Origin of the sequence: Pontibacter sp. E15-1, assembly GCF_022601975.1 — a bacterium.
Classification (GTDB): domain Bacteria; phylum Bacteroidota; class Bacteroidia; order Cytophagales; family Hymenobacteraceae; genus Pontibacter.
Genome location: NZ_JAKVIR010000005.1, coordinates 18,318 through 133,660 on the forward strand (window position 1 = coordinate 18,318; position 115,343 = coordinate 133,660).

Below are 115,343 nucleotides of genomic sequence, written 5' to 3' on the forward strand. Positions count from 1 at the left end.
GTCAGCGCCATCACGGGCACGGGGAAGCTGCGCCTCGACCTGAGGGCCACCGGCACAGGCATCGCCGACACCGCCGCCAACGCGGTAGCGGGCGGTTTTATAGCCGGTCAGCTTTATACTGTAGGTCTACCACCTGCAACATCAGGCTTTGCCACGATCACCCGACTTGACCCTATTCCAATTTCAAGTAGCACCGGTGAAAAACCACAATCCAAAGTATGGAAGTATGCCGGAAAGCACTGGGCGGTTTTGCCAAACGCATCAGGTACGTACCTTTGGCGCTTAGACGGGACTGCCTGGACCAGCGTATTGCGCCTTTCGTCCAGAACAACGTCTAAAGCTGATTGCAAAGTTGTAGGAAACCTCGCCCATATCCTGCTTTTTCAGGGACGCGCCTCGCAAATGGTTTCTGTCGAGTATGATGCAACGGCACAGACGTTTAAGCTCTGGTCGAAACGAACCTCAACTGTTGGGCTGAGTTTTGAATCCGGCGTGGAAGTAGCCACAATCGATATGGATGGGACAGGCCGTATGTGGCTGGTCTCCGATGGGAACAGCACGGTTCACGTCAGGTGGAGCGATTCCCCTTATAATACCTGGAGTACACCGTATACCGTGGCCACCGGCATTTCCAGCGACGACATTAGTGCGATCATTGCCTTACCCGGGAAAATTGGTGTGCTATGGTCGAATCAAAACACAAAACGTTTCGGTTTCAAGACCCACACTGATGGAGATCCCCCTACCACGTGGTCGAACGACGAAGTCCCTGCCTCCCTATCGGCTTTGGAAACCGGACATGGTATGGCGGACGACCATATGAACATGGCAGTTGCTACAAATGGAACACTGTATTGCGCCGTCAAAACAAGCTATGACACCTCCGAATACCCTGAACTAGTGCTCTTGCTCCGCCGTCCTACAGGCGTATGGGAAAACATATATGAAATAGCCCCGCTCGGCACCCGGCCTGTGGTTATTCTTAATGAGACGGAGCAAAAATTGAGGGTAGTGTATACCGCGGCAGACGGAGGAGGAGACATAAATTATAAAGAGTCAGCGTTGGCTCCAGTCGCTTTCGGGGTGGCAAAGCCACTTCTTGTCGGAGGCGCCTATAACAACGCCACAAGCACGAAAGAAAACTTTCTGTCGGACATTGTTATCATGGCCTCCAGTTCGACCGAAGCGGTGAGCGTGCTGGCAAGTGTACAGGATACGCCCCCCACACCTGTGCCAACCAACAAACCGGGTGAGCCTGTGTTAGTGATGCCAGCCAACCTCAATGTCAAACAGCCTCTTTCGCTGACGCTTGGTTGGAGGATGTCAGCCAACACAGCTTCTTACCAGGCCCAGGTTTCGACTCTTTCAGACTTCGCGACTACCGTTTTTAACCGGAGTGGCATTACTGACACTATAGCCCTTCTCGACGGGTTGGCGGGCAATAAAAAGTATTTCTGGAGGGTAAGGGCGATGAACAGCACCGACACGAGCACCTGGTCACCGGTATGGAGCTTTACCACAATCCCTTCAAATAGCCTGGTAGGACACTGGAAAATGGACGAGGGAAGCGGCAGCACCCTGCTGGACGCCTCTGGGTTTGAAAACAACGCTGTTACTATTTCAGGCCCCACCTGGGTACCTGGCAAAGAAGGCTTAGCGCTATGGCTTAATGGATCCAGCCAGTATGCTTCTGTATCAGACCATGAGACACTGGATATCACAGACTCCCTGACGCTGGCCGTATGGGTGAAACCCGATAGAAAAGGCACCCAGTATATCCTCAAAAAAGCAGAAAACAATGTTGCGGATGGGTATGAACTGTCCTTCTCGAGCAGCGGCGTATTCTTCTTCAGAATCAACGAATCCACCTCAAACAACACGTATAGGCTGAACTCAAAAACACCATACCCAACCAACGGTGCCACCTGGCTGCACATTGCAGCCACTTTCGACGGCACGACCATAAAACTCTATGCGAACGGGGTGTTAGACAATTCGATGACCTTGAGTTCGTCGATAAAAATCAAGGCCAACGATATGCCGCTCTATCTCGGATCTCAGGGTAGCGGTTCTTATAAATTTGAAGGGGGCCTGGACGATGCGCGCGTCTACAAAACTGCGCTGACCGCTGCCGAAATAAACGAGTTAGCCACGGGTAGCCTGTCTGCTGCTGCATCAAGCAAGTTGACGTCTGGCCGTGTTGCCGCCCCCACCATTGGGACCACGCATGAGCTTACTGTCTATCCAAACCCCTTTACCTCGAAAGCAATCGTAAATTATATGGTACCTGAAGACGGGTACCATACGATCAAACTCTATGATAGCAAAGGCCGACTTGTGAGAATATTACATGAGGGTAGTATAAGAGGCGGCCAACAAGCCGCGGTAGAAGTGGACGGATCAACGCTTGCAAAAGGCCTCTATATCCTGCGCCTGGAAGCAGCACATGGCAGCAAAACGCTGAAGTTAGTGTTGGAGAAATGATATTTATGCTCAATCAGTTACGGCATTGCAGCAGTAAAAGGAACCGCTGCAATGCCCTCATCGAGTATATAAAGCAGAGTGGTCCAGGATGATTTTTACTTTGCTAAACACTCGTATCGACTAGTAGCGTGGGGATTTACACCTAATTCAGATACAAAATTATAGTCCCATGTTTATCATAATCAGATAGATTTTGCGCAGTTGAAAGTATTTGTAGAGTAGCAGTATAAAATGGCCCACCGTATGCCTCTACCGAGCAGGCCCATACCCACAGCCTAACATAGTCGGTGAAATTTTGAAGTTAATTCTACGGTAAATTCGCGTGCAAACTTTCGAAATTGGAAGGGGTTTGCTTTGTGGGGCTTCACCCCTATAAAGATTAATTCCGCAGAGTGGATTTTCACGGCGTAAATGAAAGGTTATGCCTGCCAGTTGAGCGTGGTGTTTCTCTAATCTTACATCATAAAGCAGCATTACGGTAACCCCTCAATTGCTTGTCAATTTCTACCGATACACCCTTACAGCAACGTTTTTGACATTAGCCCATACCTCAGTCTGCACCGCACATTTATACCTCTCAAGAGGACCACTATCATCAGGAAGGGAATTTCACCTGTTTATGAGCGAGCGTTATGCGTGCTGATTAATTGTTGTAAAAAGGCATAAATCTGCATGGTTTAAATCAGCGATAACACGACCATAGACAGCTTACCAATCACGCTTGATCTCCTGTGCTTTTGCGGTATTGCACTTAGCAAAAATTTTTCCGTGTACTCAGGCGCATGCTCCATACGACCAAAAACAAGCGTATAGCGCATGTTTAAAACTTGCTTTCGCGCCATGCTTCGGCACGGAAGTGGGTATGGACTGGCACGCAGGTGCGTAAAGTTTATCAGTCCACCTTATACATTTGGGTCTACGATCCCAGAGAGCATGCTACTCTATCAAAAACAGTGTCCGCTTGGTTTCAATTTCATTCTATCTGTAAGGCACTGCACCTACTACTATACCAATTTATTTATCAGAATTAGCGTTTGTTTTTATATGAATAGAAACGGTTTTTAGGCCTCATTTCTAATTCTTAATTACTAATTTTTAATTTGCCGAAGCACCTACATTGTTGCTTATTCATTCATTAAGCCTTTTCAGTTATGCCTAATAACCATAAAACCGTAGAGCAACCTGGTGAGCAACTTCCACCGTATCTACCAAACATCACGCTGGACTGTGTTATACTTGGCTACCACGATGGGCGGCTCCAAGTGCTGCTACTCCACTGGGAAAACACTGAGGAATGGAGCCTGCCCCGCGGGCAGATTCGCAAAGATGAATCCCTTGATGATGCGGCCCGCAACATTGTGGTCCAACGAACGGCACTACAACAGCTATTTCTACACCAGTTTCATGTATTCGGAGATGTGGAGCAAAAGGGGCAAGGGGAAACAAAGGAAAAACTAAAACACATCGTTGCGCCTATCCAGTGGGCTGAACGTAGTATCTCCGTTGGGTACTATGCATTGATTGACTATGAAAAAGCTAAACCAAAACCAGATATTTATACTGATTTATGCAAATGGTGGGACGTAAAAAACCTTCCTAAAATGCTGTTTAACCACAACCAGGTGATTGAAGTTAGCCTAAGTGCGCTCCTCCTTCATGTTAGTTCGCTTCCAATTGGTAACTTCCTGTTGCCAGAGCAATTCACGCTACCCGAGTTCCAACGACTTTACGAAACGATTCTGGACAAGACATTAGACCCGCGAAATTTTCAAAGAAAGGTTTTGACACTCGGCATTGTGGACAGGTTAGATGTACGTAGAAGAGGAGGCGCCCATAAGGCGCCCTATCTTTATCGGTTCAACAAAGACAGATATGAAACCGTGCTGCTCGAAAAGGGCCTTTTGTTCAGCTAAACGCTATACCCTGATGTAAGTATGAGGCACAGTCAGTGTACGCTCTTGCTTTACCGGTTTCAGGAGCTTCGCGGAACCAGAATTCCTCGCTGCTTATTTCTTGAGTATCCCAAAGGAAGGTTTCAAAAGGTATCTTTAAACACCTGTTCACAATTCGCTTTAGTATGCGAAAATGAGCTTTGTCAAAGCCTTAAATCACTCTTTTGTAGCCCAATGGGGAAATTTAAACATTGGGTAAATCTAAGTATGTGCTGACACCGAAAAGCAACTGCAACACCCAATTTTTGAGGTTGCCAGCCTAACTTGAACTTAGAAGTGAATGTCACTCTTTGCCAGTCAATTTTTATTCATTTGCAAGTTGCTACACTGCAAATCAAGTCTTAACATAGGACAACTTCTATCAATTCACACCCCCTTTTGCTAGATTTTTTTAAATTAAATACAAAAATACTACAATTATAATCGAGATATAATTTATCGCTGATCTAAAAGAAATCAACCCAAGAAACCCCTACAAACCCATATAACGCTTATAAACAACCACTTAACACATGCATACAATTCATTTTTTATATTTGCCATGCCTTAAACTTTAGTATTATGAGTATTTTTTCAGGAAACTCCCAATATTTCATTTTTGCTTTAGTGCTATTCTGCGTTGAAATCGTGTACCCAGAGCGTTGTATTGCTCAGAGCGTGATTAGCCCGCGCTTTGTGACTGAGCGGGTGCCCCATGATTCGGATGATATTGCGATATGGCTAAACAAAGCGGATCCGGCTGGAAGCTTGATTATAGGAACCGACAAAGACGCTGACGGTGCGCTTTATGTATTTGACATGATGGGCAATATCATAAAAAGCAAGTCTGTAGAGAACCTGCGGAGGCCTACCAATGTGGATATCGCGTATGGAGTTGCGTTAGGTGGCCGTAAAATTGACATTGCCGTCACAACTGAGCGGCTCACGGGTAAATTAAGAGTATTCTCTGTTCCGGATATGCAAGCTGTGGACGGTGGGGGCATCCCTGTATTTCAGGGCGAGGCAAACACAGAGTTTCAGGAGCCAATGGGAATTGCCCTTTACAAAAGGCCTTCCGATGGAAACGTGTACGCCATTGTCAGCAGAAAGAATGGGCCTACCGACCAAACCTATCTCTGGCAATACCTTTTAAAGGATGACGGACAAGGGAACATGGAAGGAATTTTAGTGCGAAAGTTCGGCAAGTTCAGTGGGGAAAAGGAAATCGAGGCTGTAGCCGTAGACAACGAGCTTGGGTATGTCTATTATTCCGATGAAAAAGTCGGTGTAAGGAAATATTACGCTGATCCAGCGAAAGGCAACGAGGAGCTCGCTCTCTTTGCCACATCCGGCTTTGCCCAGGATCAGGAAGGCATCGCGATTTACAAAACTGAGGACAACGGAGGCTATATTCTCGTGTCGGACCAAAGTGCGGACGAGATTCACGTCTACCCGCGCGAAGGAAGCACTTCGAATCCGCATCAACATAGCCTGCTGGCCGTGGTAGAACTGAAAGCGCATTTGATAGATGGAATTGAGGTCTTGAATTACCCCATAGCCCCCGAATTTCCGAAAGGACTGTTTGTGGCTATGTCTGAGGGAAGGACATACCATCTATACCGCTGGGAAGATATCGCCGGCAAAACCCTCAAGGTGCTGCCGCCCGACAACACAACTACCCCCGCTAACTCAGACCACATACCACCCACAGTACTTTCCATAAACCGGCAATTGCCTGCCGAAGATTCTACCTCCGCCACACAGGTCACCTACCGGGTTACCTTCTCGGAGCCTGTGACAGGCGCAGATCAAACAGACTTCAGCGTAAATGTTGAGTCAGGTACACTGGCAGCCAGCGTGAAAGCCATCGCTGCAGCAGATACAACCAGCAGTGTTTATGACGTGACGGTAAGCGAGGTCTCCGGCTCCGGAACACTGCGGCTCGATCTCAATGCCTCAGGCACTGGCATTGTTGACAAGGCACAAAACGAAGTTTCGGAGGGCTATACCGCGGGGCAGGTTTATCAGGTTCTGCAGCCCCAGACCGGCCCCGCAGAACTCATCGCCTTCAACGCCACATGGAGATATCTGGACAACGGATCGGACCAGGGCACGGCCTGGCGCACGGCTTCGTTCGACGATTCGGCCTGGGAAACAGGAAACGGCAAGTTTGGTTACGGCATCCCTGACGCTGCCACACCAGTGAGCTTTGGGGATGACGCTGACAGGAAGCACATCACCACTTACTTCAGGAAGAAAATCACTATCGCGAACGCAGCCGCCATCTCTTCGTTCCCGGCGCTGGTGAACCGCGACGATGGCGTGGTGGTGTATGTGAACGGGGCCGAGGTATACCGCAACAATATGCCAGAAGGCACTGTCTCCTACAATACTCTGGCAGCCGGAAGTTCTGATGGAGACGATGGCGCCACCCCGATCGCTTTCTCCATACCCCCAGAGGCATTTTTAAACGGAGAAAACACAATAGCCGTTGAGATTCATCAGTACAAGCAGTCTAGTTCTGACATTGCATTTGACCTTGAGCTGGCGGGCAACTCAGAAACAGCCAATGTGGAACTCGTGCGTGGCCCCTACCTGCAGATGGGCAGTCAGTCAGCCATAACGATCCGATGGCGGACAAGCGAACCCTCCGATTCGAGAGTTGAGGCAGGAACACAGTTCGGCACGTACACGCTTGCGGCATCCGACGCGCGCGTATCGACAGAACATGAAGTGCGCCTGGAAGGTCTGGCACCAGACACCAGATATTTTTACAGGGTTGGGAGTTCTGCAGGCATGGCGCAAAACAGCGCCTCCAACTACTTCCGCACGGCGCCTACAGCCACAACCACCCGAAAGATGCGCTTTGCCGTGTTCGGGGATAGCGGCATCAACAAAAACAACGTCCGGACAAACACCCTTACCGCATACCTTGACCATGTGGGCGACGACCCTGCCGAGGTAATGCTTATATTGGGCGACAACGCCTATGATAAAGGCACTGACCGAGAGTTTCAGCAAAACTTTTTCGGGCCGTTTGATGGTTTGTTGCTCCAAAACCACGTCCTCTTCCCTACGCCCGGAAATCATGATTATTACGCTACCACTCAGGCTTCACGCATGGGGGCATACTATCAGAACTTCACCATGCCAAAGGCAGCTGAGTGCGGCGGAGAGGCTTCGGGCACAGAGGCATTCTATTCTTTCGACTGGGGTAATATACATTTTCTCAGTCTCGACTCTTATGGAGTAGAGACGGATGACACGCGCCTGTATGATACCCTTGGCGCCCAGGTGAATTGGGTAAAGAAAGACTTGGCCGGCAATACAAAACCTTGGGTCATCGCTTTCTGGCACCACCCTCCCTATACCATGGGTAGCCATAACGCTGACAAGGAAGACGAACTGATCCAGATTCGCCAAAACTTTATCCGTATCCTGGAACGCGCTGGCGTAGACCTTGTTCTCTCAGGCCACAGTCATACATATGAGCGCTCATACCTTTTAAATGACTTTTATGGCAGCGAGAAGACATTTGACAGAGCGTCGCACACTATCAGCCAATCCAGCGCCAGGTATGACAATTCTGCAAACTCCTGCCCCTATTTTACGAGAGCCGGTCAGAAAAACAAAGGCACGGTATACGTCGTTTCGGGTTCTTCAGGACAGTCCACCTCTGTTCAAGCCGATTACCCACACGATGCCCTGCCCTTTTCCAGAAATGAAGGGGGTATGTTTCTTCTGGAAGTAGAAGACAACCGCCTCGATGGCAAGTTTATACAGGCTGACGGAAGTGTTACAGATCAGTTCACGGTGATGCAGGACGTAAACAAGACAAGGACCATCGCGGTACAGCCGGGAGGCACTGCCCAGCTTACTGCTTCCTGGGTGGGGAACTACCAATGGTCTACCGGTGAAACTACCCGCTCAATCACCGTAATGCCATATGCCGACATCAGCTATATGGTTTCGGACGACTGCAAATGCCTGTCAGACCTTTTCCGGCTGACGACAGGGACTCTGACAGCGACGACGGCAGGCGATACTGCACTGGCAAAAACGTATACTTTACCAGTAGACTATCCGAGCATATACCCCAACCCGTTTTCAGCCAAAGCTACCGTCCGTTTCGCCTCGACGACTTCTGGTGAATGCTCCGTTGTCTTGTTCAACAGCAAAGGGCAGCTGATAAAAACCTTGTTTGAGGGTATGACGCTGGCCGGCGAAACAAAGGCTATAGAAGTGGATGGGGCGCAGTTACCCACTGGTCTGTATTTTGTAAGAGTCCAGACAGCAGGCAGTGTTCGATCCGTCAAACTGTTGCTGACCAGATAATGTAAAGCTGTGAGCTCCTGACGAACTCTGTTTTCTGGCTGACGGTATACATCGAAGTAGCTGCAGCGTGCTACTCCGTTTGCAGATACGAATCCCCGCCCCAAGACATACGATGTGAAGTATATCTTGGGGCGGGGTTCGTATGTAGGGGTATGCTGCAAACCAGGGCTTACGGGATCATTTGTATCCGCTGCCCCACAGGTTCAAGCGTTCGGATTACCCGAGCGGGGTTACCGACGGCCACGGAGTTGTCCGGGATGTCCTTCACGACCACGGAGCCGGCCCCGATCCGGACGTTGTTGCCAATCCGCACCTCCCCAATGATGCAGACATTGGAGCCGAGTTCCACGTTGTCCCCGATAATGGGGGAGCCGGTATAGGAGCCGTCGTCGCGGCGGATGTTGCCCAGCGTTGTGGAATGACGGAAAAAGCAGTTTTTGCCGATCACCGTGCACCCGTTTACAACCAAGGCATGGCCATGGCCCAGGTAAAACCCCGCTCCCACCGTTGTCCAGTGCGGCAACTCTATACCCATAAACCACTCTACCAACAGTTTGTAAAAAGCCAGATAAGGCAACCAGACCAAGCGGAGAAGCTTGCTTTTGGAGGCGGGATGGGCCAGCCTGAACAGCACCATCACCAGCCTGCCCTTGAGGTTTCCTGCGTTTGTGCTCCAATCCTGAAAAATGTATGACATGCTATATAGAATTTAAAGATTAACTTTACGAAAGCATGCAGCCTATGTTGGCCTGCCCCTGCAATAAACGCGACATCCGCTCTACACTGTAACGTCCACTTACAACTAAATGTAAACAAACGGCAGTGTACAGCAATTGGCCAGTAGCATTTTAGAAGGCATATGCTTAAAAATAATTGCCCGGTGCATAACTATTATTCACGGATGCCATATATACCTATCTTTACAGAAAGAAAAAGGCAATGCCGATGAGCAGAGGCACGCGATTGAAACACCCATGACAAAAGTATCTAAGCAGAATTTCCCGAAGCGCAGTAACACACCACTTGATTTTCTGAATGGGGATAGAGCCGCAGCGGCACGTATCGATGCTTTTAACTGGTCTGCAACACCTTTAGGGAATCCTGAGGCATGGCCACAGAGCTTGCGCACTACCCTGAGTATCGTGCGGCTTGCCAGGCAACCGATGCTCTTGCTTTGGGGCCCGGATCGGATATGTCTCTATAACGATGCCTACCTGCTCCACCTTAACCCCCACCTGCCGGACCCTCTGGGCAAGCCCGCCCGGGAGGTATGGCCCGACAAGTGGCACGAGGTGGAAGCGCACGTGCAACAAGCGCTCCAAACCGGGGCTGCTTCTGCAAAGGCATGCCCTCTGCTTCCGCTAGCTGAAACTGCTCAGGAAAAAGCTGGCTCCTGGGCGTGCAGCTTTAGTGCCGTAGCGGATGAGTCGGGGTTGCTGGCAAGCGTGCTTGTCACTTTCTCCGAAAACAACCTCACGGAAGTCTATTCCGAAAGACTGAAAGAGAGCGAGCACCACTGGGCTAGCCTCGTTCATGCGTCTTCCATACCTACCTGCATCCTGCTGGGCAAAGACCACGTGGTGCAGGTCGTAAACAAGGCCGCGCTCCGCATTTGGGGCGACAGCCGGAATGCAGCCGGACGCTCCATAGCGGAAGCCTTCCCGGAGTTCGCACAGCAGCACCTGCTAACGATACTGGACGAGGTGTACACCACCGGCATACCTTACGAGTCGGTGGAAGACGCGGTGCAGTTACTGCACGAAGGCGAGCTGACCACAGTATACATGAACTTTTCCTTCAAGCCGCTCCGCAACACTGTCGGTAAGATTTACGCGTTGTTCTGTACCGGCCTCGAGGTGACCGAGATGGTTATGGCCCGGCGTAGGCTACAGGACAGCGAGCAAACCATTCGCAACGTGTTCAGCAAGGCCCCAGTCGCGATCGCTATCTTTAAAGGGGCCGATTTCGTGATTGAGTTTGCCAATGACAAGGTGCTAGAGTACTGGGACCGAAGCCTGGACCAGGTGCAGGGCAAGCCCCTGTTTGAGGCCCTGCCGGAGGTATCGGAACAAGGTTTTGAAGAGCTGCTGACCAATGTGCTGACCACCGGTGAGCGTTATGTCGCTCACGAGCGAACGGCAGATATGGTCCGGAATGGAGTCTTGGGCAACACATACATCAACTTTGTGTATGAGCCCTACCATGAGTTGGACGGCAGCATCTCAGGCATTTTAGTCGTTGCCAACGAAGTGACAGATCAGGTGATAAGCCGGAAGGCGATTGAGGAAAGCGAGCAAAAGCTGCGCAGCATCTTTCAGCAGACACCCGACACCATGGCCCTCCTTCAGGGACCGGAATTTGCGCTGGAATTTGTAAACGAGGGTATGCTCCGGCAGTGGGGCAAAACCAGAGAACAGGTTATCGGGGAAAAAGTGTTCGACGTAGTGCCGGAGGTAAAGGGATGGGGATTCGAGGAAATACTGCAGCAGGTATATGCCACCGGCGAAACGTATTCGGATACAGGCCAGCCTACCCCGATAGAGCGACACGGAAAGCTGGAAACGATATACCTTGATTTCACCTATAGCCCCCTCCGAAACACAGAAGGCGAGGTCTATGGCATCCTGGCCACATCCAAAGACGTGACTAACACCATCCTGACGAAGCTGCGCCTGGAAGAAAGCGAGCACCGCTTCCGGACCATGGTGCAGCAGGCGCCTGTGGCCATTGGCCTGATGCGGAGCCGCGAGCTTGTGCTGGAAGTGGCCAACTCCCTGCTGCTCCAGCTCACCGGAAAAGCAGAAGACGCTTTGGGGAAATCTATCCTGGAAATACTGCCGGAGGTGAAGGGCCAACCCATTTTGGATATCCTTTATAACGTGTTTGATACAGGTACCCCATTTGTGGGAACCGAAGTGCCTGTGATGCTCCCTGTAAATGATGAACTCCGGCTGGGCTACTATAACACCAGTTATACCCCCATTTTGGAGGAAGGCGTCGTAACGGGCGTATTGCAAGTGGCGACAGACGTTACCGAGCAGGTGCTTGCCCGAAAGAAGCTGGAGGAAAATGAGGAAGAGCTCATCCGCTTCAAGTTTATGGCGGACCTGGCCCGTGATCCCTTCATCCTGATGCGCGAGGACGGGACTTTCGCCTACCTCAACAAACGGGCCCTCGACGCCTGGGGCTATACCGCCGAGGAGGCAAAAAGCATCCGGGTGCCAGACGTAGACCCTATTCACAATGACACGTTGTTCTCCCAGGTTTTCCGCAAGGCCCAGGCCGAGACAATACCACAGTACGAGACGCTGCACCAGAAGAAGGATGGCACCATTTTCCCGGTGGAAGTGAACATGGGTGGGCTGACTATCGCAGGCGCCCCATTTATGCTGGCGGTTGCCCGCGACATAACCGAGCGCAAGAAGCTGGAGGGTGCCCTCAAAGAAAGCGAGGAGCGCTTCCGGATTATGGCAGATGCGACCCCGAACATTGTGTGGGCCGTTAATCCCGACGGTTCCCTCAAGTACATGAATAAGTACGCGGTGGAGTTTTTGGGCATCAACTTGGAGCAATGTCTGGTAGACGGTTGGTTCCTCTACTTACACCCCGAAGACGTAGCCGAAACCTCACAGCTTATTGCGGAGGCTATCGAAAAAAGCGCGCCTTACAGTCAGGAAGTCCGCCTACTTCACAAAGACGGCGCTTACAACTGGTTTCTCTCGAAAGGGGCACCTAGTTATTTCTCTGATGGCACGCTCTATGGGTATATCGGCTCTGCCGTTGACATCACAGAGCTGAAAGAGGCGAAAGTGGCCCTGGAGGTGAAAAATACCCAACTCGTGCGCATCAACAACGACCTGGACAACTTCATCTATACCGCTTCCCACGACCTGAAAGCCCCTATCGCCAACATCGAAGGGTTTTTGCAGCTGCTAATGACCGAGCTTTTTGATCCGGAGGTGCAGATGGACGACCTAAAACACATCCTGGAGATGATGCAGGTTTCGGTCGAGCGTTTCAAAAAGACCATTGCTAGCCTCACCGAAGTGGTAAAACTCCAGAAGGCCTACAACGGGGAAACAGTAGCGGTAAACCTGCAGGAAATCATTGAGGATGTGCGCTCTGATCTGGAGCCGCTTATACTGGCCTCTGAGGCGCAACTAAATGTTTCCCTGGAAAACTGCGAGTCCATACAGTTTTCAGAGAAAAACCTGCGCAGCATTGTGTACAACCTGCTCTCCAATGCCCTGAAATACCGCTCCCCGGAGCGTCATCCGGTAATCTCGATTGAGTGCACACAGAACACCGAGTACCATGTGCTGCGCGTGACCGACAACGGGCTGGGCATGAACATGCAGCGGAGCAAGCAGCTTTTCACCATGTTCACCCGCTTCCACGATCATGTGGAGGGCAGCGGAATCGGCCTTTACATGGTCAAAAAAATAGTAGACAACGCCGGGGGTACCATCAAAGTGGACAGCCAGGTAGGTATAGGCACAACTTTCGAGATCTCCTTCCCTGTCCATCCGATGTAGGCACCGCAGGATGGTATGTGTCTTTTCCTAAGAAATTTGACCATAAAAATGATTAACTTAAAGAACAACTTTCTCAGCTGCGTATGCAGGATCATGAGTATACCATGCGTCAAATGGTGAAGGAGATTCACTAGGGCCTGCTCAACATCGGGCAGGCGGCCGTCAAGTTCGAGGTATCCCGTCAAACGGTAAAGCATTGGCTCGATAAGGTGGAGCAGGAGCCACCCAATGCCTAGATGAAGGCCTCAGGAACGGCTGCCCGGCGGCCTTCCTGGTGTAAAAACGCTCCTCCTCCCTCTGCCGACCAGGCAACAGCCCGAATCATGGAGCTGCAGACCCAAGTACATGCACTGGAGCAGGAACTGGAGGCCTCTCATTTAATTCTCCAGCACAGCCGAGTTTGTCATTGAAGAAAGTTCTAATCAGTTGGAAAATTAAAGCCGGTTTTCATGAAAGCAGTTATATACGTCCGCTACGGCCCCCCTGAAGTGCTTACACTCCGCAACGTTGAAAAACCCAGGCCAAGAGATAATGAAGTGCTGGTACGCATTTATGCAACAGCCGTCACATCGGGAGACGTGCATCTGCGAAAAGCAGATCCATTTGCAGTGCGGCTGTTCTTTGGCCTGTTAAAGCCGAGAAAAAACATCTTAGGGTTTGCCCTTGCGGGCAAAGTTGAAGAGACCGGTGCGAAAGTAAAACGCTTTGAGACAGGCGATGCTGTTTTTGGCACTACCGGTATGCGGTTTGGCGCTTATGCCGAGTATGTTTGTTTGCCAGAAAACGCGGTGCTGGCCGGAATTCCCGCCAACCTTAATTTTGAGGAAGCGGCCGCTATTCCGTTTGGCAGCAACACGGCCCTGTATTTCCTTCGAAAAGGAAACATACAAAGCGGCCAGAAGGTGCTGATATACGGAGCCTCGGGCGCTGTGGGCACTGCAGCCGTGCAACTTGCCATCTTCTTCGGCGCAACCGTTACAGGCGTGTGCAGCACCGCCAATGTGCGTATGGTAAAGGAACTGGGCGCCCATAAGGTGATTGACTACACAAAAGAGGATTTTTCAAAAACAGGCGACACCTTCGACATGGTCTTCGACACCGTAGGCAAGAGTGCTTTTGCAGCCTGCATCCGCTCGCTTAACAAAAACGGCGTGCTGGTTTCATGTGACGCTAGCCCTTCGTTTATGGCGAGGGGGTGGTGGGCTTCCCTTACAGGCAGCAAAAAAGTAATCACGGGGGTGATGCATGAAACGCCCGAAGACATGCAGTTTGTGAAAGAGCTTGTGGAAGCAGGGAAACTCAAACCGGTTATTGACCGCAGGTACCCTCTGGAGCAAGTTGCTGAGGCGCACCGGTATGTAGAGCAGGGACATAAAAAGGGTAACGTGGTGGTTACGGTATAATATGGCAATTCTCGACCCATGAGATGAAACCCAAACCGAACCCGGGGAGGCTACAGTTTAAAACCTATAAACCCAACAGCGATGAAAAAGAGGTACTACTGGTCTATGCTGAGTTTGCTTTTGATCATACTGCTGTTTGATGCCATGTACATTCCTGCTCATCAGAACATGGCGTTGTTCTTCATCCTGGGCGCCATTCACCTCTTTCTGTATCTTCCGCTGAATCTCCTCGGCGCTTACCTGTTTTTTAAACCCATAGCAAGCGCTCTTGAGCAAAACAGTTTCACTGAACCAGCCTTCCGGCGAATAAAGCGACTAAACTGGTATTCGGCGTGGTGGGTGTTTTCCTTGGGCATTGCCTATCTGGCGCTTATGATGCTGATGATGTATCTGTTTCCGCCGGATATGGGCGAGATAAAACTGGAAAACATGCCTGCCGCACTCTGGGTTAGCGCAGTGCCATCCATTCTTTATGTCTATGCCGTTTTACCCGCTTTCATCACCTGGTTTATTATCAACGATTTTACACTTGACCTGAAGACAAAGATCTTCTCGCAGTTCAACGTTAATTTCGCCGCAGGAAAAAAAAGGCTGGGCCTCACGTTGCTTACGTCGTTCATCATACTTGGCTTCTTTCCCAGTATCCTGGTCATACTTGAGCTGGTGGTGACTGGTGCCGGCGACGAGTACGCCCGATTCTCCGACATGAAACCGCTGCAAGCCATCATGCCCGAGCGTATTATCATATTCATCGGTATGGTTATCGCTGTCATCTTCATCACCCGGTCATTTACCAAACCTATTTATTCCTTGATGGCTGAAATCAATGCGGTGAAGCATGGCGACTTCTCACAACATGCTCCCGTGCTAACTGATGATGAGATCGGCACCCTTACCAGCGCATTCAACGGCATGGTTAAAGGGTTGAGCGAGCGGGAAATCATCCGAGATACTTTTGGCAAATATTTGTCTAAAGATGTTGCCGACGCTATCCTGGGGAAAAAGATAAACATCGCCGGCGAAGAAAGAACCTGCACGATCATGGTGACGGATATTGCCGATTACACCACCATCTCAGAAGCCTCTGCACCCGCTGATATCGTAAAAATGCTGAATGAGTACTTCACCGTGATGGTAGACATCATTCAGAAACACAGAGGAGTGGTAAACGAGTTTATAGGCGATTCGGTCTTCGCCATGTTCAACGTTCCACTGGATGACCCGGACCATGCGGTGCATGCCATACAGGCCGGGAAAGAGATAGAGCAAATAACCAACTCCATGAAGTTTGGCGACAACCGTTTGCTAAAAACACGCATCGGCATTAACACCGGTGTTGTGGTGGCAGGTAATGTGGGTGCTGCACAACGCCTCAAGTACAGCGTTGTGGGCGACCAGGTAAACATAGCGGCTCGGCTGGAACAATTGAACAAACAATATGGCACCCATTTACTGGTTGGCGAGAATACCTATGAAATAGCAAAAGACCATTTTAATTTCAAGCTGCTCGGGGAAGTTCAGCTGAAAGGAAAGGAAAAGCTGATAAGAGTGTTTAATGTAGCCAATTGAGGTGATGCAAAGATTTAACTCTTTCTCCCCCGGGGAGACGGTCTGCAATACAAAAACAGGATATCATGCTATCCTTCAAACTTTTCGATGTCTTTTAAAAAGTTGAGTACCTTTTTTGAAGTCACACTATCTATGGTTTTACGCACCCATTTGATATGGAGGTTTTTATACGATTATTGATGTATAAGCCAAATCAAAGGAATAATCAATAGCCCACTCATCATTAAATACCTAGATATAGATTCAGGATTCAAATTGGGATAAATATCAATGTCGAAAAATAGGTAGAGCCCCACAATGGCATAGACCCACCATACGGCTATTGAAAACAACATGAGTTTTAAGAAAATAAGCCATGTGCGTTGACTAACTGGAACCCAAAAATACCGGTGCTTTCAGAGGGTGCTTCACGAAATCCGGGAGGAGTTATACCAGTCTCGTGTGGCCCTTGCCTTTTAAGTTAACGCTTATCTTTTTGCCATTCAGGCAGCCATACCCCCTCTTTTTTGATAGTGTATCTGCAGGAATGGGGGCTATAATTTGCTCCGGAAGGTTTATATGCAGGCCCACTCATCCAATCATTTGCGTAATTTGATATAAACGTGGGAAAATATTTTTTACCTTGTAGCTTTGCTTCTGACAAGAAGGCAAAGCACAGAACAGGCTACTACAGAACACCCTCCCCGTGAGGCAGTGCATCTGTCCGACTGTTCCACTTACAAATGCATCTAAACTAATTAGAACTCCTACTTTATGAAAGACTTGCAATATGAATTCGGCATGGTTGGCCTCGGGGTGATGGGCAGAAACCTGATGCTCAACATCGCAGACCACGACTTTTCTGTGATTGGCCTGGACCTGGACCCGGAGAAGGCCGCGGCCGTGGAATCAGAGGCTGGCGAAAGCAAGGCCGTACGCGGCACTACCTCTGCCGAAGAGTTTGTGCGGGCGCTGCGCAAGCCGCGCGCCCTTTTGCTGCTGGTGCCTGCGGGCAAACCGGTTGATGCCGTGATTGCAAGCCTGGTGCCCCTACTCGAGCCCGGCGACATTGTTATTGACGGTGGCAACTCCTATTTCCCCGATACAGACCGCCGCGTGGTGGAGCTGGCAGAGAAAGGAATCCATTTCTTCGGTATGGGCATATCTGGGGGTGAGAAGGGTGCCCGGTTCGGACCAAGCATGATGCCGGGCGGCAACCGTGAGGCATACGAAAGGCTGCGTCCCGTTTTCGAGGCGATTGCGGCCAAGGTAAACGGCGAGCCCTGTGTAACCTACCTGGGCAACGGCTCTGCGGGCAACTACGTGAAAATGGTGCACAACGGCATTGAATACGGGGTGATGCAGCTGATTTCAGAAGCCTACGATTTTATGAAGCGGGGCGCGGGCCTCAGCGACGAGGAGCTGCAGCGCGTGTTTCAGGACTGGAACCAGAGCGAGCTGCAGTCTTTCCTGATCGAGATCACCGGCGCGATTCTCAACCAAAAAGACGAGGTGACCGGGCAGTACCTGGTAAGCGTTATTTCTGACGTGGCGCGCTCCAAGGGCACCGGCAAGTGGACCTCCCAGAACGCCATGGACCTGCAGGTGCCTGTGCCGTCGATAGACATGGCGGTGCTGATGCGCGACATGTCGAAGTATAAAGAAGAGCGTGTGGAGGCAGCCAAAGCATTGCCCAACAACACGCTTCAAGAACCCATCAACGAAAGCCGGCAGGAGCTGGTGGATCAGGTTCGGAACGCGTTTTACTTTGCCATGCTCGCCACTTACGCCCAGGGCCTGGCACAACTGAAAGTAGCCTCCGAAGCCTACGACTATGGCCTGCAGCTGCAGGACGTGGCCAAAATCTGGCGCGGTGGCTGCATCATCCGCGCGGCCTGCCTCACAGACATCCGTGCGGCATATGAGCGCAAGCCCACGCTCCCCAACCTGCTCCTGGACCCGAAAATAGGGGAAGATCTGCTGGAGCGGCAGGGCGACTTGCGCCACGTGCTGAAAATGGCAATCGACAGGGGCATTCCGATGCCCGTTTTCATGGCCTCGCTCACGTACTTCGACGCGTACCGCACCGAAACCCTGCCCACGAACCTGATTCAGGCCCAGCGGGATTATTTCGGGGCGCATACCTACGAGCGCATCGATCAGCCGGGCACCTTCCACACACAGTGGAACTAACAACACGCCTCCAGGATTCGCCCACCTTTATGTGGCCTGGTTTCCTGGAGTTTATACCTAATTGTTCTTCATATGAAATCAATTAATAAAGCGGCACCTACCATTGCCGTTATATTCGGCGGAACCGGCGATTTGGCGAAAAGGAAGCTGGTTCCCGCTTTCTACAATTTGTTTCTGGACGGCTGGCTGCCAGAGCAATTTGCCCTCATCGGGCTTGGGCGCTCCGACACCGACGACCTGAACTACCAGCTAGACCTGCGCGAAGGCCTCGACGAGTTCTCTCGCAGCGGAAAACCGGCGGAGGCTTCCTGGGAAAAATTCCGCTACTCCCTGTCTTACCTTCGCTCCAACATAAACGAGCAGGCCTCTTACCACGACCTGGCCGAAAGGATCGCCGCCATCGAGGATGCCTGGGGCACACGGGCCAACCGCCTGTTTTACCTTTCAGTGGCCCCAAAGTTCATCGAGCCGATTACCGTGAACCTGGGTGCCGTGGGCATCGCCAGCGACACGGAGCGCGACCGCATTGTGGTGGAAAAGCCGTTTGGGAATAACCTGGAGTCGGCAAAGGAGCTCAACGTGCTGCTCACCAGCACATTCCAGGAGTGCCAGATTTACAGGATTGACCATTACTTAGGCAAAGAAACGGTGCAGAACATCCTGGCTTTCCGGTTCGCCAATGCCCTTTTCGAGCCGCTCTGGAACCGTAACTACATTGATTATGTGCAGATCACGGTGGCAGAAGAAGTAGGCGTGGAAGACCGGGGCGGCTATTACGAGGGCTCCGGCGCGTTGCGCGACATGATCCAGAACCACTTGTTGCAGCTGATGTGCATGGTGGCCATGGAACCCCCGGTAACGTTTGAGGCAGAGGAAATCCGTAACCGGAAAGTGGATGTGCTGCACGCCGTGCAGCGGTTCTCGAAGGAAGACGTAGCCAAGTTTGCCGTGCGCGGGCAGTATGGCCCGGGCTGGATGAAGGGAAACCAGGTGCCGGGGTACCGCGAGGAGGAAGGCGTGGACCCGAGGTCCAAAACCGAAACGTACGCGGCCGTCAAGTTCCTGCTCGACAACTGGCGCTGGCAGGGCGTGCCATTTTACCTGCGCACCGGCAAGCGGATGCAGGAGAAAAGCTCGTCCATCACGATTCAGTTCCGGCCGGTGCCGCACCTGACCTTCCCGAGCCAGATGTCGGAGAACATCATGCCCAACCGCCTCATTATCAACCTGCAACCGCAAATGGACATCCGGCTGCGCTTTATGGCCAAGAAAACAGGCCTGGACATGGCGCTGACCCCGGCAGAAATGGTGTTTGACTTCAATGGCCGCTCTACCCAGTCGCAGACGCAATCGCCGGAGGCGTATGAAACGCTTTTGCTGGATGCCATGGAAGGCGACGCGACCCTGTTTATGCGATCTGACCAGGTGGAGGTTGCCTGGGACGTGATCACCCCTATCCTGGAAACCTGGGAGTCGCGGCCGTCTTTAGAGTTCCCGAACTATGCCGCTGGCATGTGGGGCCCTGAGAACGCCGAGGCGTTGATTGCCCGCGAGGGCCATACCTGGTCTGTAACCTTACCTCACTAAAAACAAGCCGATGATACACATATTTGAAGATAAAGACGCCCTCAGCCAGGCAGCCGCCAAATTTTTTGTGCAAAAGGCGCAGGAGGCCGTGGCAGCAAACGGACGCTTCACGGTGGCCCTGACGGGGGGCTCCTCCCCTGTCTTGCTTCACAAGTTGCTTTCAGCCTCTCCTTATAAAGAGCAGGTCCCTTGGGAGAAGACGTTTGTATTCTGGGGAGACGAGCGCTGGGTGCCCCTGACAGATGAGCGCAGCAACGCCAAAATGGCCTTCGACACGCTGCTGGACCACGTTCCTGTACCCAAGGGACAGGTATACCCGATGTGGCAGGACAACACATCCCCCGAGGATTTCGCAAAACAGTACGAACAGGTGCTGCAACAGCATTTCAAAGCGGGGCCGCCTCAGTTCGACTTGATTCTGCTGGGTATGGGCGACGACGGCCATACCGCCTCGCTCTTCCCGGGTACGGAGGTGCTGCACGAGACGACCAAGTGGGTGCAGGCGTATTACCTCGCCCCCCAGTCCATGTTCCGCGTGACGCTGACTGCTCCGCTAATCAACCAGGCTAAAACGATCTGCTTCCTCACTTTCGGCGACAACAAAGCTCCGGCGCTGCATGAGGTGTTGGAGGGTGAGCCAAACCCGGAGAAATACCCCGCCCAGCTTATTCGGCCGCAGCAAGGCGAGGTGTACTGGTTTGTTGATGAAAAAGCAGCCTCCCAACTAAACAGCAAGGAATAGGTCTTTTTTTAAGATATCACTACTTCTTATCCCCTGAAGAAACGCCCGAAACTTTCGGCGAGTCTTCAGGGGATTTTTTGTATCCAGGCCTCTCATGCGGTATACGCCACAGGTTCTTTTGTTCCCCGCAGAAGCTACCGGAGGCATGGCCTACCCCTTTTAGCTGCTTATACTGCATACCTACTTCCCTTTCCATACCCTTAGCTAGGTATATCTAACTATAGCAGATATACTATAAATCGGGCTTCAGCACCTTCAGAAGCAGATCCACCATGTTTTTTAAAACATTTACCCTCTTTATACGTGTACCCACCATGGTGCTATAATTATACCCATTTAAAATATACTTATTTACACAATAGCCGTAAGCCGTATTTACTCCACCTACTCAAGCCGAATTTCAAGCAGGAATCAAACTTATCAATTGAAAGTATCAGTTTTTAGCCAAGCAGTATACGTATGCGTCAACTTTTACCCAGAGTAGTACTTTTTTATACCCTCCTGTTATTTTTCGCGCTGCAAGCGGTTGGGCAGGGCAGTGGATGCAAGGCCACGATGCGCGCAGACAATGCGCTGACGTTTTGCAAGGGCCAGACCACCCGGCTTAGTGTGGATCAGAAAGGTCATACCTATACATGGTATAAAGACGGGCAAGAGATTACCGGGCAGAAAGGTGAGTTTTATACCGTCTCAGCATCGGGCAGCTATACCGTCAGGATTGACAACCACGCCTCCTGCGCCCCCGCAAGCACGCTGTCGGACCCAATGAAAATCACCGTGGAAGAGTACCCTGTCGCTGACTTCTCTGCTCCTTCAGGGGACCAATGCGCCGGAAACGCCGTGAGTTTCACCAATGCCTCCACTGGCAATGCCCTTAAATACAGCTGGGATTTCGGTGATCCTGACGCGGGGGCCCGGAACAGCAGCACGGAAGCCTCCCCCAAACATGTGTACAAAGGCTTCATCGGTCAGTCCAAAGTATTTACCGTGCGGCTGACCGTAACCAACAGCGCCGGGTGCGAACGCACCGTCGAGAAGAAAGTAACCGTGAAGGAAGGCCCAGACGCCACCCTGCTGGATGTGGACGCGGGCGCCATCAACACCCCCTTTGTGCAGTGCTCTTCCAGTTCCTCAGACATCAACTATACCGTCACGGCGCAGAACAACTCCACCACGCAGTCCTTAAACCAGGGCTATGCAATCAACTGGGGAGACGGCTCGCCGGTGGAGAACCTGGGCAGCGACTTTACAAAGGTAACGCATACCTATACCCGGCGGGGAGCCTTTAAGCTGGTCTTCACGGTTACCGGAAACGGCGGCTGCAGCTCTTCCACCACCTATGAGGCGTATAACGGAAGTAACCCGAGCCTTGCAGTGGGCAGTCCCGGAAACACGGTGGGTTGCGCGCCAGTTACGTATACCTTCCCGATCAGCGGCGTGGCCGACAACTCGCCAGCCACCAAATACACCTTCCAGTTCAACGACAACACACCAGCCTATACCTTTACCCAGGAGAACATCCCGGCCAGTATCACGCACACCTTCAACCAGGGCTCCTGCGGGATGACCGGGGATGCCTTTACGCTAACGGCTTCGGCTGAGAACCCCTGCGGCAAAACCCCCATCACGGTGGGCTCTATTAAGATAGCGTCGGGCCCCAAGGCAGCCTTTGCGGTGCCGGCGCAGGCCGTTTGCACAAACCAGCTGGTGTCGCTGCAAAACACCACGGTAAACGGAAGTGCCTTTACCAACACCGGGGCGTGCAGCAGCGCCTCTAACTCCAGCTGGAGCGTTTCCCCGGCCGCGGGCTGGGGCTTTGCGTCGGGCTCCACATCAGCCACTGAAAACCCCGTCTTCACGTTTACAAAGCCAGGCACCTACGAGGTGACGCTTACCTCCAGCAATGGCTGTACCACCGCATCGTTCACGAAAGAGATCCGGGTGATCACGCCCCCCGCCGCCGCGTTTTCGCTGACGGCTGAGGAAGGCTGCAGCCCGCTTCGGGTAGGCACAGCCAATGCCTCCACCGGAGATGAGCTGCGTTACAAATGGACCGTAAGCCCAGACCGCGGCTATACCCTGGCCAGCGGGAGCCTGACGAGCATCGACCCGGTATTCAACTTTACCGAGGGGGGCGACTATGTCCTCACGCTGAAGGCCGTCAATGGCTGCGACTCGAGCACGACCTCCCAACCGGTGAAGGTGCGCGGCAAACCACTGGTCACGCTGCCGGAGGCGAAGGGGTACTGCACCCCGCTCACCCTCAAGTTCGATGCCTCTGACCCCAGCCATACCCCCAACTTCACGGTTGGCAACGGCACCATCTCCGGGTATGCCTGGCAGGTTTCCGGGGAGGCGACGTTCGTGAACGGCACCACGGCCAGTTCCCAGTTCCCGGCCATTCATTTTCCGAAGGAAGGCAGCTATACCGTGACCCTGAAAGCTACCAACGCGTGCGGAGATTCTGAGGCAGCCACCCAGACAATCACGATCGCCCCGGCGGTAGAAAACAGCATTTCCGCTGACCAGACAGTTTGCGCTGGCAGCATCCCCGCCCCCCTGACGGAAGCCGTGCCGACAAACGGGCAGGGAGGAAACCTTATTTATACCTGGGAGTTCAGCACGACCGACGCGACGACCGGGTTCCAGCCAATTGCCGGAGCGGCAGCCAGCAGCTTCGCGCCGCAAGCCCTGACGCAAACTACCTGGTTCAGAAGGATTATCAATGCGGGCGGCTGCGAGGTCCAATCGAATACCGTGCAGATCACCGTCACCCCGACGCCCCCTGCCCCCTCCCTAGCTGGCACAACGGTGTGCGCGGGCACTATTGTGGTCCTGAAGGTTGACAGCCCGAACGGGGCTACCTACGAATGGTTCACCGACAAGACCGGCGACACGCCCGTGCATGAGGGGGCCAGTTACGAAACGCCCGTGCTGCAAGCCACCACCACCTATTATGTGCAAACCAAAGGCACACAGAGCTGCCCCAGCGTGCGGGTGGCGGTCACCGTTACCGTGAACCCGCTCGTAGAGAACAACACAATCAGCGCGGATCAGGCGATATGCACTGGCGAGACACCGCAGGACCTTATCGGATCAGAACCGACAGGGGGCACGGGCGTCTTCTCGTATGTATGGGAGCAAAGCACAGACAACCAAACCTATACCCCCGCCGAGGGAGTGCGCGCGTCGCGCGACTATGAGCCGGGGCCGCTGCAGCAGGAGACGTGGTTCAGGCGGCGCGTGGTATCAGGCAGTTGCGAAAGCGTGTCTGCTCCGGTGCAGGTGGTCGTCAACGGTATGATCACTAACAACACCATATCGGCCCCGCAGGTCATCTGCACAGGCTCGGAACCTATTGCCCTGAGTGGCAGCGTCCCCGCTGGCGGAGACGGGAGCTATGCCTACCGCTGGGAGATGAGCACCGACGGCCCAACGGGGATTTTCCAGCCTGTCCCCGGCGACAACGAAAATGCAGGCTATAACCCAGGCATCCTCTCCCAGACCACCTGGTTCCGGCGCGTGGTATTGTCCAGTATCTGCGCAAACCCCTCCGCTGCCGTCGAGATTACGGTGCATGAGACTATCGGCAACAACCTCCTCACAGAAGACCAGACGCTTTGCCTTGGCAACACCGGCACGCTGAAAGGGAGTATGCCTACGGGCGGAAGCGGCAGTTATACCTTCCTGTGGGAAGTGAGCACGCTCAGCGATATGGAGGGTTTTGTGCCCGCCCCCGGCCTTGGCACAGAGCAGGAGTATACCACCGCCGCCCTTACCCAAACCTCCTGGTTCAGGCGGCGGGTTAGCTCCGGCCCTTGCGCAGCACACTACAGCGCCCCCGTGAAAATAACGGTAAACTCCGCCATCACACTGAACACAATCACCGGAGCGCAAAATGTCTGCGCCGGCACTGCACCGCTATTGCTGGCAGGATCCACCCCATCCGGGGGCAGCGGAAGCTATACCTATCTCTGGGAAGCAAGCACCGCAGGGCCTGACACAGGCTTCAGCCCGGCCACAGGGAGCAACAACGCGGAAAGCTATCAGCCCGAGGCCCTCACCCAAACCACCTGGTTCCGGCGTTCGGTGCTGTCGGTGCCATGCGCCCCTGTGGCCAGCAACGCAATTGAGGTAAGCGTCCTGCCCGTTATTTCTGGCAATCTGCTGGAAGGAACTCAAACCATATGCACCGGGGCAACGCCCCGCCTCCTGACTGGCACAACCCCCACCGGCGGCTCAGGAAGTTATACCTACCGCTGGGAGATGAGCATCGACGGACTCGTTTTTGAAACGGCAACCGGCAACGCTGCGCAGGCCAGCTATCAGGCCGGGGCCTTGGGGCAAACCACCTGGTTTAGGAGGATCGTCAATTCCGGGGAATGTGTGGACACCAGCGTGCCGGTTCTCGTGACAGTGAACGAGGAGATCTCGGGAAACAGCATTTCACAGGATCAGCTGCTCTGCGTGGGCGCCACGCCGGCGGCACTGTCCGGAACCGACCCGGCGGGGGGAGACGGAAATTATACCTACCGCTGGGAAAGCAGCACGTTGGGCCCGGATACGGGGTATGAGCCAGCTGCGGGAAGCAACACTGCCAGCCAGTATGCCCCTGGGGCCATCAGGCAGACAACCTGGTTCCGGCGGGTGGTTTCCGCAGGCCCTTGCGCCGAAAACAGCAGCTTGCCGGTTAAAATTACCGTGACGCCCCCCATCGCAGACAACGCCATATCGATGCCGCAGGCCATCTGTGAGGGAGTCTTGCCGGCGCCGCTCAGTGGCACAACGCCTTCCGGCGGAAACGGCACTTATACCTATGTTTGGGAAAGCAGCACTACCAGCGCGCAGGGCGGTTTCGCAGCTGCCGCAGGTATAAACGACCGGATGGGTTATACCCCGGGCCAAACGACTGCAACCACCTGGTACCGCCGGGTAGTTTATTCGGAAGGCTGCACCAGTGTTTCGGGAGCGGTGCAGATCACGGTGGTTTCGCCGGTGGCCAACAACAACATCAGCGCAGACCAGGTGGTATGCCTGGGCACCGCGCCCGCCGCCCTGCTTGGCACCACGCCGATTGGGGGCGACGGCGCCTACGCGTATCGCTGGGAGATCAGTACTGACAACATGGGCTACACGTTGGCTCCCGGCATCACGGACGAGGCAAACTATACCCCCAATCCGCTGTCTGCAGACACGTGGTTCCGGCGCGTGGTGATGGCGGGACCCTGCGCCGCGTCGGTCAGCAGCCCGGTGAAGATAACCGTGAATGCCCCCGTCTCGAACAACACGATTGGCTCTCCGCAGCTTGTCTGCGCGGGCACCACTCCGGGCGTGCTGCATGGCGCGGCACCCGTGGGTGGCACGGGCAGCTATACCTTCCTCTGGGAAGCAAGCACCAACAGCGCAACCGCAGGCTTCGCCCCGGCTCCGGGCGACAACAGCGGCATATCCTATGCGCCCGAGGCACTGCAACGGACTACCTGGTTCCGCCGCAAGGTGATCTCTCTGCCCTGCCAGGAGAATATCAGCTCAACCGTTCTCGTGACGGTGCAGCCGCAACCGAAGTTGCCGCAGGCCAAAGGCGGGCGCATTTGCCCGGGTGAGACCATCACCCTGACGGCTTCTGCACTGGAGATCACAGACAGGCTGGAATGGTATGATCAGCAGGAAGGCGGTATCGCGCTGTATACAGGATCCTCGTTTACCTCTCCCCCACTCCTTGCTACCACCGCCTATTACGTACAGGCTGTAAACACGTATGGCTGCGCCAGCGAGCGACTGGAGGTGGTGGCCACCGTACTTGCCCCCGAAGCAGACGCTGGCCCGGACATAACGATAGTGGCGGGGCGAAAAGCGCAACTGCGTGCCCGTGGTGGCGAAACATATGTATGGTCTCCGGCGGACGGCCTCTCTTCGGCCATCATCCCTGACCCCGAGGCTGCCCCGGCGCAAACTACAACCTATACCGTAACCATTACCACAGCGGAAGGATGTGTTGTGACGGACGAGGTGACAGTGACGGTGTTGCCGCGCATCAGCATCACGAACGCGCTTACCCTCAACGGAGACGGGCTGAATGAGACCTGGTTCATCGAGAACATAGAGCACTACCCCAACTGCCAGGTGCAGGTGTTCACCCGCTGGGGAGCCAAGGTTTTTGAATCAGAGGGATACCGGCAGCCCTGGGACGGAACCTACCAGGGAAAGCAGTTGCCGATGGCGGCGTACTATTACGTCATCCGTCTCGATAAGACTTCCGACCCGATATCAGGCAGCATCACATTGATTAAGTAACGATTATGAGAGCACTTCTTCCCTTCGCCCTGATGTGCATGCTGGCCGTAAACGCGCTTGCCCAGCAGCAGCCGCAGCTTAGCCAGTACATGCAGAACAACTTCCTGGTAAACCCTGCCGTGGCGGGCATCGAGAGCTATTCCGACGTGCGCACGTCCTACCGCAGCCAGTGGCTTGGGGTCGAGGGCGCCCCTACTACTTTTTACGCCAGCATACACGCCGCCCTCAACAAGCGGGAACGAAGCACGATGTCGATCCGGCACCAGAAGCGGAATGGGGCACGCGTGAAGCCAGGTGCGGGCAGCCATTACCGTGTCAGTCCGCACCACGGCGTGGGGGCCGTGGCGAAAGTAGACCGGGCAGGCCTTCTGCGCACCTCCTCCCTTAACCTGACCTACGCTTATCACCTCCCGCTAACCCAGTCGATTAACCTGTCTAGCGGGGTATACACCGGCTTCACGCAATTCCACATCAATCAGCGAGACATGGTGCTGCAAACCCCGGACGACCCGTTTCTGAACGCTGACGGCATGAACATGATGAAACTGGACCTGGGGATTGGCCTGTGGATGTACAGTCGATCCTTTTTCGTGGGAGTGTCGGGGGCGCAACTGGCGCACAGCGGCAACGACGTGGCGAGCCTGGAGGGCGGCCCCAGGGGGATGCTGCAACCGCACTACTACGTTACCGGCGGCTATCGGCTGCCAGTTGCCCGTAACCTGGATATTACCCCGTCGGTGATGGTGAAAATGGCGGCCAACAAACAGGCTGCCGTCGATGTGAACATGAAGGCGCTGTATGCCCAAAAGGTATGGGGCGGGGTGTCGTACCGGCACCAGGATGCCGCGGCCGTGATGGCCGGGGTGTATGTGAACTATCTGCTCGACGTCAGCTACTCCTACGACTTTGTGACCTCCGAGATGAGCAAGGCCCGCGCCAACAGCCACGAGGTGGTGGTGGGCTTTAAACTCAACAACCCCAAAAAGGTCCTATGCCCGCAATGGGTGTGGTAGCCATACCCATTTTGCAGGAAGGCCAGCGTGCCGGGCCAAACATCGCAGTCAGGCGCAATGCTTCTAGCGTACTTCTGCGTAGCGCGCAAAAAACCTTAACGACTTAGCTGCCTTTAGCTTTGTGCTCCTTCCGGCATCGAATTGGTTTCATCTCAGCAACTTGGCTTCCTTAAATCCTACCCCGAGTAGCAGGATTGTCAATTATTTGTCGTATATTGTAAAAAATAATGAACGTATGCCTCGTTTAATATGTAGTAGGTATATAACAATAATACAATATGAATAACGGAACAGTAAAATTTTTCAATGACCTGAAAGGTTTCGGGTTTATCAAAGAGTCAGATTCAGATCAGGAGTATTTCGTACATGTTTCTGGGTTAGTAGACGAAATTCAGGAAAACGACAACGTGACTTTTGATCTTCAGGAAGGAAGAAAAGGCCTAAACGCAGTGAACGTAAAGCGCGCTTAGATTTAGAATATCACTACTAAAAAAGGCCTTACGTTGCGTAAGGCTTTTTTATTTCCTCCCCGGAATAGGATTTATCCTACGCATACTGCTGCTTAGTAAAGTTTCATCTTAAATTCCGATTGCAAAATGAATAGAAAATATCTGGTTGACACCACCACGCGCGAATATCTGTGCGTAGCGCTTCAGAAAGGACAGGAATGGGAACCCAACAATCAGGATTCCCTGCCAAGCTTCATGGGCTCGCGCGCAAACAAGAACGAAGCGGATTTTGAATTAATCTCCGGCGAATACAACGACAACTCCTTTTTTGAGAAATGGATTCGCAATGGCACCAACTTCTTATTCCGCTACTAGTTGCGCCTTAAAACCATTTAAGCCGTAACAAATAGTATACTTCCTGATGCCAAGCCCCGACTAGCTTGCAGTGGGGCAGGCAAACAGGAATAACACACAGGCACTAAAATATTTTTAACAAAACGAAATCAATTTATGGGTAGATCACAGGCGACCTTTGGTAAAAAGGAAAACGAAAAGAAAAGACTGCAGAAGAGAAAAGACAAAGAGCAAAAGAAAGAGGAACGCAAGGCCAACACCAACAATGGCAAGAACCTCGATGAGATGATGGCTTATGTGGACGAAAACGGAAACATTTCCGCTACGCCTCCGGATCCAACGAAAAAGAAGAAGGTAATCAAGCAGGAAGACATTCAGATCGGCGTTCCGAAGCAGGAAGACCTCGAACCGGTGGACGTTGTAAGAAAAGGGACCGTTACGTTCTTCAATGAGTCCAAAGGCTACGGCTTTATTAAGGATTCTGAGACCCAGGAAAGCGTTTTCGTGCACCTGAACGGTCTGATTGACAATGTAAAAGAAGCTGACAAGGTAACCTTCGAGGTTGAAATGGGCCAGAAAGGACCCAATGCCGTGTTGGTACGGCTAGCCGTTTAGGCTTTTGTTTTTCTGTTTCACTAAACGTTTTTTGAGAGGCCTTGAACAAGCCCCTGAAGCTGTTTTGTATGGCAGACATACCTTGCAGCAGTAAAGACTTTGCACGCTTTAGAGTGCGCAACCTGAAAGGGTATGCAAACTGCATATAGCTGGTTTTCAGAAGTTGTTTTGCCTGGCGATCCTGAATCCAATGTGATATGCTTAAGCCATCTTTTTGCTTCATACCTTTACCTAGAGACATATAGCACACCTATTTTTTTGAAGTGTTTCCCTTAAAAAGCCGCTCCATATATTTATATAGAACGGCTTTTTCAATTTATATACCCTTAAGTCCTCCCTTGCCCAAAATGTTTCTCCCCGAAGCACCTTCTCCGGATTCAGTTTAAACAATTTGTAAAGCCAATCTGCTCCTTTTAGCTCCAACCGTGAATAAAATAGCAAATGACTGACTTCCAGTTGACATGATGCTGACTATACCTTGTAAGGCCATATTAGTATAAAAATTTCATGCTATAATTTAAACTATGTTCTAACAAAATTCTTATAGCTATATATAAACACTTAAAATTCATATATATGTTTTAAGTATGAATATATTTGTCAAATAAAAACATTTAATAATACCAAATAGTAGCACCCTACGAGTATGTGTTTTATATTCAGCCCTAATTCACCGCTTCAGTACAGTATTCAGCTTAAAACATCCAGATGATGAACAAACCGTCACATATAGTATGGGTCTTTTTGATAGGGACAATGATGTGTGCGGTAGCCTGCCAGTCGAAGCAGGTAGAAAGAGACTTTGAGCAAAAATGCAGGCTGGTGGCAATAAAATCCGACAAGTCTTCGTGGCTCGCGGAGTACAATGCCGCAGGGTTTATAACAAAAATTACCATAACAGGCTTGAAAGGTGATTCGGCAGTGTATACGTATACCTATACCCCAGACCATTTGCTTGCCAGGGAGGTGTTTTCTTTGGGTGGGGAGGTTATTTGCACCCAGTACTATGGGTATGAAAATGGCGTATTGATGACACGGAAATCCAAGTATGGAAATGGCAACACAGCCACTGCCTGGTATAGTTATAACAGGAATCAACAGCTTACCCAGATCACGGGCATTAATCAGTTTACCGGTGTTGAGTCTAAAACAGTTTTTAACTACGACCAGAAGGGCAACATCATCGGGGAATCCTACTTCTACGACTCCGCAGAAGGCGTTACCTGCCAGATAAATTATAAAAACTATGACGACAAGCGCAACCCATTGCTAACGCTCAAAGGCCTCGCTGACGTAAAACTGTGGATGTCCTTCTATAAATTAGGTAGCCGGAACAACCCCGGCCAAATCGAGTGCATTAATTATTATGATACCGACGGCGATGGACTTGATGACCCGAACAGGGACACTGACTTACGTTATACCTACATGTATAATGATGGCTACCCAATCCGTATAAAAGAGGTTATTTTGGCTGGTCGCACCAACGATCCCCCTAAAGAAACCCTCTACTCTTTTATCTACGAGTAAACGGCAGTCTTTATACCACTCCTCCCCCCTCTCCAAACACAGCGCTCTTCTTAATGAGCTTTGCCTGATTCCGGAAAAGGCAGGCTGCCCTCCTGTTTCTTTCATGGGCATGAGGCCATACCGGCTTGTTTTAATACTTTTGGGGTAGCATCCTGCACAGGGGTAAGGTGCAGTGCAGCGACGCTTCACCCCTGCGGGTGAACCACTTTGCAATCGTGTTTATGAGTTTATTGAAAGTTGAGGGCATCAGTATAAAAGAGAACGGGCGTTTTGCGTTGCAAGACGTTGGTTTCGCGCAGCAGGAACTTCAGAATCTCGCCATCGCCGGTGAAACGGGTGCGGGCAAAAGCACGCTTCTTAAGATCGTGGCCGGTTTTGTGCAGCCGGATGCCGGGGAGGTTTACTTCGAGCAGACGCGGGTAAAAGGTCCTGCCGAAAAACTGGTGCCGGGCCATGCGGGCATCGCATACCTCTCGCAGCAGTTCGAGCTTCCGAAGTCGCTGCGGGTTGAGCAGGTGCTGCGGTATGCGAATACCCTGGGGCGACAGGAAGCGGCGAGGCTGTATGAAGTGTGTCGGATCGATCACCTCCTGGACCGACGCACCGACCATTTGTCCGGCGGGGAACGGCAACGCATCGCACTGGCCCGCCTGCTTACCTCCTCTCCCAGATTGCTGCTGCTCGACGAGCCGTACTCAAACCTCGACAGGGTACACAAGGACATCCTGAAATCTGTTATCCAAGATATAGGCGAGCAACTTAGCATCACCTGCACGCTTATCTCACACGATCCGCACGACACGCTTTCCTGGGCTGATGAAATTCTCGTGCTGCAGGAAGGTCAGGTACAGCAACAGGCACCGCCGGAACTGATTTACCGGCAGCCTGCAAACGAGTACACGGCGGCCCTTTTTGGAAGTTATACCCTTCTCCCGCCCACTGCATCCGCCGCTTTCTCCCGTTACCTGGGCCTGCCCCAGAACGGAAAGCGCATGCTTATCCGCCCGGAGAACGTCAGGGTAGCGCAGGAGGTGAGCCAGGGTATGCCCGGCACTGTAGAAAGCGTGCGCTTTTTTGGCAGCTATTACGAACTGGCCATACATCTGGCAGATGTGACCATCAAAGCTAAAACAACAGAAGCCAATGCAGCCAAAGGCGACACGCGGTATATAACCGTAGCTCCTGACAAGGTATGGTATTTATAAAACCTAAAAGCAATACATACAAATTGGCTACGGCCTTGTAGCGTAAGCTCTCTATGTTATTTCTTGGTGTTGAGTGCTGTAGCTGGCTTTTCGCTCTACGTCTAGGGCAGAGGGCTCGCCAAAAACTCAACACCACGAGACTTCGGTCTGTACATTACAGCAACACTTGAATTAAGCAATTCATTATCAGGCATTTGATAATGGTGACAATTTCCGAGGTTGAGTTATAGAGCTCTCGTAATGGTTCTCCTTCATTACTGGCAGGATAGCGTAAAGGCATTGTCCTCTTTTGACACGGCGTGCTACCACTGTGGCATCTAGTAAACGAGCAGCCGCTGAAGCGATTTACCGGAAGCGCCTTGCACTTGCACAAAATACATCCCTTTCGCGAGTTGCGTTGGCGGAAGCACTTGTAGCTGCGCAGCTCCATACACGTTTGCGGAAGTGGTCAGGGTATGAAGCAGGCGACCCGTCATGTCCACCACAACCAGTCGAATTTCCTCTTCTGGCGCATACCCCTTTACAGACACATAAAGCCAGCTGCCACTGTTTGGGTTAGGGTATACCGTCATCTCATGACTCAGGGCAGCCGCGCTTGGTTTTATCGCGAGGCCGCTAGAAATGGCAGAAGTCTGTCGCACCGCGATGGCCGAGATGATCGCGTTGTTTTCAAGCGAAGTAAAGTCGATGTTAAGCATACCGTCTTCTACGTTAATGTTAGGGTATGATTTTACAACTGCGCTACCGGCACCCGATTCTTTGTAAATGTCATAGTTGCTGAGAATGCGCTGCCCCTCCACATCCACGTGGAAGACCCTTTTGCCCACAGCACCAGGGGCGCTACTTCCGGGTGCCCCAAAGTATGGTTCCACAAAATGCAATTCCAGGGTATAGATGCCAGCAACGCCTACAGGTATGGCATAACTGAATGGAGCGCCCGATTGGGCATACCGGTAAGTGAGGTAAAGGGGATCCTCAGTGGTCCCCGCCACGTTGAAGGATTTCGACGAAACGACTCCACCGGAAGCATATGTGTCGGGTCCCCATGTTTGCCCTTTGCTGTCAGTATACCCTTTCCCCCCAACATTCACAAGCAACCCTTGGGAGAGCGGCACGTCGCCCGTTTTGCGTACTTTTACAGCCGAAATAACCGCATTGTTGGTAACGGAAGTGAAAAGTACTTGCAATATCCCGTCTGTTACGGATATATTTTCATAGGACTGTATCACGGCCCTGCCATACCCATGTGCCGCATACAAGTCGTAGTTGGTAATTACGCGTTTGCCTTCCAGGTCCACATGAAACTGCCGTGCTCCTGCGCGCTTGTAATAGGGCTCCATAAAATGCAGTTCTACTGTGTACTCCCCCGGCTCAGCCACCGGTATATTGTAACTGAAAGGTGACCCGGCGGCAGACGAGTTTGGCCCTTTCGCAAACCGGTAAGTAAGGTAAAGAGCATCGTTGGAGGTGCCGAGCACATCGAACGACTTGGAGGAGGTTACCCCCCCGGAAAAAAAGGCATCAGCCTGCCATGCCTCCCCGCTACCGTCCGTGATTTTTTGTCCACCGGCATTCACCAGCACCGGTTCCGGCTTAGGCTTCGGCACATCGCCCACCCTAAGGGTCACGCAGAAACTGGCGCTCGTGTAAGCTTGCGCTGTGTTTGTGGCTTTAGCGGTGACAGTGGCCGTGTACTCACCATCTGCCAATCCTGATGCGTCCATCACCGCCTCAACATATACTGCCGATTGCACGGCTCGTCCGGTTGCGTTTGCGGTGATGCGCAGCCACGGGGCATCCGATGCTATGGTATAGCTCGTTTCCCCTTCGAGGGTATACAACAGGTTTTTTAACACTTTGGTCTGGCCATTTTGGAGCACTTCGGTGTAGCAGGAGGCGCTAAAGCCCAACACGTAAGGAATATTGCGGCTAAAGGAGCGGGTATAGGTTTCCACCCGCGTGTCCGTGTTGCCGATTTTCCCGCAGGCAGCCACAAAAGTCTCATCGATTACTCTGGCTCCAATACCGATATATCCGTTTGAGCTTGTTCCTTCGTTCTGGGGCAACTCAAAAGCCGCGTTATCCCAGGAGCCCGGCCCGCCATTTGCGGCCGGGGTGAAGATCGTTACCTTATCCGTGGCCCCGTCTCCACCAGACATATAAATCTTGCCATCTACCGGAAAAGTGGACGCTTCGCAGTGCGAACGCACCGTAGGCAGATCGGCTAGGCGGGTCCATTCGTCTTTTAGCGGGTCATAGGCATGGGAATAGCGCTGGTCCTGCCCGCCCCCGCAATCGTGCCCGAACTGGCCGCCCATGGCATAAATCTTACCCCCGAGCACAGTAGTGCTGAGATGGTTACGCTTCATCGGCATCGGTGCGCGTGAATTTTCCCAATTTATACCCGAAGCATTTTCCAGCCAGGCGTCCACGTTCAGGGTCAGGTGGTAAGTGTCCTGGTCATTGTCGCAGGGATTATACACAAAACCGCCGAACACATGGAGCGTGCGCCCCAGCAAGGCCGCCCCGCCCCCGCCCCAGGGCAGTGCTTCCCCGGTTGCCGGGTCAATCAGTTCAGGTCCTGCAGCCCACGTATTCGCCTTAAGGTCATAAATCCATACCTCACTGGTCAGGGGCCCACTTGTATTCTCAAGCCTGCCGCCAATCAGCCACACTTTATCGTCTACCAGCACGCAGCCCTGATGCGTTACTGCCTTGCCCTCCGGCATAGGGGCCAGTTGCTCCCATACATCCGTTGCCGGATCATAGGCCTCACTCACAGCAGCGATAGTTGGCCAAACCCCAAACCCTGTAAAAAAGTAAATTTTACCATCATAGAGCACACTGGCCATCTCTCCCCTCTTGAAGTCGGCATCCTTTTGGCGGTTCCATTGGGCCGATGCCGTTAATGACAGCAACAGCAGTATGGGTAGTATCCAGTAAATTTCGAGACGCTTATTTTTTGATTGGGGCAGAAATAGACCGCGTGCTAATTTTTCCATAATCCTTATTTTAGTGCATTACAATCAGCTTATATGCCGGGTTAAGGGTACAAATAACCGGAATTTAGCGCACGCTACCAGGCACACATCATTGTTCCGGACGTACCTCCTATCGCGGGGTCAGGCAGCCGTACTGCATGCTTTCATAAGCACAGAATATGATCTATTCTGAAAAGTCTGCCATCTTCTATATAAAAAGGAAGGCAAAAGAGTACATAAGCTGCAGAACGGCAGAGATGGGGTGGGAACTCCTTGCCGCCTAATTGGGAAAACTACTGGCTTACTTTACCGTCGTTTCTAATTCAAATCGGTAAGTTTTTGCAGCCTCAGCCTACGGGTTAGCAACGTCGCTCTTCAAAAATTTTATGCGATTCTTAAGAAGTATAATTACAAGCATGTAACTATAAAGTTGAAAACTTAAGCGTATTAAATTGAAAAACAGTACCTTATACGTTTTATATTGTTGTTTATACGATTCCAGTTAAATTTCATCGATACAGGCTTGGCCAATTGCAAGCCTTGTAATGTAAATACTTATAAATCGACTGCTAACGATCACGTTATACATTTCAGCTTGTCTTAGTCGAAACCAGATTCCATAACACGGTAAATAGAACGGTTATGCAGAAAACGCCAGAACATCATCACATCAAACTTTACACAGTCCATCCTGAACATCCTGCAAAGCCAAAATGCTTAGGTTTCTTTAACTACCTGAATCTAAATTTCATAGATAACTATAGGCTCACGATTCACATTCCTGCATGTAAAGCTTTCTTACAATTATTTCGAAAAATAACATAACATCTTGAACTAATTATATATTTTATAAGTATAAACTGAATTATATTGTTTGATAACAATAGACTTTCTTTATATGTGAAAACTATATTCTCAAGTATCAATTCTGCGTCATTTTTTAGCATCTTATTATTTTTGACAGCATGGTGTATACCACCAATAACAGCTGGTATAGATAAGCTCTACTATGCCTTAGCTAGCATATCCATACTGTCGTTAAAGCTTAAGCCTTTTACATGAATTTCGGTTCAGGACCACCTATATTTTAAAAATCAGAAAGAAAACATCCTTGTAGTTAAGCCCCCCTATTAAATTCTTTTTAAGAATGAATCATGAAGCTACCCATGAATAACTGTTACTCTCAAAGACCGACAACACCATATACTATTGCATCTATATACCGGATTATATTTGCGACCTTCATCATCCTAACAGGCATGCTAGCGCCACCAGCGATGGGCTACTCTCCTACCGTCTGGAGCGGCGATGCTTCAGCTGCGGATAATCCATTGGCCGTGAGTATAAAGCGCGACAAGGCCTTTTCCTCCCCCCTTGCCGCTGCTTTTCAGACCACTGAGGACCTGGTCTCTGGTGTGGCGGCCAGCAGCGGGCGGAGCTACGCGCTAGGCCAGCTCGCCGTGGGCGTGGCCCACTACACCGACCGTGCCTATATCGTCACCTCCGTGCCCACGGCCCTGGCCGGTGCGGCCATGGTGCGCACGGCCAATGATGACAAGAAGAGCACGGCAGCCGCCCTGCTGAGCTTCCAGCTCTCCGCGCCCGCCACCCTCTACGTGGCCTACGACCCCAGGGCCACCGCCCTGCCCGCCTGGATGAGCGGCTGGCTCAAGCTACCGGACCAGGTCGGCGTCAACGACTCCAAGATCGGCCACATGAGCCTCTACAGCAAGGCCTTCCCCGCCGGGAGCGTGAGCCTGGGGGGCAACCTGCAGGCTCCGGCCTCCGGGGCCGAGAACAACTACTTCGTCCTGGCCAAGGCCGTTGACCAGGCCGCACAGTATACCCTAACGGTGAGCGCAGGCGCTGGCGGCACCGTGGCCAGGAGTCCCGACCAGCCCGCCTACGACGGGGGCACCTCCGTGACCCTGACGGCAACCCCGGACCAGGGCTACGTGTTCACGGGCTGGAGCGGCGACGCCTCGGGCACAACCAACCCCCTGGCCGTGACCATGAACCGCGACAAGGCCGTCTCCGCAACCTTCGCCCAACAGACCGCGGACCTGGTCTCTGGCGTGGCGGCTAGCAGCGGGCGGAGCTACGCGCTAGGCCAGCTCGCCGTAGGCGTGGCCCATTACACCGACCGTGCCTATATCGTCACCTCCGTGCCCACGGCGCTGGCCGGTGCGGCCATAGTGCGCACGGCCAACGACGACAAGCGCAGCACCGCGGCCGCCCTGCTGAGTTTCCAGCTCTCCGCTCCCACCACCCTCTACGTGGCCTATGACCCCAGGGCCATCGCCCTGCCCGCCTGGATGAGCGGCTGGCTCAAGCTACCGGACCAGGTCGGCGTCAACGACTCCAAGATCGGCCACATGAGCCTCTACAGCAAGGCCTTCCCCGCCGGGAGCGTGAGCCTGGGGGGCAACCTGCAGGCTCCGGCCTCCGGGGCCGAGAACAACTACTTCGTCCTGGCCAAGGCCGTTGACCAGGCCGCACAGTATACCCTAACGGTGAGCGCAGGCGCTGGCGGCACCGTGGCCAGGAGTCCCGACCAGCCCGCCTACGACGGGGGCACCTCCGTGACCCTGACGGCAACCCCGGACCAGGGCTACGTGTTCACGGGCTGGAGCGGCGACGCCTCGGGCACAACCAACCCCCTGGCCGTGACCATGAACCGCGACAAGGCCGTCTCCGCAACCTTCGCCCAACAGACCGCGGACCTGGTTTCCGGCGTGGCGGCCAGCAGCGGGCGGAGCTACGCGCTAGGCCAGCTCGCCGTGGGCGTGGCCCACTACACCGACCGCACTTATACCGTTAAAAGCGTGCCTTCATCGCTGAGTGGTGCCACGCTTATACGTACCGCCAATGATGACAAGAAGAGCACCGCCGCCGCCCTGCTGAGCTTCGACCTCTCGGAGGCGGCCACGGTGTACGTGGCCTACGACCCGCGCGGCAGCACGCTTCCGGCGTGGCTGTCGGGCTGGCAAAAGCTTACCGAACAGGTGGGCGTCAATGATGCCAAAATCAGCAGTATGATTCTTTACAGCAAGAGCTTTGGGGTGGGCCGCGTGAGCCTCGGGGGCAACCTGCAGGCACCGGCTTCAGGGGCCGAGAACAACTACTTCGTTCTGGCTAAGGCGTCCGGCCAGTCTGCACAGTACACGCTTGCTGTGAGCGCCGGTGCCGGCGGAACCGTTAGCCTGTCTCCTCAGAAAAGCACTTACACCTACGGAGAAACGGTTACTCTCACGGCTACTCCGGAGCAGGGCTTTGGCTTTAGCGGCTGGACAGGCGATACGGCTACTGTTACCAATCCGCTTGTACTCCGTGTGACGAGCAATATGAGTTTGAGTGCGGGATTCACCGCAGGACAGTATACGGTTACCGCCACAGCCACCACTGGCGGGTCGGTGAGCCTGGTTCCAGAGAAAACCTCCTACACATTCGGCGATACCATCACGCTCACAGCCACGCCCGAGCAAGGGTATACCTTCGGTGGATGGAGCGGCGACACGGTTAGCACAGAGAACCCGCTTACGCTCTACGTTAGCGGTGATGTAAACCTAAGCGCTGGATTTGAAGCGACGGCGCCTGCAAACGTCGCGCTGACCCTGACCACCTCCGGCAACGGCAGCGTGGCCCGCAGCCCCGAGCTCAGCTCCTATCCGGCCGGTTCTCAGGTGACGCTGACCGCCACCCCGGCGCAGGGCTATGCCTTCTCCGGCTGGAGCGGCGACACCACCGCCACTGCAAACCCGCTCACCCTCACCATGGACGCCGACAAGGCCCTGACAGCTACTTTCACACCAGCGCAATATACCGTGAGCGCCACAGCGGGCATAGGCGGGGCTGTCAGCCTGGTGCCCGAGAAAACTGGGTATGCCGAGGGCGATACGATTACGCTGACGGCCATACCTGAGCAAGGGTATAGTTTTAACGGCTGGACAGGCGATACGGCAACCACCTTAAATCCGCTTACACTTATTGTTTCAGGGAACCTGGCCCTTACGGCGGGCTTTTCCATGCAGCGTGAACTGTTGCTGTTTACCCCCACTTCCACCACGATTACTTTATCCCTCGGGCAACAGAAAGAACTGAAAGTGAACCTGAACAATTCGGACGAGGACCCTGTGATGGTGCAGCTAACCGCTTATGAGAGTGACAGCACGAGCGTACCAGCCTGGCTACGGTATGAGGGGAAGACACTTTCGGCAGCGAACAACAACACGTATAACCTGGGTTCAACGGGAAACGAGGTGCTCTTTACCGTAGATGCCAACGCGTTGCAGGGCGGCACGTATACCGCCACGGTCAAAGCCACTGCTGCAGGCTATACCAGTGCTACTCTATTTATAACGCTGGAAGTGTCGAGCTATGAGGAAGGCTTGCGGCCCTACGTGACTGCCGTGCGCCCTGAAGACAATGAAATCAGCGTGTCGCTGAGCCAGTCTGTCTCTGTGGATGTGACCTACCCAAGCGGAAAGTCACTGGATGGCAACACCGTAAACCCAACAACTGTGAAGCTGTACAGAATTGAGGGAACACAGCGGACCGAACTCTCCGGCACTGCTGTCAACTCCACAGCCGCAGGCGACGCCATTACCCTCTCGGCCGCGCTGGCGCTCAACACCACGTATGAGTTTTCCATCACCGATCAGGTAAAGGACGGCAATGGGTATAAGATGGTGCCGTTTACCTCGCGCTTTACTACGGTCAGCTCCATCGACGACACGCCCACGGACCTTACGGGAGTGGCTTTTCAGGAGCAGATACTGATAGACAACACATTTGGCAGCGATGGCTTTACCTCCCTGGTTATTGGGCCAGACAGACGGCTCTATGCCGCTACATCTGGGGGCAAGATTGAACGATGGCGTATTCTGGAGGATGGTACCCTGTCAGAACACGAGACCATCTCCCCATTTGGGGCGTCTCGGCGCTTGTTGATCGGATTCCGCTTTGACCCGGCAGCCACTGCCACCAATCTGATCGCCTGGATTAGCCATTCTTCGCCGGAGTTTGTGAGTGCCCCGGAATGGAGTGGCCAGGTTTCCCGCATTGACCTTAGCTCTCCTACAGCACCTGTTGTAGAGGACTACATCGTGAACCTGCCCCGATCTCTTAAAGACCACGCGACCAATGGCATCGACTTCGGTCCGGATGGAGCCCTGTACTTTGTGCAGGGGGGCAACACCGCGATGGGAGCACCGGACGCCGCCTGGGGATACAGGCCCGAAAGACTGCTGAGCGGAGCCGTGTTGCGTCTGGATATTGCGTTGGCCCAACAGCAGGTTTTGCCCATCGACGCGAAAACTGAAGAGGGGGGCACCTATAACCCTTATGCCCCTGGCGCTCCGCTAACCATCTATGCGTCCGGTATCCGGAACGCGTATGATCTGGTATGGCATAGCAACGGACAACTCTATGTGCCCGCCAACGGTTCGGCGGCCGGAGGCAACGCCCCCGCACTCACGTCTGGCGATACCTGGTCGAACGGCGAGGTATATACGGGTCCCAACGTGCCTGCCATGAACGACATTCGGGATACACAGAGCGACTACCTTTTCCGCGTTCTTAAGGACGGTTACTATGGTCACCCCAACGTTTTACGCCACGAGTATATCCTGAACGGAGGTAACCCAACAGCTGAGGTTGACCCTGGGGAAATCACCTGGATGCAGAACGGCAACCAGTTTGGGTACCCGGTTGGCACGCAGCCTGAGCCTAATTATCGGGGATGGGCCTACGACTTCGGGCTCAATAAATCTCCCAATGGCGTGATAGAGTATAAGAGTGACGCTTTCAGCGGAAAATTAAAAGGCAAGCTGCTGGTTTGCCGGTTCAGCGGTGGGGACGACATTATGGTGCTTGAGCCGGGCACGAGCGTTTTAGACATTATTCGCGCCACTGAAGGCGCCGCCGTACCGGGGCTTCGTCGGCCATTTGCTAACCCGCTGGATGTTATTGAAGACACACAGACAGGCAATCTTTACATATCGGAGTATTTTGACGGCAACGGAGACGGACAGCCGCGCATCACGCTGCTAAGGACAACGAACACCACTCCCCCGATTTTAACGAACAGGGTGAATGCAGGCGGTGTTGATTATGTGGACAGCCAGACCCGCACCTGGTCATCAGACACAGGCTTTTCCGGTGGCCTGACTTCCTCCAAGTCTTTTGACGTATCGGGCACCGTGGATGATCCGCTGTACCTGAAGTATCGGTATGCCTCCTCCCGACAGCCATTCTTCTACAGTTTGCATGTTTCTCCCGGAACCTACACTGTGAAGCTGCACTTTATCGAGCCTTACTTTGGAGCACCTGGAGGAAAAGCGGGAGCCGCAGGCAAAAGGGTTTTCCATGTGGAGATGGAGGGAAAGCGTGTGCTGACCAACTTTGATATTTTTGCTCAAGGTGGCGCAGCAACTGCAGTTGTGAAGACCTTCGAGAACGTGGATGTTTCGGATGGGATACTTAGCCTGGAATTTATTTCTGTGACGGACAATGCCATCATTTCAGCCATTGAAATCGTGGATCCTTCCACCGTGCAAAACTATGCCCTGACCCTAACCACCTCCGGCAGCGGCACCGTATCCCGCAGCCCCGAGCTCAGCGCATACCCGGCCGGGTCCCAGGTGACGCTGACCGCCACCCCGGCGCAGGGCTATACCTTCTCCGGCTGGAGCGGCAACACCACGGCCACCGCAAACCCGCTTACCCTCACCATGGACGCCGACAAGGCTCTGACAGCCACCTTCGCCCCGGCACAGTATACCGTGAGCGCCATAGCAGGCACAGGTGGGGCTGTCAGCCTAGTGCCCGAGAAAACGGCATATGCCTACGGTGATACGATTACCTTGACGGCCATACCTGAGCAAGGCTATACCTTCAGCGGATGGAGTGGCGATACGGTAAGCACAGAGAACCCACTTACGCTCTATGTTAGCGGTGATGTAAACCTAAGTGCAGCGTTTTCTGCAGCGCAGTATACGGTTGCGGCTACAGCCAGCACAGGAGGAACCGTGAATGTTCTCCCTGAGAAAGCTGCATACACCTATGGCGATACCATCACGCTGACGGCAACGCCGGAGCAAGGCTATAGCTTCAGCGGATGGAGTGGCGATACCGTGAGTACACAGAATCCAATCAGCCTGTATGTCTTCAGGAACCTTTCCGTGAGCGCGGCTTTTAGTGCCGATAGTACGGTAGCTCCGGCTGGCTTAAGCGCAACTTCCACTGCAACATCCGGCGGTATAACGGGCCAAAGCGCTGCGCATGACGAAACCCGGTTGCTGATTACGGTATACCCGAACCCGATGAGAGGGGAGAATGGGAAAGCAGTGCTGGCGAATTTCGGCAAACAGGAACTCGTTACCATTACAGTGTATAGCGCGGTGGGCGAGACGGTTTATACCACCTCGACAAAGACCGATGATCTGGGCGCAGCCAGCACAGAAATCGTGTTTAGCACGCATTTGAGCAAAGGTGTCTATTTCATCCGGGCTGTTTCCGCGAAAGGCACCACGCAAACCAAACTGCTGATTGAGTAAAAGTTTATTTCCTGCACAACGGCGGCTATCCCAAGGGCATGTTCCTCCGGGGTAGCCGTCGTCTTTTAGGTTTGAAAAGGTAGCTTTGATTTATACCTCTATCAATAGATCAGTGTGCATCACTCCTATTTCTAAGCAAGTGAAATTCCACTTCTGGGGGCAGGACTCCGCTTAGGAGAAGACGGGTGGGTTAATCGGTCAGAAGACTGGAACGTCAACTTATACCATTAGCAAATGGATTTTGCGCTTTGAAGTATTTTCTGCAGTGTTTACTATCTACTGTTACAAAATGCCCTCTTTTGTCCCCCTTTGAAGGGGGTTAGGGGGATGACACTCCCTGCGGACATTCATATGTGTGGTATTTTAGAAGCTGTTTCTCATCAAGCAAGAGCAGAAATGGGTCTTCCGGCCGCCTTTCATCCCCCTGCCCCCTTCTTCATAGAGGGCCCCTACCCCCAAGGGGGACTTCTCGAACTGTGCGACTCTCCTGCGTAAAGTCAATAATAAATTGAAAGTTATAAAGTTACCGAATCTACGTTTCCGTGTTTTTATCCTACCGCTCCCAGTTTATACCCGGGAACACCACCTCCAACTGTCGCTTGATCACGCGGTAATTTCCGTTCCAGAAAGTGCTTATGTCTGATACAGTCGTGATTGGCTTCAGATCAGGGGTGAGCAGATGCAGCTCCACGGTCATGTCACCGCCATCCACGTGCGGGTGTTGCTCCCAGCCCAGTATATCCTGCAACCTGATTTCCAGCTTTGGCGGGAGGCCGTTTGGCTGGTACTCCAGTTCCATTGGGGCTCCATCGGGCAGGTTTATACCTAGCGGGGCCAGCACCTCTATCCGGGCCAGCTTCTCAGCATCCAGAAACTTCCCCAGGATCGGGAGCAGTTCCAGCTGCATCAGGTCGTCGGGGTGTTCGATGGCAAAGAGGAGGGGTTTCAGCCAATTTGCGTTGGTCATGAGCAGTGTGGGCGTGCTCACATCCGGCCACGCTTCCTGAGGTCGCCACTTGCGGAGGCTGAGCACGCGGTTTTGCCATTGGGTCACTTCCTCATTGAAATCCAGCAGGTGCTCTCCTTCGTGTTTGATGGCTTCGGAGATGGCCGGTACGCGGTGCTTCTCGTCGGGGGCAGGCAGCGGTTTGCTTTGCAGCACGATGCTGCCGATGCGGGTATCCAGTGAGGCGGTTAGTTCTCCGTCGTTCACATCCCAGGTGTAGCTCTCCTGCTGTTTTACGAGCGGAGCCAGGTCGCGGGGGTTGAGCGGCGAGGCCAGGAAAATACGGCCGGGATTATCCTCTCCGCCGGCATGCAGGTGCGCGATGGCCAGCCAGGGCTCGTGCGCCAGATCATCCCGATGGCCAGCAGAGGCATACTTGCCGTTGGCCAGCTGGAACTGCGCGTTGTTGCCTGGGCGGGCATAGGCGATGCGCTCGGGGTAGCAATGCGTCAGTAGCACGCCAGTTTCATATTCGTCAAACGTGCCGTTATCCGCCGCAATGCTGAACAGCAAACGGTATGAGCGGGCTACCTTCTCGATCTTGCCGAAGCGCTTGCCCTGCCCCTGCTCTTTCCTATACCTCCGCAGGGCCTCTATCCTCAGGTTAATGTCGATGCCGGCGTTTCGGTCCAGCGGGTCGCGCTCTTCCAGGATGGCGGCAATGTCGGAGGCCAAAGCGGTCTGGTTGCTTTCCTCGGCTTTGAGCAGCATGTGGGCGATGCGCGGGTGGCAGGGCAGCGCGTGCATTTTCTGGCCATGCGCTGTGATGCGGCCGTTCTCCAGCGCCTGTAGCTGGTGCAGCATTTCGGTGGCATACTGCAAGGCAGCGCGCGGCGGCGGGTTTAGCCAGGTCAGGCTTCGGATATCCATAATGCCCCACTGCGCCATGTCCAGCACCAGCGAGGCCAGGTCGGCTTCCAGAATTTCGGGGGTGCGGTGCGGGGCCATGCGCTCCTGCGTGGTTTTGCTCCACATGCGGTAGGCGGTGCCGGGGCCCAGGCGGCCAGCGCGACCGGCTCGCTGGTCGGCGGCGTCTTTGGAGATGCGCACCGTTTCGAGGCGCGACAAACCCGACTTTGGATCGAAGCGGGAGGTTTTGCCGAAGCCCGTATCCACCACCACCGAAACGCCTTCTATAGTCAGGCTGGTTTCGGCGATGCTGGTGGCCAGCACCACTTTGCGCCTGCCGTTGCGGTCGGGCATGATGGCGGCGTACTGCTTGCCGAAGGGCAGCATGCCGAACAGCGGATGGATCTGGAAACCGCGCAGCTGTTTGCGCAGCAGCATCTCCACTTTCCGGATGTCGTTTTCGCCGGGCAGGAACACGAGGATATCCCCTTCCCGCTCCTTCGCGGCCTGTTGCACCACGCGGGCCGTCATTTCGGGCAGCATGCGGTCGTCGGCCTCGCCGGTATAAATTGTGTCGATGGGGTACTGCCGCCCCATGCTTTGCGCCACCGGGGCCTTGAGCAGGCTCGTGAGTTGGGGCATGTCCAGGGTGGCCGACATCACCAGGATGCGCAGGTCCGGGCGAAGCGTGTGCTGCGCCTCCCGGCTCAGGGCCATGGCTACATCGGCATGGATGCTGCGCTCATGAAACTCGTCGAAGATCACGATGCCCACGCCCGTCAGCGCCCTGTCGCTGTGGATCATGCGGGTAAGGATGCCTTCGGTGATGACCTCGATGCGGGTTTGCTCCGAAATGCGCGTCTCGAAACGGATGCGGTACCCCACGGTCTGGCCTACCTCCTCGCCCAGCAATTGTGCCAGGCGCTCGGCAATGGTTTTGGCCGCCAAACGCCGGGGCTCCAGCATGATGATCTTCTGGCCCGAAAGCCAGGCCTCGTCCAGGATAGCCAGCGGCAGCAAAGTGCTCTTACCAGCTCCGGGAGGGGCGTTGACGATCAGCGTGTTCTGTGCCGCCAGGTGCTCCCTAACGGCAGGTATGATTTCCCGAACGGGAAGGTCTATGGTTAATGGGTTGAAGGGCAAGGGGAGAATTATTATACGTTATTTAAACAACTATTCTCAGCTACTAAACATACTGTAATTAAAGATTACTAGAGAATAAAAAGGTTGTCAATATTTATAAAATTCAAACCCTACCCATGTTATAACATTATGAACCCAAGGCAGATGTATTAAATAACTAATTAGAAATACTGTAATTAATATATAAGCACTAACAAAGAACCAATGTAGCCAATGATTTTTTACAGAATAGTTTCTAGTAATTAACCATATTAGGATAACAAATAACCCTAACGAATAGGCTGTCGCTAACATAAATAATACAACTTCAGAAAACAGAACAGCTTTTTCGAAGACTTTGATACTACCAGCAGTGAAGAAAACTAACGCTGCAAAAATACTAAGTATTTCAACTTGCTTTCTGTCATGGCTATTAATGAAATGTTGCAAATCTTGCGATTGTTTTTTTATTTCTTTCTTCTCTGCAACAATTTCAAGCTTTACTTCATGTAAGGTTTGTAGACGTGAATATTCGCGAGATAATGCGTCTCTTTCAATTTTTATTTTATTGTAATTAAGAGGCAAGATGAATGATGAAGAGAGGAATATCTCATAATTCTGATTATTAATATCTACCGTTTTTTTACATTCTTTGAATGGTAGCTGATATGCTAAAAAAGCACGATCCCGACACCATTCAAAGTTTTCAAAACATTTTTTCAACACTAAATCTAATTCTGAAAAATCATCATTAATATCTTTTAAATCTTCACTAGATTGGGCATTTGAAAGCTTCTCTTTTATCTTGTTTTCTAGAAATCTCGAATAATAAAAGTAAGGGAAATAGTTATGCACTTCAGTAGTATCTTGCAACTCATTGACTGCCTCCAGCTTTGATTTTATTTTCAGATTATCACATTTCTGTAGACATAAAGAGAAACAATTGTTATAGGCATAGTTTTGAGAAATAAACGAGGCACGCTTATCAAATAAATCTGTTGAAGATGTATCTGCAATAGTTAAGTCAATTAAATCATTAAATTTATATGTAAGATTTTCTAATTTTTCAATACTTGGATGGAAGTCTTTTTTGAATTTTATCAATGTATGGTATTCTCCGAATTCTGTCAAAGTACCATTCTTAAGCTTTGGCTCGTATTTTTTGTATCTTAGTTTTTGAGCTGAATTTGGCTTCAAATTTTCCTGATAGTGAGAATCAGTTAAATCTTTAAATTCTTTATAATGTGATATACTCAAATCTTCTTTTTTTACTTCCTTATCTTGAAGCTCATGAGTATAAATATAACTCTGCTCATCTTCCTCAAGGCGTTTCAAAATTTTATAGAGCAAAAAATCACATTTATCTCTTAATAATACTAAATATGCCGGATCATCTACTCCTTGACTACCTAGTTTCTCCTTTACTTGCAGTAATTCATTTAAGGGTTCTTTAGCAACTAATAATTTATGATCTAATGACGCTATTTTTAGATTATACTTCAATAAGTTATAATGATTTCTTGTCTCAAATTCTATTCCAGATATAGCAAGTATAACCTGGACTAAAACATCTTCAGTTTTCTCATCTAAGTGGTTAGTTCTAAAAAGAGTTGTTAATTCTGGTTTTTCAAGTTCACTTTCTATTTGATGGATGAAATGCCTAAATAAAGAAATAGCATCATTGATAACACCATTAAATGAATAAGAAAGTGATGAACTTAAACGGCTATTATAAAAATTAACACCTGCTTCACTTGAAACGGATTTTAGTCCTTGTTCTATTACAGCACCTATATTTCCAGCAGCTCTTTGTAACTCTGTTAATTTGAGTTTGGCCTGAGAAAATTCTATATAGTTACCAGAAAGTAATGTATAATGAAGCGCCCCAAAGATATTTGTTGCTAATAAATCTATTTCTAGTTTAAGTTCCTGTATAAACTGTTCTTCCTGTTCTTCATCGGGTAGACCTGTAGTGATTGTAGCTGCAGAAAAAAAAGAGTCTGGGAAAGCCGAATTTATTGAAGCTATACAACTATCAATATACTGCATATAAAGATTCAACTGAGCTTAAATGAAATGTTTTCGCTTCATTGCGAATAACCTCAGGAGGTATCGCAAAACTTTGTCTCTTAAAACTTAAAGCAAGTTTATACATAGCTCTCCAAGAATACCAACTGTGGCTTAGTTCAACTAAATCCATAGCTGTATATTTTATCAGGTTAGGATTATATCTTTTCAGAGATTCTATGGACTTATCTATTTTGCCCTTAATTGATTTATCCAATGCCTCCCAATAATTATCTAAATCAATTGAATCCTTTAGTTGTAGATTTCTCGCTGTTAGTATATAAGCTTGCATTTGATCCAAGTTATCATATACCTGACTTTCTACATGCCCATAAGGCATAGCATAAAAATTATCGAAGTATCCCAATAAATCATCTTCAGAATTGGCTCCGACAGCAGAAACGAAAAAATGAAGTTTTATAACTTTTAGTTTACTTAGATCATTGTTTAAAAAGTCAGAATCAAAAGCTTCTTTATACCATTTTGTTAAATGGTAAATTACATATTCAAACCCCAATACTTTTTTAGCTACCTCTGTCATAATTGATAGCAATCTACACTATTAAACTTAATATCAAAAAACTTTAATCATTATAACTATAATTAAAACATATTGAACTATATATCAATTAATTAGTTACGTTATCTAAATATTTTAGTCTATACCCCCGCTAGCGCGAGTTTGTAACTCGTACCTTTTCATTTCCACGCAGCTATACCATCATAAAAAACAGTACGAGCTACAAGCTAGCATTAGCACTGGCACTAGCACTAGAACAGAACTACTTCTAGCGTACTACTCTATGCCAAAAACCCAGACACAGTTGCCCTAAGTGTATAGCTGCGCCGGAAGTATAAATCTCATCACACGAAAGGGCTTGTACTTTGTCAGTGTTGCGGTGGTATACTGGATAGCTGTATTTACATAGGAGGAGTACTTAGCTTACTAACCGCCATACCGAGGCAGTCCAGACGATGGTGCGGATTATATGTCAAAGTAAAGCGCAAAGTGAGTCTCAATCTCCTTCACTTCGTCGTCAGTTAAGGCAGCAAACGCCTTCTCTTTTGCCCGCTTGGATAACTTGCCGCCTGCTTGCTCCAAAAATTTGATCAGCAGCGCCACCATTTTGTCAGGCATCTGAAACGTGTCGTCCAGCCACGTTTTCATCCGATCATACTGCTGCAGATAGGCCACTTCTTCCGGTATGATCTTGTGCAAGGTATACGCCACGCAGTCGAACAAAAACTCAGCCTGCGGCGTGGCGTCGAAATAGCGGTAATAATCTATTGTTTCGTTCAGCACCGCTACATTATGGTCAGCCGTTTTACGCCATTCTATAAAATCCAGCAAAGAATGCGAGTAGCTTTCCAACACGCTTCTGTAGTCGTTTAGGTGTTCCAGTATCGCCGCCGACACCGGAAAGATGATGCCCTGCGGGGTGAAACGCATGGCGGCCAGCAAGTGGTGTATCAGGTAGCGGTGCAGCCTGCCGTTGCCGTCTACAAAAGGGTGTATGAACACAAAGCCAAACGCTATTTTTACTGCCGTAAGCACCGGGTGGAAATGCTGCGCCTGCATCTGGCTGGCAGCCTGTAACAAGCCATGCATCAAAGGTTCAACATCCTGCCACCGCGCCGAGATATGATCGGGTATCGGTTCGCCTGTGCCCCTGTCGTGCTCCCCCACAAAGCCTCCTTCAGTGCGGTAGCCCATGGCCACGAACCGGCTGTTTTCAATCACGATCTGTTGCAGGCGCAGCAGCTCTTCTTGGCTCAAGGGCTTTGCCCCTGCCTGGCCTATGGCCCTGCCCCACCGGGATGCCCTGCTTTGCGTGGGGTTCTCTCCCTCTATGGTAAATGACGCTCTGGAGTCTTTCAGCAACAGGAACGCCGAGGTACGCAGCAGGATATCTTTGTGCACCCCGCGCAACACCGTGCTGGTTTGCGCATCGAGTTTTTGGGCAATGTAGTTTTCCAGCTTCTCCGTTTTGTGGATGAGCGGGCAAAAGGCGGTAGTGCCGGGCAGGTTGTTTCGGATGCGGTGGCGGGGCGAGTTGACTGCCTGCGGGAGGGCATACTGCAGCTTTTCATCCAGCAGCGGAACAAAGTTTGCCACGGAGAGATCCGGTATAGGAAGCTGCTTTTCCAGTAACCACTCGTACAGAAACCACACCCGGCGCATATACTGCCCCGTATACTCCGCCTGCACCATCTCCACCAGTTGCTGTTGCGGCAGCGTTTCGAAGAGCTTTTTGAAGAACAGCAGGTTGACGCCCTCATACTTCAGCGCGAAGGTAAGGTGGCCCGCCAAGGTTTCGGCTGGGGTATACCTTGGCCCGAAAACGAGCCAGCCCGCTACGGTATACTTCCTGTTCTTTTTGCTGATCAGGGCAAGACGCTGCGGCACAGGAACATGCAAGGCATACTGTGCGATTAACGCCCCATACCCTACCAGCGTCCCCTCCTCCGGCGCCTGCCGCCCCTGAAAAACCTGTATTTCCTGTGAAATTCGAGTACTATCCATCTGCTCCCATGAAAATCGATTATAGTAAAGATAAGAAAAACAGGTATGATTCAGGAAAAATAAGTATAAATTTAATGTTTATAGGAAAAGTTTATACTGAAGTTCTCTGGTGGCGCCAGTATTTACAGACTCCAAAATCACCAACTTCCTGAATTCTGCGGCATAACCTTGCTTTCTAATACCGTTATCAAATAGATTCAGCCCAGTCAAATCTGACGTTACGCAATAGTGCCGCGCAGTTCGTAAAAGGAAGTCCCCCTTTGAAGGGGGTAGGGGCCCTCTAAGAAGAAGGGGGTAGGGGGATGAGAGGCGGCTGGAAGACCCATTTCTGCTCTTGCTTGATGAGAAACAGCTTCTAAAATACCACACATATGACTGTCCGCAGGGAATGTCATCCCCTGACCCCCTTCATCATCAAGGGCCACTACCCCAAAGGGGGCATTGCGTAATAGAATGCAGTAAACACTGCACGAAAATACTTCAATACACAAAATCCATTTGCTAATGGTATCAACTCCAGCCCGAGTTTTAGTACTAGCGTAGCACTAGCAACCTAAAATCATAAGAGCAATTCTATGGTGTGATTTGTTAGCAAATGTAAATCATCCCCCTACCCCCTTCAAAGGGGGACGCTCAGCACGAGTACATTATGAGTACATTATGAGTACATTATGACTACATTTATTCTTGCAATTCTTGATTTCAATAATGCTCAAAGTATAAATCCAGGATAGCAGAAAAAAGTCCCCCTTGGGGGTAGGGGCCCTCGATGACGAAGGGGGTAGGGGGATGATAATCGTGTGCTGCGCGGTTGCTTGCTGAATTAAGGCCATCATTGCCTCGCCTGAAAACGATTGATAAATCCCTGAATAGCTCTTTCCACGTTCGGTAGGTCTTTCATGACTTCGTCATCTGTAAACCGAAGCGTGGTGAAGCCTAATTCGGCCAGGTCTTTATCACGCTTTATGTCTTCTTCGGTTTTAAAGTTGTGCGAGTAGCCATCCACCTCAATGATCAGCTTCAGTTCTTTGCACATAAAATCAGCGATGTAGTTGGCAATGGGGCGCTGGCGCAGGAACGAATAGCCGGTTTTGCCCTTGCTCAACAGCTCGCACCATAACCGAACCTCAGCTTTGGTGGAGTCAGTGCGTAGGTTTCTGGCTAGTGGTTTAAGGTTTTGGTTGTAGGCGATGTTTTGTTTCATAGGTGTTGCTGAATAGGTATACTTTTCATGTACGATTGTCATCCCCCCTCCCTCTTTCAAAGCGACTTTTCACTGAGTGTAGTTTGTTTAACCCGCTCACGCCAGCTTTAGCTACAACATAACAGCAACTAAAACACCCCGATTTATCAATCCGGGAACGAGAGGATAAACTTTGACCCTTCGTTCAATTTGCTTTCTAAGTTCACTTTCCCTCCAAAGCTCGTGATGTGGGTATGGACCAGGTATAGCCCGACGCCTTTACTGTCAGAGTAATCATGAAATTTTTGATGCAGCCCAAAAACTCTGCCTTCGACTTTCTCCAAATCAAACCCCTGGCCATTGTCTGAAATAATCAAATGGCTTACCCCATCCCCCTTCTCAGAGCAAATGGATATCTCAGGCAGGCTATCCGGCCGTGCGTATTTAATAGCGTTTGTAATCAGATTCAAAAAAACGCTCTCCATGTATGCTTTGTTAAATTTGATGCTGCCCGTTTTAGAGAAGTCGGTGTGGATGCTGGCTTTTGAGGTTTTAATTAAGGAACTGATGGAGGCCAGCACTTTATTCAGGCTATCGTTTAGGTCTACTTCCTCCACAGTTGCGTTTAAGCTGTGTTTTTCAGTTAACAGGTCCACGTAGTTGTCGAGGGTTTGGGTGAGCTTGTTGCCTGTTTGCTTGAGGAAGTTTATCAGTTGGATTGTTTTCTGATCGGCTATTTTTGAGACATCTATAAGCTTGAACAAAGACAACAAATTGTTCACCGGCGATCTTAAGTCGTGCGACGTGGTATAGTTTAACTGTTTCAGCTCCTGGTTTAACTTGGTAAGGTTGGCAAGCAACAGATTTCTTTCTTCCTCCAGCCTTATTTTGTGCGTCACGTCTTTGGCGATGGCAAATACGAGGCGGTCACTATCCACGGGCAGGGAAGTCCACGAAAGCCAAATAATCTCCCCACTCTTTGTTACATACCTGTTTTCGAAATGATTGAGCGGTTTCGCTTTTTTCAGCTCTTCCCTCACCTGAGATGTGAGCGACCTGTCGTCAGGGTGAACAAAGCTATCTATGGGTCTGGCGTATAGCTCCTCCATAGTATAACCCAGCAGCTTCGATACGGCTGGGTTAATTTTTTTGAAATACCCATCAAATCCTGCAATGCACAAGGGGTCAGGCGATAATTCAAAGAAACGCCCGTAATCGAAATTGTCACTAATCATCAGGGTGAGGTTTGTTGCAAATCAAAGCGTAGTAATTTCAAGGCTTTTAGAGCTTATAGGAGGTGATAAAATAATTCTATCCGCCTCCTCTCTGGCCCTCGCTAGCGCGAGCTTGTAACTCGTGCCATTTATACCTATAGCTTCCACCACAAGCGCGAGGTTCCAGCCCTTGCCTGTTTATACCCTATCCATCTCCCGAAAGCGGCTGCTTACTTTGTGCGCAGTTTGTCGAGCAGTTCGTAGCGGGCCCGGTGTTGCTCGTGGCGGGCCACTGTATTCACGTCGATGTGCAGCACCTGCACCTGGTCGCCTTTGTTGGCGGCGGGCCAGTTGGGCAGTGCCTTGCCGTTGGGGTTGCCTGTTTTGATGAAGTTGGCAAAGTAGCCCTGCATCACCTCCGACACCTTGTAGTCGTCCGGTGTCCAGGCGTAGGTTTTGTTGGAGGCCAGATTGCCCATGGCGTATTCTATCTCCGCAGAATGCACCGCGCCACGGGCTACAGGCATTTTCACTGCACTTGTGTCTTCCTCCTTCACCACGCCGCCTGCCAGCCCGGGGGCCGCGTTGCCCATTTCGGGCACCATGGGGGGGCGCGGCCGGGCGTAGAGGTAGCGGTATACGGGCGCATTACCGGTCTTGCTGTGCAGGTCTATCCATTTCCAGGTGCTGTAGGCAATGAAACGGTCACCGGCCAGGTCGGTGGCAGCCTGTATAACCTCTGCGTTGTTGGTGGCGGGGTATGCTTTCAGGATGGCGTCGGCCTGCTCCCCATATAAAGTACGAACCACCTTTTGGTAGTTTTCTACCGTGGGCTGCTCGCTGCCAAGCAAAAACATATAGGTCATTTCCTCGGAGTTCCACCCGGCCAGCAAGGGCACCTTGGCCTGCTCTCCGGCCGCAAAGATGGCCGCTGGGGTTTTAGGGAAAAAATAGCCATCTATGGTGGGCATGAAGCGGCCAACACCCGGCTTGCCCGCCTCCTCCAATAGTTGCTGTGCAGGCATGGCCCGAAGCGCTGCCAGTGAGTTAGCCCCGATGGCGGTGGCAAACGCCACGCCGTTCGGCTCTGCCTCGGCCAGCGGTATCGGGTCGAGGCCCGAGTTCACCAGCGCGCCACTCTCCCCGATGGCTCCGGCCAGCAGGTCTCTGGACAGCGGCGAGGCCATCTGGGCGCTCACCGAGATAGAGCCCGCCGACTCGCCCGCGATAGTCACCCTGGCAGGGTCGCCACCGAAGGCCGCGATGTTCTGCTTTACCCAGTGCAGGGCTGCCGACTGGTCGAGGTAGCCATAATTGCCCGAGGAGTGGTGTGGCGACTCGCGGGTGAGTTCGGGGTGGGCAAAAAAGCCGAACACACCCAGGCGGTAGTTCACTGTGATGGCCACCATACCCTGCTTTGCCATACTCTCCCCGTCATACCGCGCCTCCGAGCCATCGCCCGCCACAAAGCCGCCGCCGTAGAAATAAACCAGCACGGGCAGCCGCTCTTTCCCGGTTTTGGCCGGTGTCCAGACGTTGAGGTACAGGCAGTCTTCGCTCATCCCATCCGACCGGAAGCCCATGTCGCCGAACACCTGCAGTTGCATGGCCCGCGGCCCGAACTGTTTGGTGTTGCGCACGCCCTGCCAGTTCTTCACCGGTTGTGGCTCGCGCCAGCGCATCTCCCCCACGGGCGGCGCAGCGAAGGGAACGCCCTTAAACGCCCGGATGCCGCTTGCCTCCAGCGTGCCTTCCACCACGCCGTTAGCCGTTTTGGCCTGGTTGGCAGTTAGCTGCCCTGTGGGTTTCTTGATTTGTTGGGCCTCGGCGCTGGGCAGCAGCAGAACCCCAAGCAGAACATACAGCAACAACGGACGGAAATAACGCATCTTTAATGGGTTTAGGTGAATACTGATTCTTGTCTGTAACATGTGAGCGGTAGAGCCAGGGCTATGCTACCTTATGTGCAGCAAAAGTGCTCCGGGCTCAATAACCTGTTGCTCTCGTGGTGGTATGAATTCGAAAAAACGCCTTGTAAATAGCTCTTAGTGGAAGTGCGCAAAACCAACGCTACTGTAGTATAGGCTTTGCGAAAGTCCTACTAATGATAAGGATTAATTTCATTCCGTCAAAATTAAACCAATATCAATTGATCGATACGCATATCTATGGCGCAGGCGTCCGCATGTGCCCCACAATGCAACAACCTGCCGCATATCACATGGAAACACAAGCGGACGCCTGCGCCAGTGTTTACAGACTCCAAAATCACGAACTTCCTGAATACTGAGGCATAACCTTGCTTTTCATGAAGAGCAGTTATACCCCACTATCAAATAGATTTTGTACAGTTAAATTTGATGTTACGCAGGAGAGTCGCGCAGTTCGTAAAAGTCCCCCTGGTAGGGGCCCTCGACGAAGAAGGGGGCGGGGGGGTGAAAGGCGGCCGGAAGACCCATTTCTGCTCTTGCTTGATGAGAAAGAGCTTCTAAAATACCACACATATGAATGTCCGTAGGGAGTGTCATCCCCCTACCCCCTTCTTCTTAGAGGGCCCCTACCCCCAAGGGGGACAAAAGAGGGCATTTTGTAACAGTAGATAGTAAATACTGCAGAAAATGCTTTAAAGCGCAAAATCCATTCGAGAATGGTATTAAACCCTTTTTATCAGGACTATACTAAATAACACGAATGCTTCAGTTGCAGCCCGCGTCTGAATTTGCACCGCTTAATACTTTCCTGTCTAACACCAGAATCTCCTCTTCAGGACCTTACAGTCCGAGAGCTACCTACCGGGGATTTCCAAACCTCCGTGCACTATTACTGATTCAGAAGAATTTTATTTAAGCTATACTTCAGATTAGAGAATATTATTATATTTGGATGTTAATCTATACTCATCTTATTCTCCAATTTTTATGAAGCAAATTTATACCCTCCTTTTTCTGGTGTGGGCCAGCGTGGCTGCCTATGCCCAACAAACCGACTCGCTGCAGCTGGAAATCCAGCAAATCGAGAACTCCCTGCAGTACCAGACCGGGACGATCAGCCTGAAAGACGGCCTGGCCAAAATTGACGTACCCAAAGGCTTTAAGTTTCTGGATGCCGAGCAGGCCGAATACGTGCTGACGGAGCTGTGGGGCAACCCGAAAACAGGCACTACCCTCGGCATGCTGGTGCCCGAGCAGTATGGAGTGCTTGACACGAACAGCTGGGTGTTTAACGTGGAGTTTGATGAGATTGGGTATGTGAAAGACGACGACGCCAACGACATCAACTATGCTGACCTGCTGGAAACCATGCAGGAAGAGACGCTGGAAGGAAACTCCGAGCGCACGGCCCAGGGGTATGAGGCGCTCACGCTGGTGGGCTGGGCCTCAAAACCCTATTACGACAAAGAGCACAAAATTCTGCACTGGGCCAAGGAGATAAAGTTTGGCAGCGCGGAAGAGAACACCCTGAATTACAATGTGCGCGTGCTGGGCAGAAAGGGCGTTTTGGTGCTGAACGCCATCGCCGGGATGAACAGCCTACCGGAGGTACGGGAAAACATCGCGACCGTGACCAACAGCGTGGGGTTTGAAACCGGCCATAGCTACTTCGATTTCGACCCGGACGTGGACGATGTTGCCGCCTGGACTATTGGAGGGTTGGTAGCAGGCAAGGTTTTGGCCAAAGTAGGCTTCTTCGCCCTCGTGTTAAAGTTCTGGAAGATCATTGCGGTTGCCGTGGCCGCCGCCGGATCGGCTGTGATGAAGTTTTTCAAGCGCCGTAAAGAGACCTCGCCACATGACGAAATTCCGGTTGCCTAGCGGCACAGGTCGTTGTTAAAAATGCAAAGCTCTCCCCTTGGCCGCAGGCCAAAGGGAGAGCTTTGTTGCTATTTCGCTTCTGCTTCAGGCGCTGCCTCCTGCTGCTGCACGGGATTATCCGGTAGGTAGATGGCCAGCAGCGTGCCTAACCGGGAATTCAAGCCCATGATCGGGGAAGCGACCACCACCCGCTCCGGATTGGCATCGTCCACCATAGTGTCATCCGCCTTCAGAAACGCCGGCTTGAAATGATCGGCAAAGGCTGTCCCGGTATAGTTCTGGTCTGTGGAGCTGATAATGTTGCCGTCTTTATCCGCAACCAGCACCAGGGAGAACCGCTTCTCCTGCACAAACTGAAACAGATACTGATCCACCTGTTCCACATTGCCTGTGAGCAGGGCAGAACGCAAGGCCCACGAAAACGGTTTCATCAATACCTCCAGAAAATACTGGCTGTTTTCTGCGATCCGCTCGTTGGCACGCTCCACCGCGGCCTCCTGCTCTTGGGCCGCCAGCTCCCGCACGCCCTTCAACTGCGACTCCTTGTAGAGGTATACACCCAACAACAGCAAAAGCAGCACCAGCGAGACATACACAACAGGCTTTTTCAGGAGCGTCACAAAACGGTTGGTCCGTGGCCTGGCATCCTCATACTCAGGCGCATTGTCTATAGGGTAGTGTTCTGTATCCATACCCTCTATACGATAACAAGCTGTTATTCAGTTATTTCTATATCAACTTTTCGATCTAAAGGGTTTTCTTTTTGGGAGGCAGTGGCATCGCCCATATACTGAACACTGATACGCTCTTTGCTTATGCCTTGCACGGTCAGGAAATCAACCAGCGCCTCTACCCGCTTGCGGCTTAGCGCCAGGTTATAGGCAGCTTTTCCGGATTGGGAGGAATGGCCGGTGAGGCGCACGTTCCGGGCTGGCATCTCCTGCAGCTTTTTCACGACCTCGTTCAAGTCCCGGAGGCTTTCCAGGGGCACCTGAAACGTATTGACCGGATAATAGACGGTGGAGGTATAGGCTTTGGGCACAACTGCCGAGGCTAACGTCACCGGAACATCAACCGGAACCGTCGTCAATTTTTGCAAGAGGGCCAGTTCCTGCTCATATTGGTTGAGGCGCTGCAACACGCTGTCGTTCAGGGCGGCCTGCCGTTGCAGGTACTGCACCAAACTGGAGTCTACCACAGCCATTTGTTGCAGGGTATCGTCGGTGGGGAGCGTGGCCCGCAACGAGTCGATGCTCGCCTGTAGCCTCCTGTTCTCTGCACTCACGGCCGAAAGCTGTAGCCTTTCCTGGTAGAGCTGCGCGGTGTCCACCGGTACATCCGCGGGTCTAGTACGCATCGGCACGTAAACCACCTGCTCTTTCACACGCACGCGCTCCTTGGTTTTCCCCGGTGCGTCTGCCCTGGATTTGGCCGCAGCACTTTTCTGCGTTTTTTGCCTGGTGCTTTCCCCTGTCTTTACAGAGGTTTCCTTCTCTGGCTCCGCTGATTCTTTTTCCGGTGAAAGGGGAGTTGGCTGAGGCCGCTGCTGTGTTGCCGTTTGCCGTTGAATAACAGTATCCGGTGGTATGGTGCTGCGTTCTGCTATAGTGGGTATAGGCTGTGCCTCCTCTTGCTTGCTCCTCTCCCCTGCTGTTTCAGGCTTTGCGCTTGTTTTGGCGGCAACTGCTGGGGCAGGGCTGGATGTATTTGTTGTGTCCTGAATTTGGCGTGTTTGCGGAGGTATGCCTTGTACCATGCGTGTGCCTTGCACCAGACTGGTGTCCGTACCGATAGTGGCGCTTCGGGTATGGAGGGTGTCAGCGGGCGCGTATACCGGTCTTTGCGCCAGCTGCGGTTCTGTGGCCAGGTTGTCTGCTGTTTGTGCCCGTTCCACCTGGGCGGCTCGGGGCGGCAGCGTCAGCATCATTTCCAGCACGTTTTGCCGAGGTTGGGTTTGTTGCTCCTCTGCCTGTTCTGTCGCTATGGTGCCGGAAAAATACTGCGGGGCCTTAAACGTCGATTTCCTGAAACCAAAGCTATACCCCAGCGTGAACCCCGTGTGCAGGTACGCGCTGTTATAGTCGTTCTGCTCGAGCGCGAGGCCCTTCAGGTGCGGTTCCGTCAGGTATACCGCTTCCGTTTGCAAGCCCAGTTGCCACCGCTCGCTAAGCCTGAACTTCAGGCCAACGCCCACAGGTATAGCCGACACATAGCGCGACTCCGTTGTTGTGGCGCCACTGGATGTCTCCAGAATACTCAGCCCATACCCCCCGAAGACATACGGGGATACCCTCGCAGAACTGTTCAAGAGCCAGCCATTATCGGTATAAAAATAGGCCCGCAGCGCAGCCATGTGCACCTCGGTTTCGAAAGGGTTCCGCTGCAGGTCGCGCCCCCGGACCTCGCCAAGCGCATAGCTCGCAGACAGCCCCAGGCTATTGCCGACGCTTCGGGTCAGCTCGGCACGGTACAGCAGGTTATCGTTCAGGGTATAGTAATCAGCGAATCGGTTGGCGTCGTTGCTGTACGCGGCTGTACCGGTATAGCCGCTTAGCTGCCACTTGTACAGGTCATGCTGGGCAACGGCCAGTTGCCAACTGAGCAGCAGCAGGCCTATTGTTAGAAGTCGTTTCATGGTTAGCGGTTTAGGTCCATCCAGAAATTAAGCTCCAGGCTCAGGCCAACAAATGGGCGGATGTATACCCTGTCTACACTGAAATCGGAGATGGTATTCGACGCCTGGTCGCTCTGCAGCACCGTGGCCCCCGCATGGATGCGCACGAAGGGTAGCGCCCTGTAACCCAACGCCACATAAACCGGGCGCTTCACCAAGGGGCCGGTCGCTTCATCGTCCTCGCCAAAATCCAGGTTCTGCAGCAGCACGCCCGTGGAGATACTGGATCTGGACCAGAAAGTGGAGGAAAATGCCGCTCTGCCAAACGGGATGGAAATGCCCACATAGGGGGCCGTGTCGGAGGTGAAATTATCGACATTGCCCGAATTGTACACCCCGCCATACCCCACGTTGATCGCGACCACGTTGCGGGTTTTCTCCGTGGCGTAGTCGGTGATTTTTTTACTGTCGGTGAGGACCAGCAACTGTGCGTTTGTGTATTGCGCCACTTCCTGGTTCACCATCACTTTCAGGGCCTCCACCTGTTCGTGCGCATACTTCAGCCGGATGGTCTGGTTATCTTCCCCTTCACCGGCAACAATATTGCGCCGTGCTTTGCGCAGGCGCAGGTTATTGATCTGCTCCAGCTTGTCCAGCACGATATCGGAGAAGCCATTGAAGGTATAGTTGATATGGCTTCGGTAAAGTCCAAGTCCTTGGCTCACGATGGCGTTCATGTCGCTGCGCATGTTTTTGGGGTGCTTACGCAGTTCCACGCTGCCTCTGCTCACCACATACGACTGGTCGATATAGGCATCCAGAGCGGCGTTTAATTGCCGTAAAAGCTGCCGCTGCTGCTGGGCCGGGGCAGCCTCGTAGAAATTGAGGAGAAAGGTATACTTCTCGTTTCCGCGCAGGGGGTAGTTCACCGGCAAGGTAAAATTATTGTCAGTGCCGGAAGGGCGCTTTTTCCAGACGTTCCGGTAAAGCGGGTCTTTGCTCGTGTCGGGGGAGCCGTAGATGGCGAGCTCTACCATTTCAACCTCGCCTCCTGCCTCACCCGTCAGTATGAAATTGCTTTCGGCAGGCAGCGGCTGGCCCTCGTTGAAGTAGGTCCTGTCGTAATTGAAAACCACCGTCTTATACTGGGCAAAAACGGAGGTACTGATCAACAGGAAAATGATGAGCGTGTAAAGTTTTTTCATATAGTTGGTATTAAATTTAAATTAAAGCAACCGCCTTTCGGGCTATAAGGGAAGGAGTGAACGGAGGCACGCAGGCTATTTGCAGCAGGCGAACATAATGCAGCCCACAAAAGGAGAACTTAGGGCGGACGATAATGTTTTCAGAAGACCAAATAGCCGCATGAAGCTTTTAGTCAATGTATAAACAATTAATAAATAGTTGTTTATGTGTATAAATCAGTTAAAAACAGGCTCCCCTGAATCTGATACGGAGTAGTAAATTTGCCGACGCGCACGCAGCGGCTTCTTCCTTCAATCTAAGGTATAGCTATATTTGTATACGTATAAATCCCACCAAAGTACTCTCTGGCAGAAACTTCGATTTTGTGGAGTGGTTTGCGGCTTGGGGATGGGAATCCCTGAACTTTGTTTAGCGGGATGGACTGGTTTGGGGTATGGTGGCGGTAGCAATTCATACGCATCTCTCTGCTGGCGCGTGCTTGCAGCTCGTGCCTCTACCTCTACGCAGCAATGCAAAAGTAATAGTACGAGTTACAAGCTCGCACTAGCGGGGCAGCCGGATTTTCTAGAGCAAAGGACAACAACCAGGCGTGCTGCCGGAGAAATAGAAACAGTTATCCTCATTCCATTTAGGTTATATCACGCTCCTCGCAACTGTGCCCATTCAATAAAGTATAAGAAAAGTACTACAGCTTACTCGACTTACATGGGCAAAGTAAAATTCAAAAAGCCTCCCAAACCAGCACCGGGTTCTCTACTGGCGGCCCCATTTCTGTGGCTGGAGTGGAGTATGGACTGGCTGGCTTACTGGCTCAGCCACCTGGCTATTTTCAACGTGCTGAAATATGTGGGCAAGTTAGCGGTACTTTTGGCTATCATTACCTGGTTTACAGAGCTCCCGGCGCGGAAACACGCTGCTATCCGGGAGAACTGGTCCATACTGTTTGAAAAGGGCGGCGGACGCATGGAGGCTTTACTGTTTTTACACGACGAGGGGATTGATCTTCGCGGGTTAAATGGGGAGTATGGCTTCTTTGAGGGGATTGATCTCCATGGCGCCGATCTATATGGAGCTGATCTGTCGAACGCTAAACTGGCAAAGGCAAACCTGCGCTACGCCACCCTTTCAAATTCTGAACTGAACAAAGCCATTCTGGACAGTGCCAATTTAACAGCGGCAAAGCTAAGTTACAGTGAAATGATTAACGCGAAACTGAGGGCTACCAAACTGGACAGTGCCGATCTTACATTTGCGGATTTACGCGGTGCTTTTTTGAACGGCGCCAGTCTGCGGGCCGCCGATTTGAGCGAAGCCAGGTTAAGTGACGCCAGCCTGGGGTTCGCTGATTTAACGGGAGCTACCTTCCTTTTCGCAAAGCTGGACAGCGCCGATTTGAACACGGCCAAACTACGGTATGCTGACCTTTCGTTGGCTGACATGAGAGGAGTCCGGCTGTATGCCGCTGATCTGGAGAATGCCATATTAACCTTTGCTATTTTGGTGGGAGCTGACTTGAGCGGCGCTGACCTCAAGGGTGCCGATTTAAAGAGCGCTCTTTTAATAGATGTAGATTTTGAACATGCAATTTTAGACAGTGCTGATTTGAGAGGCGCAAACGTACGAGGTGCCAACTTCAGACATGCCAGTTTAAGAGGTGCTGATTTAAGAAATGTCCGTTTCCTGAGCGACTCCAGCTTCGTAGACGCAGACACAACAGGCATCGTGCTGCAGTAAATGTATACAGGTGGCCAAAACCAAGATCGTCTGGCTACTCTTCTTGGTCAGGAAAACATAAGCAGCTGTTTCCTTTATCATTCCACAGCCTTCTTCCGAAACGCCTATACCCACCGCAGACAGCCTGTAGCCGTTTCAGCCGCCGCCGTTCATCACGTTCTATACATAAGCCAGCGAGTATACCCTGCATCGGCTGCCGCGTTAAAGGGGGTATAATCAAGAGATAAACCCATGAAAACTAAGCATATACAAAAAGGCATAATAACCTTGTCATTACTTGTCCTGCTGGGATTGGGTGCATGCCAGACCAGTACTGCACCTGCTGGCACATCTGGCAGGGCAACGAGAGCTACCAATAACGTGGCACCCCAACGCGTGGATATAAGAGGAAGCATTGTGGCAAGCCGGTATAACGAAGGCCAGGTGGTGCTGGAAGTGGAGAATTTTTCACCTTCGCCAAACTCTCGCTACAACCGGGCCTATGTGCTTGTGGTGCCCACCGCGCAAATCATTGGTGCTGACGGGCAAACGATCAGCCTGAGTGAGTTAGGGCAAGGGCAAAACGTGTCTGTTTTGCTGAGAGGCGGTGGCCGGGGCAACTTCGTGGGCATTGGCGTTGCCCGGAAGCTATGGGTCGAAAATGACTTTTAAAGGGGTGCTCCGCTAGTAAACGTTCTCTAAACCCAGCCGCCGCACCAATCCTTAAATCCTCGCCTGATAGGTATAGAGTTGGTAATACCTGCCCTGCTTTTCCAACAACTCCTCGTGCCTGCCTCTTTCAGCGATGTGGCCCTGCTCAATCACCAGGATCTGGTCGGCCTGGCGAATGGTACTGAGGCGGTGGGCGATCACGAAGGTGGTTCGGCCCTGCATCAGCGTTTTCAGGCTGGCCTGTATCAGGCTCTCGCTCTCCGTATCGAGGTTGGAAGTGGCCTCATCCAGAATCAAAATGCGCGGGTCGGCCAGCACGGCCCGGGCGATGGCGATGCGCTGCCGCTGCCCGCCCGAAAGCTTCACGCCCCGCTCCCCGATCAGCGTATCCAGGCCTTCATCAAAGCGATCCGTGAACTCCTGCACATAGGCTGCTTCCACGGCTTCCTGCAGTTGGGCCTCGGTGGCGTCCGGTCTTGGGAAGAGGATGTTTTCGCGAATGCTGCCTTCAAACAGGAAATCGTCCTGCAGCACCACGCCCAACTTGCTTCTGTAGCTCTGCAGGCTGATGGTTTGCAAGTCGTGGCCGTCAACGGTGATGGTGCCACTGTCGGGGTTTAGAAAAGAAGCCGCGAGTCCGGCTATGGTCGTTTTACCGGAACCCGACGAGCCAACCAGAGCCGTGACGGAACCGGCAGGGGCTTTAAAGCTAATTTCCTTCACCACTTCTTTCCCGGCCTCATAGGCAAACGCCACCTTGTCGAAAACCACATCGCCGTGGATACGGTCCAGACGTAGGGTTCTGTGCCCGCCATCGTCTTCGAGGGGTGTGTTCAGGATTTCTTCGGTGCGGTCCAGGCCGGCAAAGGCCTCTGTAAACTGACTCCCGATGTTACTCATCTGCAGGATAGGCGCGATCATGAAGCCCAGGTACAGCGTAAAGGCCAGAAAATCGCCGAAGGTAAGCTCGCCCTTCATGATCAGGTAACCGCCAATGCCCATAATGCCCGCCGAGGCAAGGCCCAGCAGCAAGGTGGCCGACGAGGTAACCACGCTGGTGGTGATCAGGCTGCGCTTCACGTTGAGGAAAAGCCGATTCACACCATCCTCAAAGGTCTTGATCTCCTGCGCTTCGGCATTAAACCCCTTTATCACGCGCACACCGCCAAGCGTCTCGGTCAGCCGGCCAGTGACCTCGGCATTGATCACCCCGCGCTCCCGGAAGATAGGCCGGATCTTACCGAACGCTTTCAGGGAAATAACCCCGAAAATAGCCACCGGAAGCAACACAAAACCCGTCATCAGCGGACTGATGTAGATGAGCAGCACCAGGCAGATCAGCGAGGTCAGCACCCCTCCTATCATCTGGGCAAATCCCGTACCGACCAGGTTGCGCACGCCTTCCACATCCGTCATGATCCGGGACACCAGCTCACCGGTCTTGGTATTGTCGAAGAAGCGGATGGGGAGTTGGATGATATGCCGCTGCACCTTCGCCCGTAGCTGCGAAATGAGGTTCTGCGCCTCCACGCTCAGTATCTGCGTCAGGGCAAACGAGGTGATCGCCTGAATGACGATCGCTGCCACCACCGCCCCGATCAGCCATTTCAGCATGGTCGAGTCGTTGTTCGGGATCACATCGTCGATCAGGAACTTGCTAGCCCCCGGCAACACCAGGCCCGCCAGCCGGCTGACAATGATGAGCGCAAAGCCAACAGAGAGATGCCTTTTCCGGGGCCAGATAATGGTTTTGAAAACCTGGGCGACGGTTACGTTCTTAAGTTTTTTCGATTTTGACATGTTCTATTCTTTGTGACTTTTGAAGGAGGGTATGGGAATGACAAGCGGGTTGGCGTTTTGTTCAGCTCCCGCTACAAGGTAAGGAGATTAGGAGGATTTTTTCTGCAAGAGTGCTCATCTCCAAGTGTATTTTTCAGCACTCATAGTCCTCCAACTGCCCCCTCCAAAGCGAGCCCGCTGGATCCTTCAGTTTTTAAAGAGGCAACTTTTATACCCCACCTATGTGTAATGGGGAGTATAAGATCAACAATTTAATATTAATATCAATTGATAAGCGCATACATCTTTGCCCTTCATAAGTGCAATTCCCCTCTTGGGAGGGGTAGGGGTGGGTTATTCTGCACTAACACTTTTACATGTGTTAAATCTGTTTGATAACGGTATAAAATCAAACCTAACCGCCCAATATGTCCTCTCAAAGTTCCTGGTAAGGGTATGGCTGGGCGCGTAGGCGAATGCTAATTTATACCTACCTTGTGCCCCTGATTTCAGCACTGAAAAAACAAACGTATACATTGCGGTATTTCTTCCACATCGGCTACAAGGGCAGCCACTACAAAGGCTGGCAGCGCCACCCGTATGGCATCAATGTGCAACAGGTGCTGGAGAGCGCACTAACCCGCATCCTGAAAACACCTGTCGCGATCGTGGGGTGCGGACGGACGGATGCCGGGGTGCATGCCAGCCAGTACTTCTTTCACCTGGACGTAGCCATACCCTGGACCTTCGATCTGGTTTTCCGGCTAAACAAGGTGTTGCCGCCAGATATCGCCGTGTTCGACATCATACCGATGGATGGCCTGCCCCACGCCCGGTTTGATGCCACCGCAAGGAGCTATGACTATTTCATCCATACCTCTAAAAACCCATTCCTGAGCGACGCAAGTGCCCTCTACCTCTTCTCCCACCTGCACCTAGACCAGATGAAGGCAGCGACCGCCTTGCTTCCAAACTACACCGACTACAGGTCCTTTTGCATCACTCCCGCCGAGCACCGAAGCACCATCTGCCACATTCAGTCGGCCCAATGGTTTATCACAAGCAACGGCGACAGACTGCGCTTCCAGATTACCGCAAACCGGTTCCTGAGCCGCATGATCCGGATCGTGGTGGGCAAGCTGCTGCAGGTAGGAACGGGCACCCTTAGCCTTGCGGAGTTTGAGAGTTACCTGGCCACCGATAACTCGCCGAGACAGCTGCACCCAGCCCACCCCCAGGGTCTATACCTTTCTAAAGTGACGTACCCGTATCTCGATCTTACGCCACGCAGTTCTTTTTCGCCAGTTTCCGGGCAGCCCTCGGGAACTGGCTGGCATGAGTTGTAAGCAACAACTCTATACCCGCTTCGGTAATGGCGGTGATTGGTAAGGCAGGTATAACCGTAATCTGCGTTTCGGGAAGCACACCATTAAGCACGGCAACACGCTCCAGACGGCGCTTCACGGTAGCTGAGCGGCCCACCCCCAAAACAGCTATTCGTTTCCGGATGGCTTACGTAGCCTATAACAGGGCCGCATGCATAGCGCTTTCCCGTAGTCTGTCTCAGCAGTCAACGACTGGATAATGCTTCCTATGTGAGCAGTAAAATAAATGAATCCCTAAAATCTTTAAGCTATGGAAAATCAAAATAACAACGGCAGCTCCGCGCAAAAGTCTTTTGTGGAGCGATTGGCAGAAAACCTGGGCGGCACGGCCAACGCTGCCCGCATATATGGCACCCCCGTAGAACGGGACGGCGTGACCGTGATACCCGTAGCGAAGGCCGGGTACGGCTTTGGAGGCGGGGCGGGCAAGAAAGCCGGCGAAGAAGGCACAGGAGGCGGCGGCGGTATGATGCTGACGCCTATCGGCTATATTGAAATGAAGGGCGGCAATACCCGGTTTCGCACCACCCGCGACCCGCAGACCATCCTCCGGATCGTAGCGATCGGCAGCCTGTTCACCTTCCTGACGGTGCGCAGCATCATGAAGCTAAGTAAACATAAATGAGGCCTTGTAGCAGGCTCAGGTGGCAGCAAACAACAATTTTAAGCGCTACTATCCTGAAAAAGAAAGCGGCACCTGATCAGGTGCCGCTTCATTGTCTTTTAAGTTTGTAATAACATCAGAAGATAACTCCTGTCGCTAAAAAGTGGTAAGCCAAATCGAATTTAAAAAAGGCGGCCGAAAGCACGTTGCTGCGAGTTTTTATACATACACATGCATAGAGTCAGCAGTTAGAACAAGGCGCAGGTTTAAGTATAAAACTACCCGTTTCAAAACCATCCTTACGTATACCCCCTGAAAAGCGGATGGCTATAGCCTGGCGTAAAGCTGCTTGTAGGTTACGTCTTCTTTCGTCAGGATCTTGGTTTCCTCTTCCTGCTTCACCTGGGAAATGTGTTCAAAAAAATCGCTTTCTTTATACAGGTAACTCACAGACAAATTCTTCTCGGAGTCTACCGAAATGCAGTGCCCATACGTGTCTTCAATAGTGTGTGGGTCTAGGGTTCTTCGCGGCGCGGCAAGGTACTTTTCGTGCAGCACATTAATAATATCCATCCGCTCCCTTTCCAACGTGACTGAAAAATTATAACAGAAGAAGAACAACTGGTCGTTGAAGAAATGCATTTCCAGCTTTACCTTATGCTTCCCCAGCATGATTTTATAGTAAAGCGTGTCGTAATTCAGCTGCCCGTAGTTTGAAAAGGTACAGCCTATTGCCCGATGCGTGGGCCGGGGCATCTTTTTCTGGACTGCCTTTCTGGAGCTGCCAAATTTCAGAGAGCTGGAAAACATGATCTCTGCATTGGCTTTTAAATTGCCAACCTCACTCCCTTTCGCAAGAACAGACTGTATATAATCGATGCTTTTGTAATTAAAAAATGCCCCTTGATAGGTATCGAAGGACTTTGCTAAGTACAAATTTTTCTGAATTCCGAGTAAACGGAAGCTTTTTTTCTTTAAATCGATTAGAAATTTACTCATACAAGAATGATTTTAACTCAAACAGTAGCCTAAAAAACAGGGATATACATAGTTAGGCTCCTGACAGAGGATCGATATTTTGTTATCGCAAGTTAGGAAAGCTTTGGATCATTTAATACTTCTCACCTTACAAAATATGTAATTATTTTGCGCTGCCCCAACTCTTGTCAGCCAAAATTCATCCCGAACCTCTGCTATTCCTTGTCTAAACTTTGGGTTTGCTTTCGCAACTGATAGATATTCAGTGATTTATATGCATGTTAGCCAAAATCAGTCTAAAACCGCTATGCGTAACAGAATCAGCTTGTTTGGGTGTTTATTGATTTAAATGTGACCATTATTTGTCAATAATTTCTCTTATCAATCTGAAATCAAATAGCTTAGTCAGAAACAGCGGGAAGAGTAAGAGGCAAATTTGCGATGCAACTTACTATTCAATTCAAAATGTAACTTTACAAAGTACTGTTTTATCTTGCTATTATATCCTGAACATCAAAAACCTGTTAACCGTTAGATCACTAATGGCCATGGCCATTAATAAATCATATTCTAACTATAACAGACTTATACAATGCCATTCATCGAGACAGAAGACATTCAGCGAGGAGAACACATACATCTGCATTATCAGGACTGCGGCGAAGGCCGGCCAGTCATCCTGATTCATGGCTGGCCACTCAGCCACCGGATGTGGGAAAACCAGATACAGGATATTGTGGACGCAGGTTTCCGTTGCATCGCTTATGACCGGCGCGGCTTCGGTGACTCTGACCGCCCCTGGAACAACTACGAATACAATGCGCTGGCCCAGGACCTGCGCACACTCATCGAAAAGCTAAACCTGCACGACTGTATACTGGTTGGTTTCTCGATGGGCGGCGGCGAAGTGGTGCGCTATCTCTCTAAATTCGGCGACGACCGGGTGTCCAAGGCGGTACTCATCAGTTCCATCATCCCGATCGTGAAGAAAACGGGCGATAACCCGGATGGCGTGCCCGAGGACAAGTTAAACGAGATCATGGACAGCCTCAAGACAAAGCGGGTAACCTTTCTGGCCGAATTCGGGAAGCAATTCTACAATTACAGCGACTATAAGGAGGAAGTGAGCGAAGAGCAGTTGCAGTATGACTGGTCCATCGCCGCTGCCGCCTCGCCCCGTGCCACCATCCAGACAGCCAAAGCCTGGGCCAACACAGATTTTCGGCAGGAGTTGCAGCGCATTACCGTGCCCACGCTTATCGTGCACGGCGACGCCGACCAGATTGTGCCCATTGAAACCAGCAGTGCGCAGTCTTCCAAGGTTATTAAAAACAATCAGTATGTCGTTATCAAAGATGGGCCGCACGGGCTTTTCCTGACGCATAAAGAAAAGCTGAACACCGTGCTGCTCAATTTTCTGAAGCAATAGCCAATTTAAATTGACAGATAAAGTAATTACAGCCGCTACATCCGGTAACGGCTGTAATTTTTCTGACTCAGGCGAGGATCACTCATTATTATTAGAAGAGAACAAATTCCCTGCGCGAGCCAAGTTATACCCTGCATCGTTTATTGATCTGCCAAGAAGGGGTAGTTACGTAGATAAAAGAACATCCGCATGCCTTATCTACTGCCATGCTATTTGTAAACTCTACATCTATTGCTATCATGTAACCAAAATAATTTATATTTTTAGAGGTGCTACGTCATTACAATAAAATATCATGGAGTTCAGACACATCCATTATTGGCAATACGAGCCGGGAGACGATGAAAACGTAATCCTGGAAGCAGCGCTGACCCTTTGCAACAAAGGCAGACATAGTGACTACCTGCAGGAGATCGCAACGTTCATCCAGGAGCATACGCATGCAAAGTTTGTACTGATCGGACGGCTCTCTGAAGACATGACGAGCGTTCATACCGCTATTATGTTGCAGGACGGGCAACTTCTGGACAATTTCACGTATGCGCTGAAAGGCACCCCATGTCAGGATGTACTCACGCAGCGCTTCTGCTTCCATCCCTATGATGTGGCGCCCTCTTTTCCGGATGACATGGAGCTGAGGGACCTTAACATTGACAGCTATATGGGCAGCATCCTGCTCTCCGGCGACAATGAGCCCCTTGGTCTAACCGTGCTGATGGACACAAAAGTGATTCAGAATGCCGCTTTCGCCGAGCACCTGATCATGGTTCTCAGCCCGGCGATAGAAGAAGAGATCAAATTGCTCAACCTTTAGACTCCACATGCTCTTATACCTATTTTCCCTATTGCTCTGCGGCATCAGCTTGCCGTTACGTTGCCAGCCCCATTCCTTTTAAGCAGGTATACCTTACTCCTGCATCAACAGAATATCCCGAATTCTCTGTCCTCCTGTGCTCAACCTCGTACATTGCATTTTTTGTTAGCTAAAGGCCGCTTGCCGTACGCGTTTAACCGATCACATCAATTTAAACCATCCTATTCAGCTATCAATCTGTTACTGCCCTCCGCAGCCCATACCTTAGGCACACGCATTTTAATGATCGTTTGAATCAGTTCATTGTCGGGTATATCTGGTGTACCCCTGAATATTTAACTACAATTGCCGAACCCGTACTCAACGCCCCCGTTCAAATTGCACAGACACTATTCATACCGCTTTGCACTGCGCTCACGATAAAAAACGATACACACGATGACAGCTAATGCTTTTTTATCGCCCGATTTACACCACCTTTTCAAAGCTGTCCCCGACCTGTATCTCCTTATTTCTCCCGATTTCACAATCCTGACGGCAAGCGACCCCTACCTGAAAGCTACCATGAAAGAACTGGAAAGTATTCAGGGGAAATCACTCTTTGATGTTTTTCCGGATAACACCTTTTTAGCGGGGTTCAACCCGTCGGCTAACCTCAGAAAGTCGCTGGAGTGGGTGCTGGAGCATAAAAAGCCGCACAAAAACCCGCTCCAGCGCTACGACATTCCGCAGCATACGCTGCCAAACAGTTTCAAGGAAAAATACTGGCGCACGTCCAATACCCCAGTGCTGGACGAGGAGGGAAACATCCTGTATATCATTCACAAAGTGGTGGATGTGACCAAGCGTGTGATGGACCTGAAGCGGGAGGAAAGTAGCAAGAAGCAGGCTTCGGAACTGCAAGGACGGCAGCAGCTGAAAAGCGAAGCGCTGGATGAAGCCCGGGCCCAGGCGGATCTCGAGCGAAGGAAACTGCACAACCTGCTGATGCAGGCCCCCGCCATGATCTGCATCTATGAGGGTCCACAGCACACTTTCAGCTTCGTGAACCCACCTTACCAGCAACTGGTGGGCAAGCGGCCGCTCCTCGGCAAGCCGATTGCCGAGGCAATGCCGGAGTTGGAGGGGCAGGCTGTTTTTGGGCTGCTGGACCAGGTATACCGCACCGGCGAAACCTTCTATGCCCACGAGATGAAAGTGCAGCTTGACCACGACAACAGTGGGGCTTTGGGCGAAAACTATTATAACTTTATCTACCAGGCCACCTATAATCTGGACGGCCAAATAGACGGCATCATGACGTTTGCCTACGAGGTGACTGCTCAGGTGGTGGCCCGGCGAGAGGTAGAGGATCGGGAAAAGGCCTTGCGTGCGCTGAATCTGCAGCTGAGCGAGGCAAACCGGGAGATACAAACGTCTAACCAGGAACTGTCGCAGACGCAGCTTGCGATGCGGCAACTAAACCAGGAACTAGAGGCGCGGGTGGCCGAACGCACACAGGAACTGCAGCGATCAAAGGCAGAAACCGAGAACGAGCGCAACCGCCTGCACAAGCTTTTCATGCGTGCGCCTGCCCCTATCTGTATTATGGCTGGCGAAGATTTAGTGTATGAATTGGTAAACCCTGCCTATCAGGAACTGTTTCCGGGCCGCAAGCTGCTTGGAAACTCCTTGTTGGGCGAAGCCTTGGTGGAACTGGCCAGTCAGCCAGTTGCCCAGCTTTTCAGGCATGTGTACGCTACGGGAGAAACCGGTGAGAAAAAGGAAGAGATGATTGCGGTGGCCCGTCACGAAGGAGGGCCGCTTGAAGAACGGTATTTTAACTACACCATACAGGCCCGTCTCAACGAAGCAAACAAACCGGATGGGGTCATCGTTTTTGCCTACGAAGTGACGGCCCAGGTAGAAGCCCGGCAGGCAATTGAGCAAAGCGCCGAGAAGCTCCAGCTCATCACCGATGCCTTGCCTGTCCTGATCGGCTACCTCGACAAAGACGAGAAGTACAGTTTCGCCAACAAAGCCTATGAGGCCTGGTTTCCGATGAAGTCGACTGATTTGCTGGGCCGAACCGTGCTTGAGGTGATTGGGGAAAAAGCCTATCAGGGAGTAGAAGAGTATATCAAGCGGGCGCTGGCTGGCGAGCGACTTGACTTTGAGAGCCGAATGCCTTACCGCGAGGGATTTACCAAATACATCCGCACCAGCTATGTCCCCGACATCAGAGAGGGGAACGTAGCTGGGTTTTATACGCTCGTGAATGATGTGACCGAGCAGGTTGAGATCCGCCTGGAAATAGAAGAGCGCGAAAAGGAGGCCCAAGCCCTGACCCGGGAGTTAGCTGCCACAAACAACGAACTGAGCACCGCCAACGAGCAACTCAAGCGCATCAACGCAGACCTGGATAACTTCATCTATACCGCTTCGCATGATCTGAAAGCCCCGATCTTCAACATTGAAGGACTGTTGCAGATCCTGATCGAGTCCATACCAGACGAAACGCTGGCATCGAACCAGTTAAATCGTGTCGTCCGGATGATCGGGGACTCTATCGGTCGCTTCAAGCGAACCATACAACACCTGACCGAGGTAATCAAGCTGCAGAAAGAAAGCGGTGAAGAGGAAGTTCTCGTGGATGTGCAGCAAGTTATACAAGGCGTGCGCCTAGACCTGTCTACACAATTAAACGCCGTTGGGGCCAAAGTCGAGACAGACCTTGCCGACTGTCCCGATATCCGCTTCTCAGAGAAGAACCTGCGCTCAGTGGTATTCAACTTGCTGTCGAACGCCATTAAGTACAGTTCGCCGGAGCGTAGGCTAGACGTCAGCATCAAGTGTTACCGCGAAGGGGATTTTGTGGTGCTGTCTGTGCAGGATAATGGCCTTGGCATGGAGCTGACCGGGACGAAAAAACTGTTTGCCATGTTTGGCCGCCTGCACGATCATGTAGAGGGTTCAGGCATTGGCCTGTACATGGTGAAGAAAATCGTGGAGAATGCCGAAGGGCGCATCGAAGTTGACAGCCAGTTGGGTGCGGGGTCCACGTTCCGGGTGTACTTAAAGCGCTGATTCTGTCATGGTTCCCTTCCTAACATATTGCTTTTGTGATGAAAAATTAGCTTTGCGCGTCTGTTGCCTTGATGGGAAAAGCAGGTTTGAAGCGGCTTCGTTTACTTGCTCATGTTAGACTATAGGGGTATACCCGCTTACTTTACATACATTCATACATAATCTTTTGATACAACCACGTTTATGAACTATCTGTTTGCTGCCTTACTGGCCTGCCTGTTTATTTTTCAGCGCTGCACCTCTCCTTCCGAATCCAAGCCCTCCGAAAACAACCCAACCCTGACGAGCTACCTGGATAGCTCCGGCAAAGCAGACGAACGCAGCGGAGGTGCCCGAAAAATAAAAATCCATACCCCGAAAGGGGAGTTTGAGGTATGGACGAAGCGCACAGGCAACAGCCCAACCATGAAGGTGCTGTTGCTGCACGGTGGGCCTGGGGGCACGCACGAGGCGTTTGAGTGTTTCGACAGCTACTTCCCGAAGGAGGGTATAGAATATTACTACTACGATCAGTTGGGCTCGCACTACAGCGACCAGCCCTCCGACACGAGCCTATGGAACACGGCGCGTTTTGTGGAAGAGGTGGAGCAGGTGCGCCTGGCCCTGGGCCTCGACAAAAGCAATTTTTACCTGCTGGGTCACTCATGGGGAGGTATACTGGCCATGGAGTATGCCCTGAAATACCAGAATAACCTGAAAGGACTGATTGTCTCCAACATGATGTCGAGTGTACCCGCCTACAACACGTATGCCCAGGAAGTGCTTGGCCCGCAGATGGACCCGAAAGTGCTGGCGGAGGTAAAGCAGATCGAGGCCAACAACGACTTCGGAAATCCTCGGTACATGGAGCTCCTGATGCCCAATTTTTATACCCAGCATGCCCTGCGAATGCCTTTGGATGAATGGCCAGAGCCCGTGACGCGCATGTTTGACCATATGAACTCGGTGGTGTATGTGCAGATGCAGGGCCCAAGCGAATTCGGAATCACCGGCAACGCTTCGCTCAAAAACTGGGACAGGTCCGGCGACCTCTCCAAAATAACCGTGCCTACCCTAACCATCGGAGCAGAGCACGACACTATGGACCCGAAACACATGAAGTGGATGGCTTCCCAATTCCCGAACGGCAGCTACTTATACTGTCCGCAGGGGAGCCACATGGCCATGTACGATGATCAGCAAACCTACTTTAATGGGCTCACCGCTTTTATTAAGGAAGTGGACAAAGGAACCGCAAACAAATAGGCCCATCGCTTAAGTCCAAGGTCAGATAAGTATATGCGCTGTGTCGCTGATCTTCTGGTATACCTGTTTGCAGCGCAGTGTGCATCCTGCTGTTTTGGGTTCCTCCTGTATTTTCGGTGGCAGTCGGAATGCTGATGGGCACATCGCTATATTTGCAGCCTTACGTTTATACCTACAGCCGATGAACCGCCCGCTTTCCAAAGACAAATCTGTTGCGCTACTCCGTTATTTGCAGGCAGCGGCATACCCGATGCAGTATGATGCGGGCAAGCACCGGCTTACCTTGTCAGACGCTTCCGGAAACGAGCAGGCGTTTTTCAGGCTTCCGCTGGGGCTCACCTACCTCGGTGATGGCCAGGTGGCAGAAGAACCAGACCTGCATTACGTCATCCTGCTGATCCAGTCGGGCAACTGTGCGCTGGGGTATTTCGAGAACGGCAACTGCGTGAAACATAAAGTGTTTCGCTCCTATATGGTGCGCAAGAAACAAGGGAAAAGCCAGATCAAGTACCTCAAAACCAAAGGGAAATCGCGGGCGGGGTCGCGGGTGAGGCTCGGCGAGACGGTCGAGTTCTTTGAGAATATCAATGAGCGGCTTCAGGCGTATTTCGAAGAGCACGAGGTGCACCGCATTGCCCTCAGCTGCTCCAAAACGCTACTCCCCTACCTGTTCAACGCCAAAGTCAGGACGCCCTTCACCAAAAGCGACCCGCGCCTCTATAAAATCCCCAGGCACATCCATACCCCGATTTACGAGGTGCTGCTCGACGCCCAAAGATTCCTGATGAAAGGAGAACTGATTTATGAGGAGGCACAGGAGCACGCCGTGAACGCTTTGCTGGCCGAGATTGAAGACAGTTTCGATGAAGCGGATCAGGATGATAAATAGCGTGGTAAGCAACACTGTATGAAGCCGATGCAAAACACCGACCCTCCATCTGGCATGCTGGCTTTTTTTAAAAAATAACATAATGGCGTGTTTGCTGTAAACAGTCAGGTTGATGCTGCATTCAGGAAGTGTTGCTGGCATCAACCGCAACAAGAGACTGTTAAAACTGATACATGGCATTAAAATCAACCGAAAACATACCTATAAAAACCGATGGCTTTGTGACAGTGCGCGGCGCGCGGGAGCACAACCTCAAAAACATCAACCTTTCTATACCCCGCGACGCACTGGTGGTTTTTACCGGGGTGTCGGGTTCCGGCAAATCCTCACTTGCCTTTGGCACCCTCTACGCCGAGGCCCAGCGGCGCTACCTCGAGTCCGTGTCGCCTTATGCCCGCCGCCTGTTCCATCAGATGGCCGTGCCTGAGGTAGATTCCATTGAGGGGCTGCCCCCGGCGGTGGCCCTGCAGCAACAGCGCGGCACACCCACCACACGCTCGTCTGTGGGCAGCGTGACCACGCTCTCCAACCTTCTCCGCATGCTGTACTCGCGCGCAGGCGATTACCCTCCGGGGCAGTCGATCATCTACGCCGAGGCCTTTTCGCCAAACACGCCGGAGGGCGCCTGCCCGGTTTGCCACGGCCTGGGCCGGATATATGAGGTGACGGAGCAGACGATGGTGCCCGACGATGCGCTGACGATCCGGGAGCGGGCCATTGCCGCCTGGCCAACCGCCTGGGGCGGGCAAAACCAGCGCGACATTCTGGTGACACTGGGCTATGACGTGGACAAACCGTGGCGCGAACTACCCCAGCAGGACCGCGACTGGATTCTGTTTACAGACGAGCAGCCCGTCGTGCCGGTATACCCCGGCTATACCCCCGAGCAAACCCAGCGCGCCCTGAAACGAAAGGAAGAGCCCAACTACATGGGCACCTTCAGCAGTGCGCGGCGGCATGTGTTCCATACCTTTGCCAACACCAACAGCCCGCAGATGAAAAAACGGGTGATGCAGTACATGCTCAGCACCGACTGCCCCAACTGCCAGGGCAAGCGCCTGCGCCCCGAGTCGCTGTCGGTGACCTTTGCCGGGTATGACATTACCGAACTCTCGCGGTTACCCCTGAAACGGGTGGCTAACCTACTCACGCCCTATGCCAAGGGGTTGGACACAGGGCATGCCAAGCAGGAAAAGGAGCACCCGGAGCAGACCATTGTGGCGCAGCGGATCGCAGAAGACCTGGTGGCACGCATCAACGTATTGCTTGACCTCGGTCTGGGTTATTTGTCCCTGGAACGCAGCACGCCTACCCTTTCGCCCGGGGAGTTGCAGCGACTTCGCCTGGCCACGCAGCTCTACTCCCACTTGTTTGGCGTGGTGTATGTGCTCGACGAGCCTTCCGCTGGCCTGCACCCCGCCGACACCGAAGCCCTCCTGACGGCACTAGAGGGTCTGAAAAAGGCTGGAAACTCCCTCTTCATCGTCGAACATGCCCTGGACGTCATCCGGCACGCCGACTGGATTGTGGACGTGGGCCCCGCCGCCGGAGACAAAGGCGGTGAGATCCTCTACAGCGGCCCTCTGGACGGGCTGCAGGAGGTCAGCGGCTCGAAGACTGCAGCCTATCTTTTCGGCCATACCCCCCTCCCCGACCGCTCGCCGCGCACGCCTTCCGGCTGGCTTGCACTGCGCGGTGTCACGCGCAACAACCTGCATCAGTTGGAGGCCTCTTTTCCGCTTGGCGTTTTCACGGCTGTTACCGGCGTGTCCGGTTCGGGCAAGTCCAGCCTGGTGAGTCAGGTGCTGGTGGAACTGGTGGCGACGCACCTGGGCCATACCCTGCCGGTAGAGGAAGAAGACGGCGAGGAACTGGAGCGCACCGCTCCCATCACGTCCGGCGGCGAGATAACGGCAGGTATGGAACAAATCAGGCGCATGGTGCGGGTAGACCAGAAGCCGATCGGACGGACGCCGCGCTCCAACATGGCTACCTATACCGGCCTGTTCGATCATGTGCGCAAGCTGTTTGCCGCCACCCCCATGGCCAAGGCACGCAGGTATGATGCAGGCCGCTTTTCCTTTAACGTGGCCAAAGGGCGCTGCGAAAACTGCCAGGGCGAAGGCTTCGTGATGGTGGAGCTGCTTTTTCTTCCCAGCGTGTACGCCCCCTGCCCGGTTTGCCACGGAGCCCGCTACAATGCCAAAACCCTCGAGGTTACCTACTGCGACAAAAACATAGCCGACGTACTAGACATGACCGTGGATGTAGCCTGGGAGTTTTTTGAGGAGGAGCCCGCCGTTTACCGCGCGCTCACCGTGTTGCGTGAGGTGGGGCTGGGCTACCTTCGGCTCGGGCAACCCGCCACCGAACTATCGGGTGGTGAGGCCCAGCGCATCAAGTTGGCCTCCGAGCTGCAAAAGTCGCAGCGGGGCAACACGCTCTACATTCTCGACGAGCCTACTACCGGGCTCCACCCCGCCGACGTGGACAAACTGGTGACGCAGCTGAACGCGCTGGTGGATGCCGGTAACACTGTGATTGTGGTGGAGCACAACATGCGCGTGGCTGCCGGAAGCGACTGGGTCATCGATATCGGGCCGGGAGCTGGCGAGGAAGGCGGGCAGATCGTAGCGGCAGGCACACCACAGCAAGTAGCGACTATGAAAAACAGTAAAACGGCCCCTTACCTTGGGCTGCATCTATAAAAACACGTGCTCCGAGTGCGGTATACAAGGCGGCTTGCCCACAAAATCCTTCCGGGATGACAAAAATGTTTCAGAGACGTATAGAATTTCACTCCTATATATCTTTCATATTTTCCTTACAAGATTAGATTGGGAGAAAGATCATTGGTTGCTTCTTCTGGATGCGCAATCCGAGCGGCACAAAATAGATTTGACAGGATAGTTAGATGAGCAGACACATATTTGCTTAATGCAATGCGTTTGAATTTACATATAGTCTTAACACTAGTGTTGCAGCATCTAATACAAAGTTTAAGAAGCTATATAACAATGAGTTAAACCGGATCATACATCACTTTATAAAAAGAACTCCTTTACCATAAGTTTTCTCTCGTACACCATATATTACAATAAAATATAAATTATACCACAACCATACGTGTATTTGCCAAGTAAAAATATGGTGATTTTTTGTTGTATGAAATCTGGTGTGCCATGAAAAGCAAACTCTTTATTCTCTCGCTATTAGTGTTTGCCGGGGTTTTGCTGTATTTGCAACATGCGCGTCCGATTGAGGGGGAGCTGATGCAACAGGCCGGTTTTATACCGAACACACAAAGCGTTGTGCAGCAGCAGGCCAATGGCGGTTTTGAAAGCCAGATCAAGTATGGCGAACACCTGGTCTTCATTGCCGGGTGCCACGACTGCCATACCCCGAAAAAAATGACTGATAAGGGCCCCGCATTCGACATGTCACGGGCTTTGTCGGGGCATCCGGCACAGGAGCCAATCCCGGACGTAAACCGCGAGGAAATGGAGCGCAAGGGATACTCCGTGACACAAACGCTGACAGCCTGGGTAGGCCCGTGGGGTGTTTCATACGCCGCTAACCTCACCTCCGACAAAACAGGAATCGGCAACTGGCAGGAAAAGAACTTTTTTACCGCCATCAGGCAGGGCAAGCACAAAGGCATCGTGGACGGCCGCGAACTGCTGCCCCCAATGCCATAGGAGATGTATGCGCACATGACTGACGACGAGTTGAAAGCCGTGTTCGCATACCTAAAATCCACCAAGCCCATCAAAAACACGGTACCGGCCCCGCTGCCGCCCCTACGGATCGCGGCCAGCGAGTAACCATACCTCCGGACCGCATTTCGGGCAATACGATAGAAGGTTAAAGACTGAAATTCAGCTGGATGCCGTTGCAACATCAGTTTTTGTTGCCCATCTTGCACTCTGATCCTTAATCGTAGCCAGCTAAATGAAACTAAGATACAACTCCCTGGTGGCAGTATGGTGCCTCTGCTGCATCAGCTGCACCTCACTCCAGCGTACTTCCACCCAACCCGATACCCTGTCCGCCACCGCGCTGCTCCCTTTTGGGCGCACCACCATTACCCCGGACCATAACCTGGAACTGATCAGTTCTGCAGTACACTTCGGTTACAGCTTCGAAGGTACGGAAAGCCAGGTGTATGCCTCGATCCCAAACCCTGAGGGGCACAATTACCTACAGTATAAACTGGATGGGGTATACCAGGGCAGAGTAAAAGTCTCAGGTGGCACAGCAGCGCCACTCACGATAAAGGCGCCAACCGCTGGCAAACACGAGGTATGGGTGTATAAGGCCACCGAGGCCCATACAGGCCCTGTGATCATCGAAAAGGTTACCGGCAACAAGCTGCAACCGCTCCGGAATACCGCCGCACCCACGATAGAATTTATCGGAAACAGCATCACCTGCGGGGCCGCTGCCGATCCGTCGGAAGTGCCCTGCGGCACCGGCGTCTACCACGACCAGCACAATGCCTACATGGCCTATGGTCCGCGCGTGGCCCGAACGCTGGGGGCTGGGTATGTGCTAAGCAGTGTAAGTGGCATTGGCATGTACCGGAACTGGAACAGCGACGGGCCCACCATGCCAGAGGTATACGAGAAAGCAAATCTGCAGAAAAACTCCTCCAAGCTTTGGAATTTCAACACGTTCACGCCGCAAATAGTTAGCATAGCGCTGGGCACCAACGACTTCAGCAATGGTGACGGCAAGCGGGAAAGACTGCCTTTTGACAGCGCCAGCTTCATCCAGCAGTATACCGGTTTTGTGCAGTTGGTGAAATCGAAGTACCCGAAGGCGCAGATTGCCCTGCTAAGCAGCCCCATGGTGCAGGGCACGAATGCCCGCATTCTGCAAAACGCCCTGACCGCCGTTAAGACCAGCATCGACGCGGCGTACCCGGCAGACGCCCCGGTCGCGCTTTACTTTTTCGAGCCGATGCAGGCCAGAGGCTGCAGCGGGCACCCAAATGTGGAAGACCATGGCATTATGGCGCGCCAATTGGAGCCTTTTTTCAGAGAATTGCTGCAGAAGTAAGAAGAAAATTTCTTCCCGTAACCGACTCAAAGCCGCTCTCAGAAATGAGAGCGGCTTTCGTTTTGCCCATATCATCCAGCGATGCGCGCACGCTTTAACCTCTCCCACCGCTTGTTTCCATCAGTATAAAAGCACTTAGCCACGCTTAACTAAATGGCAGCACCTCGATTGGCTTCGTTTCGTACTTGTTTATAGGGGATTAATATAAATCCGGAAGTCATTCTTAATTGATTTTTCGAGTCACAACCTACTGTTTTACAGCATGATACCGCACACTAAAATATATCTATATCAACCGTAAACATCAATATGTATGAAAGTACTGGTTATAGGGGGCACCGGCACGGTAGGCTCTCATGTAGTGAAGGAACTGTTGGCCCGAAACGCCGACGTGACTGTGCTCACCCGCAGCGAGGAGCATGCACACGAGTTGCCCCAAGGCACCCACAGCGCGGTTGGCGACCTGCTCGACCCCACCACCGTGCGCTCTGTCTTTAAAGGGATGGAGGGTGTGTTTATGCTGAATCCCGTTAGCACGACAGAAACCAGCCTGGGGCTCTTTGCCCTAAATGGTGCCCAGATGGCAGGGGTGCGGCATATGGTCTATATGTCGGTGCACCAGGTGGACCAGGCGGTGCACTTACCCCATTTCGGCTCCAAGATTCCGGTGGAGATGGCCCTCAAAGCATCGGGTATGGACTATACCATCTTACGCCCAAACAACTTCTTTCAAAACGACAACTGGTTTACGGAAGCCCTCCAGCAGCATGGCGTGTATCCGCAGCCCATCGGCAGCAAGGGCCTCTCGCGCGTCGATACCCGGGATATTGCCGAGGCGGCGGCCATCGCCCTCACCGAGCAGGGCCATTCCGGAAAAACATACAACCTAGTGGGCCCCGAACCCCTGACCGGACCCCAAACCGCAGAAATCTGGCAGAAGGTATTGGGCAAGCCCATCGTGTACGGTGGCGATGACCTTGATGCCTGGGAACAGCAGACGCTGCAGTACATGGAGCCCTGGAAGGTGTTTGACTTTAAACTGATGTATGAATTCTTCCAGAAAAACGGTTTCAAGGGCACTGCAGAAGACGTCGACCACTTGACAAAACTGCTGGGCCATGCACCGCGCACCTTCGAGAAATTTGTTCAGGAAACAGCAGAGCAGTGGAAATCTGCCGCCTGAGAAAGGTTAAAAATGCGTTTGCTGGACTGAGGTATGATTTTTCAAAAACATGCCGCAGGACCTGGGAGCAGGTATAACAGGCCATGCCCCTTAGCACTGCCTGATTCCTATTGCCGGATGATTTTACCGTCTTCCATCTCAATCACGCGGCCTGTGTTCTCAGCGAAGCTCTGATCGTGCGTCACGATGAGCAGGGTTTGGTTGTGCGCTACCGTCAGATCCTTGAAAATGTCAAACACCAAATCGCTGTTTTTGGTATCCAGGTTGCCGGTCGGTTCGTCGCCCATGATAATCTGCGGATCGTTGATGAGGGCGCGGGCAATAGCCACGCGCTGTTTCTCGCCCCCGGATATTTTGTAGGCGCTTTTCTCGGCCAGGTGGCCGATGTCTAGCATCTTTAGCCGTTCCATGGCGCGGTGCGCCACCTCCTCTTCGCTGTGTTTGTTCAGCTTGATGCCAGGCAGCATCACGTTCCGCAACACCGTGAACTCATTGAGCAGGTAATGAAACTGGAACACAAAACCAATCTTCTCGTTTCGGATGCGCGCCAGATCGGCGTCTGTTTTGCCGGTCATCGGCACGTTGTCTATCAACAGCTCTCCGGTATAGTCGGTGTCCATGGTCGAGAGGATGTAGAGCAGCGTGGACTTGCCCGAACCGGACTTTCCGATGACGGACGTAAACTCTCCTTTCTGAATAGTAAACGTAATATCAGTGAGCACATGTACCGTCACCGGGTCATGAAACTCCTTGTTGATGTGCCTGGCCTCCAGTATGATGTCGCTCATGTTACTTGCCTCTTATAATTTCCACTGGGTCCACCCGACTCGCCTTTCGGGCCGGAAAAAAACCCGCCAGATACGTTGTGATCAGCGAGAACGAGCCGCCGATCATATAGAAGACCGGACTGTAGTTGACCGGAAACGTTTTGATGGTGGGCAGGGCGGGTGTGATAAACGGGATATGGTCGATGATGACCGAAAAGCCGAAGCCCAGCAGCAACCCGACCATACCTCCAAAAAAGCCGATGCTCAGGGCGATGATCAGGAAGATCATGTTCACGTCCTGGCCCGCAAACCCGGTGGCTTTCAGGATGGCAATGGAGTCCATCTTCTCATAAATCATCATGTTCAGGATATTAAAGATGCCGAAGCCTGCCACGATGAGCAGGGTCACGCCCACCGCATACGAGATCATCGTCCGGATATTGCTGCCGGTCTCAAACTGGGAGTTGGCGGTTTGGATATCCTCGGCATCAGCACTGAACAGGCGGCTATACTCTTTGGCCACCGCCGGAGCCTGGTTCAGGTCCTTGAGTTTTACCTGGATGTCAGTGAGGTAGTTGGCGGGCTTGCCGAGCAGTTTTTGGGTAGTGCTGATCGAGGCATAGCTCTGCACCTTGTCGATCTCCTGTATGCCCAACTGAAAGTAGCCCACCACCTTCAGCGAGAAGCGCTCGCCCTGCGCCGTGGTTACCTGCACCACGTCGCCCACATGGGCCACCAGAATATCGGCCAGGCCCTTTCCGAGGATGATGCTGTTGGCCACGTTCTTCACATCAATGGCCTTTCCGGCCGTCACGTAATCCTGAAAATGGAACAGCCTGCTCTCCGCCTCCACGTCGATGCCATTGATGACGCCGGTGATATCGATGCTGCCCTCGTTGTAAAAAACCTGCGTCGTGAGTTTGGGTGCCACCCCCAGCACCCGGTCGTCGGCCTCCACTGCCTGCATAATCGGGCCGCTGTTGTAAATCTCCTGCCGGATGGTCCCCGCCTTTACAGACCGGATAAAATTGTAAGAGTTTTTGAAGGCAGGCGCCATGTTCACGGGCTGGTTCTCGCTGGGTTTTATCTCGTTGTAGAGGCGCACGTGCGGGGTCCGGTTCAGGATCAGTCCGTCGAGTAGGTCGTTGAGGCCGTTCATAAAACTGAGCAGCGTGATGAACATGGCGATACTGAATGTAACGCCCACCGCCGCCACCAGCGTTTGCCGCCAGCGCGCCAGCAGCAGCGACTTCGCTATGCCGATGATGAGCCTGGCGTTCATGAGGCTGGCTTCACAATAACGTCCTCCCTGCCCAGGCCCTCCAGGATCTCCACTTTCTGATAGTCCCGCACGCCGGTCTCCACTTTCACTTTGTCCCCGCTGTCCTTCAGCACAAACGCATCGTCGATCAGGTACTCTCGGGGGATGGTGAGCGCGTCCTTTTTGGTCTGGATGATGATGTTGGCCTCGGTGGTAAGGTTGGGGTATAGCGCAGGCGGACTGGTTACGAAGGAGGCCTCCACGGTAAAGGAACGGGTGCGCTCGTTCATGGCCGGGTTGATTTTGTAGATTCTGGCCTCAAACACCTCTCCGCGGTAGCTGTCCAGGTTCAGGAGCACCTGTTGGCCGGGCTTCACGCGCGCGATGTCATACTCATCCACCTGCAGCTCCAGTATAAAAACGTTGGCGTCGCCGATGATGGCCACCGGACTCTGTGGGCTCACCATCTCCCCTTTCTCCTTCAGCACGCTGTATACCTTGCCGTCTGTCTCGCTCCGCAGGGTATACTCTTCAGACATGGTTTCGCTGATCTGCAGGTTTTTCTGTGCCTGCTTCTCTGCGAAGTCCAGCTGTTTTTTCAGGTCGTTGTACCGCAGTATGGCAGCGGCATAGGCAGTGGCTGCGTTCTTATAGTTTAGCTCCCGCTGTTCCAGTTCTACGCGCGTCCCGATCTGCTTTGCCCACAGGTTGCGCTGCCGCACCATCAGCAGCGAGTCATTGTTTTTTTTGCTCCTGGCAAGCTCTATAGCCTCGCGCAGCTCGTTTAGTTTCTCGGCATTGGCGCCCACGCGGGCATAGGCGGCGGCGATCCGGGCGTTCTCGGTACTAAGTCGGGCAGCCTCATTCTCGATTTTCAGCAAGGGATCTCCCCTTTGCACGGTGTCGCCCTCCGTCACGAGCAGCGCCTGTATAACGCCACTCACCTTCGGGAAGACCTGATACTGCGCCTTGCTTTTCACCACCCCCGAGGCATACACTGCTTCTGAGATGTCCTCTACGGTTGGCTGTGTTTTATCCTGCTTGCCGCTACAGGAGGCAAAGAGTATAAAGAGCAGAATCAGTCTTCCAAATCGTTTCATACGCCGTTCAATTTCAGGTATAGCACCTCCGGTGGTTACGGGTTATCCCGGGCTCAACTACGTTCGCACGTTCTGGCCGTTGCGATAGGTGGGTATACCCCATGTAAGTATACCCCATTTTAGATATACGTACGGCAAAAACCACATCTTTACTAAATTGTGTACCTCACATTGGTTAATCTCTGGTTTGCCTACGCGTTAGCGCGTGTGGTATACAAGGATTATACATGCCGCTTGATACAAAAAAAGGTGCCTCCTAATTAAGAAGACACCTGTGTAATTTGGTTTACAGTCAATACGTTATACCACGCTCAGCCGTTGCAGGATAGCCTTGCATGGCTCTCGGGAGGTGACATGCACCCGGTGCGGGGTGTCCAGGGGCACGGCAAAGTAATCTCCCGATGCCAATGGGTATGTTTTGCCGCCGCATATCATGTCGCAGGTGCCCTCCAAAATAAGGAAGCGCTCGTACTCTTCGTGGTGTTTTTCCTCGTCTGTACCATCCTGCACCCAGAGAATGGCTGTGGTGGCGACGGGGGTATAGCCTATGACTTTGGCATAGATGTTTTCCGCATCAGATGGCAAAACCATATCCGGGCGATCCAGCCAGGCCGCGTAGTCGGCAGGGCGTGAGGTAGGCGTAACCACGGGCGGCGACGAGGGAAGTTCGCCCTGTTTCATGCGCTCCAGGTAGTCAATGGTGGCAAGCACCATCGGCTTGACAATATTGCGGGGCGCCACGGCGTGGGCCACGGCATAGCGTTCTACCACCTTGCGGATAGTTGCCAGTTCCTCCCGCACAGCCGCGTGCTCTCTGGCCATTTGCTCCACGGCACGGGTTTCCTCCGGTTCGGTGGCCCCCATCACGTAAAGTTCTAAAACTCCGGATTCTATAAATTCGGTAATGGAAGGAATCATGCTGAATGTTCGGCTCGTAGGTGTTGAAAAGCTTTTTTAATCCGTAAACGTAACGTTTCGATGGTGATGCCGAGCTGCGCGGCAGCCTCGGTACAGGTGCATCCTTTCAGGTATATCAGCTCAAGCGCCTCGCGCTCCTGCGGCTCCAGGTGGCAGGGCAGTTGTTTTGCCTCAACCCACATGTTCGCTTGCGGCTTTGCGGCTCCTTCCGTGTCAGGCGCTGAGGGACCCTCCGCCATCTGCTGGTAATTTCCCCGCTTGAGGGTCTCGAGGGCAATACCCCTGGCAATGGCCAGACCCCAGATCAGGAACCTGCCTTTGGATGCGTCATATACTTTAATCCGCGACCAAATGGCCACGAAAGTCTCCTGCAGCACCTCCTCCGCCATATGCTGGTCTGGCACTATTCTGGAAATCACGCCTAACATGACGGGGGCGTAGGCATCGTATAGCAACCCGAGCACTTCCTGCCTCCCCTGTTGCAGCGCAGCCATCAGGCTTTGCTCCGTTTCTCCCTGAAGATTAATTCCTGGCATAAATGTATTTCTTCCGGCAACGGCTCTGAACCATGTATCTGACCAATATAAATGAGGAGAATGCGGCTAAAAGTAAACAACTCTGTTTATATAACCTATACCTCCGGCTTTACTTTTGTGCTGATTAAGCCAATTACCTGTGATTGTGGATGATGTGTGATGTATAATCAAAATATACACGCTTTTAACGGGTTAACTCTGCTATGTGTTTGTACACAGATCATCTTTAGCGCAAAAAAGTGCTGTGTGTTAAAATTTAGCACAACGGTGCCTGACGCCGATAACCTAGCGCCTTGATCTTTCCGTACAACGGAGTAGCCCGCAAAGGCGGGGAAGGTGAGCAGTCTCATCATGTACTAAAAAATAAAACCAGCATACGATGTCAATTAACCACGATCACAGCGACAAAGAACTTAAAAAGCAAGCCGACCAGGAGAAAAGCGCAACCGAAGAGAAAAAGAGTCAAACCGGCCCAGTGGCAGGCGGCGCAGACAATACCCGGGGCGAGAACACGTCGGGCAGCAAGGTGGCAAACAGCGACCAGGCAAACCTGAGCACGACCACCCGCGGTGCCGACAGCACGGACAAAGAGTTTCGCAACGATCAGCCCGATGCCAGCACACTCAAAAAACACAAAAGCAACGAGGACCTGGCAAACGAATAACAACTAAAGAAAGCGGAGAACCACTTTCGCTTCTCAGACAAAAGACCTGCCAACCGGCGGGTCTTTTGCATTAACGCCGGCTGGCAGGTTTCGATGGTCTTCTTTCAAACGCTCCTTCCGAATTTCTAAGTTGCGGCGCTTGTGCTTTTAACTTCCTATCTTCGTGCCGCCACTACCGCCTGAGGGCAGTAGCTTGTTGCGCACCTATACCGTAGCGCTTTAACTTTACAGGGAATTAACCGATGAGAATAGTAGGGAACATCAACCAGATCAAGCAGAAACGGGACAGCGAAAACCGCGACGTTGAAGTGCATCTGGACAAAATCGAGTACATCACCCACAAAAAAGACGGCAAATATGACCAACCCTTCGATTATATTGATGAGTTGGAAACCCCGCTGGTCATCACCGGCGATTGCCTTGCCCGAAGCTCCTCCCCCACATCGCATCTGGAAGAAGGAGAAAGCGAGTTTTATGTGTTCCGAAAAACAGGCGATGCCTATGAGAAAGACGAAAACAGCCTTTTGACGCTTACCATGACGTATGATTTCGACGCGAACGTAAACATCCTGACAGCCAGCACCTATACCGTCACCCTCTCGAACGAGGCGTTCCAGCAGCTGAAAAGCGATCGGGCCAAAGCCAGGAGAAAAAAGAACAGCAGAAAGAATCGATAACTCCGCTTGCCCCATTCATTGGCGCACTTCCCCTTAAAGAGCACTATGCCATACCATACCTATTGGCAGACGGCTTACTTTTATAGAAGCGAGTTACAGGCTTTCCGCGGACTCCATTTTGGCCAAGCAGGTTTTCAGGCTGTCGCGCCAGTAGGGTATGGCAAGATCGAGGTTTTGCTTGATTTTAGACTTGTCCATCACCGAGTATGCAGGCCGTTTTGCTTTGGTCACGTACTCGGCTGTGCGGACTGGCACCACCCGCACCTGTACCCCACTGATGTCAAAAATGGCCTTTGCGAAGTCATACCACGAAGTCAGCCCCTCGTTGCTGTAGTGGTATAGGCCGTAGGCCTGGCTGTTGGTTTCCATGATCCGCAGGATGGCTTTTGCCAGGTCAATGGCATACGTCGGGGTGCCGATCTGGTCCCAGATAACGCGCAACTCGTCCCGCTCGCGGCCAAACTTTAGCATCGTTTTCACGAAGTTACCGCCGAACTCCGAATAGAGCCAGCTTGTTCGGAGTATAAAGTAGTGGTTCAGGTACTCGGGTATGGCCAGTTCACCCTCCATTTTGCTGGCCCCATACATGTTCACCGGGCTGGTCGCGTCGGTTTCAGCCAAAGGGTGCAAGTCGTTTCCGGAGAAGACAAAATCCGTGGAGATATGGATGAGCGTGGTCCCGAACTCCCGGCACAGCTGGCTCAGGCTGATTACACCGTCGCGGTTGATGCGCAAGCTTTTTTCGGGCTCGTCCTCGGCTTTGTCCACGGCGGTATAGGCGGCGCAATTGATGCAGTAGTCGGGCTGGTGCGCCTCAAACGCCACACGCAGCGAAGCCGCGTCTGCAATGTCGGCCTGCTCCCTCGACAGGAATACAAGTTGTGCCGCGCCCTTTTCCGGGGCAACTGCCTGCAGGCACTGCCCTAATTGCCCCGTGGCGCCTATAACGATTGCTTTGCTCATATACTCTGGATTGGTCACTGTTTCCGATGCGTTCAGAAACAAAGGTAAGGCTCCGGGGCGTATTTCAAAACGCAGTTGGCCAACCTCCCCATTTTTCCGGCGAAGCAGTGGTGCATTTCTACGTCCAGCGGCTCAGAAACTGGTTGAAAGTCTCTTTATACTGATCGCTCACGGGAAGGCTGGTTTCCCCGATTTGCACTTTCCCCCTCGACACGGCCGTGATCTTGTCGAGAGCCACAATGTAGGACCGGTGAATGCGCATGAACCGTTTGGCTGGCAGCTTCTCTTCCAGGGCTTTCAGGCTTGTGAGCGAGAGCACCGGTTTGGACTCATGCGCCAGGTGCACCTTCACATAGTCTTTTAACCCCTCGATGTATAGGATGTCGCTGAAAGCGATGCGCACCAGCTGGTACTCCACTTTCAGGAACAGGTACTCTTCCTCGGCCGGGGTGGCGGGCGGTTGGGCAGGCTTCAGCATCAGGGAGGCGTAGGCCTGCGCCTTGCTGGCCGCTTTCAGGAAGTCGGCATAGTTGAAGGGCTTCACCAGATAATCCAGCGCGTCCACTTTATACCCCTCCAGCGCATACTGGCTGAAGGCCGTCGTGAAAATGATGCGCGGGCCGAGGCCATACTCGCCCTTGTCCAGCACCCTGGCCAGTTCGATGCCGCTCAGGTCCGGCATCTGAATATCCAGAAACACCAGGTCCACGGGTTGGGCGTGCAGCCCCTGCAAGGCCTCCACAGCGCTGGCGTAGCGCCCCACCAGCTGCAGGAAAGGCGTCTGTTCGATAAAGGCGGCGATCATACCCAGCGCCAGGGGCTCGTCGTCCACGGCAATGCATTTCAGTATCATGGCAATTGCAGGGTTAGGTGTACCTTGTATTCGTTTTCGGGAGTCCGCTCGGTGATTTCCAGGGTATACTCGCCGGGGTAGAGCAGGTCAAGGCGGCGGCGCGTGTTGGCCAGCCCGATGCCGCTGCTTTCCTCCAGCACCACCCTTTTTTCGGGCAGCAGGGTGTTGCACACGTCCAACTGTAGCCGCTGCCCCTGCTGGCACAGCCCGATGTGGATGTGGCTGGGCAGCAAAGCGCTTACTCCGTGCTTAAACGCATTCTCCACAAAAGGGAGAAACAGCATCGGGGCCACCGGCATGTCTTGTACCGTAGCCGGGGTGTCAAACGTCACGGTTACTTTCTCGGTCAGCCGCAGTTTCATCAGGTGCACGTAGTCGTGCAGAAACTCAATCTCCTTGCTCAGCAGCGTTGTGCCCGACTGCGTCTCGTACAGTACGTAGCGCATCATCCGGGAGAGGGTATGGAGGGCCTCCCGCGCCGTCTCCACATTAATCATGGTGAGGGCGTAGATGCTGTGCAGGGTATTAAAAAAGAAGTGTGGGTTGATCTGCGCTTTGAGAAGCGACAGCTCGGAGCTGATGCGCTGCCGTTCCAGAAGCTGCCTGATCTCGGTGTCCTTCTGCCACTTCTGCACTGCCTTTATGCTTGTGCTCAGGCCCAGCACCAGCAAGGTGGCCAGCAACATGACGGGGCTTACATAAAAACGCGGTTTGTGCGTCGATACGGCCTCGCCGGGGTTAAAGGCCTTGTGCATGAGGGCGGGTATGTTGAGCCACGAATCAACGGCCAGGTTGAGCAGCAACGCCCCCACCACCGTGCCGAGCACCAACGCAATGTATACCCCCTCCCGGTTCTGAAAAAGGAACCGCGGCACCAGCACCTTTATGTTCAGGTAAAAAAGGCCGACCCACAGGCAGAACAGAACGCCCTGCTTCACCCAGAACTGCCTCGGCAGCACTACATCCCAGGCCAGGGGCTGGCACAGGAGCAGGAGGAGCCCGAGCAGCACCAGCAGGTGCGTGAGGGGGTATGCGTGACGGTAAAAAAAGGTATTGGGCATGCAGGATGTTTTTTTCTTGGCGTGAATAAGATACATAAATAATGCGCTTCTCTCACTAATACCTTTTTAATCTGCGGTTCTGCCCATTTCACCGACCGCTCCCGCCTGGTTTGCCTATGAGTCAGGTATTGTGGCGATGGCTGCCGGTGGCGGGTGCGCTATCGGCTCAAACCGCCCGTTGGTCGGTGTTCGGGGGCTGCCAATCTATTGCGTTTTTTTGTTCGATCCGGAAGTAGTTGCTTTGTTCAGTTTCTACGTGTAAAAAACATCGTCATGAATAGATTGCTTCTCTTTATCGGTTTAACCTGCTTCAGTACATTCGCCGTTGCGCAAGCCCCCTCCCCCGCTGGGGCCAGGATGATCACCGCACCAGGCACAGCCAGCGGCACCGCCGGGTCCGCCTCCCAAAAAAGTGTGGCGGGTAGCATCAGCGGTACCGTGGTGGATGCCGCTACGAAGCAGGCCGTGCCCTATGCCACGATCGCACTGGTGAACCCCGCTACCAGCAAACCGGTAGACGGGACGATGGCCGACGAAAAGGGCAAATTCTCGCTGGGCAAAGTGCCCGAGGGTACCTACCGCCTGGCCATTTCCTTTATCGGCTACGACACCAAAACCATCGATGTGGCGATTTCGGACCGGAACACCTCCCTCGACCTGGGCCAGATCGTGATCACCTCCGCGGCCAAGGCCTTGCAGGAGGTGGTGGTGGAAGGCCAGCGCGCCATGATCGAGGAGAAAGTGGACCGCACCGTGTATAATGCCGAGAACGACGAATCGAACAAAGGCGGCGACGCAACCGACGTGCTCCGGAAAGTGCCCATGCTGTCCGTGGATCTGGACGGGAACGTGTCGATGCGCGGCAGCCAGAACATCAAAGTGCTCATCAACAACCGCCCCTCCACCATCACGGCGGGCAGCGTGGCCGACGCCCTCAAGCAGATTCCCGCCGACATGATTAAGTCGGTGGAGGTGATCACTTCGCCTTCGGCGAAGTATGATGCGGAGGGCTCTGCCGGTATCATCAACATCGTGACAAAGAAAAACACGCTGCGGGGCGGCTCCCTCAACATCGACACCGGGGTGGGCCTGCGCGGCACGAACCTGGGCCTGAATGGCAGCTACCGCACCGGCAAAATGGGCTTCTCGCTGGGCGGCTTCGGCCGGGCGGGGTATAACACGCCGGGCAGCTTCGAGAACGAGCAGACGACGATGAACGGTGGTGAGGAAAACGTTCTCCGGCAGGAGGCTGACACGCGGAACAACATGATGTTCGGGCGCTATACCTTCGGATGGGACTACGACATCAACCCGAAAAACTACATCAACGCCTCGGTGCAGTACGGCTTGCGCAACGGCCATACCTTCCAGGACGCGCTCCGCACCAGCAAGTACCAGAGCGGTAGCCTGATGAGCAGCTCGGTTCGTGATGTGGAGACCACCGATAACTCGGGCACCGTGGACGTGAACCTGAACTATACACATACCTTCCAGAAACCGCAGCAGGAATTCAGCATCCTGACGCAGTTTAGCCGCAACAACCGCACAAACGACTTCCTGAACGAGGTCTTCAACAGCGACGAGACGAGCATTGCCAGCAGGCTGAAAAACATTAACGAAAGCTTTAACCAGGAGTCTACCATCCAGCTGGACTATACCAACCCGATCGGCAAAAACCAGATGGTGGAGTTCGGCGGAAAGCAGATCATGCGCCAGGTAACCAGCGACTATGACACTTATACCGCTCAGGGCTCCGAACCATTCATCAAATCTGAAGGAACGAACCTGAGCAACGTGTTCAACTACAACCAGAACATTTCGGCCGGGTACTTTTCCTATACCCTCACCACGGCCAATTTTTACAGCGTGAAGGCAGGCGCCCGCTATGAGTATACCACCATCAACGCCGATTTTGATCAAAGTGCCGAGGAGGTGACGATCGATCCGTATGGCGTGCTGGTGCCGAGCATAAACCTGTCAAAGCGACTGAAGGATGGCAACACAGTGAAGCTTGCCTACAACCGCCGTATTCAGCGTCCGTCATTGCAGTTCCTGAACCCGAACGTGCAGAACCCTAATCCTGCCCTGCGCACGGTGGGCAACCCGGAGTTGGACCCTGAGTTCACGAACAACTATGAGCTCTCGTACAGCACCTACTTCAAGACCACTTCCCTCAATTTCTCCACCTTCGTCCGGACCACCAACAACTCGATACAGGCGGTGCGGAGCGAGGCCGAGGACGGCGTGCTGGAAACGTCTTACTTCAACATTGGCCAGGAGGAAGCCTACGGCGCGAGCGTGTTCGGGAGCATCAACCTGAGCAACAAGCTCACCCTGAACGGTGGAACGGACACCTACTACGCGGTGCTGAACAACAAGGTAAGCGACCCAGCCCAACGTGCGAGCAACAGCGGTTTGGTTTACAACATCCGGGCGATGGGAAATTATAACCTGGGGGAAGGCTGGGGCATCCAGGGATTCGGTTTCTACCGGGGCCGTCAGGTGCAGTTGCAGGGCCGCCAGGGAGGGTTCGGTATATACAGCCTGAACCTCAGAAAAGAATTTGACGAGCGAAGGGGCAGCATCGGTTTTGGGGCCGAGAACTTCCTGTCCAAGACCATACGAATCGAAAATGAATTCAACTCCCCCACCTTCAGTCAGACCAGCACCAACGTGCTGCACAACATGAACTTTAAGGTGAACTTCAGTTACCGCCTGGGCAAGCTGACCACAGACGCCCCACGCAGAAGAAGAAAATCGGTGAGCAACGACGACCTAAAAGGCGGCGGTGACGGTGGCGGCCAGGATACAGGTGTGCAGCAGGGTGGCGCAGGCGCAGCTCCGGCCTCAGGTTTCAGAGCTCCGGCCGCACAGCCAGCCAGCCAGCAACGTCCGGCCACTGGTACAGCCCCGGCTACTCCGGCCACTGCCCAAGATTCGACAACAGCCAGCACACAAGGCCTGACCGGACGTTGGGAAGGCCAGATGGGAGAAAGAGCCATCACCCTGGACCTGGTAGCAGCAGGCACTGCCTTAACCGGCACACTACAGACTCCCATGGGGCAGTTGCCTTTATCGGATGGTATAATTGACGGGGATACGTTCTCCTTTGCCGTCGACATGCGCGGAAACAAGGTGCCCTACAAGGGTAAAATCGAAGGAGCGCAGGTATACCTGTCCACAGAGTTCCAGGGCAGGCCGGTGGAAATGACGCTGCAGCGGGCGAAGTAAATTAAGAGAAATAGCGTAGAGCAGTTTCTAGCCATAGAGGATATTCTGCTGTCAGAACAAAGCAAAATGATTCCCAGTTTTTCCGGGAGGCACCTTGTATATTTCCGGTGCCACGTCAGTGGCAGCCGTTAGGCAGGAAATGTACACAGTGCCGAGCGGGAAAACGCGCCCCAGCGGGCGTGGAGCGCAAAGCAGGCTATGAAATAAGACTGTTCCAGTTTAGAAATAAACGCGATATTCCCGAGTCCACATTATGTATCAAATCAATCCTAAACCTTAAACTTAACCGGTATGAAAAACTGTCCTGCATTTTTAGGCACACTGGCACTGGCCACACTGCTTTGCACCCCACCGGCCACGGCAGCCGAAACTCCCACTACCTCCGACGCCACGGAGGTGCGGGCAGCTTCGACCCTAGCCGTAAACACAGCCGAAAGCTCCATGACCTGGAACGCCAAAAAGTTTGGGGGCGCGCATACCGGCACAGTGAAACTGGCCAGTGGCACGCTTGCCGTGAACGGGAACAAACTGGTGGGTGGCAGCTTTGCGATTGACATGGCCTCGATTGACAACACCGACATCACCAACGCTGACTTCAACAAAAAGCTGACAGACCACCTGAAATCGGAGGATTTCTTTTCTGTGGAGAAACACCCCACTTCCACCTTTAAAATCACGAAGGTGCAGCCCGTGGCAAACGCCAAAGCCGGCGAAGCCAACTATACCCTCACCGGCGACCTCACCATTAAGGGGATCACGAACCCTGTTACCTTCCCGGCCGTGGTGCGCATCGATGGCAAGTCGGCGGTGGCTACGGCGCAGATTGCCCTGGACCGCACCAAATGGGACGTGAAGTACCGCTCCGGACTATTGGGCACGGCGGCAGACAAAGTTATTGACGACGAGTTTAACGTGGACCTGCGCCTGGTGGCGGGCACAGACAGCCAAACAGCGGAAACTAAGATGAAGTAAATCAGGCCATTGCAGGTAAACACCTCGTATTGATGAAGTAGGGATCGTATCAAAATCACAAAAAACCGAGACAAATGCACTTCACGAGACGCCGCTTTTTTGTAATGATCGCCGCATTGCCACTACTGGGCCTGGTTCCGGCACGTTTCTTCTACAAGCGGAAGGAGCTGCTGGAGCCCACTCCGGAGTGTGATGATCATGATACGCCCACTCCCTCCCAAACCGAAGGCCCCTTTTATACCCCCCGCTCCCCGGAGCGAAGCAACCTCCGTGAGAAAGGCATGAAAGGCACTGCCCTTGTGCTTACGGGGCAGGTACTGGACACCCGCTGCCAGCCCGTGGCCGGGGCCTTGCTAGACTGGTGGCACGCCGACGCCGCCGGCCACTACGACAACGATGGGTATAAACTGCGCGGCCATCATTATACCGATGCCGAGGGTCGCTTCCGGCTGGAAACAATTGTGCCCGGGGTATACACCGGCCGCACCCGCCATTTTCATGTGAAGGTGAAAGGCCCCAACACCCCGCTGCTCACCACCCAACTCTACTTCCCGGGCGAGCCAGCCAACGAGCGTGACTATATCTTCAAACCCGCCCTCCTAATGAGTATGTCGGAAGAGGCTGACGCGCGGAAAGCAAGTTATACCTTCGTGCTGAAGGCATAGCTGATTTGACGGTTTCCCATACCTGAGAAAAAATTTAACGTGCTATTCGACCCCGGACTCAACTGGTTTACGCCAGGTTGGCTTACCTTCGTGCTATGGAAAAACGAGGCACCTGGACAAAAGACGAGGAAGGTTACATGACGTTTGACAGACCGGAATTGCAACGACTGTATGAAACAGTAACGGACAGCTACCACCGCGTGTACAACCGCTACCTGGAGGAGGAAGATGACGATGATGCCTACTACAAAGCGTTAGCAGATGGGTATGAAATGGTGACAGACTACAAAACCATCGACGGTAACGAGGAGTTTGTAACCAGCTATACCACTCCCACACACGTGGCCGATATCTGGTATGGGTTTGATGAATACACCAGCAAGCGGGTTTATACCAGTGGCTTCATCCGGATCACGGACAAAGCTATTGCGGAAGAATAAGGGAGCTAGCCCTCAGTGTTTCTTTTCTGAAAGAGCACGACGAACCATCTCCTGTGCCCTGACCAATGCCTCGGCATAGGGCACGTACAGAATGCGCGACGGAAGCTCACCGGGCTCATCTTCGGCATCCCAGAGCCCTGCCTTGTGCCATGGGGTAAGGTGGTCCCAGTCGGGGCGATCAATGATTGGGTATAGGCAGGCTCCCCACAAGGGTATGCCAGCGGCAATCACGGCTGCACACTCTCGTCCGATCGACTGTATCCATTCCGGCCGGTCAATACCTGGGTGGCTCGTTTCGGTGAGGGCGATGGGCTTGCTATAGCGCTCGTACGCTTCCCGCAGCAAGCTTCTGAGGGGTTTGAAACGCGGGTCTTCCGGTTCGTTTTTCCAGTTGAGGAACTCATGCGTGTCCGAAGTCCACTGGTTGTCATAGTAATAGTTAAAGCCCAGTATATCCATTAAGTCCGGGGAGCCGCCCAGCTCGGGGCACATGCGCCCGCTGAGGATGTCTGTGGCCTGAAACTGCACCTCGTGCGCCTGCCTTGCCGCCGCAATATCCTCAAAAGAGGCTCCCAGAGGCGGCGAAACATGTATGAGGGGCTCCGTGGTTAAGATACAGATGGTTGGGTCTACTTCCCGGATCGCGGCTACCCCCTCTATATAGGCCCGCATCAGCCCATACTTCACTTCCCAACCTTGGCGGGTGCAATATGGAGAGGTGCCCCGCACATCGCCGCCAAGCCAGGAGATAAAGCTCACCTCATTGATTGGCGTGACGATCAACATATCGTCTGGGCAAAGGGAGCGGTAGAATAGCGCGAAAGCCCGGCACAGGGCCGCAAAGCGGCGCGCAAACATGGGGTGCAGTGGCGTCAGGTCGTCCGGATACCCGAAATGGCACAAGTCCCATACCTGCTGCACGCCAAGTTCTTTTCCCTGCGCCAGCATATAGGCCACCGTAGACCAGTCATACTGATAAGGAGATCTCTCGACCTGGCTCCAGCGTATCCCCTCCCGCACCGTTTTGATGTGAAAGGGTGCCAGCTCCGTATAATCCTGCCGCAACAGCTGCAGATGCCCGGTCAGGGTCAGGAAATCCACGCGGTGGCCAAAGGCATTCAGGTGATCGGTACACTCGTAGCCCGCCATCCAAAACGACCGGAAAGGGTTTTCAGGCACAGAAGCAGCAGACAGTAAGCCTGTAACAGGCATCATAAACGTTGAATCAAAATAATACAGTAAGGAGTTGGCTGTACCTGATTAATGCTTGCCATTCAGTTGCCCTCCGGCAGTTATTGCCGACCCTAAAACCTGCTTTATACCATTTGCCCCGAGCACGAAATTCGTTTCAGGCAATTGCTCGGGCGCATCGGCCAGCTTTTTGTACAGTGTGAGCGCCTGGGCCACCACCTGATCCATGTTATAGTATTTATACGTGGCCAGCCTGCCTACAAAATGCACCCCTGTGGTCTCATCTGCCAGCTTCTTGTACTTATTGTAGATCGCGGCATTCTCCACACGCGGCACTGGGTAATACGGGTCTCCCTCTGCGCGCGGAAACTCATACACCACACTTGTTTTGTGATGCTCCTGCCCTGTCAGGTACTTAAATTCCGTGATACGGGTATAAGCCTGCTCGTTGGGGTAATTAACCACGGCTGCGGGCAGATGCTGGGCCTTGTCGAGGGTCTCGTGCTTGAACTCCAGCGAGCGGTAAGGCAGTTTGCCATAAATAAAGTCGAAGTACTCATCTACCGGCCCCGTGTAAATCATCTCCCGGAACGGAATCATCTCTACGATTTCATGGTAATCGGTGTTGAGCATCACCTTGATGTTGGGATGCGCCAGCATTTTCTCGAACATGGCGGTATAACCGTGCAGCGGCATGGCCTGAAACGTGTCAGTGAAGTAGCGATCGTCGCGGTTGGTGCGCACCGGCACCCGCGATGTCACAGACTTGTCGAGTTCCGAAGGATCCATACCCCATTGCTTTCGGGTATAGTTCCGGAAAAACTTCTCATAGAGTTCCCGCCCCACTTTACTCACCACCACATCCTCTGAGGTTTTGACAACGGGAATGTTTTCGGCTACCGACTTAAAAAAGGCGTCCACTTCAAAAGAAGTCAGTTGCAGTCCGTACAGCTTGTTGATCGTGTCCATGTTGATGGGCATGGGCACTAACTGGCCGTCAACGCTGGCTAGCACCCGGTGCTCGTAGGGGCGCCACGGTGTAAACTGAGACAGGTAGTCGAAAACGTCCCTGGAGTTGGTATGGAAAATATGCGGCCCATATTTATGCACCAGGATGCCCTCTTCGTTATAGTGATCGTAGGCGTTGCCGCCTATATGGGGCCGCTTGTCTATGATCAGCACCTTTTTATTGCATTGCGTTGCAAGCCGCTCGGCCAGCACACTTCCGGCGAAGCCAGCCCCTACTATCAGATAATCAAACATTATTCTTCCTCGAATTTTTAAAAACCACTACTTACTTCACTTTCAGCTGTGCCACGCGGGCAATCTGCTGTACCATCTGCCGCCAGGTTTCATCCCAGGACATGTTTTTGAGGAACCCCTCCACTTTTCCGCTCCATACCGGATCGCCTATTTGGGTCAGCGCCTTTTCCACTGCGTCAACAAACTCGGAAGCAGTGGCGGCTATGTGCACGAGCCCTTCATCGCCGTAGGGGCGCACCACGTCCCGTATGGGCGTCGAGACCACTGGCTTGCCAGCCGCCAGGTATTCCGGCGTTTTTGTCGGGCTGATAAAGGCCGTTGACTCGTTAATGGCGAATGGCAGCAGCGCCACGTCCCACCCGCTCAGGTATGCGGGAAGTTCGTTGTATGATTTACCGCCGAGGTAATGAATGTTGGGGAGCTGCGGAAGCAAGGCGGGGTCTATCTTCACGACGGGCCCTACCAGCACCAACTGCCAATCTGGCCGTGCCTCTGCCAAGGCCTGCAGCAGTACAATGTCCAGGCGCTCGTCAATCACCCCGAAAAAGCCCAGACGCGGCGACGGGATGGAGGCCTGGTCGTGGGGCTGTTGCTGGGGCTTCAGGGCCTGGGCAAAGTGAGCTTTGTCGATACTGCTCGGGAAGGCATGCACAGAGGGGTGCTTCTCCCGCTTGGCCTCGTACAGGCTCTGCCCACCGGTAAACACCAGATCTGCGCGCTCAAACAGTTCCTGCTCCAGCTGCTGCAGGCGCGGCGGGGCGAATTTGAAAGCCGAGAGCTCGTCCATGCAATCATAAACGGTGAGCAACGGGGCCAGGTGCGCTGAAAAACTGAGCGCCATCGGGGTATAGTACCAACTCATATACCGTGTGATGCTTTGGCTTTGCAGCATTTCGTCCAGCAAGGTGCGCTGTATAGTTTCAACCTGCTCGGCAGCCAGCCCGTGGGGCAGGTGCGGCACCGCCACCGTCAAGCCATCTTCACGGGGCGAGAGTTCCAGGTATGGGCTGTCAATGGGGTCAAACACAGGCTCTTCGAGAAAGAAAACCCGGCCATGCTGCGCGAAGCGCGTGAGCAAATGCTGCGGCCGCTGAAACACAAAGTCCCAGCGCAAATGCGACAGGCAGATTAGATCCGGCATGTGCCGTGTAAACTGCGCTTCTCCCTTATCTGTATTTTTTGTACTATTAGATGATGTTGCGCTTTCCGGCATTTCACTGAACGCACTTTCCGTATTGGCAGGACGCGCAGAAGGCGCCATTCTCTCTTTAAACATCAATATGATTTCATTTATAGGTGAAAGGTAGCTTGTATTGGTAACAGCGTGATCCGATTCCCCTCATTCACAACACAAAACCAAACGTTATTACGCACATCCCAATAAAAGGTAAGCGATTGCACTTAAATTTTTTAAAATTATAAAGGCCAGTCTGGCTTAGTATAAGTTTACCCATACACCGGGGAATTTACGCAGTCTATACCCCGAAGTGTCAATAAACGACCTCGCGCTAATATTGTATAATATTTATACATTGTACATCGGAAACCATATATACAAAAGGCAGGGCGCGCTGCGGCATTCGGGGTGATACGCACGCGTTTGGTAAGGTATAAGCGGCTGGTGCTGCGCCAATGCCCGGTTATGAATGAGGACGCAGAGACGCTCGGTTGCAGCAACAAAAAATATATCGGCCAATGGTTTATCCGGAGTTCGGGTTTTCCGTTATACCCCTAGCCAGTGCAACGCAAGGCAACAAAAAAACCTATGATTACTTCAGTAAACTCCAATTTTAATTCCACGGAGGGTTTAGACGATCCTCAGGAAGACGCGCATACCCCTTACCCGCTGCCCCGCACGGTCTATCGCCCCAATACCTATTTCCTGCTGGATGGGGAGTGGAGCTTTTCGCTTGACCCCGACGACGTGGGCATGCGCCAGGCATGGTACCTGGGGCACAGGTATAGCCATTCTGCCAACTGGCCCGGATCGGTGGAAGAGCACATGGCGAAGGCGAAAGGGCAGCCCCTGGCACCGTGGCAGGACAAGGTAATCGCCTGGTATGAGCGCGAGTTTGAGCGTCCAGACGTACAGGGACCCTTTCCTACCTCGATGTTCCAGATCACCTTTGGCGCCTGTGGCTATGAAACCCGCGTGTGGCTCAATGGCCGGCTGCTCAGCACCGTGGAGGGCGAGGAAGTGCACTATGGCCAGTATACCTCGTTTTCGTATGAGATTAACGAAGAACTCTTGCTGCCGGTCAACTACCTGACGGTGCGCATGGTAGACACCATGAGCGCGGAGACACCGCGTGGCAAGCAGGAATCGCATGTATACAAACGTGGAGGCATCTGGTACCAGACGCATACCGGGGCCGTGCGCAGCGTGTGGCTCGAAACGGTGAACCGAAACCGCCTGCGTTCCCGCATCGGGGTGGTGAGTGTGATCGAGGATGCCCTGATCCGGTTTAACGTGACCACCCGTATCCATGACCCCGGCCCTTACACTATCCGGCTGCGGATTTTCGAACGTGAGCCAGCGCATACCACTCCTTTATATGTGGCAGAGTTCAACCTGCACCTTGGGGCCGGACAGAAACAGCAAAACCTGGTGATGCATGCGCCCGGTGCCCAATTTTGGGCGCCCGAAACGCCCCATCTTTACCGGCTGGAGGCAGAACTGGTTGATGTAAACGGGTATGTGGCGCAGATTGTGGCGCACTTCGGTCTCCGGAAATTCGAGGCCAGGGGGCATACTTTTTACCTGAACAACGAGCGGATTTACCTCGACGGCATCCTGTACCAGCCGGGCACGTCAACATACGAGGAGATGCGCCGCCACCTGTACGCCATGAAAGAATTGGGCTGTAACCTGGTGCGCGTGCACATCGCCGGGATTGACCCGCGCATTTACAACCTGGCGGACGAGATCGGGCTGCTGCTCTGGGTGGAAGTGCCCAGTCCGCACAGCTCCACCCAAATGAGCCGCCAGAACCACCGGGCAGAGCTCCTGCGCATGCTCGCCCTCATCGAAACGAACCCCTCCATCGTCATCTGGAGCCTGTATAACGAGGACTGGGGGGCGCAGGACATTGCAGCCAACCCGGCCACGCGGCAGTACATCATCGACACGTATCATTACATGAAAATCAGGCACCCGCAGTTTCTGGTGGTTGACAACGATGGCTGGCAACACATTTCGTATGAGGGGAAACTGAAGTCTGACATCCTCTCCGTGCACCTTTATACCCCCGACGTGGTCAGGTGGCGCGAACTCCTCGACGGGCTTGTGAAAGGGCACCTGGAGGGAATTGCCGCTTTCCCACTGGTGGTAGGCGACCCCTACTTTTACAGAGGTCAGGTACCGATCATTGTAAGTGAGTGGGGCGGATTCGGGTTTGCAGACTATGGCGGGCCGCAGGGGCCGGAAGAGCGGGCGGAGCGCATCCGGATGTTTAAGCAGGAGCTGCGCAAGCGCCCGATTGCCGGTGACGTTTATACCCAGGCCACCGACATTGAAGACGAACGGAACGGGATCATTGATGCGCAAAACGGGGCGCTATCGGTGCCGGCAGGCCTGCTGCGTTCAGAGGAAACTGACTGAGGGCATATATAAATTTCATTTCCAAAAGATGACGTTTATACATGCGCACATGATTTTTTCAGGCCAAGCTTAAAACTGGTTATGTAAGGGTGGTATTACTTCTGAGCAAATGTTGGCCGTTTAGGTGTTCAGTAATGGCGTTATATCCATTTGCTCCAGATAAGGCTCGGCAATTTCCAGCGTTGTAGCCTCTGCCCGAAAAGAAGTCGTGACCGATAGGCCGTTTTTAGCCCAAAGCTCCACAAAGCGGTTGTCCAGGACATAAAGCGTGACGGTCCAGTCGTTGTGCTGCCGCTGGGCGAGGGCAGTCCCATACCTGACCAGTGCCTCTGCCTGGCTCCAGGCAGGCAACCGCTGAAACAGTGCATATTCAATCATAGTATGCCAATGTCTATTTTGATAAAGGTAATTCTAAAATTACTGCCGCAACTTCTGCCGGCAGAAGCGCCGCACAAATGACTTAGTGCCCATGCATGTCACCCATATATAAATAACATGCATCGGTCTCAAAACAGTTGGAAGGCTGAACAAACAGACCAGCTTACATGTGATAGAGTAACTTACCCCCGACAAACCCCCAGCGCAACATGACGAACAGTGAAGCCAAGTTGAAAGTAATTGTTTTTGACCTTAACAAGACGTTCTATAACAAGAGCTCTAAAGATAAGTTTTTTGAGTTTATCTGCACCAAACGGCCCAAGCGCATACGGTATTTCCTCGAGATGACGTACTATAAACTGCTCCGCAACCTGCACCGAATCAGGAAGACCGAGTTTAAGGAGAATTTCTTCAACTACCTCGACGATCTGACGCCTGCCCAGGTGGAGGAATACGCCACCGAGTTTTGGAATAACGAATACCCCGGGCAGTTCAACCAGACACTCAAAAACCACTTCGATCAGAAGAAAAAGCAAGGCTTCCGTATCTTTTGTGCCACGGGTGGCCTGGAGCTCTACGTGGCCCCGCTCTTCAAGCTATACCCTATTGATGGCTTTGCGGGCACACAGGTGCGCTACGACAGCCATACCTACAAAGTAATTGGGAAAGCCTGCAAGGATGAGGAAAAAATCGAGCGGTTGAAGCAGCACTTTAAAGGCGACGACTTTGAGGTGGTGGAGGCGTACTCCGACAGCAAAGAAGCTATTCTCGACATCGCCACAAAAGCCTTCCTACTAAAAGACGGCAAAATAGAACCATATCAAACCACCTGATTTTGCCTCAGTGCAACACGGGTAAATTGAACTTCGCCTAGATAGACCAGAGTAAATGGTATTGCCCCATGCATGTAAATTTATGCATACCAACCCGTCGACGATACAGTTTAACGCCTGAAATGTTTATTTTTATTTTACAAACATTCCCCTTCTCTTCCACGTTTTGAAGAGAAGTAATAAAATTTAAATAAGATAATTCTATGGAAACTACAGTAAACGATTTAAAAGCAAAAGCAGCAAGAGTGAACCCCGACCATAAGGAGGGCAAAGTAGCCACCGCAATTGAAGAGCAGACATCCAAGATTCCTTCTGACGTGTTTTTATGGGCAGCCTTCGGGTCGATGGGTATTTCGCTAACCCTGAAGCTGATGAAAAAAGACAAAAACGCTTTGTTTGTAGGCCAGTGGGCAGCGCCCTTCCTGCTTTTAGGCCTCTACAACAAGTTAGTGAAACTGGAAGGTCATGATCAGCATTCATAGAACTTGGTCAAATTCATCTTTTGAAGGCGAGATTCAAACCTCCTTTTAATAGAAAATACCTTTAAAACAGCAATAGCCCCGGCTCCGGGGCTATTGCTGTTTCTGTGACATACGTTTAGCTTTTAGCGCACGCAACACAACTTATTTTACAGTAGCGGCAATCTGATTCTGCTCGGCGGGAATACTTTTAACGCGTAGCAGCGTGATCTGGGCTTTGGCAGTAGGGCTGTTGTTACGGTTGAATTCGCTCACGTAGAGGTTACCCGTTTTCACGTCTTCCACAATATCCAGGGGGTTAGAGAAACCCGCAAAACCCGGTATACCGTTAATGCCAGACCCTGAGACAGACTTCACGATATCGTAACAGCTGTCGGCATTGGCCTGCTTTTGTTTGGTCATGGCTCCCGGCTCCAACACGATAATGTCGCTGCCGCCTGAGAATCGGCATACCAGGATTCTGCCCTTCAGCAAACCGCCAAACGCGTCGCTTTGATATTCCAGCGCCCCGTTAGGCGACTTGTTCAGACCGAAGTTGAAAGCGGCCTTTCTAAAGTTTTTATCTGGCTTGGTGCCCTCTGGGTATTTAGGATTGTCCACGGAGCCCCTGTTTACCACAAACTCTCCCCGCAAAGGGTTTGGGTGTCCGAAGTATCCAACAGACTTGAGCGGGTTCACACGGAACAGCCAGTCGTTCTGAACCGCTGACTTGCTGGGGTCCACAAAGAGTTTGATCAGCTTTCTGAGCCGGCCGCGGTACATCATGAGTTGTATCCCGGAGGTAGACTCCACTTCTGGGCCATCGTAAAAGGTGCCATCAGTGCGTCGGGTGCCTTTCACTGAGGCTGGCGTGTTCCCCCCGGCGGCAGAGCCATTGGCTGGCACATACAGCTGCCCATTGCTATGCCATACCAGGTCGTAGGCGTTCCGGACACCGGAGGCATAGATGGTTAGCGGCGCCTCGGCCCCGTAGGGATTATAGGTGCCGTCTGCCATACGCATGGAGGTAGCCGGAGCGTGGTTAATCAGCTTCTGGTCTGAAGTTGTCTCTACATCCAGCGGAAGTTTGGTTTGCTGCAGTTTCTGCATATCCAGGCGCAGCACCGTGGCGGAGAGCAGGCTCTCTGCCCGTTGCCAGAAGCCGTCGTAGGCTCCCATCGAACTGTTGCTCCCCTGGCAAAAGTATATGGCACCGTCCGGTCCGAACTTCATGCTGTTTACCAAGTGATCTTTGTTTGAGCGCGGCAGGTTAGTGAGCACCAGTTGCTCTTTTTCGAGGTTTGCGCCGCTTAGCCGCGAAATCTTGCCATCAAAAGCAGGGGCATCATTCAGGCCGGAAGTACAGTGAGACACCCACGCCACCAGGTTTTCAGGGGTGGAATTGGGGTCGAATGTCAGGCCAATGGCCGTGCGCGCGCCATACGCGTTTTTCAATGCAGGAAGCGTTTGTCTGTTTTCGAGCAACCCGGTTTCCTCGTTCACGTCGAACCGCTCAATCATACCGTTGAGGCGCAGGGCGTAAAACTTGCCGTCCGGCCCAAAAACCAGAGACGTATAATGCTTGTTCTGCGTACCGGGTATCGCCACTTTGGTAAAGGCAACGGGCAGCGGCTCTGCAGGCGGGATTTTATTGGCCGCCCCTGTGGTAAATATTGACTCGAAAGGCAGAAAAGACTCCCCGTTATATGATTTGACCCCATCCGTGATCACGAACTTATACTCTGTATTGGGCTCAAGCATACCCGTTGGCGAAAAGCTGATGGCGTCTCCCCCTCCTGTGCCCTGCACCATGCCCGGCACTTCCGTGGCCGTCCCGTCCTTAAGCCTCAGCAGTTTTACTGTAGCGCTGGAAATCGTGCTGTTATCTACCCCTCCTTTAAAACCAATCACTTCCGGCACGAAAAGGTCATTGGCGGCAATACTGCTGATATTAATGCTGATGTCGTGGGCACCGTCTTTTGGTGTAGAGGCAACCACAAAGGGCCCCTGGTTTACAAAGCCAAGTCCGGTTACGACAAGCCCAACAAGAAACAATAACAACAGCATGGCATTTCTGCTGTTGTAAAGTAGCTGAGATTGAAAGTATTGGAGGAGCTTATTTTTGGTCCGCATTTGTTTTAAGGGCAATCAGTGGAAGAAATATGGTGTCAGTGAAGGGGCGTTTAATTATGTAATTATAACATATTTAATTTGCCCCTGTGTGTGCTGTGCTTAAACTAAATATGGCTGAAATAGTTGCAATATTATCCTATAATTTATAACATAGGCACAATATCGCGCTTTTGCAGTAGATAAGGCAATATTCAGGCGAGAAAAAAATCCTTCAGGGAAGAGAAAAGTGCATAAGGGGCGTAAAGGCGAGATTTTTCTTTACCAGTATCGCCAAAAACGGAAACTGGTGTTTTAACAGGTATAAAACGCTCGCTTTATACCTTTAAAACTGAATAGATGAAAGTTGCCTGTAATTTGATAAAAACAGTACAATCAGCCTGCTGCCTAATTTTGTATGATTTTGGCCAGCTTTTCTCTAGTGAGCGGCTTGTTTATAAACTCTGCCAACTGAAAGTGGGCCGCTTTTTCCTTGTCTTTGAACGAAACTGAGGAAGACAGCAGCACCACGCGGGAGCGGCTGTAAAACGGAAGCCGCTGAAACTGCTCGATAAACTCAAACCCGTCCATCAGGGGCATGTTGATGTCGAGTAGAATGAGCTCGGGGAAACTGCTTTGCTCCAGGTGCTCCATTACGTAATCCAATGCCTCTTTTCCATTCGCGGCCACGGACAGATGCTCCACCATGGCTAATCGCTTAAAGAGTAACTGTGCCAAATAGTTACTGGCCGGATCATCATCTACTAATAAAACGCTTTTAATTTTTTGCATACCTTACCTGGGGGGGTCTGGAAAATAAACGCGAAACGTGGTGCCTTCCCCTACCTTACTATCAACTGTTATGCGGCCGCCATAGTTATCGATCACCCGCTTAATGGTATACAGCCCGATGCCGCTCCCTTCAGTATGGGGATGCATGCGCTGAAACATTCCAAAAATCTTTTTTACCTGCCGCTCGTTCATGCCGAGGCCGTTATCTGTCACGGTCAGCAGTGTCTGCTGCTCATTGGTCTCTGTACGCACTTTGATTCGGGGCGTTCGGTCAGGATGGCGATAATTGAGGGCATTGGAAAGCAGGTTGTATAAAATACTGCGCAGGTACTTCTTCGGATACAGAAGCGACTCGACCTCAAGCTCACAGGTCATCTGGGCCTGCGTGGCCTGCACCTTAGTCTCCATGTCAGCCAGCACATCCACCAACACCTCCTTAACAGAGATAGCCTCCAACGGCTGGTCCGTGTCTTTTTGCACCTTCACAATCTCCGACAAGTCTTTTATCGTGTTGTTGAGTTTTGTCATGGATTTGGTCAGGTGCTCCATCAGCACGTGGTCTTCTTTGGTCAGTTTCGGGCCTAGTTCGTCTTTCAGCACCAAAAGCAGCCCCTCCATAGAGTTGATCGGCGAGCGAAGGTCGTGTGATGCCGTGTACACGAAATTATCCAGATCCGCATTTGTGCGGGTAAGCTGCTCGTTGGTCTTGGCCAGCTCCTTGTTTCTTAGCTGGATCGCCGTGTTAGCGGCGGCCAGTTCCTGGGTGAGGTTCTGCAGCATTTGCTCAGCCCGCTTGCGCTCCGTCACATCCGTTAAGAGGCCGGCAATGCGCACGGGCTGCTGCTTCTTGTCATAAAACACCTTGCCATACCCCTCTATCCAGCGCACGTCGCTGTCTTTGCGCCTAATACGGGGGTTTATAAAAAATTTGCCGCTGGAGATCGACTCCTTGATTTGCATGACCAGGTTATCCCGGTCCTCGGGCAGGGTATGCTTTAGCAACTCATCGATATTCCAGTCCAGCAACTCCGACGCATACCCAAACAGCTGATCGTGGTTGGCGCTCCGGATCGTTTGCTGGCTGAGGATGTCATAGTTGAAGGAGGCCATGTTACCGGCTTCAAGCGCTATGCGCAGGTGCTCCTCGCTGCTTTCCACCTTGTGCCGTGCCTCCACCAGGTCCGTCACCTCATAGGCAAACACCAGAATTCCGTCTACTTTTCCGAGGTGATTGTAGCGTGCCTTGTAGATAAAGTTGAAGTACATTTTCTCCATCACGCCCTTGTTGTGGCGATCGAACGAGAGCGGCACCTCGTTGCCTATATACGCCTCACCCGTCTGAAATACATTATGCAGAATCGTCCAGTTGGGCTGGTGCACAATCTCTGGCAAGGCCACATTTACGGGGAGCCCCAGAAGCTGCCGTCCCGGAAAAAGATTCTGGTATTTTGGGTTGATGAACTCATACACCATCTCTGGCCCACTCAGGATACAGATGGCTGCTGGTGCCTGCATAAAAAGCCGTTCCAGGTTTTGCCTGTGTATTTCGGCTGCGGCATAGGCCGCCAGCTCCTGCTCTTTGCTTTGCTGCACCTCTGCCTCTGCCAGCTTCTGATCATGTATATCCGTGATCGTGCCATACCATTTCTTGGTACCGCATGCCTCATTTTTTTTAGCCACGGCGTGTATACGGTGCCACCTGTATTGCCCGTCTGCCCTCCGGATGCGGTACTCCAGCAAAATGCTTTTCCCGTTATCATGCGTCTTCTGCCAGATATGGACTGCCTCAGCAGCCTCGTTGGGGTGTATGGCCTTGATCCAGGCGTGACCCAGTGTTTCCGCTTCTGTGAGGCCGGTATACGCATACCATTGCTTATTGCCGTAATCCACATGGCCATGCGCGTTTGCCGTCAGAATCAGGTGAGGCACAGAATTAGCCAGCTGGCGCAGGCGATGCTCATTCCCCTCCAGCTCAAACCGTGTTTTTACGTGCGTGATGGTGGCAGCTACCTGATCGGCCAGCAGTTGGTGAAACCCCTGATAGGCGGCATTGTAGGGCAACTGGAGGCTGGTGCCAAGCACCAGAAAGCCCAGCAGCTGGTTTTCGCCGGGTTGGTACATCGGCAAGACCATTGCCTGCCCCAGCTCATGCCCCCATACCTCGGCAGGCACATTCTCAAACCTGCTTTTCAGCCGGTCCCCGGCATGCTCGCTTTCTCTGCACTGCCTGCCCAGCCGAAGCTCATCGGGTTCGGGTGCCGCTAGCGCAATTTCAGCCGGAAGCAAGGGATTGCTCCCAACACCCGACTGCCCGAGCAGGGTTGCAGTGGTTCCGGTGGAGTCCAGGAGGTATAGCAGGCTGTATGGTATGTCGCTGCTGTTCCCGCTCATCAGTTCACAGAGCTGCTGGCTTGTCTGCTTCACCGAGAAGGATTGATTGATGGCGCTGGCTATTTCTTTGACAGTACTCAGGCGCCGTTGCCCAAGCACCTCATCCGTCACCTCGTTGCAGGCACAGAACATGCCGCCCACGCTGCCGTCATCGTTCGGGATCGGACTATATGAAAAAGTCCAGTAGGTTTCTTCCATAAATCCACTGCGGTTGAGTGGCACCAGCATTTCCTGCGCATTGAACTGCCGGGTAGAGGCGCTGAGGATGCCTTCCGCAATTCCTCCAACCAACTCCCAGATCTCTTTCCACATTACCCGCGCACTGGCACCGAGCGCCTGCGGGTGTTTATTGCCTAAAGCCGGCAAGTAAGGGTCGTTGTGGAACATATAAAACTCCTCAGACCACCAGATGAACATCGGGAAACCAGAGCCGAGCAAGATGCGGACACCTGCCTTCAAACTTGTGGGCCAGCCAGATGGTTCGCCCAGCGGATGATTGCGCCAATCATGGGCCTCCATCAAGGCGCCCATCTCTCCCCCGTCTTTAAACAAATCTTTATCAGTGAACAAAATCGTGCGTCAGGTTTTAAGCGGATGTATAAAAATCGTTTTTTTGAAGCGAAAACTGTCTAGGAAGGATTCTGATGCAGCATTTATCCGTTTGGCACCGCTGAATGGTGCTAAAATATGAAGCCTTTATCCTGTACGGACAATTTGCGGGCAAAAATGAAGTTTAAGTATAGATTTAGTACAGGCAAACTGTTTCCCGTTTTGCATCACAAAGTTACTCCTCTTTTTCTCACAAATTACTGGCGCTTGTTAAAACTTCGGGAGGGAATGAATAGATGCGCTGATAATTGCGCGAAGGGGTTTTTTGAAGGTATTCCTATTTGGGTTACAGGGTATTTGCCGCACTGCCATATGGCACGCATAGAAATCCCCGGTTATGTGTATGGAGGGATAACTCAGCTGTGCAAGTAGCTGTCTGTCGCGGTAGCTATACCCGGTTCCGCCTACTCCAGCACGTTGTACGTGATCACAGCCTCTGATTTATTCTTGAGCACTACCTCCCCTATCAGCTGGCATTTAAACGACTCCTTCACCTGCTCATACAGGCTGGCGGGTATCACGATCTGACCTGGCAGCGCATTGTCCTGCAGGCGCTGGGCCATGTTCACCGCATCCCCGATCACGGTAAAATCGAGGCGTTTCAGCGTGGCAGACCCGATATTGCCAGACACCATCTCGCCGGAGCATATCCCAATCGAAACCTCCGGACTGTACAACGTGTCGCTGGCCTGCACCCCCTGCTCCAGCGCGAAAGCCTTCCGCACTGCCAGTGCCGCCTCTATGGCGCGGTCCGTGTGGTAGTCTCCCCGGAAAACCGCCATCACCGCATCGCCCATGAATTTGTCTATATGGCCGTCCAGGGCCGTCACCTCCTTACCCATCAGGTCGAACAGCCTGTTGAGGAACTCCACCACGGTGTTGGGCGCGACGCGCTCCGTGATGGCCGTAAAGCGGCAGATATCCATAAACAGGACGGTAGCCACGATGGTCTCGTTCAGCAGCAGGGTATGCGCGAAGGAGGAGTGGGTCATAAAGTGAAGGACGGTTTCGTCGACATACATTTTCAGGATGTCGTTTTCCTTGATCGCCCGGACGGTTTCGCGCAGTTGGGTCACGTGCCGCATGGTCTTTTCCACGGTCAGCTCCAGGTCCTCAAAGTCCACGGGCTTGCAGACAAAGTCGAATGCGCCCCGGTTCATCGCCGTCCGGATGTTCTCCATGTCGCCGTAGGCCGAGACGATCACGGTTTTGATAATGGGGTTGGACTCAGGGATTTTTGTCAGCAGCGTCAGCCCGTCCATCTCCGGCATGTTGATGTCGCTCAGCACGATATCCAGTTCTGGGTGTTCGCTCAGTTTCAGGAGGGCATCCACGCCGTTCTGGGCGAATACAAACTTGTATGTGTTTTCCCTGATCTGGCGGCGGAACTTCTGCTTGATCAGCAGTTCCAGATCCGCCTCATCGTCTACCACCAGTATATTTGCCTTCATAGAGCCAGCATTTTGAGTTTGTTTTTCAGCATCCTGAAATCGAGAGGCTTGGTTAGGAAATCGTCAGCGCCATTTTGCAGCACCTGCTGGTGCAGCTCCTGGTCGTTGTAAGCGGTAATCATTACGATTACGGGCGGAGGCGCGTTGTATCGCATCCGAACCTGACGAAGCAACTCGATGCCACTCATACCGGGCATGTTGATGTCGGAGAGGATTATACTGGTTTCTGCGGGATGCTGCTCCAGGTACGCAAATGCCTCCGAAGCAGAAAGCGCAAAGGAAAAGCTTGACTCCCCATTTCGAATCTCTTTGCGAAAGCGCTGCTCAAACAGTGGTTTCACGTCGGCTTCGTCATCCACAACTAGTATGTTCATCTCGGTAGGTATCCGTCTTTCAAGACAGACTAATTAAACTTCATCCCTAGATATTTATACGTGGAAAACAACGGAATCATCCGTAATGACACCCGACAACTTTAGGTTATGCCCCTGTGCGGCGCGGCAGAGCGGTATAATCGGGCTGAAATTTAAAGAAAGCTTTGCCCCTGAGCGTGCGCATGGCCTCATTTAGCGGGTACCGCCGTATGCGCCGGTGGCTGCACCGGCACCGCGTCTGGGGTATGCGCAACCGGCACCGAAATGATGAACTCGGTATATTGCCCCGCTTCGGTGGTGAAGGTGAGCTTGCCGCCGTGGCCTTTCGTGATGATGTCGTAACTGAGCGACAGGCCCAGCCCCGTGCCCTGCCCGGTGGGTTTTGTGGTAAAAAATGGCTGGAAGATCCTGCTGGCGGATTCCTTCGGGATACCGGGTCCGTTGTCCCGCACACGTACCTCCACCTCATCGCCCTGCCGCTGCGTGCGCACCGACACCTGTGGCTGGTATCCGTCGGGCTGCTTGAGCTTCCGCTGTTGCACGGCGTAAAAAGCGTTGTTGAGCACGTTTAGCAGCACGCGCCCGAAGTCCTGGGGCACCACGTCTGCCTTCCCCACGTTTAGGTCGAAATCTGTGTTTAGGCTGGCATTGAAGCTCTTGTCCTTAGCCCGAAGGCCGTGGTAAGACAGGCGCATATACTCCTCCGTCAGCGCGTTAATGTCGGTTGGCTCTTTGTGGCCGGTACTCTTCCGGGAATGCTGCAACATGCCCTTCACGATGGCGTCGGCGCGGAGCCCGTGCTGGTATATCTTAGCGAGGTTCTGTTTCAGGTCCGTCAGGATCTCCGTGATCTCCTGCCCTTTTTCGGCCTGCAACTGCGTGCGCAGCGCTTTCTCAAGGTCCTCCACCAACTCCGAGCTCAGTTCCGAAAAATTGTTCACGAAGTTCAGCGGGTTCTGGATCTCGTGGGCAATGCCCGCGGTCAACTCCCCGAGCGACGCCATTTTCTCGGCCTGCACCAGCTGGGCCTGGGTCGCCTGCAGGTTATCGAGGGTATGCTGCAGTTGCCCCTTCTGCGTCTCCAGCTCCACGGACTTGCGCTCCAGTTCGAGGGTCCGGTGCGACACCAGGCTCTCCATCTGCTCTGCGTAGCGTCGCAGCGAGGCTGTCATGAGGTTGAACTGCTGTGCCAGCGCCCCGATCTCATCCTGAACCTCCACTGGTACCTCCACTTTCAGCTCGCCGGCGTTCACGCGCTTCACCCCGTCCAGCACATAGCTGAGCGGACGCAGCAGGTTGCTCCTGAAAAAAACCGGAAACACCAGCACAATAATCACCGTGGAGATCGGGATGAGGTATGCCAGGATGCGCAGGGCGTTCGCTTTGTTCGGCTCTCCTGCCGCCACAGAATTATCCACGCCATAGAGCAGGAAGCCCAGCATACCCAGCAGGACCAGTGTAAGGCACATAAAAAGGCCCACCAGCTTTGCCAAAAAGGTGGTTTTCTCCTCGGCATACGACATGTAATTGATAACGATCCAGGTGAGCAGCACGAGGTAAAAAGCATGGTGCAACTGTTCCCACCAGCCCGGTATAACCTTGAACATACCCAGGTTGGCGTTCAGCCACGTCAGGACAAGCAGCAGGCACCAGAGCGCGAAGACCCGGTAGGCCTTGGTGTCGCGGAGGGTTGGCCTTTCGAGCTCTTCCAGAATCTTTTTCAGGGGTAGGGAGCTGCCCGCAGCAGTCTTTTCCGCTTGCGGCGGGTGTATCGACCAGATGGCCTTGCGCAGAAACACGCTCACAATCCAGACCGCAATCACCAGCTGTATCGGGAAGGTCCAGGGATAGCCGATCCGGTGGAAATAGAGCCCGCCAAGCAGCACGACACCGCTTACCAGCAAAACCAGGCGCATCTCCCGCCGGAAAGGGTTGGCCCGGTAGGTATAGGCAAAGAGCAGGTGGTATAGCGCCAGCACAATCAGGATAATGCTGTGCACCCATACGGTATAGGCATACACCTCTGTGTTGAGGGCGGAGTTGCGGAAAAACGAAACGGCGTTATAAATGGTGTGCAGGATGAACAGCCCCGTGATCAGGTAGCCGTCTCTGGTCTTTCTGCTGATGCTGAGCAGGTAAAGTGAGATAACCAGGCAGAGTGTCAGTTCGGCCAGGGCCGCGATGGACTGCGGCCGCAGCTGAAACCAGTCGAGCCAGAGCAACACTGTTTGGGGAGGATGTGTGTCCATGTGCAAGGAAACAGCGTCGATTCAGTACATACCCTGTTCAGCAGTTGGTCCACCGGATAGCTGGGATAGCCCGGTTACAGGAAGGCTTGGCCACTCGCCCCAGGCCGGGTATGGCACCCGCTACCCGCATGCAAAGCAGCACATGGTCTATATATACGCTTCACAAACAAAACAGATAGTATAGCCTGGTTTTCAATCGATTGCGCGACATACCGACTTGCAGGCATGGGCCCTAACAAAAAAAAGCCGCTCTTCCAGAGGGAAGAGCGGCGTCTAAACAATAAACAAACAACTAATACGCTATAAAAACATGTTTAAAAAATCCTGCTTGCCGTTGAGGTACTCATAATCAAAGCCCTCCTGGGTCATGCGCTCTTTTATACCCTCCTCATCACCCGACTTCTTCACTTCCACGCCAATAAAAACAGGCCCTTTCTCCTTGTTGTTCTTTTTGATGTACTGGAAATGAATGATATCGTCCTCGGGCTGCAGCACCCTGTTCACGAAGGTCCTTAGGGCACCCGGCTTCTGGTTAAAGCTGATCATGAAATAATGCTTCAGGCCCTGGTGCTGCATGGCGCGCTCCTTGATATCCTCCATGCGGGTGATATCGTTGTTGCTGCCGCTGATGACGCACACCACGTTCTTGCCTTTGATCTGCTCGGCGTAATACTTGAGCACCGAAACGGACAGTGTCCCGGCCGGTTCCAGCACCACGCCTTCCTCGTTGTACATCCGCAGGATGTCTTCGCAGATCTGACCTTCCGGCACCAGCACCACATCGTCGAGCAGTTCCCGGCAAATCGCGAAGTTCAGCTCGCCGGGGCACTTCACCGCAGCGCCGTCCACAAAGCTGTCAATGCTATCCAGAGACAGGCGCTTCTGCGCCTGCAGCGAGTTATACATCGACGGGGCGCCCTGCGGCTGCACGCCAACCAGTTTGGTATTGGGACTGAGCTGCTTGAACACGCTGGAGACACCGGAGGCAAGGCCCCCGCCGCCAATCGGCATGAACAGGTAGTCGATCGGGAAGGTGGCCGCTTTCAGAATCTCAAGCCCGACCGTTCCCTGGCCTTCAATCACGGCCAGATCATCGAAAGGGGGCACAAACGTGCTGCCGCGGCTGTCAGAAAACTCCTTGGCCGCTTTAAAGGTGTCGTCATAGGTGCTGCCCGTGAGCACCACCTCCACCATCTCACTCCCGAAGCCGCGCACCTTGTTCACCTTTTGGGCGGGTGTGTTGGCAGGCATAAAGATATAGCCCTTCAGACCAAGCAACTTACAGGCGTAAGCTACTCCCTGGGCATGGTTTCCGGCGCTGGAACATACAATCTCCCGCTCGGTGTCCTGCTGTGGCAGGGTGCTCATTTTGTTGTAAGCCCCCCTAATCTTGTAAGATCGCACCACTTGCAGGTCTTCCCGTTTCAGGTACACATTAGCGTCGTATAACTGCGACAGCCAATGGTTCTGCAGCAAAGGCGTTTTGTTGATGATCCCTTTCAGGTTCTTCGCCGCCTTTTCTACGTTCGCCACCGTCACCACATTGTCTAAAGCGACTATATCCTTACTCATACTGATTTATTTTGCTTTTGAGCGCAGCTTGCGTACGGTTGCGCCTGTCTGCCATAATTCTGAATCACGGAGCTCTTTCAACTCTGCCTCCAGCTCTTTTCTATACCCTGGCGTAGAACCGCGCTGGATAGTGCGCTCCGCCTCTTTGCCAGATTCCACGCTGTCATACAGTTCGTTCAGCACCGGAAGGGTTGCGTCCTTGAACTTGCCCTTCCAGTCGAGGGCGCCGCGCTGCGCCGTTACCGAGCAGTTGGCGTACATCCAGTCCATACCGTTCTCGGCTACCAGTGGCACCAGGCTCTGGGTAAGTTCTTCCACGGTCTCGTTGAAGGCCTCTGAAGGCGAGTGTCCGCGCTCGCGCAGCACCTGGTATTGCGCCTCGATGATACCGGCCAAAGCGCCCATCAGCACCCCGCGCTCACCTGTCAGGTCACTGTATACTTCTTTTTTGAAATCAGTCTCGAAAAGGTACCCGGAGCCTACCCCGATGCCCATGGCAACCGCTTTCTCATACGCTTTGCCGGAGGCATCCTGGAACACGGCGAACGAAGAGTTCAGGCCGCCACCGCTCACGAACAGGCGACGCAGGCTGGTGCCGCTTCCTTTCGGGGCCACCAGGATCACATCCACATCCGCCGGCGGCACAATGCTGGTCTGCTCCTTAAACGTGATGCCAAAGCCATGAGAGAAGTAAAGCGTCTTGCCCGGCTTCAGTCTTTCCTTGATGGTTGGCCACAGCGCGATCTGACCGGCGTCTGACAGCAGGTTGGCGATGATGGTGCCGCGCTCAGCGG

At 52.7% G+C, this 115,343-nt stretch carries 74 protein-coding genes (1 of these 74 only partly in view); 40 read left to right on the forward strand and 34 right to left on the reverse strand.

The annotated features are described in order from the left end of the window. From MKJ04_RS04690 to MKJ04_RS04700, 3 genes are all read left to right on the forward strand, one after another. On the forward strand, nucleotides 1-2,484 hold a 2,484-nt coding region (locus MKJ04_RS04690), incomplete at its 5' end, for a LamG-like jellyroll fold domain-containing protein (protein ID WP_241639787.1). Nucleotides 2,485-3,635: 1,151 nt separating this feature from the next. Continuing rightward, a complete protein-coding gene (locus MKJ04_RS04695) occupies nucleotides 3,636-4,397 on the forward strand; it encodes an NrtR DNA-binding winged helix domain-containing protein (protein ID WP_241639788.1) in 762 nt (253 codons plus the stop codon). Nucleotides 4,398-4,997: 600 nt separating this feature from the next. Further along, nucleotides 4,998-8,750 carry a phytase gene (locus tag MKJ04_RS04700; RefSeq protein WP_262918053.1) on the forward strand — a complete coding sequence of 1,251 codons (3,753 nt, stop codon included), beginning with the start codon at nucleotides 4,998-5,000 and terminating at the stop codon, nucleotides 8,748-8,750. Nucleotides 8,751-8,919: 169 nt separating this feature from the next. Here the strand turns inward: MKJ04_RS04700 and MKJ04_RS04705 are convergent, their stop codons facing one another. Beyond that, a complete protein-coding gene (locus MKJ04_RS04705; protein WP_241639791.1) occupies nucleotides 8,920-9,447 on the reverse strand; it encodes a serine acetyltransferase in 528 nt (175 codons plus the stop codon). Between the two features lie 277 nt (nucleotides 9,448-9,724). Between MKJ04_RS04705 and MKJ04_RS04710 the strand changes: the two genes are divergently transcribed. From MKJ04_RS04710 to MKJ04_RS04770, 13 genes are all read left to right on the forward strand, one after another. Beyond that, complete coding sequence (locus MKJ04_RS04710; RefSeq protein ID WP_241639793.1) at nucleotides 9,725-13,285, forward strand: PAS domain S-box protein; 3,561 nt, start codon at nucleotides 9,725-9,727, stop codon at nucleotides 13,283-13,285. A gap of 449 nt (nucleotides 13,286-13,734) precedes the next feature. After that, nucleotides 13,735-14,688, forward strand: coding sequence for an NAD(P)-dependent alcohol dehydrogenase (locus MKJ04_RS04715; RefSeq protein ID WP_241639795.1), 954 nt, complete (start codon nucleotides 13,735-13,737; stop codon nucleotides 14,686-14,688). 81 nt (nucleotides 14,689-14,769) lie between these two features. Further along, the gene (locus MKJ04_RS04720; RefSeq protein WP_241639797.1) at nucleotides 14,770-16,257 is read left to right on the forward strand and encodes an adenylate/guanylate cyclase domain-containing protein; all 1,488 of its coding nucleotides are present in this window, start codon (nucleotides 14,770-14,772) and stop codon (nucleotides 16,255-16,257) included. A gap of 753 nt (nucleotides 16,258-17,010) precedes the next feature. Beyond that, complete coding sequence (gene gndA, locus MKJ04_RS04725; protein WP_241639798.1) at nucleotides 17,011-18,429, forward strand: NADP-dependent phosphogluconate dehydrogenase; 1,419 nt, start codon at nucleotides 17,011-17,013, stop codon at nucleotides 18,427-18,429. A 72-nt stretch (nucleotides 18,430-18,501) separates the two neighbouring features. Then, nucleotides 18,502-20,016, forward strand: coding sequence for a glucose-6-phosphate dehydrogenase (zwf, locus tag MKJ04_RS04730; RefSeq protein ID WP_241639799.1), 1,515 nt, complete (start codon nucleotides 18,502-18,504; stop codon nucleotides 20,014-20,016). Nucleotides 20,017-20,026: 10 nt separating this feature from the next. Further along, entirely contained in the window at nucleotides 20,027-20,758 is a 732-nt protein-coding gene (gene pgl / locus MKJ04_RS04735) for a 6-phosphogluconolactonase (RefSeq protein ID WP_241639800.1), read from the forward strand. Nucleotides 20,759-21,217: 459 nt separating this feature from the next. Further along, nucleotides 21,218-27,052: a gliding motility-associated C-terminal domain-containing protein gene (locus MKJ04_RS04740; RefSeq protein ID WP_241639801.1), complete on the forward strand. Its 5,835-nt coding sequence runs from the start codon at nucleotides 21,218-21,220 to the stop codon at nucleotides 27,050-27,052. A gap of 5 nt (nucleotides 27,053-27,057) precedes the next feature. After that, on the forward strand, nucleotides 27,058-28,065 hold the full coding sequence (locus tag MKJ04_RS04745; protein WP_241639802.1) for a type IX secretion system membrane protein PorP/SprF: 1,008 nt from the start codon (nucleotides 27,058-27,060) through the stop codon (nucleotides 28,063-28,065). A 278-nt stretch (nucleotides 28,066-28,343) separates the two neighbouring features. After that, entirely contained in the window at nucleotides 28,344-28,535 is a 192-nt protein-coding gene (locus tag MKJ04_RS04750; protein WP_241639803.1) for a cold-shock protein, read from the forward strand. A gap of 126 nt (nucleotides 28,536-28,661) precedes the next feature. Continuing rightward, on the forward strand, nucleotides 28,662-28,889 hold the full coding sequence (locus MKJ04_RS04755) for a hypothetical protein (protein ID WP_241639804.1): 228 nt from the start codon (nucleotides 28,662-28,664) through the stop codon (nucleotides 28,887-28,889). A 135-nt stretch (nucleotides 28,890-29,024) separates the two neighbouring features. Next, nucleotides 29,025-29,483 (forward strand): cold-shock protein, encoded by a 459-nt coding sequence (locus tag MKJ04_RS04760; RefSeq protein WP_241639805.1) that lies wholly within the window; start codon nucleotides 29,025-29,027, stop codon nucleotides 29,481-29,483. Nucleotides 29,484-30,305: 822 nt separating this feature from the next. Beyond that, the gene (locus MKJ04_RS04765; RefSeq protein ID WP_241639806.1) at nucleotides 30,306-31,013 is read left to right on the forward strand and encodes a hypothetical protein; all 708 of its coding nucleotides are present in this window, start codon (nucleotides 30,306-30,308) and stop codon (nucleotides 31,011-31,013) included. A 221-nt stretch (nucleotides 31,014-31,234) separates the two neighbouring features. Next, the gene (locus MKJ04_RS04770; RefSeq protein ID WP_241639808.1) at nucleotides 31,235-32,218 is read left to right on the forward strand and encodes an ABC transporter ATP-binding protein; all 984 of its coding nucleotides are present in this window, start codon (nucleotides 31,235-31,237) and stop codon (nucleotides 32,216-32,218) included. 317 nt (nucleotides 32,219-32,535) lie between these two features. On the opposite strand, the gene MKJ04_RS04775 is transcribed toward MKJ04_RS04770, so the two are convergent. Further along, on the reverse strand, nucleotides 32,536-35,220 hold the full coding sequence (locus MKJ04_RS04775) for a malectin domain-containing carbohydrate-binding protein (protein WP_241639809.1): 2,685 nt from the start codon (nucleotides 35,218-35,220) through the stop codon (nucleotides 32,536-32,538). A 1,238-nt stretch (nucleotides 35,221-36,458) separates the two neighbouring features. On the opposite strand from MKJ04_RS04775, the gene MKJ04_RS04780 reads away from it, so the two are divergent. Beyond that, entirely contained in the window at nucleotides 36,459-42,755 is a 6,297-nt protein-coding gene (locus MKJ04_RS04780) for an InlB B-repeat-containing protein (protein WP_241639810.1), read from the forward strand. 553 nt (nucleotides 42,756-43,308) lie between these two features. Here the strand turns inward: MKJ04_RS04780 and hrpB are convergent. From hrpB to MKJ04_RS04815, 7 genes are all read right to left on the reverse strand, one after another. Beyond that, entirely contained in the window at nucleotides 43,309-45,753 is a 2,445-nt protein-coding gene (gene hrpB, locus MKJ04_RS04785; RefSeq protein ID WP_241639811.1) for an ATP-dependent helicase HrpB, read from the reverse strand. An 87-nt stretch (nucleotides 45,754-45,840) separates the two neighbouring features. Continuing rightward, nucleotides 45,841-47,781: a hypothetical protein gene (locus tag MKJ04_RS04790; RefSeq protein WP_241639812.1), complete on the reverse strand. Its 1,941-nt coding sequence runs from the start codon at nucleotides 47,779-47,781 to the stop codon at nucleotides 45,841-45,843. Next, nucleotides 47,768-48,340, reverse strand: coding sequence for a SocA family protein (locus MKJ04_RS04795; RefSeq protein ID WP_241639813.1), 573 nt, complete (start codon nucleotides 48,338-48,340; stop codon nucleotides 47,768-47,770). The genes MKJ04_RS04790 and MKJ04_RS04795 overlap by 14 nt, the downstream gene beginning before the upstream one ends. 444 nt (nucleotides 48,341-48,784) lie before the next feature. Next, complete coding sequence (locus MKJ04_RS04800; RefSeq protein ID WP_241639814.1) at nucleotides 48,785-50,323, reverse strand: Fic family protein; 1,539 nt, start codon at nucleotides 50,321-50,323, stop codon at nucleotides 48,785-48,787. Nucleotides 50,324-51,155: 832 nt separating this feature from the next. Further along, nucleotides 51,156-51,527 (reverse strand): endonuclease domain-containing protein, encoded by a 372-nt coding sequence (locus tag MKJ04_RS04805; RefSeq protein ID WP_241639815.1) that lies wholly within the window; start codon nucleotides 51,525-51,527, stop codon nucleotides 51,156-51,158. Nucleotides 51,528-51,673: 146 nt separating this feature from the next. After that, entirely contained in the window at nucleotides 51,674-52,741 is a 1,068-nt protein-coding gene (locus MKJ04_RS04810; protein WP_241639816.1) for a sensor histidine kinase, read from the reverse strand. A gap of 209 nt (nucleotides 52,742-52,950) precedes the next feature. Then, nucleotides 52,951-54,609 (reverse strand): carboxylesterase/lipase family protein, encoded by a 1,659-nt coding sequence (locus MKJ04_RS04815; protein WP_241639818.1) that lies wholly within the window; start codon nucleotides 54,607-54,609, stop codon nucleotides 52,951-52,953. A gap of 1,029 nt (nucleotides 54,610-55,638) precedes the next feature. Between MKJ04_RS04815 and MKJ04_RS04820 the strand changes: the two genes are divergently transcribed. Further along, entirely contained in the window at nucleotides 55,639-56,532 is an 894-nt protein-coding gene (locus tag MKJ04_RS04820; protein WP_241639819.1) for a DUF2167 domain-containing protein, read from the forward strand. Between the two features lie 68 nt (nucleotides 56,533-56,600). Here the strand turns inward: MKJ04_RS04820 and MKJ04_RS04825 are convergent, their stop codons facing one another. Genes MKJ04_RS04825 through MKJ04_RS04835 form a run of 3 tightly spaced genes read right to left on the reverse strand, consistent with a single transcriptional unit; the run spans nucleotide 56,601 to nucleotide 60,351 of the window. Then, a complete protein-coding gene (locus MKJ04_RS04825) occupies nucleotides 56,601-57,224 on the reverse strand; it encodes a hypothetical protein (RefSeq protein WP_241639820.1) in 624 nt (207 codons plus the stop codon). Nucleotides 57,225-57,247: 23 nt separating this feature from the next. Then, a complete protein-coding gene (locus tag MKJ04_RS04830) occupies nucleotides 57,248-59,167 on the reverse strand; it encodes a DUF6089 family protein (protein ID WP_241639821.1) in 1,920 nt (639 codons plus the stop codon). A 2-nt stretch (nucleotides 59,168-59,169) separates the two neighbouring features. Continuing rightward, a complete protein-coding gene (locus MKJ04_RS04835) occupies nucleotides 59,170-60,351 on the reverse strand; it encodes a hypothetical protein (protein WP_241639822.1) in 1,182 nt (393 codons plus the stop codon). Nucleotides 60,352-61,057: 706 nt separating this feature from the next. Here MKJ04_RS04835 and MKJ04_RS04840 point away from each other — a divergent pair. Together MKJ04_RS04840 and MKJ04_RS04845 are read left to right on the forward strand one after the other, a co-directional pair. After that, nucleotides 61,058-62,086: a pentapeptide repeat-containing protein gene (locus tag MKJ04_RS04840; RefSeq protein ID WP_241639823.1), complete on the forward strand. Its 1,029-nt coding sequence runs from the start codon at nucleotides 61,058-61,060 to the stop codon at nucleotides 62,084-62,086. Nucleotides 62,087-62,461: 375 nt separating this feature from the next. Beyond that, complete coding sequence (locus tag MKJ04_RS04845; RefSeq protein WP_241639824.1) at nucleotides 62,462-62,737, forward strand: hypothetical protein; 276 nt, start codon at nucleotides 62,462-62,464, stop codon at nucleotides 62,735-62,737. Between the two features lie 51 nt (nucleotides 62,738-62,788). On the opposite strand, the gene MKJ04_RS04850 is transcribed toward MKJ04_RS04845, so the two are convergent. Further along, nucleotides 62,789-64,537, reverse strand: coding sequence for an ABC transporter ATP-binding protein (locus MKJ04_RS04850; protein ID WP_241639825.1), 1,749 nt, complete (start codon nucleotides 64,535-64,537; stop codon nucleotides 62,789-62,791). 476 nt (nucleotides 64,538-65,013) lie between these two features. Between MKJ04_RS04850 and truA the strand changes: the two genes are divergently transcribed. Both truA and MKJ04_RS04860 read left to right on the forward strand, forming a co-directional pair. Continuing rightward, nucleotides 65,014-65,862: a tRNA pseudouridine(38-40) synthase TruA gene (truA, locus tag MKJ04_RS04855; RefSeq protein WP_241639827.1), complete on the forward strand. Its 849-nt coding sequence runs from the start codon at nucleotides 65,014-65,016 to the stop codon at nucleotides 65,860-65,862. A 289-nt stretch (nucleotides 65,863-66,151) separates the two neighbouring features. Further along, nucleotides 66,152-66,526, forward strand: a complete 375-nt coding sequence (locus MKJ04_RS04860; RefSeq protein WP_241639828.1) for a spore germination protein GerW family protein — start codon at nucleotides 66,152-66,154, stop codon at nucleotides 66,524-66,526. A 306-nt stretch (nucleotides 66,527-66,832) separates the two neighbouring features. Here MKJ04_RS04860 and MKJ04_RS04865 read toward each other — a convergent pair whose 3' ends face one another. After that, a complete protein-coding gene (locus MKJ04_RS04865; protein ID WP_241639830.1) occupies nucleotides 66,833-67,315 on the reverse strand; it encodes a hypothetical protein in 483 nt (160 codons plus the stop codon). A 760-nt stretch (nucleotides 67,316-68,075) separates the two neighbouring features. Here MKJ04_RS04865 and MKJ04_RS04870 point away from each other — a divergent pair. The 9 genes from MKJ04_RS04870 (at nucleotide 68,076) to MKJ04_RS04910 (ending at nucleotide 81,170) form a co-directional block, all read left to right on the forward strand. Then, complete coding sequence (locus tag MKJ04_RS04870; RefSeq protein ID WP_241639831.1) at nucleotides 68,076-68,912, forward strand: alpha/beta fold hydrolase; 837 nt, start codon at nucleotides 68,076-68,078, stop codon at nucleotides 68,910-68,912. Between the two features lie 295 nt (nucleotides 68,913-69,207). After that, the gene (locus MKJ04_RS04875) at nucleotides 69,208-69,726 is read left to right on the forward strand and encodes a hypothetical protein (RefSeq protein WP_241639832.1); all 519 of its coding nucleotides are present in this window, start codon (nucleotides 69,208-69,210) and stop codon (nucleotides 69,724-69,726) included. A 438-nt stretch (nucleotides 69,727-70,164) separates the two neighbouring features. Continuing rightward, a complete protein-coding gene (locus MKJ04_RS04880; RefSeq protein WP_241639833.1) occupies nucleotides 70,165-72,792 on the forward strand; it encodes a PAS domain-containing protein in 2,628 nt (875 codons plus the stop codon). A 183-nt stretch (nucleotides 72,793-72,975) separates the two neighbouring features. Beyond that, on the forward strand, nucleotides 72,976-74,037 hold the full coding sequence (locus tag MKJ04_RS04885; protein WP_241639834.1) for a proline iminopeptidase-family hydrolase: 1,062 nt from the start codon (nucleotides 72,976-72,978) through the stop codon (nucleotides 74,035-74,037). A gap of 181 nt (nucleotides 74,038-74,218) precedes the next feature. Further along, the gene (locus MKJ04_RS04890) at nucleotides 74,219-74,926 is read left to right on the forward strand and encodes a hypothetical protein (RefSeq protein WP_241639835.1); all 708 of its coding nucleotides are present in this window, start codon (nucleotides 74,219-74,221) and stop codon (nucleotides 74,924-74,926) included. Nucleotides 74,927-75,099: 173 nt separating this feature from the next. Continuing rightward, nucleotides 75,100-77,634, forward strand: a complete 2,535-nt coding sequence (uvrA, locus tag MKJ04_RS04895; RefSeq protein ID WP_241639836.1) for an excinuclease ABC subunit UvrA — start codon at nucleotides 75,100-75,102, stop codon at nucleotides 77,632-77,634. 474 nt (nucleotides 77,635-78,108) lie between these two features. Beyond that, entirely contained in the window at nucleotides 78,109-78,624 is a 516-nt protein-coding gene (locus MKJ04_RS04900; protein ID WP_241639837.1) for a diheme cytochrome c-553, read from the forward strand. A gap of 253 nt (nucleotides 78,625-78,877) precedes the next feature. Continuing rightward, nucleotides 78,878-79,987 carry an SGNH/GDSL hydrolase family protein gene (locus MKJ04_RS04905; RefSeq protein ID WP_241639838.1) on the forward strand — a complete coding sequence of 370 codons (1,110 nt, stop codon included), beginning with the start codon at nucleotides 78,878-78,880 and terminating at the stop codon, nucleotides 79,985-79,987. A 313-nt stretch (nucleotides 79,988-80,300) separates the two neighbouring features. Continuing rightward, on the forward strand, nucleotides 80,301-81,170 hold the full coding sequence (locus MKJ04_RS04910; RefSeq protein WP_241639840.1) for an SDR family oxidoreductase: 870 nt from the start codon (nucleotides 80,301-80,303) through the stop codon (nucleotides 81,168-81,170). A gap of 107 nt (nucleotides 81,171-81,277) precedes the next feature. Here the strand turns inward: MKJ04_RS04910 and MKJ04_RS04915 are convergent, their stop codons facing one another. From MKJ04_RS04915 to MKJ04_RS04935, 5 genes are all read right to left on the reverse strand, one after another. Next, a complete protein-coding gene (locus MKJ04_RS04915) occupies nucleotides 81,278-81,958 on the reverse strand; it encodes an ABC transporter ATP-binding protein (protein ID WP_241639842.1) in 681 nt (226 codons plus the stop codon). A 1-nt stretch (nucleotide 81,959) separates the two neighbouring features. Then, nucleotides 81,960-83,219, reverse strand: a complete 1,260-nt coding sequence (locus MKJ04_RS04920; protein ID WP_241639844.1) for an ABC transporter permease — start codon at nucleotides 83,217-83,219, stop codon at nucleotides 81,960-81,962. Further along, nucleotides 83,216-84,298: an efflux RND transporter periplasmic adaptor subunit gene (locus tag MKJ04_RS04925; protein WP_241639846.1), complete on the reverse strand. Its 1,083-nt coding sequence runs from the start codon at nucleotides 84,296-84,298 to the stop codon at nucleotides 83,216-83,218. The genes MKJ04_RS04920 and MKJ04_RS04925 overlap by 4 nt, the downstream gene beginning before the upstream one ends. A gap of 300 nt (nucleotides 84,299-84,598) precedes the next feature. Beyond that, a complete protein-coding gene (locus MKJ04_RS04930) occupies nucleotides 84,599-85,216 on the reverse strand; it encodes a cupin domain-containing protein (protein WP_241639848.1) in 618 nt (205 codons plus the stop codon). Next, nucleotides 85,213-85,752, reverse strand: a complete 540-nt coding sequence (locus MKJ04_RS04935; RefSeq protein ID WP_241639850.1) for an RNA polymerase sigma factor — start codon at nucleotides 85,750-85,752, stop codon at nucleotides 85,213-85,215. Before MKJ04_RS04935 ends, MKJ04_RS04930 begins: the two co-directional genes overlap by 4 nt. A 379-nt stretch (nucleotides 85,753-86,131) precedes the next feature. On the opposite strand from MKJ04_RS04935, the gene MKJ04_RS04940 reads away from it, so the two are divergent. Beyond that, entirely contained in the window at nucleotides 86,132-86,416 is a 285-nt protein-coding gene (locus MKJ04_RS04940; protein WP_241639852.1) for a hypothetical protein, read from the forward strand. Between the two features lie 242 nt (nucleotides 86,417-86,658). Further along, nucleotides 86,659-87,093, forward strand: coding sequence for a hypothetical protein (locus tag MKJ04_RS04945; protein ID WP_241639854.1), 435 nt, complete (start codon nucleotides 86,659-86,661; stop codon nucleotides 87,091-87,093). A gap of 93 nt (nucleotides 87,094-87,186) precedes the next feature. Here the strand turns inward: MKJ04_RS04945 and rfbD are convergent, their stop codons facing one another. The 3 genes from rfbD to MKJ04_RS04960 form a co-directional block, all read right to left on the reverse strand. Further along, on the reverse strand, nucleotides 87,187-88,056 hold the full coding sequence (gene rfbD / locus MKJ04_RS04950; RefSeq protein WP_241639858.1) for a dTDP-4-dehydrorhamnose reductase: 870 nt from the start codon (nucleotides 88,054-88,056) through the stop codon (nucleotides 87,187-87,189). A 118-nt stretch (nucleotides 88,057-88,174) separates the two neighbouring features. Beyond that, nucleotides 88,175-88,909 (reverse strand): LytR/AlgR family response regulator transcription factor, encoded by a 735-nt coding sequence (locus tag MKJ04_RS04955; RefSeq protein WP_241639860.1) that lies wholly within the window; start codon nucleotides 88,907-88,909, stop codon nucleotides 88,175-88,177. Continuing rightward, nucleotides 88,906-89,970, reverse strand: a complete 1,065-nt coding sequence (locus tag MKJ04_RS04960) for a sensor histidine kinase (RefSeq protein WP_241639862.1) — start codon at nucleotides 89,968-89,970, stop codon at nucleotides 88,906-88,908. The genes MKJ04_RS04955 and MKJ04_RS04960 overlap by 4 nt, the downstream gene beginning before the upstream one ends. Nucleotides 89,971-90,243: 273 nt before the next feature. Here MKJ04_RS04960 and MKJ04_RS04965 point away from each other — a divergent pair, with 273 nt between their 5' ends. From MKJ04_RS04965 to MKJ04_RS04980, 4 genes are all read left to right on the forward strand, one after another. Further along, a complete protein-coding gene (locus tag MKJ04_RS04965) occupies nucleotides 90,244-93,201 on the forward strand; it encodes a TonB-dependent receptor domain-containing protein (RefSeq protein ID WP_241639864.1) in 2,958 nt (985 codons plus the stop codon). A 291-nt stretch (nucleotides 93,202-93,492) separates the two neighbouring features. Then, entirely contained in the window at nucleotides 93,493-94,173 is a 681-nt protein-coding gene (locus MKJ04_RS04970) for a YceI family protein (protein ID WP_241639866.1), read from the forward strand. 74 nt (nucleotides 94,174-94,247) lie between these two features. Further along, a complete protein-coding gene (locus MKJ04_RS04975; RefSeq protein ID WP_241639868.1) occupies nucleotides 94,248-94,838 on the forward strand; it encodes an intradiol ring-cleavage dioxygenase in 591 nt (196 codons plus the stop codon). 95 nt (nucleotides 94,839-94,933) lie between these two features. Further along, a complete protein-coding gene (locus MKJ04_RS04980) occupies nucleotides 94,934-95,278 on the forward strand; it encodes a hypothetical protein (RefSeq protein WP_241639870.1) in 345 nt (114 codons plus the stop codon). A gap of 12 nt (nucleotides 95,279-95,290) precedes the next feature. Here MKJ04_RS04980 and MKJ04_RS04985 read toward each other — a convergent pair whose 3' ends face one another. The 3 genes from MKJ04_RS04985 to MKJ04_RS04995 are packed head-to-tail and all read right to left on the reverse strand — an operon-like array spanning nucleotide 95,291 to nucleotide 98,873. Continuing rightward, nucleotides 95,291-96,493, reverse strand: coding sequence for an amine oxidase (locus MKJ04_RS04985; RefSeq protein ID WP_241639871.1), 1,203 nt, complete (start codon nucleotides 96,491-96,493; stop codon nucleotides 95,291-95,293). Nucleotides 96,494-96,538: 45 nt separating this feature from the next. Beyond that, on the reverse strand, nucleotides 96,539-97,732 hold the full coding sequence (gene glf, locus MKJ04_RS04990; protein ID WP_241639872.1) for a UDP-galactopyranose mutase: 1,194 nt from the start codon (nucleotides 97,730-97,732) through the stop codon (nucleotides 96,539-96,541). A 31-nt stretch (nucleotides 97,733-97,763) separates the two neighbouring features. Beyond that, entirely contained in the window at nucleotides 97,764-98,873 is a 1,110-nt protein-coding gene (locus MKJ04_RS04995; protein ID WP_241639873.1) for a glycosyltransferase family 1 protein, read from the reverse strand. A 624-nt stretch (nucleotides 98,874-99,497) separates the two neighbouring features. Between MKJ04_RS04995 and MKJ04_RS05000 the strand changes: the two genes are divergently transcribed. Continuing rightward, a complete protein-coding gene (locus MKJ04_RS05000; RefSeq protein WP_241639874.1) occupies nucleotides 99,498-101,333 on the forward strand; it encodes a glycoside hydrolase family 2 TIM barrel-domain containing protein in 1,836 nt (611 codons plus the stop codon). Nucleotides 101,334-101,453: 120 nt separating this feature from the next. Here MKJ04_RS05000 and MKJ04_RS05005 read toward each other — a convergent pair whose 3' ends face one another. Then, nucleotides 101,454-101,711 carry a hypothetical protein gene (locus tag MKJ04_RS05005; RefSeq protein ID WP_241639875.1) on the reverse strand — a complete coding sequence of 86 codons (258 nt, stop codon included), beginning with the start codon at nucleotides 101,709-101,711 and terminating at the stop codon, nucleotides 101,454-101,456. A gap of 209 nt (nucleotides 101,712-101,920) precedes the next feature. On the opposite strand from MKJ04_RS05005, the gene MKJ04_RS05010 reads away from it, so the two are divergent. Next, nucleotides 101,921-102,544, forward strand: coding sequence for an HAD family hydrolase (locus tag MKJ04_RS05010; RefSeq protein WP_241639876.1), 624 nt, complete (start codon nucleotides 101,921-101,923; stop codon nucleotides 102,542-102,544). A 203-nt stretch (nucleotides 102,545-102,747) separates the two neighbouring features. Beyond that, nucleotides 102,748-103,026, forward strand: coding sequence for a hypothetical protein (locus MKJ04_RS05015; protein WP_241639877.1), 279 nt, complete (start codon nucleotides 102,748-102,750; stop codon nucleotides 103,024-103,026). Between the two features lie 141 nt (nucleotides 103,027-103,167). Here the strand turns inward: MKJ04_RS05015 and MKJ04_RS05020 are convergent, their stop codons facing one another. From MKJ04_RS05020 to ilvC, 8 genes are all read right to left on the reverse strand, one after another. Further along, nucleotides 103,168-105,069 (reverse strand): Ig-like domain-containing protein, encoded by a 1,902-nt coding sequence (locus MKJ04_RS05020; RefSeq protein ID WP_241639878.1) that lies wholly within the window; start codon nucleotides 105,067-105,069, stop codon nucleotides 103,168-103,170. Nucleotides 105,070-105,519: 450 nt separating this feature from the next. Next, nucleotides 105,520-105,903: a response regulator gene (locus tag MKJ04_RS05025; protein ID WP_241639880.1), complete on the reverse strand. Its 384-nt coding sequence runs from the start codon at nucleotides 105,901-105,903 to the stop codon at nucleotides 105,520-105,522. A gap of 3 nt (nucleotides 105,904-105,906) precedes the next feature. Further along, nucleotides 105,907-108,864, reverse strand: a complete 2,958-nt coding sequence (locus MKJ04_RS05030; RefSeq protein WP_241639882.1) for a PAS domain-containing protein — start codon at nucleotides 108,862-108,864, stop codon at nucleotides 105,907-105,909. A gap of 443 nt (nucleotides 108,865-109,307) precedes the next feature. After that, nucleotides 109,308-110,354: an adenylate/guanylate cyclase domain-containing protein gene (locus MKJ04_RS05035; RefSeq protein ID WP_241639884.1), complete on the reverse strand. Its 1,047-nt coding sequence runs from the start codon at nucleotides 110,352-110,354 to the stop codon at nucleotides 109,308-109,310. Then, nucleotides 110,351-110,728 (reverse strand): response regulator, encoded by a 378-nt coding sequence (locus MKJ04_RS05040; RefSeq protein WP_241639885.1) that lies wholly within the window; start codon nucleotides 110,726-110,728, stop codon nucleotides 110,351-110,353. The genes MKJ04_RS05035 and MKJ04_RS05040 overlap by 4 nt, the downstream gene beginning before the upstream one ends. A gap of 188 nt (nucleotides 110,729-110,916) precedes the next feature. Next, the gene (locus MKJ04_RS05045; RefSeq protein WP_241639887.1) at nucleotides 110,917-112,977 is read right to left on the reverse strand and encodes a sensor histidine kinase; all 2,061 of its coding nucleotides are present in this window, start codon (nucleotides 112,975-112,977) and stop codon (nucleotides 110,917-110,919) included. Nucleotides 112,978-113,277: 300 nt separating this feature from the next. After that, a complete protein-coding gene (gene ilvA, locus MKJ04_RS05050) occupies nucleotides 113,278-114,549 on the reverse strand; it encodes a threonine ammonia-lyase IlvA (protein WP_241639889.1) in 1,272 nt (423 codons plus the stop codon). Nucleotides 114,550-114,555: 6 nt separating this feature from the next. Further along, nucleotides 114,556-115,343, reverse strand: partial view of a ketol-acid reductoisomerase gene (gene ilvC / locus MKJ04_RS05055; protein ID WP_241639891.1) — the 3' portion only. Its footprint extends 259 nt past the window's final position; only the last 788 of its 1,047 coding nucleotides appear in the window; its start codon lies off the right edge, out of view — the gene reads right to left on this strand; the stop codon is at nucleotides 114,556-114,558.

Excerpts from the sequence above, each read along its gene's own strand:
- MKJ04_RS04695 (WP_241639788.1), top strand. The coding sequence starts at position 3,636 with ATGCCTAATAACCATAAAACCGTAGAGCAACCTGGTGAGCAACTTCCA.
- MKJ04_RS04700 (WP_262918053.1), top strand. The coding sequence starts at position 4,998 with ATGAGTATTTTTTCAGGAAACTCCCAATATTTCATTTTTGCTTTAGTG.
- MKJ04_RS04705 (WP_241639791.1), bottom strand. The coding sequence starts at position 9,447 with ATGTCATACATTTTTCAGGATTGGAGCACAAACGCAGGAAACCTCAAG.
- MKJ04_RS04710 (WP_241639793.1), top strand. The coding sequence starts at position 9,725 with ATGACAAAAGTATCTAAGCAGAATTTCCCGAAGCGCAGTAACACACCA.
- MKJ04_RS04715 (WP_241639795.1), top strand. The coding sequence starts at position 13,735 with ATGAAAGCAGTTATATACGTCCGCTACGGCCCCCCTGAAGTGCTTACA.
- MKJ04_RS04720 (WP_241639797.1), top strand. The coding sequence starts at position 14,770 with ATGAAAAAGAGGTACTACTGGTCTATGCTGAGTTTGCTTTTGATCATA.
- gndA (WP_241639798.1), top strand. The coding sequence starts at position 17,011 with ATGAAAGACTTGCAATATGAATTCGGCATGGTTGGCCTCGGGGTGATG.
- zwf (WP_241639799.1), top strand. The coding sequence starts at position 18,502 with ATGAAATCAATTAATAAAGCGGCACCTACCATTGCCGTTATATTCGGC.
- pgl (WP_241639800.1), top strand. The coding sequence starts at position 20,027 with ATGATACACATATTTGAAGATAAAGACGCCCTCAGCCAGGCAGCCGCC.
- MKJ04_RS04740 (WP_241639801.1), top strand. The coding sequence starts at position 21,218 with ATGCGTCAACTTTTACCCAGAGTAGTACTTTTTTATACCCTCCTGTTA.
- MKJ04_RS04745 (WP_241639802.1), top strand. The coding sequence starts at position 27,058 with ATGAGAGCACTTCTTCCCTTCGCCCTGATGTGCATGCTGGCCGTAAAC.
- MKJ04_RS04750 (WP_241639803.1), top strand. The coding sequence starts at position 28,344 with ATGAATAACGGAACAGTAAAATTTTTCAATGACCTGAAAGGTTTCGGG.
- MKJ04_RS04755 (WP_241639804.1), top strand. The coding sequence starts at position 28,662 with ATGAATAGAAAATATCTGGTTGACACCACCACGCGCGAATATCTGTGC.
- MKJ04_RS04760 (WP_241639805.1), top strand. The coding sequence starts at position 29,025 with ATGGGTAGATCACAGGCGACCTTTGGTAAAAAGGAAAACGAAAAGAAA.
- MKJ04_RS04770 (WP_241639808.1), top strand. The coding sequence starts at position 31,235 with ATGAGTTTATTGAAAGTTGAGGGCATCAGTATAAAAGAGAACGGGCGT.
- MKJ04_RS04775 (WP_241639809.1), bottom strand. The coding sequence starts at position 35,220 with ATGGAAAAATTAGCACGCGGTCTATTTCTGCCCCAATCAAAAAATAAG.
- MKJ04_RS04780 (WP_241639810.1), top strand. The coding sequence starts at position 36,459 with ATGCTAGCGCCACCAGCGATGGGCTACTCTCCTACCGTCTGGAGCGGC.
- MKJ04_RS04790 (WP_241639812.1), bottom strand. The coding sequence starts at position 47,781 with ATGCAGTATATTGATAGTTGTATAGCTTCAATAAATTCGGCTTTCCCA.
- MKJ04_RS04795 (WP_241639813.1), bottom strand. The coding sequence starts at position 48,340 with ATGACAGAGGTAGCTAAAAAAGTATTGGGGTTTGAATATGTAATTTAC.
- MKJ04_RS04800 (WP_241639814.1), bottom strand. The coding sequence starts at position 50,323 with ATGGATAGTACTCGAATTTCACAGGAAATACAGGTTTTTCAGGGGCGG.
- MKJ04_RS04805 (WP_241639815.1), bottom strand. The coding sequence starts at position 51,527 with ATGAAACAAAACATCGCCTACAACCAAAACCTTAAACCACTAGCCAGA.
- MKJ04_RS04810 (WP_241639816.1), bottom strand. The coding sequence starts at position 52,741 with ATGATTAGTGACAATTTCGATTACGGGCGTTTCTTTGAATTATCGCCT.
- MKJ04_RS04815 (WP_241639818.1), bottom strand. The coding sequence starts at position 54,609 with ATGCGTTATTTCCGTCCGTTGTTGCTGTATGTTCTGCTTGGGGTTCTG.
- MKJ04_RS04820 (WP_241639819.1), top strand. The coding sequence starts at position 55,639 with ATGAAGCAAATTTATACCCTCCTTTTTCTGGTGTGGGCCAGCGTGGCT.
- MKJ04_RS04825 (WP_241639820.1), bottom strand. The coding sequence starts at position 57,224 with ATGGATACAGAACACTACCCTATAGACAATGCGCCTGAGTATGAGGAT.
- MKJ04_RS04830 (WP_241639821.1), bottom strand. The coding sequence starts at position 59,167 with ATGAAACGACTTCTAACAATAGGCCTGCTGCTGCTCAGTTGGCAACTG.
- MKJ04_RS04835 (WP_241639822.1), bottom strand. The coding sequence starts at position 60,351 with ATGAAAAAACTTTACACGCTCATCATTTTCCTGTTGATCAGTACCTCC.
- MKJ04_RS04840 (WP_241639823.1), top strand. The coding sequence starts at position 61,058 with ATGGGCAAAGTAAAATTCAAAAAGCCTCCCAAACCAGCACCGGGTTCT.
- MKJ04_RS04850 (WP_241639825.1), bottom strand. The coding sequence starts at position 64,537 with ATGTCAAAATCGAAAAAACTTAAGAACGTAACCGTCGCCCAGGTTTTC.
- MKJ04_RS04860 (WP_241639828.1), top strand. The coding sequence starts at position 66,152 with ATGGAAAATCAAAATAACAACGGCAGCTCCGCGCAAAAGTCTTTTGTG.
- MKJ04_RS04865 (WP_241639830.1), bottom strand. The coding sequence starts at position 67,315 with ATGTTTTCCAGCTCTCTGAAATTTGGCAGCTCCAGAAAGGCAGTCCAG.
- MKJ04_RS04870 (WP_241639831.1), top strand. The coding sequence starts at position 68,076 with ATGCCATTCATCGAGACAGAAGACATTCAGCGAGGAGAACACATACAT.
- MKJ04_RS04875 (WP_241639832.1), top strand. The coding sequence starts at position 69,208 with ATGGAGTTCAGACACATCCATTATTGGCAATACGAGCCGGGAGACGAT.
- MKJ04_RS04880 (WP_241639833.1), top strand. The coding sequence starts at position 70,165 with ATGACAGCTAATGCTTTTTTATCGCCCGATTTACACCACCTTTTCAAA.
- MKJ04_RS04885 (WP_241639834.1), top strand. The coding sequence starts at position 72,976 with ATGAACTATCTGTTTGCTGCCTTACTGGCCTGCCTGTTTATTTTTCAG.
- MKJ04_RS04890 (WP_241639835.1), top strand. The coding sequence starts at position 74,219 with ATGAACCGCCCGCTTTCCAAAGACAAATCTGTTGCGCTACTCCGTTAT.
- uvrA (WP_241639836.1), top strand. The coding sequence starts at position 75,100 with ATGGCATTAAAATCAACCGAAAACATACCTATAAAAACCGATGGCTTT.
- MKJ04_RS04900 (WP_241639837.1), top strand. The coding sequence starts at position 78,109 with ATGAAAAGCAAACTCTTTATTCTCTCGCTATTAGTGTTTGCCGGGGTT.
- MKJ04_RS04905 (WP_241639838.1), top strand. The coding sequence starts at position 78,878 with ATGAAACTAAGATACAACTCCCTGGTGGCAGTATGGTGCCTCTGCTGC.
- MKJ04_RS04910 (WP_241639840.1), top strand. The coding sequence starts at position 80,301 with ATGAAAGTACTGGTTATAGGGGGCACCGGCACGGTAGGCTCTCATGTA.
- MKJ04_RS04915 (WP_241639842.1), bottom strand. The coding sequence starts at position 81,958 with ATGAGCGACATCATACTGGAGGCCAGGCACATCAACAAGGAGTTTCAT.
- MKJ04_RS04920 (WP_241639844.1), bottom strand. The coding sequence starts at position 83,219 with ATGAACGCCAGGCTCATCATCGGCATAGCGAAGTCGCTGCTGCTGGCG.
- MKJ04_RS04925 (WP_241639846.1), bottom strand. The coding sequence starts at position 84,298 with ATGAAACGATTTGGAAGACTGATTCTGCTCTTTATACTCTTTGCCTCC.
- MKJ04_RS04930 (WP_241639848.1), bottom strand. The coding sequence starts at position 85,216 with ATGATTCCTTCCATTACCGAATTTATAGAATCCGGAGTTTTAGAACTT.
- MKJ04_RS04935 (WP_241639850.1), bottom strand. The coding sequence starts at position 85,752 with ATGCCAGGAATTAATCTTCAGGGAGAAACGGAGCAAAGCCTGATGGCT.
- MKJ04_RS04940 (WP_241639852.1), top strand. The coding sequence starts at position 86,132 with ATGTCAATTAACCACGATCACAGCGACAAAGAACTTAAAAAGCAAGCC.
- MKJ04_RS04945 (WP_241639854.1), top strand. The coding sequence starts at position 86,659 with ATGAGAATAGTAGGGAACATCAACCAGATCAAGCAGAAACGGGACAGC.
- rfbD (WP_241639858.1), bottom strand. The coding sequence starts at position 88,056 with ATGAGCAAAGCAATCGTTATAGGCGCCACGGGGCAATTAGGGCAGTGC.
- MKJ04_RS04955 (WP_241639860.1), bottom strand. The coding sequence starts at position 88,909 with ATGATACTGAAATGCATTGCCGTGGACGACGAGCCCCTGGCGCTGGGT.
- MKJ04_RS04960 (WP_241639862.1), bottom strand. The coding sequence starts at position 89,970 with ATGCCCAATACCTTTTTTTACCGTCACGCATACCCCCTCACGCACCTG.
- MKJ04_RS04965 (WP_241639864.1), top strand. The coding sequence starts at position 90,244 with ATGAATAGATTGCTTCTCTTTATCGGTTTAACCTGCTTCAGTACATTC.
- MKJ04_RS04970 (WP_241639866.1), top strand. The coding sequence starts at position 93,493 with ATGAAAAACTGTCCTGCATTTTTAGGCACACTGGCACTGGCCACACTG.
- MKJ04_RS04975 (WP_241639868.1), top strand. The coding sequence starts at position 94,248 with ATGCACTTCACGAGACGCCGCTTTTTTGTAATGATCGCCGCATTGCCA.
- MKJ04_RS04980 (WP_241639870.1), top strand. The coding sequence starts at position 94,934 with ATGGAAAAACGAGGCACCTGGACAAAAGACGAGGAAGGTTACATGACG.
- MKJ04_RS04985 (WP_241639871.1), bottom strand. The coding sequence starts at position 96,493 with ATGATGCCTGTTACAGGCTTACTGTCTGCTGCTTCTGTGCCTGAAAAC.
- glf (WP_241639872.1), bottom strand. The coding sequence starts at position 97,732 with ATGTTTGATTATCTGATAGTAGGGGCTGGCTTCGCCGGAAGTGTGCTG.
- MKJ04_RS04995 (WP_241639873.1), bottom strand. The coding sequence starts at position 98,873 with ATGCCGGATCTAATCTGCCTGTCGCATTTGCGCTGGGACTTTGTGTTT.
- MKJ04_RS05000 (WP_241639874.1), top strand. The coding sequence starts at position 99,498 with ATGATTACTTCAGTAAACTCCAATTTTAATTCCACGGAGGGTTTAGAC.
- MKJ04_RS05005 (WP_241639875.1), bottom strand. The coding sequence starts at position 101,711 with ATGATTGAATATGCACTGTTTCAGCGGTTGCCTGCCTGGAGCCAGGCA.
- MKJ04_RS05010 (WP_241639876.1), top strand. The coding sequence starts at position 101,921 with ATGACGAACAGTGAAGCCAAGTTGAAAGTAATTGTTTTTGACCTTAAC.
- MKJ04_RS05015 (WP_241639877.1), top strand. The coding sequence starts at position 102,748 with ATGGAAACTACAGTAAACGATTTAAAAGCAAAAGCAGCAAGAGTGAAC.
- MKJ04_RS05020 (WP_241639878.1), bottom strand. The coding sequence starts at position 105,069 with ATGCTGTTGTTATTGTTTCTTGTTGGGCTTGTCGTAACCGGACTTGGC.
- MKJ04_RS05025 (WP_241639880.1), bottom strand. The coding sequence starts at position 105,903 with ATGCAAAAAATTAAAAGCGTTTTATTAGTAGATGATGATCCGGCCAGT.
- MKJ04_RS05035 (WP_241639884.1), bottom strand. The coding sequence starts at position 110,354 with ATGAAGGCAAATATACTGGTGGTAGACGATGAGGCGGATCTGGAACTG.
- MKJ04_RS05040 (WP_241639885.1), bottom strand. The coding sequence starts at position 110,728 with ATGAACATACTAGTTGTGGATGACGAAGCCGACGTGAAACCACTGTTT.
- MKJ04_RS05045 (WP_241639887.1), bottom strand. The coding sequence starts at position 112,977 with ATGGACACACATCCTCCCCAAACAGTGTTGCTCTGGCTCGACTGGTTT.
- ilvA (WP_241639889.1), bottom strand. The coding sequence starts at position 114,549 with ATGAGTAAGGATATAGTCGCTTTAGACAATGTGGTGACGGTGGCGAAC.